This window comes from Clostridium mobile, assembly GCF_018918285.1.
Taxonomy (GTDB): domain Bacteria; phylum Bacillota; class Clostridia; order Clostridiales; family Clostridiaceae; genus Clostridium_AW; species Clostridium_AW mobile.
This window is the reverse complement of sequence record NZ_JAHLQF010000004.1, coordinates 346,028-461,370: the sequence shown is the minus strand read 5'-3', so window position 1 is coordinate 461,370 and position 115,343 is coordinate 346,028. Positions and strand designations below refer to the sequence as shown.

The window sequence follows — 115,343 nt, the reverse complement described above, 5'->3', positions numbered from 1 at the left end:
TTTTTCTTGTTCTGTTACTGGTTTAAATATTTTAATTAAGCTTTTAAATTCTTTAATTCCTCCATATATTTCTTCATAGTCTTTCTTAGATCTTTCTGATAAACCATTAGTATCAGGCTTATTATTATATAATAAGTAAAATTCAAGACTACCTTCTTTACCTATTAAATCCTTATTTTCATATTTTGAAAATAAATCTTTTTGAACTTTGCCTTCTTTTTTGCTCTTATCTATACTTACTACAGTCCATAATTCTTTAAATTCATTAGTTAAATCCATAATTTCTGCTGCAGCTTTTTTGATTTCTTCTTTATCTGTTTCTGGAATTTTAGATGCCTCCTCATTTAACTTTCGTGCCTTTTCCATAGTCTCATCAAGTATAAAACTAACGATTACTTGACCTTCTATATTCTCTTCTGGTGCTGTTGCATATGCATCTATATTTTCTGCTTTATTCTTCCACTTATTAGGTAAGCTAAACTCAATTCCTAAATCTTCAAACCTTCTTGCCGTATCATCTTGCACAGTTTCTGTTTTATTAGTTTCATTTTTAGTTTGTTTTGAATTTTTTCCTGTAGATTTATTACATGCTGACATAGATATGCAAAGTATTGCTGATATTAAAATTGTTAAAAATTTTCTTTTCATAATTAATCCACCTCTATTTTTTATATTGTATTTCCATACTTTGATTACATAATTTATTAATTTGCTATTGGCTGTTCCAGCAATAATTATAGTTTATAGAAAATGAGGAAAAACTTTGTATATATATACTTATTAATATCTTAAGAATTACTTATGGAGCGCTTAATATTTTCGGTAGGTATTATTTTGGGAAATTTGATTATAGAGAGTAAATTCATCGAAGATATATTTTAAATTTTAAAATATAGTGAAAATAAAAAAACACCATTCCTCTATGAATCTTCATATCATAAAGGAATAGTGTTTTTTAGTTGTTGATTACTCCAGGTATTTTTATATGGAATATTGTATAACCATCATTGCTTTCTGCATAAATTTCACCTTCATGTAAAATTACAATCTCTTTGGCGATAGCAAGACCTAGCCCGGCATTGCCGGTGGCCGTTCCTCTGGATTCATCCAATCTATAAAACTTTTCAAATATACTATTTAGTTTTTGTGATGGAATAGTTTTTCCATAATTTTTAAAAGCTATAATGGCATCCTGTGATTGTCTATGGACATCTATTGTAATTTTACTATTTTCATCACCATATGCAATTGCATTTTTAAATACATTATTAAATACTCGTGCCAGCTTATCCGGATCACCATAAAACATAATATTATCTTCTGCATTTACTACAACTTCTTGTTTTTTTTCAGAAAGCATTGGATAAAATTCATCTGCCATTTGAAATAACATATAGGATAAATTAAAGTCTCTTTTCTCTAATACAATGGTTTGAAGATTATATCTGGTAATTTCAAAAAATTCGTTGATAAGCTTTTCAAGTCGATTTGCTTTTTCTAAAGTAAGATCCATATATTTTGCCCTTTGTTCAATAGGCATATCTGGGACTTCTGACATTAAATCCAAGTATCCGATAACTGAAGTAAGAGGAGTCTTTATATCATGTGCAAGATAAACAACTAAATCATTCTTCCTTTGTTCCGACTGTTTTGCATCTCTTTCTCTCTTCTCTAGAATATGTTTGCACATATTTAGTTTAGTTTCCATGAAGCTCAGTTCTGGAGATAGTTCAATTTCTTTATCTGAACCTTTCATTAAGTCGTCCATGCCCTTATCAATTTCATCAAAGTATTTTGTAACCCAAGACATAGCAAATTGAAAAATAATTAAGAAAAAAATGACACTTAAAACTAACATAATTTTATCTATGTTATTGCGGAATATATATTGGTGAATAATCACTGCATCTGACTCGGATAAATAAAATGTATTTCGTAAGAAATCTACAATCCAATTACCAAAACGGCCTCGTAATAAGGAACTTAATAACCCTAAAAATCCAAAGCTTAATAAAATAAGTATTAATACTTTAAAAAATATTTTTCGTTTGAACGCTAAATAATCATTTTTTCTAGTGTTATTAGTTTTCAATTTTATAACCAACTCCCCATACCGTTTTGATATATTTCGGATTTTCAGCTGAATCATTCATTTTTTCTCTCAAGTGTCTAATGTGAACCATGATGGTGTTGTTGCTGTTGCTAAAGTATTTATCTCCCCAAACTTCATGAAATAACTTGTCAGAGCTTACCACTTGCCCTTTGTTCTCACACAAAACCCATAGAATTGAAAATTCCGTAGGAGTCAAAGATAAAGGTTTTTCATTTAAAAAACATTCATGATTATTTTTGTCTACTACTAGCCCTCCTATAGAGATTATGTCTTCTTTTGGGGATTTGTTTAATTGATTATATTTTGTAAACCTTCTTAATTGTGCTTTTACTCGTGCCACTAGCTCTAGTGGTCGAAATGGCTTTGTAATATAATCATCTGCACCTAATGTTAAACCTGTGATTTTATCCACCTCTTCATCTTTTGCAGTCAACATAATGATTGGGAAGTTATACGAATCTCTTATTTTTTTGCAAATAGAAAACCCATCTATATCTGGGAGCATGATATCTAAAATAGCCATGTCTAAATCTTCGGTTTCTATAACTTTCATTGCTTCTGTTCCTGTATAACATTTGAACACTATGAAATTTTCATTCGTTAGATACAATTCGATTAAATTAGCGATAGCTTTCTCATCTTCAACCACTAAAATTTTAGTATACATATATACACCTTCTTTTTATTTTTATATCAATTTATATCATTATAGTAAATTAAACGATTAATTCAGTCAATATATCTACTATGTAAATGGCTTACGTACATTGATTTGAAAAATTGAACAAATTAATATAAACAGTAATTTAATTTGTTGTTTAATATTTAGCAATACACTTATGTAATAATTATTACATAGATAGAAAAAAATTATAACCATAGTGATTATTGTGTTTTTATTTTATAGGTAGTCAATAATATTAATGATGTAAAATATTATGTTATAATGTAGTCATATAAAGTAAAATTTAGTGTGGCTTAAGCGAAGAACCCAAATGGGATATTAGTGGCGGTTAGCTATCGGATAAAAAGAGTAGGAGAGATTTTATGGCAGAAGTACAAGTAACTGTAGATTCTATCATATTTAAAAATGATGATAATGGATATGTAGTAGCTAGGGTGAAAGAAAAAAATAAAACAATAACTATAACAGGATGCATACCTTATATAATGGAGGGGCAAGATTTGAACTTAGTTGGGGAATGGGTTACACATCCTCAATTTGGAGAGCAATTTAGAGTTGATAGTTGTGAAGAAACTTTGCCAAATACTATAAAAGGTATAGAAAGATATTTAGCTTCAGGAATAATATCTGGAATAGGACCTGTTACTGCCAAAAAAATAGTGGAGGCCTTTGGAGAATCTGCGTTTAATGTATTGGAGAATGATATTGAAAGACTAAAAGAGATTGAAGGCATAGGGGAGAAAAAAATAGCCATTATTTATAAATCCTACGGCAAACAAAAAGAGTTAAAAAATATAATGATGTTTTTTCAAAATTACGGAGTAACTACTAATCAATGTTTAAAAATATATAAAAGATTTAAGAGTGATTCTATAAGAATAGTTAAGGAGAACCCATATATTTTAACAGAAGAAATATCAGGTTTTGGATTTAAAACTGCAGATAAAATCGCAAGAAATTTGGGAATTGAACTCAGTTCCCCTTTTAGAGTAGGTTGTGGAATAAAATATATAATAAATCAGTTTTGTGGGTTAGGTCATACATGCATGCCTATGGATAGGCTTATTAAAGAAGGAATAAGTATATTAGGGGTTAGTGAAGAACTTCTAAAAGAAAGTTTAATATATAATGCTTATGAAGGCAAAATTAAAATAGAGGAGTGTAATGGAGAACAATATGTATTTACAATACCTTACTATTACTGTGAATTAGGTATAACAAAAAAAATTATTACACTTTCTCTAGGGAATTTTAATAAACTAGAAATAGATATAGATAAAGAAATAAATGAGTTTGAAGAAAATAACAATATTAAATTTGCCCCTTCTCAAAAAGAAGCTATAAAGGGTGCATTATTAAATGGTATTGAAATAATTACTGGAGGTCCTGGTACAGGAAAAACCACAATAATAAACTGCATAAGTCAAATATTCGAAAAGTATGGAATGAGTGTTTTTATGGCTGCACCTACTGGAAGAGCAGCAAAAAGAATGGGGGAGGCTACAGGGAAAGAGGCTAAAACAATACACAGATTGCTAGAAATGGGAATGGGGGAAGATGATGAGGAATTATTCTCTAAAACTGAAGAAGCTCCTTTAGAGTGCGATGTTATAATCGTTGATGAAGCTTCGATGATAGATATAGTTCTCATGCATAATTTATTAAAAGCAGTGCCGCTAGGTACAAGATTGATAATTGTTGGAGATGTGGACCAACTTCCATCTGTTGGGCCAGGAAATGTGCTAAGAGATTTAATTGAAAGCAATTGTGTAAAAGTAGTAAGGTTAAAAGATATATTTAGGCAATCTTCAAAGAGTATGATAGCTTTAAATGCTCATAAAATTAATAATGGTGAAATTCCTATTTTGAATGAGAAAGATAAGGATTTTTATTTTATAAATAATGATGATAGCTCAAAAATTTTAGATACAGTAATTAGCCTAATAGACAAAAGATTACCGAAATTTAATAAAGATTGGGATAAACTAAAACATATCCAAATATTAAGCCCTATGAGAAAAGGCATGCTTGGAGTAGATAATTTAAATGAAAAACTCAAAGATGTGCTAAATCCTAAGTCGAGTGATAAAAAAGAAAAACAATTTAGAGAAACTTTATTTAGAGCTGGAGATAAGGTAATGCAGATCAAAAACAACTACTCGTTAAAGTGGAAAAGAGTAGCTGGAATAGGTGAAAATGAGGGGGTAGGTATATTTAATGGTGATATGGGATATATAAAAGATATAGATGAAGAGAATGATACATTGACAGTAGTATTTGATGAAGAAAGAAAGGTCGTTTATGAAAGTATTTATCTTGATGAGCTGGAATTAGCATATGCTATAACTATACATAAAAGTCAAGGAAGTGAATTCCCGGTAATAATTATTCCTGCTTTTATGGGACCGCCATTGCTTATGAATAGAAATCTATTATATACTGGTATAACTCGTGCTAAGAGTTTGGTTGTAATAGTAGGCTCTTTAAAATCTATAAAATTTATGATTGACAATAATAAGAGTTTTGAAAGATATTCGCTTTTAAAATGGAGAATAGAAAACATTATGAATGCTGCTAATTAAAACATAATGATATTGGAGTGTAGGACTTATGTTTATGAGTAAAATTACGAAATTAAATTCTGAAGAGGAAAGGCTAGAAAATCAAATTTTAAATTGGTTATATTCAGGAGAGCAATTTTTAAACATAATAACTGTACCTAATAATTCCTCATATTTATTAACTAAAGTTATAGGAGATTATTTAAGATTGAATAACAAAATTCTCTATATAACAAATGAGGAAGAGGAATATATTGATGTACTCAGAAATTTTAAAAAAAGAGCTTTTCCTAGAAACTATGCTTATTTAAAAAATCCATCCATAGAGCTAGATAGAAATTTAATAGTATGTAATTACGATAATGCTTTAAAATTAAAAAGTAAATTTGATATAGTAATCTACGATGACATAAGGAGTTTTCCTATTTATAGTAAATATGAAATTATAGATATAATGGCAAAATGTTGTAAAGAGAATGGTAAGCTCATATCTTATTCTGTTGAAGCTTTGTTTAATAAAAAAAGAGAAATATGTTTTCCTATTTTGGAGAATAGACTGCCATTAGTAGAGCCGAGAATTGTAACTACAAAAATAGACTTAAATTTAGATATACCATATACAATTTATGAATACTTAAAATGGTGGCTTCATAGTAATAAAAAAATTATTTTATATGTTCCATATGAAGAACATATATTTAACGTATTTCAGTACATTGATAAATACTGTAAGGAGCTAACTAATAATATAGTTTGCTATTATAAAAATGAAAATTCTAAAAAAATATTGTTAAATTTTGAAAAGTGTAAATCGGGAATATTGATAACGAATGATTTAAAAGAGAGAGCCTTTAGACTTTACCCTAGCGAAGATACTAATGAAATGGTGTTTTTTTCCGATAACCATGTGTTTGATTATAAAAAATTAGTTTATTTTTGTGGGGCAGAGGCTTTAAATAAAAACAGAATAGGCAGAGAGCTCCTATTTGTAGCAAATGAAGAAAATGAACAAATGTATAAAGCTAAAAATATGGTAAGGAAATTCAATAGAGAAGCGTGGGAAATGGGATTATTAAGTATTTAAAGAATATAGTAGATGCAGTATTATCCATAATATATAGTGAAAGAGATGAATGCCCATTATGTAAGGCCTATATGGAAGAGAGCTTTCTTTGTCAAAGATGTCTAAATAAGATAAATTTTATTACAGGTTCATTTTCAATTAAGAGAGAAGATTATAGTTTTAAATGTTATAGTTTAGCAAACTATTCAGATAATATAGCACATATGATAATAAGACTAAAATATAAAAAAGACTTTCAATGTGGTGAAGTATTAGGGCACTTACTGAGTAAGAAAATAATAGAAAGTGGAATCCATGCTCATTATTTAACTTTTGTCCCAATGACTAAAAAAGCCATTAAAAAAAGAGGATATAATCAAAGTGAATATTTAGCTAAGGTAGTAGGTAAATATTTAGATATACCAGTTATTAAATCTCTTAGTAAAACTAAGGATACCTTAGATCAAATAGGGTTGAATAGTAGTGAGCGGTGGAATAATGTTCATGATTCCTTTTATATATATAATAAAAATAAAATAAATAATAAAAAAATAATATTAATCGATGATGTGATTACAACTGGAGCTACAGCATATAATTGTGCAAAAGAGCTTATGAATAACGGAGCAAAAGAAATAAATATCTTGACTGTAGCGAAAAGTAATGTATAATTTTAATATATTGAGTTAGGTCTGTGATTGAAAGTCGATGCCAGTCGCAGGCGAAACGATCCACGTAAGTTAAATAAAATGTTTAATGAGCATGGTGCGGCTTAGAAGTAAGTCCTGCCGTTAGAATTTATTGACGAGAGGGCCAGTAGTGAGAGGTTAATTCCCGGTAGCGAAAACTCCAGCAGGCGGGTGTGGGGTCAAAGATCAGGTCAGCTAACTTGATAAAAAGAGTTCTTATTTTAGGATAAGAACTCTTTTTTATATATAGAGCAATATAGTAATTTGGTGATAGTTTAAGGAATAGTTAATATGAGAGTGTCTATTATATTTAATATTTTGTAAATTTAGATAATTTAACTTGTAATTTATACTCAACAGTATTAAAATAAAGGTAACAAAACAAACATTACTCTTTTATAAGAGTATAGGGAGGGGCTGAATGTATGAAAATTATAGTGAATGGCAAGAATATTGAAATTACAAATGCATTAAGAAATGTAGTTGAAAAGAAATTAGATAAATTAGATAAGTACTTTAGTCCAAATGTAGAAGCCCACGCTACATTGAGTGTACAAAAAAGTAGGCAAATAATAGAAGTAACAATTCCTTTCAATGGAGTAATCTTAAGAGGGGAAGAGGCAACTGAAGATATGTACGCTTCAATTGATTTAGTGGTGGATAAACTAGAAAGACAGATAAGAAAACAAAAAACTAAACTTCAAAAAAGGCTTCATGGTGATTCACTTAAATTCCAATTTATACCTGACGAAGAACGTAAGGATGTACAGGAGCCTAGAATAGTAAAAACAAAAAAATTTGCTATAAAGCCGATGTCAGATGAGGAAGCTTTGCTTCAAATGGAACTTTTAGGACATAATTTCTTTGTTTATGAGAGTGCAGATACTGGCGATGTAAATGTAATTTATAAAAGAAAAGACGGAAATTATGGACTTATTGAACCAGAATTTGAATAATTAACATAATATATAAAAGAGGAGACTATGTCTCCTCTTTTAAGTTTAGCCAATAGGATAGATTATCTAAGTTTTCTACAATAATATCTACATCATAGGGTGATTTTATATACTCTTCAAGTTCTAGTTTGTTTTTTAAAATCAATGCAATTTTGCATCCGTTCTTTTGTAATTCTAAATTATCGTTCCTAAATTTAGAAGTTACCAATATAGTATCTTTAGTATCTATATTAAATTTTTTAAATAGATAAGTCGTATTATAGTAAGGAGGGCAATCAGGTATTATCAATCTATTTTTATAGAAGGTTTTAATGTATTTTAAACTGCAATTATCATTACATGCTATACAGGTGTCAAACCTATTAGTACATAAATTTGAAGAAAATATTAATGGAATATTAAAATTATTTATTGTAGTCATATCTTTTTTTGGTATTTCATTAGTATTAATTATAATTAAGTTTGGATCTATAAAATCTATTTTGATATTACATAAATAAAGGTCATGAAAATCCATTGTATAGCTTATAGGATAGATATTTATTTTACTATAAATACTCTTGCAATAATCTAATAATAGATAAGATGGAGTTAAAACGTTATAAAAGTTACATTTTATGCTAAGATTACTTATGGTTGAGTATAGACTTTGTCTGCTAATATCGCAGCTATATGTAGCAAAATATCTTTTGTTTATTGGGATTTTATTAATAAATTTAATCCATTCCATCCTCTCTTGAGGAGAATTATATAAAAAATCTTCAATTATAAACAAGTAATTTTTATACTTGGATATCATAAAATCACTCCCAAATCATTATAGTTTTATTATAATAGGAAAAAGTTACTATTGTAAAATAATATTTAACAATTTGTGTATTAGCTCTATATTAAGTTGAACGCATATAAATTAGATGGTATAATCTATAAAGATAAGGATAATTAGAAATTTGAAATAGTGAGGATGAAAAAGATGAGGTTATTTGAGAAACTATTCGGCACATATAGTGATAGAGAATTAAAGAGAATAATCCCTATGGTAGATAAAATAGATGCTTTAGACTCAAAGATGCAAGGGCTTACTGATGAAGAATTAAGAGCAAAGACAGATGAGTTTAAAGATAGATTAGCTAAGGGAGAAACTTTAGATGATATTTTAATAGAAGCTTTTGCAGTAGTTAGAGAAGCTTCATGGAGAGTTATAGGATTAAAACATTACAGGGAGCAGCTAATGGGAGGTATAGTTCTTCACCAGGGAAGAATTGCAGAAATGAAGACTGGTGAAGGTAAGACATTAGTTGCTACTTTGCCGTCCTATTTAAATGGACTTTCAGGTAATGGAGTACATATAGTTACAGTTAACGACTACTTGGCTAAAAGAGATAGTGAGCTTATGGGCCCTATTCATGAATTTTTAGGATTAAAGGTAGGCGTTATTCTTCATGAATTAGAGCAAGGAGAAAGGCAGGAAGCTTATAATTGTGATATAACCTATGGTACAAATAGTGAGTTTGGTTTCGATTACTTAAGAGACAACATGGTAATATATAAGGAAGAAAAAGTTCAAAGGGGTTTAAATTTTGCTATAGTAGACGAAGTTGACTCCATATTGATAGATGAAGCTAGAACTCCTCTTATAATATCTGGCCAAGGAGAAAAGTCTACAGAGTTTTATAGAGTAGCAGACTATTTTGCTAAATCTCTTATGAAGGATAAAGATTTCACGGTGGATGAAAAAGCCAATGCAGTTTTATTAACAGATGATGGAGTAGTTAAAGCAGAAGAATTTTTTAAATTAGAAAACTATGCAGATTCAGAGAATATGGAAGTGCAGCATCACGTAGTTCAAGCGTTAAAAGCTAACTATATGATGAAAGTAGATAAAGACTACATCGTAAGAGATGGCGAAATAATGATAGTAGATGAGTTTACAGGTAGAGTTATGGATGGAAGAAGATATAGCGACGGACTTCACCAAGCCATAGAAGCTAAAGAAGGAGTTAAGGTAGAAAGAGAATCTAAAACATTAGCAACAATAACTTACCAAAATTACTTTAGAATGTTTAATAAATTGTCAGGTATGACAGGTACAGCACTAACAGAAGAAAATGAATTTAGAGAAATATACGGTTTAGACGTAATTTTAGTACCGACTCACAAGCCAGTTGTAAGAAAAGACCAGCCAGACTTAGTTTACAAGACAGCTAAAGGTAAATACAAAGCTATAGTAGAAGAGATAGCAGAGACTAATAAAAAAGGTCAACCAGTTCTTGTAGGTACTGTAAGCATTGAAAAATCAGAATTAATATCTGACATGCTAAAGAAAAAGGGAGTTAAGCATCAGGTGCTAAATGCTAAATATCATGAAAAAGAAGCAGAAATAGTTTCTCGTGCTGGTGAATATGGAGCAGTAACTATAGCTACTAATATGGCAGGGCGTGGTACTGACATTAAACTAGGTGATGGTGTAGTAGAAGTAGGCGGTCTTAAGATCATAGGTACTGAAAGACATGAATCAAGAAGAATTGATAACCAGTTAAGAGGACGTTCAGGACGTCAAGGGGACCCAGGGGAATCAAGATTTTACGTTTCACTAGAAGATGATTTGATGAGAATATTCGGTTCTGATAAATTACAGGGAGTAGTTGAAAAATTAGGCCTTGGTGATGATGAAGCCATAGAAAGTAAGATGGTTAGTAGTGCCATAGAAAATGCTCAAAAGAAAGTTGAAGGTAATAACTTCGATATCAGAAAGACATTAATACAGTATGATGATGTAATAAATCAGCAAAGAGAGATAATCTACAAACAAAGATCTCAAGTTCTTGAAGGAGAAGATTTAAAAGAACAAGTTCAAGATATGATAAGAGATTCAGTATACTCTGTTGTAGATTCACATATTTCTGGAGTACAAGAAGAGTTTGAAAATGAATTGACAAACTTAATAAATTATCTAGAAGATATGTACCTTCCAAAGGATTATGTAAAAGTAGAACAACTATCTGGATTAACAAATGCGGAAATAAAAGAAAAGTTGCTTACTATAGCTCAGAATATGTATATGGATAAAGAAGAAGATTTTGGTATTGAGCAAATGAGAGAAATCGAAAGAGTTATACTTCTAAGAGTTGTTGATACAAAATGGATGGATCACATAGATAATATGGATCATCTAAAACAAGGTATAGGTCTTAGAGCATATAAGCAACAAGATCCTGTTCAGGCTTATCAGTTTGAAGGAAGCCAGATGTTCGATGAAATGATTTATAACATAAAAATAGACACAATAAAATATCTTTTCAGGGTTCAAATACAAGCTGCTCCAGAAAGAGAAAGAGTAGCTAAAGAAACAGCTACTAATCAAGGTGGAGATGATTCAGTTAAAAGAGAACCTATAAGAAAAGAAAATAAAATCGGTAGAAATGAACCATGCACTTGTGGTAGTGGAAGAAAATATAAAAATTGTTGTGGAAGAGAAGCTTAATAGGAGTTGAGTGCGGATGTTTTTGGAATTAGATTCAACAATAGATGAATTAAATTCTTTTGAGTCAAACCTTAATGAAATAGGGGATTCACTTTGACTTAGATAAAATTAAGTTAAGAATGGATGAATTACAAAATATAATGGGAGAAGCAGACTTCTGGAGTGATTTGAAAAGAGCTCAAGAAATTACTCAAGAAGAAAAGTTTCTTAAAGCAAGGTATGAAAGATTTAAGGATTTTCAGTACAGAGTAGAAGATGCAAGGATTCTTTGTGATTTAATTAGAGAGGAAGAGGACTCTTCTTCTCTAAAAGAACTGTTAAATGAAGTAGAAGAATTGGGATCTAGCATAGAAACTTTTAGAATTGAAATTCTCTTAAGTGGTGAATATGATAGAAATAATGCTATAATAACTCTTCACTCGGGAGTTGGAGGTACAGATGCTCAGGATTGGACTGAAATGCTTTTAAGAATGTATACTAGATGGTCTGATAAGAAAGGGTATAAAGTAGAAACCTTAGACTTACTTCCAGGAGATGAAGCAGGGATAAAAAGTGTTACTTTAAAAATTAGTGGAGATTTTGCATATGGATATCTAAAAGCAGAGAAAGGTATTCATAGACTTGTAAGAATTTCACCATTTAATGCTAATGGGAAAAGACAAACATCATTTTCTTCACTAGAAGTATTGCCAGAACTTACTGAAGGTCAAGATATAGAAATAAGACCTGAAGATTTAAAAGTAGATACCTATAGGGCAGGAGGAGCAGGAGGACAGCATGTTAATAAAACAGAATCTGCTGTTAGAATAACTCACATACCTACAGGCATAGTTGTTCAATGTCAAAATGAAAGAAGTCAGCATACAAACAGGGACTCTGCCTTAAAAATGCTTAAAGCAAAATTAGTTCAACTAAAAGAAGAAGCTCATAAGGAAAAAATAGAAGATTTAACTGGAGAGCTTAAAGATATGGGATGGGGAAGTCAAATACGTTCTTATGTATTTCACCCGTATAACTTAGTTAAAGACCATAGAACTGGAGCTGAAACCAGTAATTTAACAGCAGTTATGGATGGAGATATAGACTTATTCATAAATGAATATTTAAAGGGAATATAAAGGAAAATCCCCATTATATATGGGGATTTTTTGACCACTTTATTCTTTCTAAACTAAATAGGATTATTGAAAATGTTAATGAAATTAATGTTATAATTTTATTATATATTATAAGAGGATTATTGGCAAAAGCATGTTTAATCAGTTCTTTAGATGCGACTTTAAAGCATCTATTGATGGATTTATCACTTATAAATTCAGGTTTATCGTTTGGAGTATGAATTCTACTTAAATCATTGTCAATAAAAGTTATTGCTTCTATATTTGCATTTCTAAAGGCTTCATGGTCACTAGAATCTTGAAATAAATAATTAAAATGTATGTTCTCTTTTATACATGCCGAGGCAGCAGATTTAACAAGTGGAGAGTTTACGGAATCTTTTTCTCCGCCCATTATGCATAATGGTGCAGGATTATTAGTCCCAATCATATCAAAATTAAATACTTTGCTATCCTTTAATAAATCGCCATAGTCTTTAACAAATTCTCTAGCACCCAAACATCCAAACTCTTCTGCATTAAAACCTATAAATAAGATATTTTTCTCTGGTTGTCCTAGAGAAGATATATACCTACTCATTTCCATGATGAAAGCAATACCAGAGGCATTGTCAAGGGCACCGGCGTATAAGGTGTTATTTAAATCCGTTCCTAGGTGGTCAAAATGGGCAGATATTACTATAGGTGAAGAACTCTGGTCTTTACCAGGTATTAATCCTACTACATTACTTACGGTGGTTTTATTTATTTCATAAGGAATGTAGCAATGGATTTTATAGCCGTCTTTTAAGTAATTTTCAATTTGATTTTTAGTGTTACTTGTTATCATTAAGTAAAGATCCATTGAGGACTCAGGTAAGAATGAACTTCTAAATTCCATATTGTCATTTTCAGCTACATATAAAAGCACAGTACCTTTATCACTACCAACAGCAATGAACTCTTTATTTAAAGACACATTGTTATTTTTATCAAAAATAATATCATTTACTTTGAAGTTTATCATATCCTCTTTATAATCTTTATAATACTCAAACTCTTTAATTACTTGATTATTTTCATCTAATACCCTCAAATAAGGAGTATCATTTAGTTTTTGGGGATAATAAGTAGTAAAATTATGATAATAACTGTTATTAAACGGGAGTAAATTATTGTTCTCAAATTTTTCTTTTATAAAGTTTGCAACCTGTATATTTTCTACAGTGCCTGCTAATCTTCCTTTTAGCTCCTTCGATGAAAGGTATTGTATATCATTTTTAACATTATTAGTATCAAAATTTTCTATTCTCATAGATACTCCAAATGAGAAAAAGAAAATAATTAAAAATAGAGTAGATAAAAATCTAGATAATTTCTTAGACATAAATAACTCCTTATAAAAAATAGTGTCTTATAAAATATATTATATTGGAAAAAAATATATAACTGTTGTAAAATAAATTTGAATTAATTTTAATGGAGGTAAATATGAAAAGCATTATAGAACAATTATCTAAAGAGTTAAATATAAGTTTAAATAAGGTAAATAGCGTTATAGAATTGTTGGATCAAGGAAATACAATTCCTTTTATCGCTAGATATAGAAAGGAAGCTACGGGAGGGCTTACAGACGTAACTTTAAGAGAATTAAGTGAGAGATTATCTTATTTAAGGAATCTTGAAAGTAGAAAAGAAGATGTAGTTAGGATAATAGAAGAGCAAGGAAAGCTTACAGAAGAGTTAAAAAGAAAAATATTAACTAGCGAAACCATAACAGAAGTGGAGGACTTATATAGACCTTATAAACCTAAAAAGAGAACAAGAGCTACGATTGCAGCTGAAAAAGGATTGGAACCTTTAGCGCAAATAATAATTAGTGGAAATTTTAAAGGAAATATAAATGAGGAGGCTTCCCAATACATAAACGAAGAAAAAGGAGTAAATTCTTATGAAGAAGCTCTAGGGGGAGCTATGGATATAATTAGTGAAATAATATCTGATGATGCTGAATATAGAAAATGGATCAGAATGTATGTTAATAAAGAAGGAGTAATAGAAACAAAGGGTGAGAGCAGTGAGCCTACTCCATATGAAATGTATTATAAATATACAGAAGCTGTAAAATCAATACCTTCTCATAGGATATTAGCTATAAACAGAGGAGAAAAGGAAAAGATACTTTCAGTAAAGATAATTGTTGATATGGATAAAATTATTGATTATCTAAAAGTTAAAATATTAAAAAACAATGAAATTACTGATACATATTTAGAAAAGAGTATAGCGGACTCTTTAAAGAGGTTGATTTACCCTTCCATAGAAAGAGAAATAAAAGGGGAACTTACAGATAGGGCGGAAGAAGGAGCTATAGATATATTTAAAGCTAATTTAAATGCTCTTCTTATGCAAGCCCCTATAAAAGGAAAAGTAGTTTTAGGATATGACCCTGGATTTAGAACAGGATGTAAGATAGCAGTACTAGATGATACAGGAAAATTAATGAGTATAGCTACCATCTATCCAACGGTGCCCCAGAGAGATGTTGATGGAGCCATAAAAGTTTTAAAAGAATTAGTATATAAACATAATATAGATGTAATATCATTAGGAAATGGTACTGCAAGCAGGGAATCAGAGGAAGTTGTTGAAAGGCTTATAAGAGAAGTAAAAGAGGAAAATGGCAAGGATTTATTCTATGTTATAGTATCAGAGGCTGGAGCATCAGTTTACTCTGCTTCTGAATTAGCTGTTAAGGAATATCCAGATATTGATGTATCAATTAGAGGCGCTATATCAATAGGTCGAAGATTACAAGATCCATTATCAGAGTTAGTAAAAATAGACCCTAAGTCCATAGGAGTCGGACAATATCAACATGATGTAACGCCTAAAAAATTAGATGAGTCTTTAAAAGGTGTAGTAGAAGATTGTGTAAATACAGTAGGAGTAGATTTAAATATAGCCACTCCTGCATTACTGTCTTATATTTCAGGAATAAATTCTGCTATAGCTCAAAACATTGTAACATATCGAGAAGAAAAGGGTAAGTTTAGTAATAGAAAAGAACTTTTAAAGGTTAAAAGATTAGGAGAAAAGGCTTTTGAGCAGTGTGCAGGGTTCTTAAGAGTTATGGAAAGCAATGAACCCTTAGATAATACATCAGTGCATCCTGAATCCTATAATGCTGCAAAAAAACTTTTAAGTACTCTAGGATACAGTATTGAAGATTTAAAAAATAAAAGCTTAAAAGATGTTGAGGAGAGAGTACAGGGAATAGGTATAGATAAATTAAGTGAAGAGTTAGATATAGGAATTCCTACACTACAAGATATAATAAAGGAACTTAAAAAACCAGGCAGAGACCCTAGAGAGGAATTGCCAAAGCCAATTTTTAAAACAGGAGTAATAGATATAGCTCAATTGCAACCAGGAATGATATTAACAGGTACAGTTAGAAATGTAGCTGATTTTGGAGCTTTTGTAGATATTGGAGTACATCAAGATGGATTAGTTCATATAAGTCAACTAGCAGATAGATTTGTTAAACATCCTTTAGATGTAGTAAAGGTTGGAGATATCGTAGAAGTTAAGATATTAGAAGTAGACTTAAAAAGGAAAAGAATAGCTTTAACTATGAAGGAAATATAATATTTTATTAAAATTATGTTGAAATTTTAACAACACTGTTTTATAATGATAGTGAAAAGATAATAAGTTTATCTTCAGGGCGGGGTGTAAGTCCCCACCGGCGGTATAGCCCGCGAGCCGAGAGGCATGATTCGGTTAGATTCCGAAGCCGACAGTATAGTCTGGATGAAAGAAGGTATTGATGTAATTATGTTATTAATTGCGCCCTGACAATTTTTTGTCAGGGTTTTATTTTTTGTTAAAATATATAATGTAGGAGGAAAATAAAATGAGAAATAAAAAATTAAACAAATCAATAAAAATTACATTATTGAGTGTTATAGCTTTTTTAATAATGTACATTGAATTGCCGATACCATTTTTCCCAGAGTTTCTTAAAATAGATGTTAGTGATATACCAGCTTTGATAGGAGCCTTTGCTTTTGGTCCTTTAGAAGGAATTATTATTGAATTAATTAAAAACATATTACATGGAGTATTTGCCACTAAGACAGCTTTTATTGGTGAAGTAGCTAATTTTTTAGTAGGAGCTGTAATTGTTGGAACATCAGGAATTATATACAGAGGTAATAAAACAAAAAAATCAGCTATTTTGGCATTGGCAATAGGTTCAATAGCTATGTCCATAGCTGCAGCAATGGTTAATTACTACGTACTATTGCCTTTATATGAAAAGGTTCTTAATGTGCCAATACAAGCTTCTGTTGAATTAGCATCAAAAGTGAATCCAATGGTGACAGATTTATGGACATTTATACTTTGGACAATAGTGCCTTTTAACCTTATAAAAGGAGTATTTGTATCAATAATAACATTAGGTATGTATAAGAGTGTGTCTCCAATGCTCCATAAGGAAAATGCAGAAAATGAGCTTGCTAAAAACTAGATTTTAGATTTAAAGGTAGAAAAATAATATTTAAGAGTTATTAAAGAGTTTGCATTTTTAATTGCAAACTTTTTTAATATAATTAAATAAATTTTCTGAGAATTCATAAGTATACTTTTAACTTTTCATTTTAAACTCTTCACTCTCTGAAGAGTTTACACGATAATTATAATAATTGAATCTTATTTAGCAATTTGTAAAATACATAATAATTAAACTAAAAATTTAAGGGGGGAGAGAATTATGGCAGGCATTTGGAATGTTAATGGAGTATATGATTTAAATTCAAGTAAAATTAAAGATAAAATATCATTTCAAATAGGAGAGATGTTAGTTGGTAGAATAGTAAGTGTAGATGAATTAAAAAATGAAGTGATGCTTAGGTTATTAGACGGATGGCAGTTTCCAGCTAAATTAAACATACCTTTAGAATTTCCTCCTACTGGGCTCTTAAAATTTAAAGTTGAAGGATATGAAGATGGAAAGATAAAGTTAGTTATAGTTAATCCTAAGAAAGATGAAGAGAATTCTAATAAAGATTCTTTAGATGATATTTTGTTAAAGCATAATATTGTTATAGAAAAAGAAGAATACCCTCTTCTAGAAAAGATGACTAAACATAATATACCTCTTACTAAAGAAAATATATCAAAATTAAAAACTGTAGTTGATTTTAGAAATAAGATATTGGAGAATCCAGAGGAAGAAGAAGCTTTTATAAATAAGTATTTAGAAAGCAGAGGAATTGAAAAAAATTCAATAAAAGGTGAGAAGGTTACAAATATATTAAAGGAAGTTTTTAATGAATTAAAAACTTTAAATGAAGATGATATGCTAACTCTATTTGAAAACAACATAGACCTGACAGAAGATAATGTGGAGGGGTTTAAGAATGTTTTTAAGGGAGAGAAAGCTATATATAAAGCTATAAGCGATATAGAAAAGTATTTAGATAGTGAAATGAAAAATGGAACTGAAATGAAAAATGACGCTGAAGTGAAAAATAGTGAAATTAAAAGTAAGGAAGTAATTTTAGAAGAAAGTGAAACTAAAAAAAGTAGTGACTCAGAAGCTGTTAAAGATAAATCTATTGGAAAAGATATAAATAGAGATATAAACAAAGATATAAATAGAGAAAAAAATTTAAATGATAATAAGATAGATAAAAATAGTAGCGTAACCGTGGCAAATAAAGAAAATGACAATATCACATTAAAAGAAAAAGAAATTATCAGTCTAGATAAAACTGTTATTAAAAATAAACCTAAAGAGGAGCTTTGGAAGGAAGTAAAGAATGAGATAAACTCTAAGCTAGAAGAAATGAAAGAAACATTAAAATCTATTTTAGATGTAAAGAGCAAAGTCAGGGTAGAAGCTTACGATAAAGTCATAGATTGGATAAAAGAGAATGTAAATAATTTTAAAGTATATAATACCATGTCTAATGAATATTACTATATGGATATACCTTTAAAATTAAATAAAGAAAACTATGATTGTAAATTAATAATCAAAGATGAAAGAAAAAAAGGGAAAAAAATAGATAGTAAAAATGTAAAGATTGCTACATCTATAAAAACTGTAAATATGGGAACTGTGGATGCTTTTATATGTGTAAATAATAGCAATATGAATGTAGATATTAAGTGTTATCCCCAGTGGACGAAAGTAATAGACAATGGAAAGGATAAAATGTTGAATGACTTAGCACAAATGGGGTATAATGTACTCATCAAAGTAGAAGAGAAAAAGGAAGATTTTAATATTGTAAATTGTAGAGAATTTTTTGTTGATAATAATTTAGGAAGCATTAATGTTAAGGTATGATTCTCTTTAATTTTAGGGGGATTATTTATGAAAAAGAAAAAGGCAGCAGCTTTAAAATATGAAAATGGATACAGCGCTCCAATAGTTACAGCTACAGGTATGGGATATATTGCAGATAAGATAATTGAAAAAGCTGAAGAAAAAAATATACCAGTAGTGTATGATCAAGAGTTGGCAAATTTGCTTACTAGTGTGGATGTAGGGGATTCAATACCATTCGAATTATATGATGCTATAGCTAAAGTAATAGCATACGTAGTTGATATAGATGAAATGATAGACAGAGGGTGACTATATGGCAATTTATGCGATTTCAGATTTTCATTTGGCTTTTACTACTGAAAAGCCTATGGATGTATTTGGAGAAAAATGGTTTAAACATGAAGAAAAAATAAAATATAATTGGATTAATACAATAAGTAATGAAGATACTGTGCTTGTAGCGGGAGATATATCTTGGTCTATGAAAATAGATGAAAGTATTATGGATTTAGAATGGATTCACAAACTTCCAGGGAAGAAAATATTTGTGAAAGGAAATCATGATTATTGGTGGAATAGCATAAGCAAATTAAATAATCTATATGACGATATGAATTTCATTCAAAACAATCATTTTTCCTATGGCGAATACGCTATATGTGGAACAAGAGGATGGATATGCCCAGGTGGAGAAAAATTTACAGAACATGATGAAAAGATATACAAGAGAGAATTAATAAGATTAAGACTTTCTTTAGAGTCAGCAGTAAAAGAGGGATTTAATAAATTTATTGTTATGCTTCATTATCCTCCAACCTATGACAGAAGAGAAGAATCAGGGTTCATTGATATACTTAAAGAGTACAATGTAGAAAAGGTAATTTATGGGCATTTGCATGGTATTCCAAAAGAGAAGGTTTTTCAGGGGAAATTAGGAGGAATAGAATATATTTTAACTTCTTGTGATTATTTAGATTTTATGCCTACAAAAATATTATAATTTTTGTAGGATAATTTATTGACAACTATATTCAAAAATCGTAATATATAAATATAATGATGGAGGTAATTTAAACATGGATAACTATAATATAAAAGATTTTAATGAGAGAGCAGAATTATTAAAGGTGTTAGCCCACCCTGTTAGATTATGTATAGTTAAAGGCTTAATAGAAAAGGGAGAGTGTAATGTAACACATATGCAAAATTGTCTTGATATGCCTCAATCTACAATATCACAGCACTTACAGAAACTAAGAACTGCTGGAATTATAAAGGGTGAAAGAAATGGACTAGAGATAAATTATAGTATTTGTAATGATGTAACAATAAAATTAATTCAATCCCTATTTGAAGAATAGAGTTTTATGGAGGGAAAAATATGAATAAAAAAGTTTTAATAGTAGGTGGAGTAGCAGGAGGTGCTTCTGCAGCGGCAAGGCTTAGAAGGTTAAATGAATCTATAGAGATTATAATGTTTGAAAAGGGAGAATATATATCTTTTGCTAATTGCGGATTGCCATATCATATAGGAGAAACCATAAAGGAAAGAGAAAATCTTATATTACAAACACCAGAGGAGATGGGAAAGAAGTTTAATATTGACATAAGGGTAAAAAGTGAAGTAATAGGAATAGATACTAAGAATAAAAATGTGAAGGTAAATAGTAAGGAGAGAGGAATATATGAAGAAACATATGATTATTTAATTCTATCTCCTGGAGCAAAGCCAATAAGGCCAGCTATTAAAGGGATTGAGAGTAAGAAAATATTTACTTTAAGAAACATACCTGACATGGATAAAATAAAGTCTTATGTAGATAATGAAAAGGTTAAAAGTGCAGTGGTCATAGGTGGAGGATATATTGGAGTAGAGATGGCTGAAAACTTAATCCATAAAGGAATTGCAACAACCTTAGTAGAGGCTGCTCCACATATTTTAGCTCCTTTTGATTCTGATATGGTTACTTATGCAGAAAAAGAGCTTGAGGATAATGGTGTATCTTTAATATTAAATAATGGTGTTAAAGCTTTTAAAGACAATGATGAAAATATAGAAGTCACATTAAATAATGGGCACACATTGAATGCTCATATAGTTGTATTAGCTATAGGAGTTAAACCTGATACTGAATTCATAAAAGATAGCGGCATAGAATTAGGAGCAAAAGGACATATTTTAGTAAAGGAAAACATGGAAACCAATGTTTCTAATGTATATTCAGTAGGAGATGCTATAGAAGTTATAGACTTTATAAATAATAAAAAAACTGCTATACCTCTTGCAGGTCCAGCAAATAAACAGGGAAGGATAGCTGCTGATAATGTATGTGGAATAGACTCAAAATATAAAGGAACTCAAGGAACTTCAATAATTAAAGTCTTTGATTTAACAGCTGCAAGTACAGGAAATAATGAAAGAGTGTTGAAAAATTTAAATATGGATTATAAGGTAGTGTATATTCATCCACAATCTCATGCGTCATATTATCCTGGTGCAATCCCAATGTGTATAAAAGTAATATTCGATGATAAAGGTAAAATATTAGGGGCTCAGGGCTGCGGATATGATGGTGTTGATAAGAGAATAGATGTTATAGCAACTGCCATTAGATTTGGTGGTACAATTTATGATTTAAAGGAGCTAGAACTTTCCTATGCACCGCCTTATTCTTCAGCTAAAGATCCAGTAAATATGGCAGGATTTTTAGCCGAAAATATGTTAGAGAATATAGTGGAAATGATATCAGTAGGAGAGTTAGATAATAGAGACAAGAACAGAAGTATACTTTTAGATGTTAGAACAGAGTTAGAATATTTTGGTGGCAACTTAGAAGGTTCTGTTAATATTCCACTACAAGAGTTAAGAAGCAAGTTAAATGAATTAGATAAACATAAAGAAATAATAGTATATTGCCAAATAGGTTTAAGAGGATATATAGCCTATAGGATATTAAAAGCCAATGGTTTCAATGTAAAAAACCTGAATGGAGGATACAAAACTTATACTATGAGTAAGTTTACTCCCAAAAGAGTTGAAGAAAAAATTACTAATAACTCACAAAAAGGAGATAAAGAAGCTATGGATAAAGTGGATAAAGAAATAGATATCTGTGGATTAAGCTGTCCTGGACCTTTGATGCAGGTAAGTAAGACCGTAGAATTCATGGAAGATGGAGAAATTTTAAAAGCTAAAGCTTCTGATCCTGGATTTTTGGGGGATATAAAAGCTTGGTGCCAAAGGACTAACAATGAATTAATAGACTTAAAGAAGGAAAAGGGAATAATTGTAGCTACTATAAGAAAAGGAAATATAGACGAACTTAAGAATAGTGATATAGCAATTACTTCTAATAAGAAGGACAACAAAACTATTGTAGTATTTAGTGGAGACTTAGATAAGGCAATTGCCTCTTTTATAATAGCTAACGGCGCAGCATCAATGGGCAAGAAGGTTACCATGTTCTTTACATTCTGGGGGTTAAATATATTAAGAAAACCAGAGAAAACAAAGGTTGAAAAAGGATTCATGGACAAAATGTTTGCAGCCATGATGCCAAGGGGAAGTAAAAAGTTAAAGCTTTCTAATATGAATATGATGGGCATGGGATCTAAAATGATAAGAAGGGTAATGAAGGATAAAAATATAACTTCTTTGGAAGATCTTATAAAGGCTGCGATAGATAATAGAATAAACATAGTAGCTTGTCAAATGTCTATGGATGTTATGGGATTGAAAAAAGAAGAGTTGATAGATGGAGTAGAAATAGGAGGGGTTGGATACTACTTAGGTGAAGCAGAAGATTCAAATGTGAATCTATTTATTTAAGTTAGAATTGATAGTGTATGGGTTATAGCTATTGAAGAGGTTGTTCTTGTGGACAACCTCTTTATTTCCATACATTTCTATGAATTGTTCAACACTCTTATTTTCAGAAGTTCTGTAATTCATTTTAAACCGTAAATTATTAATTTTAAATCAAATAAAGTACTATCTATTAAAGAATTTAGAAAAAATTCCTTTTTTAGATTCTTCTTTAATATCGGTAGTAATATTATCTTCTTCTTCATTTGACTGATTAGCTTCTTGCTCTTCTTTTATTAAATCTTTACCATCCCTCGCTAATTCTTTTAATTTTTGAGAGACTCCAGGAGTTGTGATAACTTGGCTATACCAAAGTAATGCATTATCATATTCTCCAATTCTTCTATGGATCTCTCCTATAAGATACATTACTGTATATTTATTCATTCCATAAAAAGGAAAGGATTCATTGAAAAAAGCATGATTAAATCCCTCTAAAGCTTGCCTTAAGAAGGTTATCTCGTTTTCTTCATCTTTTAAAAGCCTGTACATCCATGCAAGTTTTAGACAAGTTAATGCTTTCTTACTTGATTTTGAACCTATTACAGCATAGTTTAATAATGCTAACTTATATCTTTCAATAGCTATGTTTTCATCATAATTTTCAGGATATTGTCTATATTTCCATCTTGCTTTAATTACTTTTTCGATTTTCTTAATTTCACGTTCTTTAAGGTTTTCAAAATCTACTTTTAAAGCAGCATAGCCGCAGCTATTGCATAGCCAAACATCATAGAAGTAAGGATTAATAGTAAGATATCTTATAAAGAAGTCTGAGTCTTTCTTACCAATTCTATAGTAAGATGACTTTACTGACTTTGCTTTAAAGGCATATCCACATACAGGACATATTACTGACTTATTATATAAAGGAGAGTTTATTGAAGATTTTCTATCATCTTTTTCTTCATCATCTGTATCCTTATATATTTTTATATCCTCTATATCCTGAAATCCAAGTTTCTCTAAACCTGAAAAAATATTGTTGTTCATATAACTCAACCTCTAATCCTTATTTTGTTAATATAAAGATATTATATCAAAAAATAAGAAAAATGTATTATTTATTCTTTCTTAATGTATTATAATGATAATGAAGGAACTTAAGAAGGGGGATATTTATGGCTATAAGAGAATGGAAGACTTTCCTAATACCCTATGAGCAAGCTGTAGAAGAATTGAAAGTAAAATTTAGAAGTATAAGAACAGAATGTAGGAGAAAAAATGAATATTCACCTGTAGAATTTGTAACTGGTAGAGTGAAAGAAGTGTCTAGCATTCTAGAGAAGGCAAACAAATTTAATATACCTTTAGATAGGATAGAATATGAAATGGAAGATATAGCTGGCATTAGAGTAATGTGCCAATTTGTAGATGATGTAGAGAGAGTTGTTAGCATAATGAGACAGAGAAATGATTTGCAAATTATGTATGAAAAAGATTATGTAACTTATGTTAAATCCAGCGGCTATAGGAGCTATCATGTAATAATAAAATATCCTGTAAATATGGCAGAAGGAACAAAGGAAATATTAGCTGAGTTTCAAATTAGAACATTAGCTATGAATTTTTGGGCGACTATTGAACATTCACTAAATTATAAGTATAAACATGACATACCTTTGGAAATAAAGCATAAGCTTAAAGGTGCCGCGGATGCAGCTTTTCAACTAGATCAACAAATGTTAGAAATAAAAGATGAGATTAAGGATGCACAAAAGTTATTTGAAATAAAATCAAATATAGTTTCAGATGTTATGGATAATATACTTACTTTATCATCTATTGGGAAATCAGCAGAATCCTTAAGATATCAAACTCAATTAAATAAACTAATAGAAGAAGGAGAAATATTTGAATTAAATAATTTATTAAGATCAACAGAAAAAACATTAGAAATATATAGATAAATCTAGTATATAGATGAATATAGTATATAGTATATAAATAAATATAATATATAGATAAATCTAGAGATGAAAATCTTCTAGATTTTTATTTTTTATTACTATATTATAGTAATAAGACCTATTTCTTAAAAAATCCTTAAAATTAGCTATTATTAGCAAATTCTATATATTTTTACGTATTATTAATGTAAAATATGAATAGGTATACTAGGAGGTGAGGATATAGTTGGAAAGTATAATTGAATTGAATAATGTACGAAAAGTTTACAGAATGGGAGAAGAAAAAATAATTGCTCTAGATGATATTAACCTTAAAGTATATGCTGGAGAAGTTTTATGTCTTTTAGGGACTTCTGGATCTGGTAAAAGTACTTTATTAAACATGATGGCTGGCTTGGAAAAACCAACTAAGGGAGAAATCATTATAAAAAATAATCATATTGAAAAAATGAGCGAAGACCATCTAGCAATGTTTAGGCAGAAATACATAGGATTTGTGTTTCAGTCTTATAATTTATTACCTACTTTTTCTGCATTAGAAAATGTAACTCTACCTTTGATATTCAGAAATGCAAGTAAAGCTCAAAGGGAGAATAGGGCAAAAAAAATGCTAGAGGCGGTAGGATTAGAAAAAAGGCTTTATCATAAACCATCTCAGATGAGTGGGGGGCAACAACAGAGGGTGAGTATAGCAAGGGCTTTTGTGAATAATCCTAACATAGTTTTTGCGGACGAGCCTACGGGAAACCTTGATACAAGAACCACATTAGAAATAATGGATCTAATTAAAGGTATGGCTAAAGAACACAATCAAACACTGATTATAGTAACACATGATGTAGAGATATCCTCTTATGCAGACAGAATTGTCTATATAAGAGACGGTAATATAGAAAAAATAGTAAATAATAAAAATATAGAAGTTAAGGGAGAAGCATAAAAATGAAAAAGTTTTTTGTCTTTTTATTAACAGTAATGTTAATGTTTTCAGGAAGTTCATTTCCAGTTTCTGCGGCAGGAGAAACAGAAAGGTATATGCCAAGATTAAACATAATAAATAAAGATATTCCAACTATAGAAGCTGGAAAAGTTGCTGAAATAAAGTTTACTGTAAAGAATAGTAGCGGATATTCAGCTTACAATATATTAATAACACCTGAATTCGGAAAGCCTGAGGATAATCCATTTACTTTTGAAGATTTGGTATTCAACAAGAATATAGATTCTCTTTTGGGAAATAATTCAGCAGACGTTAGTTTTAAAATCAGAGTAAATTCAGATGCTGCAGAAAAAAATTATCCGATAACAATAAAATATGAATTTACTAATGCATATGGAGATTCTAAAACTGAATCTGAGACGATCTATGTAAAAGTAAGAAATACCAATACACCAGCTAGATTAGTAGTAGATAAAATAGAAACTGATCCTGGCAATATAACAGCTGGACAAACGTTTACAGCTTATTTTTATATTAGAAATAAAGGTAATGTAGAAGCAAGAGACGTAAAATACACTTTAGAAGGATTAGGTGGATCATTTACAATTGCTAGTGGTTCAAATATAAATTATTTTGGTGCAATAAGTGGAGAAGGTTATACATATGTAAAATATCACTTAAAGGCTGCTAGCAATATTTCTAATGGTACTCATCCATTAAAACTTAAAATGAATTATAAAGATCCACAAAACAAACCTATTGAAGAGACTCATGAAGTTTACCTTAATGTAGGAGGAAGCGGTGGCTTATATGATTTAAAAGTTCAAAATATTAGCTATCCTACTAATGGAGTTTCTACTAATCAAGATATAAATATAGGTTTTGATTTGAAAAATGAAGGAAAAGGAAAAATATCTAATGTAAAGGTTACTTTAGATAGTGCTGACGAAGCTGTAGTTCCTAAGTCCACTAAAATTCAAAAAGTTGCAAATCTAGAACCTGGAAAATCAGTAAGACTAAACTACGTATTTTTTGCAACTTCTGAAGCTAAAACTAAAAATTATCCTATTAGCATTACTGTAGAATTTGATGATGCTAATGATGTTAAGGATGCTAAAGAAGGAGCTGTAGCAACTTCAAATAATAAAATAGTTCAATATATAGGTATGCTTGTTAACGGTGGAGATTCTAGTAAATCAGTACCAAAGCTTATAATTGATAAATATAATTTTGAACCTAAAATTGTAAGAGCAGGACAGGACTTTGATGTTAATCTATCTTTCTTCAACACAAATGCAAGTAAAAAAGTTAAAAATATAAAGATGTTTTTAACTGTAGATGAAAAGACTGAACAAAGTGGAAGTGTATTTAGCCCTGTTGAGAGCAGTAATACATTTTATATAGATGAAATTCCACCAAAGGGAAGAGTAGAAAAAAATCTTAAAATGTTTACAGTTCCTGATGCTAAGCCAAAAACTTATACTATGACGGCGAAATTTGAGTATGAGGATGAAAATGGAGAAAAATATGAAGCGACAGAACTTATAGGAGTACCTGTAGTTCAACAGACTAAATTAGAGATAGGAAATATAGAATTACCACCAGAAGGATATGTAGGACAACCAATCCCAGTTATGGCTCAATTCTATAATAAAGGTAAGGCTACTTTAACTAATGTAATGATAAAATTAGAAGGTGATTTCAACAAAGAAAATGGAGATTATTTCTTAGGTGACTTTAATGCAGGTAATTCAGAAAGTTACGATGGAAGTATTATTCCTACTAAAGCAGGTGAATTAAAAGGAACATTAGTATTTTCTTATGATGATAGCGCAGGAGAACAAGTAGAGGTAAAAAAAGATTTCTCTATAAATGTAGTAGATGCACCACCAATGGAACCAGGAATGGATAATATGCCTCCTGAAATGAATAAAGGAGGAAAGAAAGGTAAATTAATTTGGGGTGCAGTAATAATTATTGCAGCAGGCGCAGGATTTGTTTTCTGGAAGAAAAATAAGAAAAAGAAAGGTATGACCTTAGATGAATAGTTTAGACATTATTAGAATGGGGTTGAAAAATCTATGGCGTAGAAAGTTAAGAACTTTTCTAACCATCCTAGGAGTAATTATAGGTACAAGCTCTATAATTACCATGCTTTCCTTAGGATTTGGTATGAGTGATAGTTTTCAAAAGGAAATAAGCAATATAGGAAGTCTAAACACTATTAATGTTATGGAAAACTATGGTATGGGCGGACCAGGTGGCGGAAGCTTAAATAAGAAAAAGGTTTATTTAGATGATAAGGCTATAAAGGAATTAGAAGAAATAGATGGAGTAGAAGTAGTAACTCCGATGATGGACTTGAACATGAAAATAAAGACAGGAAAGTACTCAGCACATATAAATTTAAGAGGTATTGATCCTGAAACTATGGAGGCCTTTGATTTTAAACTTGAAGAGGGAAAATATCTTAAAAAAAATGATACTTTTAACTTAATTTTTGGAGGAAGTATAAAGCATTATTTTTATGATGAAAAAAGAACTGGCGGTAGCTTTAAGGAACCAAATATAAAACCATTAAAAGATAAATTTACTATGAATTTTAACTTATATGATGAAAATGGAAAAGAAAAAACTCCAAAAGAACCTATGAAAGTAAATGTAGTAGGAGTTCTTAAAGAAGGAGATTTTCAAAAGGACAATTATGTTTATATGAACATAAAGCAAGTTGAAAAACTAAAAAAAGAGCAACAGAAACTAGATGGAAATAGAAATAGACAAAATGGTAATAACAAAAATAAATATAGTCAAATATTAGTTAAAGTAAAGGATGTTAATAGAGTAGCTGAAATACAGAAAAAAATTAAAGATATGGGCTACGAGGCTTATAGCTTAAATGATATGCTTGAATCCTTAAATAAAGTATCACTGACTATACAGGGAGTATTAGGAGGAATAGGAGCAGTATCTTTGCTAGTAGCAGCATTAGGTATAACTAATACAATGATAATGTCAATATATGAAAGAACCAGAGAAATTGGGGTTATGAAGGTTATTGGTGCTCAAATAAAAGATATAAAAAGAATATTCCTTTTTGAGGCTGGAACTATTGGTCTTTTAGGAGGATTCATGGGTATAGGAATAAGTTATGGTTTCTCTTCGATAATTAATTTTCTGGGCCGTAACGTAAATATGCTCGGTTATGGTGGAGGTCCAGCGACAGAAACTAAGTTGTCCATCATTCCTATATGGCTAGTTTTCGCGGCTCTAGCATTTACAACTTTGGTAGGAATAGTGTCTGGATACTATCCAGCTAAAAGAGCCACTAAGTTAAGTGCTTTAGAAGCTATTAAGACAGAGTAAAAAATACTAAGTATTTTTTAGTTAAGAGTTAAAAGTTAAGAATAAAGAATAAACGAGGGAATTTTGCAATGCAAAATTCCTTTTGTTTTTTAGTAATATCAATTTATATTTAATTTTGGCTGAAATCTGATTATTAAGTATAGAAAAAACTGCTGATAAATTCGCTTTTATACAAATTTATCAGCAGTCTTTATAATAGTAGAAATTTTAGCTTTCGTAAAATTTCATCATTCACTTTTCATTAAACAAAGGTTTATTTAACAACTATATTAACAAGTCTTCCTTTTATAACAATTACTTTCATTAAATCTTTTCCAGCTATATTTCTTTGTGTGTCTGGAGAAGCTAGTGCAGCTAATTTAATTTCATCTTCAGAAAGTCCAGAAGGAATATTAATTCTTCCCTTAACTTTGCCGTTGATTTGAATTGCTATTTCAACTTCATCTTTAACTAATGCACTTTCATTAAATATTGGCCATTTTTCGTTGAATACAGAAAATGGCATATCTAAAAGACTCCATTGTTCCTCGCTGAAGTGAGGTGCAAAAGGTGCAAGTAATTTTATAAAATCTATTAAAGATTCTTTCAAGAAAGTAGGATTTTTGCTTTCTTCATTAATGTATTTAGATAACGCATTTGTATATTCCATAATTCTTGCTATGCAAGTATTAAATTGCATTTTATCCATATCTTCACTAATAGCTTTAATTGTAGAGTGTCTAACAAAGTTCAACTCTTTTTCTAATTTATCCATAGAGTCTTTGCTGTTCTTAGGATCTTTAATATAGTCTCTGCAGGAATCTAATATTCTTTCTACTCTATCAATGAACCTGCCTATGGATTTTATTCCATCGTCACTCCAAGCCCCGCCTTCAGTGTAATCAAAACCAAACATTAAATACATTCTAAATACATCTGATCCAAACTCTTTAATATAGTCATCAGGTGAAATAGTATTTCCTTTTGACTTACTCATCTTAAGTCCATCTGGACCAAGTATTAAGCCCTGGTGAGTTAAAGATAAGAATGGTTCATCAAAGTTTAAATATCCCATATCTCTTAGAGCTTTATTGATAAATCTAGCATAAAGAAGATGCATACAAGCATGTTCTGGGCCGCCAACATATTTATCAACTGGAAGGATATCATTTATTATATCTGTATTGAACGCTTCCTTATCATTTTTATTGTCTGCATATCTTAAATAATACCAAGAAGAACAGACAAATGTATCAAGAGTATCAGCCTCTCTCTTCGCTGGTGCGCCACAATGCGGACAAGTAGTGTTTATAAAGTCTTCGCACTTAGCTAAAGGTGATTTTCCGTCAGGTGTAAATTCAACTTCATATGGAAGTTTTACAGGAAGCTGATCTTCTGGAACTGGTACAGTTCCACATTTATCGCAATATACTACTGGAATAGGTGCTCCCCAATATCTTTGTCTGGATACCAACCAGTCTCTTAATCTGTAATTTATTTTTTTAGTTCCATGGCTCTCTCTCTCTAATTTAGCTATTATAGCGTCTCTTCCTTCTTCTGAGTTCATGCCATCGAATTCGCCGCTATTAACCATAATGCCAGGATCAACATAAGGAAGACCTTCTCCACCTTTAATAACTCTTTCTATTGGAAGTTCATACTTAGTTGCAAAAGCAAAGTCTCTTTCATCATGAGCAGGTACAGCCATTACAGCACCAGTACCATAAGTAGCCAATACATAATCTGCAACCCAAACAGGAACCTTTCTTCCGTTTATAGGATTTATAGCGTAGGCACCTGTAAATACGCCAGTTTTCTCTCTTGTTATAGATTGTCTTTCGATTTCAGATTGTTTCTTTGTTGCTTCTTTATAAGCTTCTACGTCTTTTTTATAGTGTTCTGTTGTAATTTTATCTACTAATGGATTCTCAGGAGCTAATACTACATAAGTAACTCCAAACAATGTGTCTGCTCTAGTAGTAAACACATCAAAGGAAAGGTCTGAATCAGCCATTTTAAAGGTTACTTCAGCTCCTATAGATTTTCCTATCCAATGCTTTTGCATTGCCTTAGTCTTTTCAGGCCAATCTAATTCATCAAGCTTTTGTAGTAATTCTTCTGAGTAATCAGTAATTTTAAAGAACCATTGAGTCAAATCTTTCTTAGTAACTTCACTAGAGCATCTTTCACATTCACCATCTAAAACTTGCTCATTAGCAAGAACAGTATTACAGCTAGGGCACCAGTTAACAGGTGCGTTCTTTCTATATGCTAATCCTTTTTCGTATAGCTTTAAGAACAACCATTGAGTCCATTTGTAATAATCTTCATTACAGGTGATTACTTCATTTTCCCAATTAAACATAGCCCCCATAGCTCTTAATTGCTTTTCCATTGTTTCGATATTTTTTACAGTAGAATCCTTTGGGTGTATTCCAGTTTTTATTGCGTAATTTTCTGCTGGAAGTCCAAATGCATCAAAACCCATAGGTTGGAATATATTATATCCTTGCATTCGTTTAAATCTTGCCCAAGAGTCTACTGGACCATAGTTGAACCAATGACCAGCATGAAGATTGCTACCTGATGGATATGAGAACATTTCAAGCACATATAATTTTTCGCCACTTTTGTTTTTATTAAATTTATAAAGCTTAGATTCCTCCCATTTTTCTTGCCATTTAGCATCAATGTGAGTTCCGTAGTTTCCCATATTTATCGCTCCTTTTCGTTTTATCATATTGTTTATTTCAAATAAAAAAACCTCCATCTCCAAAGAGACGAAGGTATGCTTCGCGGTACCACTCTAATTAAAACCTAGATGAGGTTTTCACTCGAAATTTATAACGGAAAAAACCGTATTTGCCTTTAGGGCAAATAAACTCCCAGGCGAGTTCATTTTTTATCATTGCTATTTTTCACCATCCAATAGCTCTCTTAAAATGAATCAAAAATTACTACTCCTGTTCACAGTCTTTAATATTGATTTATATCATTCTATAATACTATTAAACTATTGTCAAGAACATGCGGATATAAAAATAAAACTCTTGATCTCTCAAGAGTTTTATGGCTGCCCATGCTGGATTCGAACCAACACAATGCCTGCTCCAGAGGCAGGTGCCTTACCGTTTGGCTAATGGGCATCAGTTATTCTGTCAATATCGACATTTACTATTATATCAAAATATAATATGCTGTCAACTGTTTTTAACAAAAAATTTTGAAACCTTATATATGAAAAGTGTTAAAGTATAATCGTATAAAAAAAATGATAATACAACTATAATTATGACTACAGGTAACGGAACTGGGAAATTACTTAAGTTATTAATAGGGAAAATGGCTGAGAAAACAAAGAAAGTTGTACAGAGACATATAATAAAAAATATAAACTTAAGTATTAACTCTATAAGTAAATTATCTATTTTTTCTATTAACAATTTTATTAAACCGTATATACCAAAAAATACTATATATAAAAAAACAGAAGATTTAAAGCCTATAAGCAATAAAATTAACAAAGAAGTACTTAAATATATACCTATACTAGTTTTAATATTAGTACTAATTATTGCTAAAGGAATTAAACTAGAAGCTACTACCAATAAAAAAAGTTTATTTGTTGGTGCAATGGTACTTGCATATACTAAAATCACGCTTAGGGAAGTAAGAATTCCACCTCTAGTTAAGTAAGAAGTTTTCATATATAATACCTCCAGTCATATTAACAACAGCTTACTATATCCCCACCACAGCAGCATTCACAACAACAATCTAAAAACCATAAAGTAGCACAAAAATTACATAGTTCTGAATCATTTCCATATCTGCTATTATGATATGGTTGTCTATATGTATTATTCATATTATTTATCCTATTAAATGTATCCCTATATTCTGTATTTCTAGGATCCATACTACATGCCGTTCTAAGATAGTTGTTAGCAGCATCATACCATCCTTTTTTTAGATTTATTATACCCATTAGGTAGTTCCATTCAGCATTTTTTAAAGATATATTTAGAAGTTTTTGTTCAGCTTCACGGAGTTTGCCTAATTGTATATCCATTCTTATAGAATGAAAGTTTACAGAATCATTTCTCTGGTTGCTATAATTATTATTGGAATTATTATTGGAATTATTGTTGTTATAATTAGTATCATTATAATTATTGTTATAAGTATTATAGTCACTAGTATTTTTCATAAGATAATCATATGCTTCATTTATTTCACGCATCTTCTCTTCAGCTAAATTTCTTAAAGGATTGTTCCCATATTGATCTGGGTGATATTTTTTTGCCAGCTCTCTATATGCTTTTTTTATATCTTCTTTAGAAGATCCCTCTCTAACTCCTAATATCTCATATGGATTTCCCATTACGCATTTCACTCCTTTTTAAAATTTTATCCATCTTTTCCATAAGTCCAAACTGAAGTATATTGTATAAAAGTTCCTCATTTTTCTTAATTGGAAGCTTTCTAGTATAGCTAAGACATTGTCTTCCGCAAAGAGTTAATATAAAGTCAATTCTATCATTTATATCTAATTTAAATTTTTCAAAAGATTTATTTTCTTTGTTAAAAACGGAATTTATAGCATTAAATTTATTTTGTGACATATCCTTCTCTAAGTCATCCCAAGCATCTATAATATAAATCCATTTTCCTAAATTATATCCTAAATCGTAAAGAGTATTAGAAACTTCATCTTTTTCAGTTATATACGAAGAAAGTATGTAGCCTGTTAAATGAGCAAAAGGATGACTTAACTCATCTATAGAGCAGTGACTTTCTTTCTTTTCTAGTAAGTATAATTCATTAAGAGTTTTTTCGATGTATTCTAATTTATCTTTATAACTGTCATAATCTTTATTAATATATTTCCTTAAAATATTAGTAAGTATTTTACTTTTTAAAGAATTATCATCATTTATATTATCTATTAGCTTAAAATAGGTTAAAGCTACATTGCAGAAAGCCGCATACTTTAAAGGCTCATTTTCTAAAAGCACTAATTTTTTTTTCAATGGATGAACCATACAATGTTGTAATTCATAAGAAGGAGAGCATTCATCGATTGAATGTAGTAGTATAGCTAAAAATGTCATATCATAATTCAAAACAAATCTAGGTACATTACCAAAATTATTTTTAATAGCTTTGCAAAGGCCGCAATAATAGGATTTAAATTTTTCATAATCTTTAAGTTTTAACTCCATTTTACAAGGTGTTACATATCCAAACATAATTAAATTCCCTTAGTATTAAATATTTCTATTAGTTCATATATACTTTTAGATGTTGTATCTTCTATTTTATATCCAAGCATTAGAACAACTTCTTCAAGCTCTTCTTCATTAGGAGATTCAATTTCAATATAAGGAAAAGGACAAAAAGATTTATCGTTAATGTCTATTTCCACTAGCGAATTTTTATATTTGTAACTTTCTCTATATTTTTTTATGCTTTGAGTTAGTTCTAAACCTAATGATTTAAATATCATTTCTCCTTCAATAGGATCAGATATGCTTACTTCATTTTCTTCCATGACTTTAAATTTGTCATCACTCAGTAATTTTTTTACTGTCATGTAATATTTATATTTTTCATTTAATAAGTCTTCTACTATTCTAATTCTTGCATAACCATGCTGTTTTAAAAGATATTTATTTTTAAAATCAAAAAGATTATTTATTTGGTTTTCTTCTTTGACTTTTTCACAATTTAATTCTTTTAACTTTTCCCTAATATAATTTAAATCTATATTAAGTATCTTAACCTCAAGTTCGTTCAAATATATCACTCCCATTTAATTGAGATTATAGCACATAAATTATTCTCTTGTACACTTAAAAGATATATGTATTATTTTACCCTTTAAAAAAATAAATAATTGTTTTTTTAAAGGGTAAAATAAATATCGTAAGATACAAAAAAATTATAAGCAGGAGGTAAAAATATGAATACATCAAACAAACAAATAGAAAGCAATAATTTAAAGGTTATATCAGATCAATTGAATTATGAATGTTTACTAAACAAAAAGTTCAATTTATATGCTCAATACTGCACAGACACTAAATTAAAGGATCTATGCAATCAAGCAGCTAGTACTCATAAACAAAACTTTAATGATCTAAAGTCATACCTTGAGAGTCATCAATAATAATTTAAAATTTAGGAGGGAATATCATGCATAATACACCAAATTTAAGCGAAAAAGATTTAATGGATGATTTATTAGCTACAGAAAAACAAACAATTTCAGCATATAGTACGGGAATAACAGAAACATCTTGTCCGAACTTAAGAACAGTATTGTTAAACAACTTCAAAAATGCAGAAAATACACAGTATCAAGTATTTGATGCTATGAAGCAAAAGGGATGGTATCAAACAAAGGATGCCCCAGACAACGAAGTTCAACAGGTAAAATCAAAGACAACACAAATGCAACAAGAATTAAAATAATGGAATAATTACTAGGGAATTTTCACAAAAGAAAATTCCCTAGTTTTTTATATTAGTTGATTTTTAAGTTCAAATCTTGAAAAGAAGGATACAATTAAGTATCATAAATATTAATATGTTTATTAACTATATAATAATTAATAAAAGGAAGTGGAAAACTTGCAATATATTAATGAAGTAAATATAAATGAAGCTGTTATACATATATTAGATAATAACGCAGATGAACCAGTATTAAATGAGTATAAATTAAACTTAAATGAAGAAATATATAATTTTTTATTAAAGCACATTGAAAAATGTTTAAAGGATGAAGATTTAAAATATGCTTTATTCAATGAAGAAAGAAATATAGTAAAAGAAATTAGCATAGAGTATTTAAATGGACAAATAAATATAATTGAAGCTTCTAAAGAAATAGGAAGGCAGCTTTTTGTATTAATGCAATCCAATGTAAATATACCTTCTGGAGATTTGATAGTAGTATCATTATCTACAGAGCATGGTCCTCTTTTAGGTATAATAAAAATGGATTATGTAAAAAATTACACCCATAGTGTTAACTTTGTGGAGAATAAAATTGGCATAGAGATTGTTCCAGAAGTGACAGGGCTTCCTTCTAGCGCTCAGAGAATACAAAAATGTGCTTTTATAAAACCAATACTTGAAGAGGATGATTTTCATTTATATGTAATAGATAAACAAAAGAAAAAGGATGACGAAGAGTATGGTGCTAACTATTTTATTAGTAAATTTTTAGGCTGCACTATAATCGATAATAAAAGAGATCTAACGAAAAAATTTCTTATAGCTACAGAAAAGTGGACAAGAACAAATATAAAAGAAAATGCAGAAGAGGCTGAAAAAATTAGAAGTAGTGTAAGAAAGAAATTAAAAGAAGAGGAAAATTTGGATGTTTACCAAGTATCACAAGATATATTTGGAGAAAATAAAGAAGTTCAAGCTAATTATATGGATTATGTTTATTCAGAGGGGGTTAAAGAAAAAATAGAGATAGACAAAGATTGGGTTGAGAAAAAATATAAAAGAACTAGACTTAAAATCGATAGAGATATAGACCTGTATATAAATGAAGAAGCTTATACTGATGTTAATAAGTTTCAAGTTCAGAGAAATGGTGATGGAACTATAAATATTGTTATAAAGAATATTATTAATTATATAGAAAAATAGCTTTATTTGAGAATACATAGTAAAAAGATAAGAATACATAGTAAAAAAGAATGAAGATTAAAATATAGAATTCTACTTATGCTAACTACTAAATAATAAATGGGATTTTAGATTTACTAAAATCCCATTTATTATTTTTAACTTTTAATTTTTCAATTAATTTAAAGTGTATTTGAAGAACCTAAAACATTTTTAATTTTATCTTTAACTAAGTCTTGAATTGCTTCTCTTGCAGCACCTAAATATTTTCTTGGATCTATTTCCTTTGGATTTTCAGTAAGAATTTTTCTAACGGATGCTGTCATTGCAAGTCTTAAGTCTGTATCCATGTTAATTTTACATACTGCCATAGATGCAGCTTTTCTTAACATTTCATTTGGAACCCCTTTAGCTCCTCCTATATCTCCACCATATTCATTACACATAGCAACATACTTTTGTTCAACAGAAGATGCACCATGCAATACTATTGGGAAATTTTTAATGCCATCTGCTTCAAGTTTTTCAGTTATGGATTCAAGTCTGTCAAAGTCAAGTTTAGCCTCTCCTTTAAACTTGTAAGCACCGTGGCTAGTTCCTATAGCTATTGCTAAAGAATCCACTCCTGTTCTTTTTACAAAGTCTAAAGCTTGATCTGGATCTGTGTAAGTAGCTTCGTGACCAGCAACCTTTACATCATCTTCTATTCCAGCTAATTTTCCAAGCTCTGCTTCTACAACGACACCTTTGTCATGAGCATATTCTACTACTTCTTTAGTTAGTCTAATATTTTCCTCATAATCGTAGTGAGAACCATCAAACATAACGGAAGTAAATCCAGCGTCTATAGCCAATTTAACTTGATCTATATTTGCACCATGGTCCAAATGAAGAGCTATATCAATTCCCGTATCTTCTATGGCAGCATCTACCATATGTTTTAAATACTTAGGACCAGCATATTTAAGAGCGCTAGAGGAAACTTGAAGAATTACAGGAGAATTTTCTTCTTTCGCCGCATTAACTACTGCTTGAATTATTTCCATATTGTTAATGTTGAAAGCACCTATAGCATAATTTCCTTTAAAAGCCTTTTCAAACATTTCTTTAGTTGTTACTAAAGCCATAAATATTCCACCTTCCAACTATTTTTTATTGACCAATTGTCTAAATCTATTATAAATCATAATACTAAAATTTGCTAGAACCATACATAGAGATGATAATGTTAAATCTAAAATATGTTTTGATAACTAATTTTTTCTAAATCTAAAGTGTGCTGAAAGAAAAATTTAACGACATAAAGGCTTGCCATAGATTCTTCCTTATTATTGTACTTAATATATTGTGTTAATTTACTCAACTCACTATTTATATTATCTATTTCATTATGATTCAAGAATATATATAATTTATTACAATTTTCATGCCATTCGTCAGATATTTCATTAACCAATAGATTAGCACTTTCCCAATCTTCCTTCTCTATGGACTGTTCTAATTTGGAATTTAGATTATCTAAGTTACCATATATTCTGTCTAGAGCATTTAAGGAGAATATAATTCCTAGTATCATGCAAAAAAATATAAAAAACGAAATAAATATATTTTTCATAATAATCACCCTTTAAAATTATTTTTTATTATTTTTTAAATTTTTTTGAAAATACAATTCACCATGAGAATCAATTAAAACTATAAAGGCTTCCTTAAAATCTTTAATACCATTTTTGTTTAGATTTTTTTCTAACCAACTTATATCCTTTCCTAAGGATTGAAGGTTTTTATGATTTATTTTTCCATCTAGTATGAGAGTAATTGGTAAACTATCTTGAGTAGTTTTTATATCTAGATCCTTTTTGCTAGGTGGAGTTAAATCAGTTTTAGGTATTACAGATAATTGACCACTGGTTTCTAATATTGCATACTCTATATCCGAGATATTATAATACCCTTGTAATCGCAATTCTTCCATGAGGTCATTTATATTAAATCTTTGATATCTTAATTCATTAATATCTAAATCACCATCTTTTATTAATATACTTGGTGTACCATTAATTAATTTTCTTAAAAATTCACTTTTAAGTTGTAATATAGCTAAAATAGTTTGCAGTAAAATGAGAGTAATAATAGATATTACTCCATGTACGAGAGGAATTCTTGTGTCTTGCATTGGTAGAGCTGCAAGTTCAGATATCATTATAGTAATAGCTAATTCGAAAGGTTCTAGCTGACCTATTTGCTTTTTACCCATTATCCTCATGGCTGTGATTACTAAAAAGTATAATATTATAGTTCTAATCAATACTGTAAACAATCATATCACTCCTTGTAAATTATATTATTTGAATAAAACGTAAAAATATAACTTAGTAAGAGCTAATTTTGAAAAAAATGAGTATAATGAGTTATAATGATATTATATTGACTTGAAATGGGGGATAAATTTATGGAGAAAATACAATTGGAACTAAAAAATGGTGAAAATATCACAGTTAAAAAGGGAAGTTCAATTGGCGAAATAATAAATGAAAATTCTATGGGTAAAGATATTCCTGTGGTTTTGGCTAAAGTTGGTGAGGATATTTGTGAATTGACACATATAATTAATGAGAAAAACACTCTTGAACCATTGGATATTACTAGCAATATAGGTATGAGAACCTATGTAAGAACACTACAATTTGTTCTAATAAAAGCAGTACTTAATTTATTTCCAGAAGCGAGAATATCCATAGAACATTCTCTAAGTAAGGGACTTTATTGTGAAGTGCGTAAAGATACACCTCTTACTGAAGAGGATTTAAGGCAAATAAAAGAGAATATGAAAGAAATAGTGAAAAGAAATTCTCGTATAAATAAAATTGCCCTTAAAAGGGAAGAAGCTATAAAAATATTTGAAGATTATAAAATGGAAGACAAGGTTAGATTATTAAGACATGTGAAGGCAGATGAAGTAAAATTATATGAATTAGAAGGAAGATATGATTATTTTTATGGACCTATGGCATATTCAACGGGAGTGATAGAAGTTTTTGACTTAATGTATTATGAACCTGGATTCATATTGAGATATCCTACAGAAAACAACCCTAAAGAAATATCAGAATTTGTGGAACATAAAAAATTAGCAAAAATATTTAAAGAAACTGAAGAATGGGGAAAAATATTAGAGGTCGGGGATGTAGGTTCCTTAAATGATAAAGTTGAAAGTGGAGAAGTTTATAATATTATAAGAGTATCAGAAGCATTGCATGAAAAAAAGACAGCTTATATAGCAGATATGATACATGAGAGAAATGACGTTAAACTAATATTAATTGCAGGTCCATCCTCATCAGGGAAAACTACCTTTGCAAGAAGATTAGGTATACAATTGAGGGTTAATGGATTAATGCCAATTCCTTTAGGTTTAGATGATTATTTTATAGATAGAGAAAAAACACCTAAAGATGAGTTTGGAGAGTATGACTTTGAATCTATTAATGCTTTAGACTTAGAACTGTTTAATAAACATCTTACCTCCATATTACAAGGAGAAGAGGTAGAAATACCAACTTATAATTTTATAACCGGAAAAAGAGAGTGGCAGGGGCATAAAGTGAAGCTTCCTGAAAATGGTATACTTATAGTAGAAGGAATACATGGACTAAATGAAATGTTGACCTCATCTATACCTATAGATAAAAAGTTTAAGATTTATATAAGTGCCTTAACCCAATTAAATTTAGATGATCACAATAGAATAGCTACAACAGATGTAAGAACAATAAGAAGAATAGTAAGAGACTCCTTATTTAGGGGATACAGCGCTGAGGAGACTTTAAATATGTGGCCTTCTATTAGACGAGGAGAAGAAAAAAATATATTTGTATTTCAAGAAAATGCGGATGTTATGTTTAATTCTACTTTAGTTTATGAGCTGTGTGTTTTAAGACAATATGCATTAAAGGAATTAAATCAAATTACGCCTTCTAGCCCAATTTTTCATGAAGCATCTAGATTAAAGAGTTTTTTAAACTTTTTTAAAGATGTGGATGTAAAGCATGTGCCTGATAACTCTATATTAAGAGAGTTTGTTGGAGGAAGTTATTTCAAATAGTATTATCGATATAATAGGTAATAAAATTATATTTCTTTCCATATAGATAAATATAAATTAAGTTTTATATGTGGTGTGTAAAATGAATCATAGAAGAGTAGTGGAAAGATATTACGGGGATATAAATAATTTAGCTGAACTTCTAGCAAAGTTAGTTAATGCATATAGACTGCTCATTGGAGGAGCGGGAGAATTAAATGGAATAGCATTAGCTAGAAAGAAAGATGTACGAGAGGCTATTGATAGAGCTAATGAACTAGGATGTGTAATTGATGAAATAATAGACACTTTAGAGCAATGTTCTTGTGAATATACTAATTATTGCAAAATAAAAGGAGATATACTTAAATCTAAGGTCCAACTTAAATATATACTAACAGAAATAGATGAGGAATTAAAATTAAAAGACTAACTTGCTAATAGGAGCAAAAGGTTAGTCTTTTATATTTTAAAATTAAACTTTTTTAAATTTTACTTTACTTACCATAAGATATGAGAACATTACTACTAAAATTATAGTAAGAACAGGGCTAATAATTTTATTCATGGTAAACAAAGAATAAAGTGCCATTAACATACCGGCTGCGGTAATAGGAACACCTGTAAAGACTCCATCAAAATCGGTTGTATTGTACCTAGCTAATCTATATGCTCCTGCCAGTGGAAATATTAGAACTAAAAAATATCCTAATAAACCAAGATTGGAAAAATTATGCATATTAAATACTAATATGGATGGAGCTACACCGAAAGAAACCAAATCTGCAAGAGAGTCAAGTTCCTTACCAAGTTCACTACTAACCTGTAGATATCTAGCAACCCTTCCATCATATCTATCCATTAATCCAGCTAATAATATGAATAAACAAGCATCTTTATATTTACCTTGAAAAGTCATCATTAAAGATAAAATACCACAGCATAAATTACCAAAAGTAAATAAGTTTGGTAGAGAATTTTTTTGCATTAGATTATCACTCCTAAAAACTTTATACCTAATTATACTACATTATAGCTTATTATCGTTAAGTTTTTAAGCAGATTTAAGATAATTTTAATCTTTAAGTTTTCTTAAATATTATATGCGATTAAAGGGTAAAATATTTTAGGAGGTGTTTTTTATGAAAGTAAAAGATGTTATGACTAAAAGTTTAGCAACTTTATCTCCTGAGGATACTGTAGAACGTGCAGCTCAGATGATGAGAGAACATAATATAGGCTCTCTTCCAATTTGTGATGGAGATAAGGTAATAGGAATAATAACAGACAGAGATGTAGCTTTAAGATCTGCAGCAGAAGGAGAAAATGCTCAAAGACAAACTGTAAGAAATATAATGAGTTCGAACCCTGTAATAGTAAGTCCAGAAATAGAGGCAAGAGAAGCTGCTAGAATAATGAGTGAAAGACAAATAAGAAGACTACCAGTTGTGGAGAATAATTCTTTAGTTGGAATGCTATCTTTAGGGGATTTATCAGTAGAGCCAAATTTATCAAATAAAGCAGGAGAAACATTAACGAATATATCTGAACCAAGTAGTCCTAATATACAGTAGAAAATTAAGGCTTTAAGAGATAAACGTAAATAGATTTAGACTTAATCTATTTACGTTTATCATTTATACTTTTGATGACATAAATATTGTATAGTGCTATAATAATATATACATATTATGAAAATTAGGAGAGGCTCAATATGAATAAGGTAAAATTTATTTATAATCCATATTCAGGAGAAAACTTAATTATAGATGATTTAGATAAAATTATAGCAATTCATCAAAAGTATGGATATACCATAGTACCTTATAGAATAAGTATGAATCATACTTTGGAGAATGCCTTTGAAGATATAGATAAAAGTTATAAATATATATTAATTGCAGGTGGAGACGGAACTGTAGATAGCGTAGTAAACTTTATTAAAGAAAAAAACATTGATCTTCCTATTGGAATATTGCCTGTAGGTACTGCAAATGATTTTGCAAAGTTTATAGGAATGCCTATAGATGTAGGAGAAGCTTGCGAGCAAATATTAAATAGCACGCCTAAAAAGATAGATATAGGAAAAGTAAATGATAAATATTTTATCAATGTAGCAAGTGCGGGTTTATTCACAGATATATCTCAAAAAACTGATACAAATCTGAAAAATAATTTGGGGAAATTAGCTTATTATGTAAAGGGAATAGAGCAAATCCCTAATTTTAGGAAGTTAAAAATTAAAGTGACCTCAGATGAGATAAATTATGATGGAGATATGTATCTTATATTAATTTTTAATGGTCAGACCGCTGGCAACTTACATCTGGCATATAAGGCTGAAATTGACGATGGCATGTTAGATGTAATAATAATTCAAGCGGGTATGCTTATAGATTTAGTGCCATTATTTATAAGTATGCTAAAGGGAGATCACTTAGAAAGTGTACCAAATTTATTGTATTTTAAAACAAATAAATTACATATTGAATGTTATGAAGATATAGTGACTGACATAGATGGAGAGAAAGGTCCAGATTTCCCTTTAACAATAGAATGTATAGAAGACGGAATAGAAATATTAGGAGCATTAAATACAAAGCCTAATCCTAAAAAAAGAAATAGAATATTAATAAAACCCAAAATGGATATAAAAAAAATCACTAATTAATTTTTTAGTGATTTTTTATTTTGCGAATCCATATGTTTTTTAATTATTCCATGCAGTAAGAATACTTATTTTAATTAAAATTATTAATTTTAATTAAAATAAATGTATTTTTTTACGCTCTTAGGTAAAAAATAAGATAAGAAAAATTAACATTTACTGAGGAGTGTATTAACATGAAGAAATATTTTTCTTTTAGGAAAATCGTTCTCTATATGATGGTAGCCTTAATGACCTATTTCAGCGCTATTATATATTTTGCTCCCTACAATAAAGCTTTAAGTGCAATTACATATTACTATGGTTCAAGAGGTGACGTTGTATCTGAAATACAAAGGAGACTCAAAAATTGGGGGTACTATGATGGGAATGTAGATGGAATATATGGTTACCAAACCTTTCTTGCGGTACAAAAATTTCAAACTAAAAATGGATTAGGGGTAGATGGAATCGTAGGAAGTGCTACTTTAGCCGCTTTGGGTATTAATCCGAATACAGGAGGTGGCAGTAATCCTGGTACCTCTAATCAAGATGTTCAGTTACTGGCGAGGCTTATAAATGGTGAGGCCCGTGGTGAGCCTTATGAAGGTCAAGTAGCCGTTGGAGCGGTGGTGCTAAATAGAGTAAGAGACTCTAGATTCCCTAATACCATAGCAGGAGTAATATATCAACCAGGAGCATTTACAGCTATAGCAGATGGACAGATACATGCTGCAATGGAACCAAATAGCATAAAGGCAGCTAATGATGCTTTGAATGGGTGGGATCCTTCAGGAGGAGCAGTTTACTATTTTAATCCAGCAACGGCAACCAGTAGTTGGATATGGTCTAGACCTTTAATTAAAGTTATTGGAAAACACAGATTTTGCAAATAAAATGGTTGACAAATACATTGATTAGAATATAATAATTATATAAATCTTAGTAAAATAGTCGGAAATACATTGAAGAAGGAAAGTAACATATATGTAATTTACAGAGAGGAAGCTTATTATGCTGAGAGAGTTTCTATTGAGAGTATATGTGAAGTGCCCTTTGGAGTAGTGCACCGAATATAGTAGGCTGCATCGGGATTACCCGTTATAGTAATAGAGCATTTAATAAGTGCTTGAATGTATTGATACATTTTACTTTTTGTAGAGTGGAATAGCGAAAAATTTTACTTCGTCTCTATTTTTGAGACGGAGTTTTTTGTTTTTGCAGAGTTATGATTTAATATGTTTTATTTATTTAAATTAATTAAATATAATTTATTGATGGAGGGTTTTATGTTTAAAAATATTAAGTATGATATAGACTCTATTATGAAAAATGATCCCGCAGCGAGAAATAGATTAGAAGTTTTTTTATTATATCCTAGCATTCATGCTGTTATAAATCATAGAATTGCTAACTTTTTTTATAAACGCAAAATGTTTTTCTTAGCACGACTAGTGTCACAATTATCAAGGCATTTTACAGGTATAGAAATACATCCAGGGGCCAAAATAGGTAAAGGTTTATTTATAGATCATGGAATGGGTGTAGTAATAGGAGAAACGGCAGAAATAGGTGATAATGTAATAATGTATCATGGTGTTACTTTAGGTGGAACAGGAAAGAATAAAGGCAAAAGACATCCAACTGTTGGCAATAATGTTACAATAGGAAGTGGAGCAAAGGTATTAGGACCAATTACTCTGGGTGATAATTCGAAAATTGGCGCTAATGCTGTAGTGCTAAAAGATATTCCAGCTAACTATACAGCAGTAGGTATACCTGCAAAGTTGGTTGGACATGAAGATTAAGAAATAGAAAATATATTTTTGGAGAAAGTAGAATGAATAACAAAGAAAAGAAAGAAAAGATAGTAAACTTCTGTAAGTCCTTAGGTCTAGACACTCTAGGGGTTACGTCTATTAGAAGATTGACGGAGTTAGAGGAACATCTTATATATAGAAAAAATAATGAATTAGAAAATGAGTTTGAAAGCCAGGATATTGAATCTAGAATAAATTTAGAAAGCTTTTTAGAAGGGGGAAAAAGCATTATTTCTATAGCATTCCCCTATCTATTTAATGATGAAAATACTACAGATCATGTTTATTTTTCTAAGTATACACTAGGACAAGATTATCACAAGGTAGTAACAAATTACCTGAAGCAAATATGTGAATATATTTCTGAGTTAGGAGGTAACTCTATATATTTTGTCGATAGTAATCCATTGCCAGAAAGATACATTGCTAATTTATGTGGTGTAGGTTTTATAGGTAAAAATAATATGATAATAACAGAAAAATATGGTTCTTTTGTGTTTTTAGGAGAGATAATCACAGACTTAGAACTAGAGGAAGATGAAAAAATACCATCTAAGTGTGGTGATTGTGATTTATGTTTAAAAGCTTGCCCAACTAAATCTATAAAGGAAGGCATTAGCAATTCAAACATTTGTTTATCCTACATCACTCAGAAGAAAAATATTGAAAAAGAATGGTTTGGGTTATTGAATGGTAGATTATTTGGATGTGATACCTGCCAAACAGTATGTCCACATAACAGAAAAGTTATTGAATCAAATATTAAAGAATTTAAGCCTTTTCCTTTTATGGAAAGTCCTAATATAGAAGAATTGATAAAATTGGATAATAAAGCATTTAAAGAAAAGTACAGACTGACTTCTAGTGGGTGGAGGGGAAAAAATATTATAATTAGAAATGCCATGATAAATGCTTTTATAGATGGTAAATTTGACCCAAATTTAGTTAAAGATATTAGCTCACCTTATTTAAAGGATTATTATAATAGACTTTTAGAGCTTTAGAAACTATAATTTAATTATATAATTTTTTATGAAAGGTGGAGCATCTATGATTTCTCCCAAATTGGCTAAATTAATTTCATATCTTCCAGAAGGGGTAGTAGTATATATTGCTAAAAAAATATTAGCAGGATATTTAAATAAATATGCAGATATAGAAGTAGAAGGATTAGAAAATTTAAAAGATGTAAAAAAACCAATTTTATTTATATGCAATCACTTAAGCAATTCTGATGCTTTAGTTATAAATGAGGTATTAAAAGATCAAGATTTAACATTTGTAGCAGGAGTAAAACTTTCTGATAATCCATTAACCAGTTTAGGTATAAAAATAACAAAAACCATTTCAATAAAACCTAATACAGCGGATAAGGAAGCGATTTCTAGCATTGTAAAAACTCTAAAAGGGGATAATAATGTTTTAATTTTTCCAGAAGGAACTAGAAGTAGAGTAGGAAGTATGATAGAAGGGAAAAAAGGTGTAGTTTTGATACAAAAACTATCAAGAGCAACTGTTGTGCCCATGGCTATGACAGGTACGGAAAAGCTTTTGCCTATAAATGAAAGTGATATGGGCTCTGAAAAATTCCAACATGCAAAGGTTAAAGTGATAATTGGGAAGCCTATAGAGGTACCTAATAGAGAGAGTGGAGAAGATAAGCATAAATATGAAGAAAGAACACTTAATCATTTTATGTATAGTATAGCCTCCCTTTTACCAGAGGAATATCAAGGAGTATATAAATTAGATAACAGGTAATATATAAGAATGTAAGGATGAGGTTCTATAAATGAACTTCATCCAAATTTATACTCTAGTGATGTTTTCTAAAACTAAATTTTTATTTAAAAGTGGGTGATAAGTAATGGATAATGATAGAATAGATAAAATATTAGATATATTAAAGCATACTTATCCTAATGCAAGGTGTGCACTTAATTTTAATTCTTCTTATGAACTTTTAATAGCCACCATACTGTCAGCTCAATGTACTGATGTTAGAGTAAACATTGTAACAGAAGAGTTATTTAAAGAATATAATACTCCGGAAAAAATGGTATCTTTATCAGAAGAAGAATTAGGGGAAAAAATAAAAACTTGTGGACTATATAAAAGTAAAAGCAAAAATATATTAAAGACTTCAAGGGAGTTAATAAAAGAATATGAAGGGGAAGTACCCAATACCATGGAGGATTTAATAAGATTACCTGGAGTAGGTAGAAAAACTGCAAATGTAGTGTTATCTAACGCCTTTGGTATTCCAGCAATAGCTGTAGATACTCATGTGTTTAGAGTATCAAACAGAATAGGAATAACTAAGGGAAAAACTCCTGAAGCTGTTGAGCAAGAACTTATGAATAACATACCTAGAGAATTATGGAGCGATACCCATCATTTTTTAATATGGCATGGAAGAAATATATGTGTTGCTAGAAGACCTAAATGTGAGGAGTGTCCTATAGCTCCTTATTGTGAATACTTTTCTTTGATTGAAGATTAAAAGTTAACAATTGAGAGTTGAAGATTTATAGACCTTTTCAACTCTCAATTCTCCATCAAAGAGAGATTTTGCTCAAAAGTCGTCTCAACCAATCTAAAGCAAAGGTTACAGTCCTTTCTCTAACAGTCTGCCTATTGCCAGATAAGTGAAGCTTTTTTACGAAAGTTTCACCATTTATGTATATGCCTACATAAACTAAGCCTACAGGCTTTTCAGTAGTGCCACCATCAGGACCAGCTATGCCAGTAACAGAAATTCCTATATTGGAGTTAGAAGCTTTAGCTATTCCCTCTGCCATTTCTTTAGCGGTTTCTTCGCTTACTGCTCCAAATTTATCTAAAGTACTTTTGCTTACTCCAAGTCTCTTCATCTTTGAACTATTACTATAGGTTACACATCCTTCTATCAAGACCTTTGATATGCCTGGATAGTTTACTAATTTTCCGCAAAGGAGTCCTCCCGTACAAGACTCAGCTACAGATATAGTTAAATTGTTTTCTATAAGTATTTCACCTACTACCCCTTCTAATGTATCTTCATTAATACCATATATATTGTCACCTAATATATTTCTTATTTCATTTTCAACAGGAGCTATAAGTTTTTCCCCCTCCTCTTTATTATTAGCTTTAGCAGTTATTCTCAATGTAACCTCATTATCTTTTGCATAGGGGGCCACTGTTGGATTAGACTGGTTATCGATTATATTATTTATTTTTGTTGCCACCATGGATTCTCCCATGCCACAAATTCTTAAGGTTTTAGATATCAATGTATTATTAGAAAGTTTATTAATATAAGGTACAACATAGTTTTCAAACATAGGTATATTTTCTTTTGGAGGACCAGGAAGTAGTATTAAGATTTTATCGTTTTTATTTATTATACATCCTGGAGCAGTTCCAAAATGGTTAGGAAGTATTATAGAACCTACTGGGAAATACGCTTGTTTTATATTGTTTTCTGTAAGTTCTCTATTTTGTTTTTTAAAATACTCAGTTAATTTTATATAAGATTCTTCATGAAGCTCCATAGATATATTAAAATACTCTGCTCCTATTTCTTTAGTGAGATCATCCTTAGTAGGGCCTAGACCTCCAGTAGTTATAACTAAATCTGAACGACTAAAAGCTCTTTCCAATTCATCTTCTAATCTTTTAGCATTATCTCCTACCACGGATTGATGATAAAGATAAACACCTAAATTGGCTAATCTTTTAGATAAATACTCAGCATTAGTGTTTAAAATATCTCCTAATAAAATTTCAGTTCCTATAGAGATTATTTCTGCGATCATATAAATCCCTCCCTTATGATAATATAAACATAACATTAAATTATTATTAAATAAATATTATATTCTTGAAGTAAAGGTATTTTTTAAAGTAAAATATATTATAATATCTTAATAGGTACTTAAAGGAGGCATATGAATGAATAAAACATTAAGAAATATACTTATAGTAATTGGAGTGCTGATATTACTAATAGCTCCAGTTATATCAAGCTATAATAGTATGGTAGCCTTAGATCAGAAGGTTAAAACTGCTGAATCAAATATAGATAGTGATCTTCAAAGGAGATCAGATTTAATCCCTAATTTAGTTGAGACAGTTAAAGGATTTGCAAAACAGGAGCAAGAAGTTCTTGCAGATGTAACAAATGCTAGAGCAAAGCTTGGAGGAGCTAATACTATAAATGAAAGAGCTAATGCAGATAGCGAATTATCAGGTGCTCTTTCAAGGTTACTTGTAGTAGTAGAGAGTTATCCTGAACTTAAGTCCAATGAGAACTTCAGAAGTTTAATGGTTCAATTAGAAGGAACAGAGAATAGAATAAATATATCTAGAAAAGACTATAATGCTGCTGTAGCTGAGTATAATAGTAAAATAGTAAAGTTTCCTAACTCAATAGTAGCTTCAATCTTTAGATTTGAAGAAAAAGAATATTACAAGGCAACTGAAGGAGCTAAGGAAGTACCTAAAGTAGATTTTAATACAGGTAAATAATTATGAATAAATTTAAAAGGTTTTTTGTAACTTTATTATTTTTGTTGACCTTATGTATTACTACTGTTAGTGCAGAAGCTAATATTCCTAAGCCTACCAATTTAAAATATGTAAATGACTATGCAGGGGTGTTAAGTTCGGAAGCTAAAGAGTATATTGTATCAGTAGGTAAAGAATTAGAAGATAAAACTGGAGCTCAATCTATAGTTGTTATTATAGACTCACTTGAAGGATATGATATTGAAACCTATGCAAATAATCTATTTAGAAGCTGGGGCATAGGACAAAAGGAAAAAAATAATGGACTCTTAATGTTGATATCCATGGATGACAAAAAAAGAAGAGTAGAGGTGGGATATGGCTTGGAAGGAGCTATCCCAGATCTTTATACAGATAATGTCATGGAGCAACTATTCAAGCCCGCTTTTAAAAATAAAGATTATGATAAGGGTATAAGAGATTCTTACTCAGCATTTGCTGATGCAATAGCTAAGGAATATAATGTAGAGTTAGTTAAAAATGACAAGGTTAATTTGCAAATTAATAAAAGTAAAAGCAGTTCTCTTCCGGGAAGTGGCATAATCAAAATAATAGTAATTTTAATTGTTTTAGACACATTATTTAATAGAGGAAGAGTAACGAGAGAAATAATGTCCGCCATATTTTGGAGTTCATTTTGGAATAACAGAGGTGGACGAGGAGGCCATGGAGGCGGCGGCTTTGGTGGTGGTGGCTTCGGTGGATTCGGAGGAGGATCATCAGGCGGCTTTGGTGGTTTTGGTGGAGGTTCCTCTGGAGGCGGAGGTTCTTCTGGAGATTGGTAATAAGTCTATAATTAAAATATAAAAAGTAAATCATGAAAGATTAATTTTGGGATTTTGATTATCAAAATCCCTTTAATCAGTTCAATTTAAAACTTCATCTTGATGAATTTATATTCATATCCTTGAATTTTTGTCGAAGATAATTATGTACAAATAACGGAAAATTACTATTAATTTCCTAGCCATTGTTGTTAGTTTTAAATTGACTTTTGGGATATAAAACTCGTACTATTATTGTATATATAGTATTATATAGTATAATAAAAATGTAATCAGTGAGGTGATGCAAATGACAAGGAAGAAAAAAAGAGCTAGAGCTAGGGCCAAAAAGAAAGCAATTATAATGATATTATCTGTATTTATGCTAATATTATTGGGATCTGGTTCAGCGGCTATAGCCTATGGATATAGCTATGTAAAACATTATAACAATTTGATTTTTCCTGGTGTTAAGGTGGAAAATGTAGATATATCAGGAAAAAGTGTACAGGATGCCAAAGCTATTTTGCAAAAAAGCTTTAATGATAAAGTATTAATGAGCAAATTAACTGTAAAAACTCCAGGTAAAGACTATACTTTAGGTTTTGATAAAGTAGATCCTAAATATGACATAGATAAAGTAGTTAATGAAGCTTTTACATATGGCAAAGATTTAAATTTATATAAAAAATATAAACTTATAAAGAATCCTGAGAATAAGGCCTTTAGCCTGCAGTTTGCTTATAATAAAGATGCTGTACAAAAGTTTGTTGACGGAATAGAAAAAGACATAAATAAAAATCCACAAGATGCTAAAATTACTAGAAATAATGGTGCATTTAATATTACATCAGAAACGGTAGGTAAGAAGCTAAACAAAGAAAAGCTTATGGAAGATATTTTAAGCAAAATGGAATATGGTATAAAAGAAGACTTACAAGTAAGTGCTGAAGTACAAGATGTAAAAGCTAGAATAACTAAGAGTTCTTTAGCTAGTATTGATGGTCTAATTTCAACTTTTTCAACTCATTATAGTGGTATTTCTTCTGCTGAAAGAGCTAATAATATTGTAGTTTCAACTAAAAGTATAGATGGAACTGTGCTTATGCCAGGAGATGTTTTTAGTTTCAATGGTACTGTTGGTGAAAGAACAGTGGCAAGAGGATATCAAGCAGGACCAGTTATAATTGGAAACAAAGTGGAATCTGGACTAGGAGGAGGAATATGTCAAGTTTCCTCTACTCTATATAACGCAGTTCTAATGTCTAACATGAGATCAGTAGAAAGAGTTCATCATACTCTACCTTCAAGCTATGTACAATTAGGTAGAGATGCAACAGTGGATTGGGGAAATATAGATTATAAGTTTAAGAATACATTGAATTTCCCGGTTTATATACAGGGTACTACCAGTGGTGGTAATGTAACTTTTAATATATATTCTAATCAATCCTTAACCAAAAACCGTTATGCTATAACTAACGATGTATATTCAACGGTAGAATCTACTACTAAGACTGTGGAAGACCCAAAATTACCTCAAGGATCAGAGGAAGTAGTTCAAAAGGCATATACAGGATACAAAGTAAAAGTTTATAGAAATATTTATGAGAATGAGACTTTAGTTAAACAAGAACTTGTATCTGATGATTTTTATAGACCAGTAGAAGGACTTGTGAAAGTTGGTACTAAGAAAAACTAATTATTTAGGGTTGTACAAAATATGTACAACCCTTTTATTCATTTTATTGATATTATAGTACTTTATTAGTATATAATATATAATAAATTTAACTATAAAATAGATGAGGTGAATAATATGGGAGAAAATGAAATAATTAAGGGTATAGTGCATAACGTTTCTAAGGTTATAATAGGTAAGGAATTTGAAATTTATAATATAATCAAAGGGATAATTGCTAATGGCCATATTTTAATTGAAGACGTACCGGGAGTAGGTAAAACTACTTTAGTTAAAGCTCTCGCTAAATCAATAAATCTATCTTATAAAAGAATTCAGTTTACACCAGATTTACTTCCATCAGACATTTTAGGTATATCTTTATATAATCAAAAAACTATGGAATTTGAATTTAGAAAAGGACCTATATTTTCTAACATAATATTAGCAGATGAAATAAATAGGACTTCACCTAAAACTCAATCTGCTCTTTTAGAGGTTATGGAAGAAAAACAGGTAACAGAAGGAAATGAAACCTATAAATTAACGGAGCCATTTATAGTTATGGCGACTCAAAATCCTATAGATTATGAAGGGACATTTATACTTCCAGAAGCTCAATTAGATAGGTTTATGATTAAAGTTAATGTGGGGTATCCAGAAAAAAAATTTGAAAAAGAAATGTTAAACATTTATAGAAGTGAAGAGCCACTAGAGAAAATTCAAAGTGTGGCTACTGGAGAAGATATTGTAAACATTCAAAATATGGTTAGAAAGATTTATGTATCTGAAGAGGTCAACGAATATATAGTAAATATAGTAGAAGCTACAAGAAATAATAAATCTGTATCACTAGGAGCTAGTCCAAGAGCATCCTTAGGGCTATTGAGAATAGCTCAGGCTTGGGCATTTATTAATGGTAGAGATTATGTAATACCAGAGGATGTAAAGGAAAACGCTGTATCAGTATTAAGTCATAGAATTACATTATCTTCTTATGCAAGAGTAAACAACCTTAAGGGAGAAGATATAGTAAAAGATATCATTAAAGCATTACCAGTACCAAGAGTAAAAGGTAGGAGAGTATGATAAAAATAAACAAAAGAATTATTTTATTTATTCTGATAACATTTATTTATGCTTATTTTGAAGGGGGATATTTTCCCTATGCATTATTTTATAGCTTTCTTATACCATTCATACTATCCTTTATTGTAATAGTCATATTACATAGGAATGTAGGAGTGGATATAAAACTTGATAAGGATGTTGTAAGCACTAGAGAAGAGATAAAAATAACAACAGTCATTAAAAACTACAATATACTGCCCTTACCTTATATAGAAGTGAAAAATAAGGCTCTGTATTCTCTAGATAGGGAGTACAATGGAGAGGCTCTTAACATAAAACTTGATGAGAACAAAAGGCTAAGTAGGAATATAAAATTTTTAAATAGGGGGATTTATGACTTTGGAAATGTAACCTTAACCTTTAAAGATTACTTATATATGCTTACCTTAAGTAAAACTTTTGAAAAAGATTTAAAAGTAAAGGTATACCCCAAAATACACCAAATGGAAGATTTTAATTTTCATGGACAAGAGTTCATAAATGAATTTATGAACAAGAAGGGGATAATTAATGAAGATTACACTATAAGTGATATAAGAAAATACAGAACAGGGGATAGCTTAAGAAAGATACATTGGAAGCTAAGTGCTAAATATGGAGAGCTTTTTGTAAAAAAGTTTGATGCCCTGCAGGGAGAAGAATATAATATATTTTTAAATATGAACAAAGAAGATTTCTATGACCAGCATGGAGAAGAAAATGAAGAAGAACTAGTGGAAATTTGTGTATCAATAATAAATAATATACTTAATAACAATATGAAGAGCTGTATTCATATAAATAATGAAGAAAATTCTAATATGAATATAAATAATATAGAAGATTTTAATGCCCTTATGGAATACTTTTTGGTAAATAAAAGTGAGGGTCAAGGAAGTTTTGCTCAATATATAATAGATAATTTATACAAGATGGCAGGTAAAAATACCATTATAATATGTACTCCTAAGATAGATACCAATGTTAAAGAAGCTTTATTATTAGCAAGTAAACTAGGATATAGGATTGTAGTTTTTTATTCGAGTAAGAGTTTAGAAATTTTTAAAAATGACTATTACCTAAAAGAGAGAGGTATAGAAGTTATCAGCTCTATTTTAAGGAAGGAGAGTTATGAGTAATTTTAAAAAGCTAATAAATTTATTTATAACTTATATAAATTTATTATTTATTATAAGAGTTACAGAAAAATGCTTTAAAATAAATAATTTTTCTTATGTATATTTTACAGGTTGTTTCCTCATAGGAGCTTTTATATATTACTTTTATAATTATTTAGAATGGAAAAGACTATATAAGATGTTTTTTACATTAGTCATTATTTTCATTGCAACTCTACTAGCTTATTATTACAAGAGTTATATTTTTAACAAAATAGCATTAAATATAAAATATGTTTTAGAGCTAAACTCTAGTATTTTCAATGGAAAACCTACATTTTTTTATCAATATAAATTTATCATAGGTATAATTATACCTTTGATTGTAATACTTATTTTGAATGTAGTAAATAAAGTATTTAGTGATTTTATAGTAGTGGTTAATTTAGGAATTATGCTATTTTATTGGTATTACGGATATGTAGAAATAATTAAACAATATACATTTTACTTTGTATTATTAAATATTTTTACTTACTCTATAAATAGCTATATTAAGAATATGAAGGACTTTAGTATAAGAGGTGTAAAAAATAATTTATCCAGATTTAGGCCAATAATATATGTAGTAATTTTTTCCGTCGTTCTTTCAAGTATACAAAATTTTTTACCTAAAAATATAGAAGGCAAATACCATAGTGAAGATGGAATTTTCAACAAAATGTCAAAAAGTAAAAAAGATGTTGAAAATTCGTATAATTTAGCGGATTCAGGATATGATCCAACGGATAAAAAATTAGGAGGAACTGTTGTATTAGATAGCAGAGAAGCATTTAAAGTGGCAGCAGATAAATCCTACTATTTAAGAGGAACTACTAAACATCATTATGATGGATTTTCATGGAAGAGTTATGAGGATTCTTTTAAGAGAGTCACTTTTAAGGATAGTATTCCTGATAATTTAATAAGTGGAAGTCAAAAAACATATATTACAATATATCCAACGAAAATTAATACATCTACGTTGTTTTCTCCTATTAACACTATAAATATTAATAATAAAAAAGGGCGTGTGTATTCAAACAAAGATAAAATTTTCTTATCTTCCAAAATTGTGAAAGAAGAATATAAAGTTGAGTTTTATGATGCTTTTAATAATATGTCTATTTCAAATATTAATGATTTGCCTATAATTAACTATAACTTAACTGATGATTATAAGAAGTATTTACAATTGCCAGATAATATTCCTAGAAGAGTTTACAACTTAGTAGAAGACATAACTAAAAATTCTTCAACAGTTAATGATAAGATAAAAGACATATATGATTTTCTTAATAAAAACTTTAAGTACTCTCTAAATGTATCTGATATACCAGAGGGAAAAGAATTTGTAAGTTACTTTTTGTTTGAGGAGAAAAAAGGATACTGCACTTATTTTGCTACAGCAGCTACAGTTATGTTAAGAATGATTGGTGTTCCTGCAAGATATGTGGAAGGTTTTAATATGAGCAATGATAAAGATGTAAACGGATTATACATTGTATCAAATAAAAATGCCCATGCATGGACAGAAATTTTAGTATCTCCAGAGTCAGATAATTGGATTATATTCGATGCGACTCCTTCTGCCTTTGATGAAATAGAAAGAAATGAAAGAGAAAGAATTAGCGAAGAGAATATTGATAATAGTGACCGTAATTATCAATATAATAGAGAAAAATTAGAAGAAATTGAGGAAGATATCCAAGACATTCCTAAAACTTCACAAACTAATTATTTTAAATATTTACTATGGATTATACCTATATTATTTATCCTTAAGATATTTTATATAATTATTAGAAAAAATAAATTAATAAATTCTAATAAATCAATACCATTGTATCTTTATATATTAAAAAGACTTAAAACTATAAATATAAATGTAAGTGAATGTGAAGGAGAAATGGAATATATCAATAAATTAGAAGATGAAGATCTTAGATTAAATCTAAAAAAAATAGTTGAATGTGTTTGCAAAGAATATTATGGATGTAATTATCAAAATATCATGTCTATTGAAGAAAAAAAGAACTGTTATTATTTTGTGGAAAACCATATTAAAGAAAAACAAGGATTTTTCAAATATTATATATTAAAACTTTTCTGATTTAAGCATTATTTGTATAATTTAATTTTACAAAATATGGTATAATATATTTGTGTGGGTATAGCAATGTATTTAATGCTACCCTCACAAATATTATGCAGAAGAGGGAAAGCGGGAATTATGAAATATAAAAATAATGAAAAATCTTTGAGAGCATATATTTTTTTTATCTTATTAGTGGTATTTTTTGTAAACTACGATATGACTTATAATCATAATTTATTATATAGAAAAAGCTTTATTTCTCTCGCTACAGAGAAAAGTGATAAAAAACATTCTGTAGTAATAGATCCAGGTCATGGTGGCATTGATAAAGGGACAAACTATGAAAACTTATATGAAAAGGATATAAATCTAAAGATTGCTCTTTACATGAAAGAATACTTTGAAGAAAAAGGTTTTCAGGTATATATGACAAGAGAAGAGGATGTTTTGTTATCTCTTAAGGAAATTGGAGACTTTGTTAATGATAAAAAACCTGATGTTTTTGTTTCTGTTCATGTAAATTCTTTTAAGGATCCTGGATATGATGGAATAAGTGCCTTTTATCACTCACCAGATGGATTTCAAAATGAAGAAAGAATTGAGTTAGCAGAAACAATACAAAAGGAAGTTAGTAAAGATGGTATTTGGTTTGATAGAGGAATCAAAGAACAAGACATTGCTGTTTTAAGATATAGTAAATATGTATGTTCATTAGTAGAAGTTGGATTTATGACAAATAAAGATGACAGAGTAAAGCTTCAAGATGAAAATATATTGAAAAATACAGGTGAAAACATTGCCAATGGTATAATAAAATATATAATGTTAAATAATTAAGGAGATTAATAAATTTAAAAAATTTATTTTTGGTATAATATAATATGAAGCATTATTAACGAAAGGAATGTTGAAATTGTCTTATAAGTTAATTTGTATTGATATGGATGGCACTTTATTAAATGAGAATAATGAAGTTAGTGAAAGAAATCTTGAAGCTATAAAAAAAGCAACGAATAATGGTGTTCAAGTAGCAATAACTACGGGAAGAGTTTTTGTATCTGCCAATTACTATGCAGATATTATAGGGGTGAAAACACCTATAATCGCTTCTAATGGAGCTTATATAAGGGAAAGAGGAAGCGATAAAGTAATTTATAAAGGAATTTTAGGGCTAGAAAACTGTCAAAGAGTAATTGAGATGGTAAATAAATACCAGCTATATCCTCATTTCAATACTTATAATACTATTTACACTGAAAAACTAATATACTCCTCAAAATATTATTCAAAGGCAAATGAGAGTCTTCCTAAGGAAAGAAGGATAAATATTGAAGTAACTTCTAATTGGTATGAAACATTTCTAAATAATTCAGAAGAAATATTAAAGTGTATAATCGTAGATGATGATATGGAAAAGTTAAAACTCCTTAAAGAAGAACTAAGAAAAGAGAAAGACTTAGAAGTAGTTAGTTCTTTTAGGAACAATGTGGAAGTGATGAGAAAGGGAGTATCAAAAGGAAGTGCTGTAGAAATGCTAGCAAAGCATTACAATATAAATATGAATGAGGTAATGTGCATTGGGGATAGTGAAAATGACCTTTCAATGATTAAGGTTGTAGGATTAGGTGTTGCCATGGGAAATGGAGATGAAATAGTAAAAAATCATGCGGATTATATTACAGCTTCAAATAATGAAGATGGTGTAGCTAAGGCCATTGAAAAGTTCGTTTTATAAAAATATATAAAAATAAACATACTAATGTTAAGAGGTGATTAGTATGTTTAAACCTAAAAGGGTTATATTTGAAGAAAAGGCTTTAGATTATAAAATGGGAGAGGATCTATTTTATAAATTTAAAGATGAAGATGTAGAAATATTATACTCAAAGAGTGGAAGGATAACTGGTATTCCAGGAAAAGATAGTTCCCAGATGTATGGTGAAGGAAAAAATACCTTAGTAGTTGGTATAAGGAAAAGTTTAAAATTCGAGTCTTGTAAGCCGTCAGCTCATTATCAACTTCCTATTGTGAGTGGCTGTACAGGTATGTGTGAATATTGCTATTTAAATACTCAGATGGGTAAAAAACCTTACATAAAAATACACGTAAACATAGATGACATATTAAATAGGGCAGAAGAATATATTGAAGAGAGAAAGCCTGAGGTTACTATTTTTGAAGGCTCAGCTACTTCTGACCCTATACCAGTGGAGAAATATAGTGGTGCATTAAAAAAATCTATAGAATTTTTTGGAGAAAATGACTACGCGTTATTTAGATTTGTTACTAAATATACAGATGTAGAGGATTTGTTAAATTTAAAACATAATGGAAAAACCATTATTAGATTTAGTTTAAATAGTGAAACAATAATAAATAGATATGAGCATAAAACTCCTTCTTTAGAGGAAAGATTATTGGCAGCTAAAAAAATAGGTGAAAGTGGATATCTATTAGGTTTTATTATTGCTCCTGTTTTTTTATATGAAGATTGGAAAAAAGATTATTTAGAATTAATAAATAAAATTTATTATAACTTTAGAGATTTAGAATTAAAGTTTGAAGTGATTTCTCATAGGTTTACAAAAAGAGCAAAAGAAAATATACTTACCATATATCCAAATACAGCTCTTCCTATGGAAGAAGATTTAAGAAAATTTAAGTTTGGCCAATTTGGTTACGGAAAATATATTTATAAAGATGAAGATTTACGAGATATGAAAGAGTTTTTCAAAAATAATCTTACGGATTTGTTCGGTGAACACAGTATAAACTACATCATTTAGTATGCTTTACTATTTATTAATTATAGAGTAATATTAGGATATATATTTACCATGGCTTTAATATAAGGGGGAATATAAGTGTTTTTAAATATAGTATTATTTCAACCAGAAATTCCGCAAAATACAGGTAATATAGCTAGAACTTGTGTACTTACTAACTGTAAACTTCATCTAATTGAACCTTTAGGATTTAGCTTAGATGAAAAACATTTGAAGAGAGCAGGTTTAGATTACTGGCAATATCTAGATTTGGAAATTCATAAGTCTTATGAAGACTTAAGAGAAAAGTATAAGGATGGAAAGTTTTATTTTTCCACAACTCATGCAAGCAAATTTCATAGTGATGTAAAATATAAAGAAGGGGACTTTATTGTATTTGGAAGAGAGTCTTCAGGGTTACCAGATTATATAAGAAATAGTGAGATGGAAAATTCTATAAGGGTTCCTATGATTAATACAACTACTAGGTCATTAAATCTCTCAAATACTGTTTCTATAGTAACTTATGAAGCTTTAAGACAAATGAATTTTCCAAATATGAAGTAGGAGGGTTTTAGCAATGGAGAAGATAAAAATAATAACAGATAGCACGTCAGATTTGCCTAAAAGTGTAATTGACAAATATGACATAGAAGTCATTCCCTTATATGTAAATTTCGGAGAGGAAACCTATACTGATGGGGTAGATATAAACCTTCATGAATTATTGGAAAGAATGGATAATTCAGATACATTTCCAACCACAGCGCAGGTTAATCCTCAAAGGTTTATGGAATATTATAAGAAGTATTTAGATGAAGGATATAAAATAGTTTCATTACATATTTCTTCGAAGATGAGTGGAACCTATCAATCAGCGTGTATAGCTAGAGACATGCTTGAAAGTGATTCTATATATGTAATAGATTCTCAAAAGGTTACAGCAACTTTTGGTGCCATAGTAATTAAAGCAGCAAAATTAAAAGAAGAAGGATTAAGTGCAGAAGAGATTTATAATGAAATACTAAGAATAATACCACATGTAAAGTGTGCCTTTGCCTTTGAAACCCTAGATAATTTAGTTAAAGGTGGAAGATTATCTAAAACTGCAGGGGTTATAGGTAGTATACTAGGTATAAAACCTATAGTTGGAATAGTAGATGGCGAAATGGCAGTAATAGATAAGGTAAGAGGAAGTAAAAAAGCTATAAGATACATATTGGATTACATTGACAAAAATGGTATAAAGAAAGACGAAACTGCCATACTTTTGCATGTAGAAAATAAGGATATTTTGGATATTTTAAGAGAAAATTTGAAGGAAAAAGAAGTCGAATTTATAGAATGTGAAGTAGGATGTGTTGTTGGCGTGCATGCAGGAAGGGGAGCTTGTGGAGTAGTTTTTATACAAAACAATTAGCTCATAAAAATTAAGAAATTAATGAGGGTATTTTTAATAGAATTAAAAAAAATATTACTCATTGTTAAAGCCAATGATAAGTGGTAAAATAGTAGCACGGGTTTCCGGTGGGCAGAAGGAAATTTGTAAACGATGTAGAATAATAATTATGCTATTCAAAATTTTAATATATATTTTTTTAGGAGGGGTATTAGAAATGAATAAAAAGAGATTAGTGTCCCTACTTACAGCTGCGTTAATGTCAGTTACATTATTCGCAGGTTGTGGTGGCGGAGAAAAGAAACCTGCTGGAGAGGGTAAAGAGCCAGCTGCACAGGAAACAAGCATAAAAGCTGGACTTGTTACTGATGAAGGTGGAGTAAATGACGGTTCATTTAACCAGTCTGCTTACGTAGGACTTGAAAAAGCTAAGGCTGAATTAGGAATTGAAAATATGCCAGCAATTGAATCAAAACAACAAGAACAATATGAACCAAATTTAAAGAACATGGCTAGTGTTGCTGATTTAATAGTAGGCTGTGGCTTTATGATGGAACAAGCTATGGGGAATGTTTCAAAACAATTACCTGATAAGAAATTCTTAATAGTTGATGCTAAAGTTGACACACCAAATACATTATCAATAACATTCAAAGAAGAAGAAGGTTCATTCCTTGCTGGAGTTATAGCAGGAAAAATGACTAAAACTAATAAAATTGGATTCATAGGCGGAAAAGAAGGGGAAGTTATAAATAGATTTGAAACTGGATTTGTAGCTGGAGTTATGTCTGTTAATCCAGAAGCAGGAAAATTATTAATGCCTGTTGATGAAAAAACCCCAGGAAAGTTTACAAGATACATTGACTCCTTTACAGATCAGCAAAAAGGTGTAGAAGCTGCAAAAATGCTTTATAACGCTGGTGCTGATATAATATTCCACGCAGCAGGCGGAGCTGGCCTTGGATTATTTAAAGCTGCAAAAGATATGGACAAGTGGGCTATAGGTGTTGACTCAGACCAAGCAGCAGACCCAGAACTAGCTGAATACAAAAATCATATAATGATCTCCATGGAAAAGAAAGTTGGAGGAGTTGTTTACGATACAATAAAATCTATCCAAGATGGAACTTTCAAAGGTGGAGAACATAAAGTTGTTGGAATAAAAGAAGACAGAGTTGGTATAGCACCAACAGTTCATCCAGAAGTTCAGAAAGATGCATTAGAATTAGCGGACAAATATAAAGAAGCAATAAAAGCAGAAAAATTCAAGGTTCCAGGAACAAGAGCAGAACTTAAGGCATTTAAAGTTCCAGAGATTTAATATTGCAAGTGCATGGCTAGATGCTTGTTGCATCTAGCCTTTTTATCTAATTATTCACTAAAAGGTGGTAAGAAAGGAGGACTATCATGACAAAAGTTGTTGAAATGAAAGGAATAACTAAAGTTTTTCCGGGAACTATTGCAAATGATAATGTAGATTTTGAACTGAATAAAGGAGAAATACATGTATTATTAGGAGAAAATGGTGCAGGAAAAACCACTTTAATGAACATTCTTTATGGACTTTATCAGCAGGAATCTGGAGAAATATATATAAATGGCACAAAGTCAGATATAAAAAATCCTAAAGATGCTATAAAGTTAGGGATAGGAATGGTACACCAGCATTTTATGCTTGTGCATAATTTTAGTGTGGCAGAAAATATGGTATTAGGTCAAGAACCTAAAAAAGGATCTATGACTATAAATATGGAAAAGGCTAAAAAAGATACTAAAGAACTTGCAGATAAATATGGATTTAATATAGATCCAGAAGCAATAATTGAAGATATTACAGTAGGACAACAACAAAAAGTTGAGATTTTAAAGGCTCTTTACAGAGGAGCAGAAATATTAATTCTAGATGAACCAACAGCAGTATTAACACCTCAAGAAATTATCGAATTGGGTGTTATACTGAAAAATCTAGTTAAAGAAGGAAAATCAATTATATTAATTACCCATAAATTAAAAGAAGTTATGAGTATGAGTGATAGGGTAACTATAATAAGAAGAGGAAAATATATAGATACTGTAAATACAAAAGAAACTAATATAGATAAATTAGCTGAAATGATGGTTGGAAGAAAGGTTAACTTAGTAGTTGAAAAAAATGAGCCTAAAGTAGGAGATGTTATTTTAAAATTAGAAAACTTAAAGGCGTTAGACCATAGAGAGTTACCAGCTTTAAAGGGAATAAATCTAGAGTTAAAATCAGGTGAAATTTTAGGAATAGCTGGAGTAGATGGAAACGGTCAAAAAGAACTGATAGAGTCAATAGTAGGTTTAAGAAAAGTTACTGACGGTAAGGTTTATTTAAAAGGTGAAGATATCACAGGGAAAACTACAAGAGAGATTATGGACGCGGGGATAGGACATATTCCTGAGGATAGACATAAGAGAGGACTTGTACTTAAGTATTCCCTACTTGAAAACTCGGTTTTAGGAATTCACTATAAGGAACCTTACTCAAAAGGAATTATAATGAATTATAAAAAAATAAGAGAACATGTAAATACTTTAATTAAAAATTTTGACGTAAGAACTCCAAATGAAGATGTAGCAGCTTCAGCTTTATCAGGGGGTAATCAACAAAAGCTAATTGTAGCTAGAGAAATTGAAAAAGATCCACAGATGATAATAGCTGCACAACCTACCAGAGGTTTGGATGTAGGGGCTATTGAATATATACACAAAAGGTTAATTCAAGAAAGAGATAATGGTAGAGGAGTACTTTTGGTTTCTCTAGAATTAGATGAAGTTATGTCATTATCAGATAGAATAGCAGTAATATATGATGGTGAGATTGTAGATATATTAAATGTAAAGGATGCTACAGAGCAAAAGCTTGGAATACTTATGGCTGGTGGAACTTTACAAAAAGAGGTAGAAGGAGGTAAGAAGAATGAATAAGGATTTAATAAAGAGTTTTTTAGTATCTATATTATCAATATTATTAGCCTTATTTATATCAGTATTCTTCGTTATGTGGGCGAAAGGCTACGGATTTGTGGCAGCAGCACAATTACTTTTTACTTCTATTTGGAAGGGAAGCTTTGGGACAAGTATGAACTTAATTGAATCCTTTGTTTTTGCAACGCCTCTTATATTTACTGGATTAGCTCATGCTGTTGCTTTTAAGACAGGATTATTTAATATAGGGGTAGAAGGTCAATTTATTATGGGTATGACTACAGCAACTTTAGTTGGTTTAATACCTGGTATACCAAAGATAATACATATACCTCTTACTATGATGGCGGGGGCTTTGGCAGGTATGGCTTGGGCAGCAGTCCCAGGATATTTAAAGGCTAAGATTGGAACGAATGAAGTTGTAAATACTATAATGATGAATTTTATTGCTCAACATTTTACTAATTATTTGGTTATGGGACCTTTCCATAAACCAAACTCTGCTAGTACCAATGTAATACAAGACTCTGCTAAACTTTATAGATTTTTAGGAGAATATAATAGATTAAATGTAGGTATTTTCATAGGTGTTATATGTGCCTTTTTAGTATATTTCCTATTTTGGAAAACTACCACAGGTTATGAAATAAGAGCCGTTGGCTTTAGCCCATCTTCTGCAGAATACGGCGGTATAAACATTAATAAGAATATAGTCTTAGCTATGGTTATATCAGGAGCTATAGCAGGAATAGGTGGAGCTATACATACTATGGGTGTTCAGCATCAGTCCATTCAGTTATTTGGATTTACAAACTTTGGTATGGACGGAATAGCAGTAGCTTTAGTAGGTAAGAGTAATCCTTTTGGTATATTATTATCAGCTTTATTGTTTGGGGCATTAAATTTCAGCTCTGGAACTCTTATGTTATTTGGAATACCGAAAACAATAGTTTATTTAATACAGGGTATTGTAATAATATTCATAGCGGGAGAATATGTATTTAGATTAATAATTAAAAAAAGAAAGAAGGGGGCATTAGTAAATGGATAATTCATTGATGATTTCTTTAATTGGAATTATTGCTGCCACCTTAAGACTTGCCACACCACTTATATTTGCAGCTTTAGGTGGAGTGTTTTCAGAAAAATCAGGAGTTGTAAATATTGCCCTTGAGGGCTTTATGACTACAGGTGCTTTCTTTGCGGTATATGGATCTTATTTAACAGGTAATCCTTGGATAGGTATATTGTTTGCAATGGTATCAGGAGCAATTATGGCGTTGATACATGCTTATTTAAGTATAAATTTAAAGGCTGACCAAATTATTTCAGGTGTAGGAATTAATGTTTTTGCATCTGCCTTGACTGGATATTTAATAGTAAAGTTTTTTAAAACAAACTCTCAAACTAGTGTTGTGCCTTCAATACCTTATCCAGCTGAATTGATGGCAAAGGTACCAATACTTGGACCTATCTTAAAAGAATTAAATTGGTTTGTTTTTATGGCTTTAATTTTGGTTTTTGTATCCCATTACGTTTTGTATAAGACACCATTAGGTTTAAGAATAAGATCTGTAGGAGAGCATCCAAAGGCAGCGGATACTCTAGGTATAAATGTATATAAAATAAGATATTTATGTGTTGTTTTATCTGGAGTATTAGGAGGGCTTGGAGGAGCTACTTTATCTATAGGTATAATGAATTTATATAGAGAAAATATGGTTAGTGGTAGAGGATTTATAGCATTAGCGGCTATGATATTCGGTAACTGGAAGCCTGTTAATGCCATGTGGGCATCTATGCTTTTTGCATTTGCAGAGACCTTCCAATTATTTGCTAAGGGATTTGGATGGAGTATTCCTGGAGAATTTTATGCAGCATTCCCATATATAATGACTATGCTTGTTCTTGCGGGATTTGTTGGTAGAACTAAATCTCCAGCTGCAAATGGTGTACCTTACGAAAAAGGTCAAAGATAATTTTAAAAAGAGTGTATTAAACTACACTCTTTTTTTATTCTTTAAAATATTAAAAAAATTGTAAAAAATAATAGAAATTTATCTATACTAAAGCATATCAAGTTTGCTATAATTTAAAATGAAGAGCCTAATACTTGTACTATAGTCTTGTAAAGTGCTATAATATAGCTGTATGAAAGGTGTTGATTAAATGAATATGGATTTTAATTTAAATATTTCACAGGAACAAAAATTAATAATGACACCACAAATGCAACTTTCCGTCAAAATACTGCAATTATCTTCATATGAACTACAAAAACTCGTAGAGAAAGAAATACAAGAAAATCCTCTTTTAGAAGTTAAATATGGTGAAAATAGAGAGAAGTCAAATACAATAGACTACAAAAAAATGATAGAATATTTAGAATCTGACAATTATGGCTATTACGGAAATTATAAAAGTGATGATGAGGAAGTTTCCCCTTTTGCTTTTATTAGTGAAAAGAAGTCTCTCAAAGAATACTTATTTGAGCAATTGTGTTACTTGAATGAAAAGGATTCCATAAAATTTATAGGTGAATATATAATTGAAAATATAGACGATAGAGGATACTTGGCTGAAACTTTAGAAAACATACAGAACCAGCTTAGAATGCCATTGGATTTAGTAGAGGAGGCTCTTGAAGTAATTCAGAGTTTAGAGCCTGATGGAATCTGTGCTAGAGACTTAAAGGAATGTTTGAGAATTCAATGTGAAAAAAGAGGATTATACGATACTATATTATTTGGAATTATAGATAATCATTTAGAAGATATTGCTGAAAATAAATATAATTCTATTGCTAGATCTTTTAATATAGATGTTAAAAAGGCTCAAAGTTACGGTGATTTTATAAAAACCCTCCAACCTAAGCCTTCCAGAGGTTTTTATACTGGAGAAGAGGTTAGATATATTCTTCCAGATGCTTATATAAAAAAGTTGGACGGAGAATATCATATAATAATGAATGAGGAATTAACTCCTAGATTAACTATTAATAATCTTTACAAAGGAATAATTAATAATGGAGAAGATAAACAAGCAGTAGAGTTTGTTAAGGATAGATTAGATAGTGCTACTTTTTTAATAAAAAGTATTGAACAAAGAAAAAGTACAATTTATAGGGTTTTGGAAAAAATAATTTTAATACAAAAAGATTATTTTGATCATGGGCAAAAATATTTAAAGCCAATGACTCTAAAAGAGATTGCAGATGTGTTAGAAATGCATGAATCTACAATAAGTAGAGCTATTAGGGATAAATACATTCATACAGATAAAGGAACTATAAAGATAAGAGATTTATTTACCACTGGATTGACTTTTAAAGGAGCAGAAGATTCTCTATCTACAGTAGAAGTTAAAAGAAAAATAGAAGATTTAATTAATAAGGAAGATAAGAGTAATCCATTGTCAGACCAGAATATAGCGGATACATTAAAAAATAATGGCGTGAATATTTCAAGAAGAACCGTGGCAAAATACAGAGAAGAAATTGGAATAAAGTCTTCTAAGGGAAGGAAACGATATTAATTAAATTATAATTAATAAAAGATAGAGAAGAGTAATACATTTCTTCTCTATTTAAATTTTATTTACTTAAATTTATGTTTTCGCTATTGGAAAATAATTCAGATTGGTTTATAATATAAGTGGGACTAAAAATTAATTAGTGGGACAAATTATGGCCAGAGGGGTGCTTCGGTTGGAGGAAGTATTAAAAATACAACAAAAGATCATACCTGAGATGATAGAAGTTATGGAAAAAAGATATAATATATTAAGAAATATTTATTACAATCAGCCTATTGGAAGAAGAATGCTAGCCAGAAATTTAGACGTAAGTGAAAGAATTGTTAGAACAGAAATTAACTTTCTGAAGGAACAAAACTTTATAGAAATCACTCTCCCAGGAATGATTATAACACCCTATGGGGAAGAAGTGATAGATAAATTAAAAAATTACATACATCAAATTAAAGGTTTAAATGATTTAGAAGAAATAATCAAAGAACGGCTAGGGATAAAAAATGTAATAATAGTTCCAGGAGATTTAGATGAAGATTTAAATGTAATGAAAGAATTAGGAAAGGCTTCAGCAAATTATCTAAAAAGCATTTTGGACGATGGCAATGTAATTGCTCTTACTGGTGGAACTACAGTGAGAGATGTGGTGGAAAATATGTCAAAGCTAAATAATTTGTCTAACGTGACAATAGTGCCTGCTAGAGGTGGAATGGGTAGGAATTTAGAAACCCAAGCAAATACCTTAGTTTCAAAGTTAGCTAATAAGTTTAACTGTAACTATAAGCTCCTTCATGCTCCAGATAATTTAAGCAGTGAGGCTGTAAACGCCATGATAAAAGAAAAATCAGTTAAAGATATTTTAGATATAATATATAGTGCTAATATATTAATTTACGGCATTGGTAGAGCTGATGAAATGGCAAAAAGAAGAGGGTTGTCTGATGAAGAGATAGAGATGTTGAAACTTAAGGGAGCTGTTGGAGAAGCCTTTGGTTATTACTTCGATAGAGAAGGAAATGTAATATACTACACACCCACTATGGGTATAAAGAATCAGCACATAGGTGATGTGGAACATATAATTGCAGTGGCAGGTGGAGGCAGTAAAGGCGAGGCTATAATCGCTACTGAATTAAATAATAAAAATGGTGTTCTAATAACAGATGAAGGTGCTGCGAAAGAAATTTTAAAATTATTTAATAATTACTAATATTTTATGCAAAATATATATAATGTACTAAAAAATATATATTACTAAATTATAAGAAGGTAATATAGAATTTTTAAAATATAAGGAGGTATTTTTTATGATTAAAGTTGGTATTAATGGTTTTGGAAGAATAGGCAGAAATGTATTTAAGGCTTTAGTAAAAAAATACAATGGACAATTAGAGGTAGTTGCAATTAACGATTTAACAGATTCAGCTACATTAAAACACTTATTAAAATATGATTCACTATATGGAAAATATGATGGAACTGTAGAAGCTACAGAAAATGCTATAGTGGTTGATGGCAAAGAAATAAGAATATACGCAGAAAGAGATCCTAAAAACATACCATGGGGAGAATTAGGAGTAGACATCGTAATAGAATGTACAGGATTATTTACTGATGCAAATAAAGCTAAGGCTCATATCGAGGCTGGAGCTAAGAAAGTACTTATTTCAGCACCAGCTAAAAATGAAGATATAACTATTGTATTAGGTGTTAATGAAGAAAAGTACAATTCATCAGAACACAATATTATATCAAATGCATCATGTACAACAAACTGTTTAGCACCTTTTGCTAAAGTTTTAGATAGAGAATTTGGTATAGTAGAAGGACTTATGACAACAATTCATTCATATACAAACGATCAGAAAATTTTAGATGCTCCACACAGAGACTTAAGAAGAGCAAGAACTGCTGCAGAAGCTATGATACCAACAACAACTGGAGCTGCTAAAGCGGTTGCATTAGTGCTTCCACAATTAAAAGGAAAATTAAATGGCTTAGCTATAAGAGTACCGACTCCAACTGTTTCTGTAACTGACTTAGTGTGTACTTTAGATAAAGAAGCTACAATAGAAGAAATAAATGCAGCTTTCAAAAAGGCATCAGAAACAGATATGAAAGGAATATTAGGATATAGTGAAGAACCACTTGTATCTATAGACTATAGAGGAGATGAAAGATCTTCAATAGTAGATGGACTTTCAACTATGAGCATAGGTAAAAAAATGGTTAAAGTTATAGCTTGGTATGACAATGAGTGGGGTTACTCACAAAGATTAGCTGATTTAACTAAATATGTTGCGGATAGATTATAATAACTTATAGTTAACGTTAGCTTAGAAGGGTTTTGATTTGTAGTTAGAGCTATAAGACAAAACCCTTTTTTAGGCATTATTTTTAAAGAAAGGGTGATATTATGAGTCTTAATAAAAAGACTATTGAGGATATAGAGTTAAAAGGTAAAAAGGCTTTAGTGAGATGTGACTTCAATGTACCTTTAAAGGATGGAGAAATAACTGATGAAAATAGGCTAATAGGAGCTCTTCCAACAATTAAATATTTAATGGAAAAGGGTGCAAAGGTAATTTTATGCTCTCATATGGGAAAGCCAAAGGGAGAAGTAAAGCCAGAATTATCTTTATCCCCTGTAGCTAAAAGATTATCAGAACTTTTAGGGAAAGAAGTAGTATTTGCTGCAGACGATAATGTGGTAGGAGAGAACGCTAAAGCAGCAGTAGGAAAGATGGAAGAGGGAGATGTAGTTCTTTTAGAGAATACTAGATTTAGAAAAGAAGAAACTAAGAATGAAGAAAATTTTTCAAAGGAATTAGCATCTTTAGCAGATATCTTTGTAAATGATGCCTTTGGAACTGCTCATAGAGCTCATTGTTCAACAGTAGGAGTAACAACATTTTTACCTATTTCAGTTTGTGGATATTTAATTCAAAAGGAATTAAAGTTTTTAGGAGAAGCAGTTGAAAATCCAAAAAGGCCTTTTGTTGCAATACTTGGGGGAGCTAAAGTATCAGATAAGATAAATGTTATAAATAATTTATTAGAAAAGGTTGATGCTTTAATAATTGGCGGCGGTATGAGTTATACCTTCTCAAAGTCACAAGGTTTTAATATAGGAAATTCATTAGTTGAAGAAGATAAAATAGATTATGCAAAAGAAATGATAGAAAAAGCAAAAGCTAAAGGCGTAAAATTACTTTTACCAGTAGACTATGTTCTTGCTGATAAGTTTGCGGCAGATGCTACTCCTATTATAACAGAAGATGAAAATGTTAAAGAAGGTTATATGGGATTAGACATTGGGCCAAAAACAGCAAAGATTTATGCAGATGAAGTTAAAAAAGCTAAGACTGTAATTTGGAACGGACCAATGGGAGTATTTGAATTCGATAACTTTGCTAATGGAACAATAGAAGTAGCAAAGGCTATGGCTGAATCAGATGCCACTACAGTTATAGGCGGAGGAGATAGTGCAGCAGCAGTTAACCAATTAGGATTTGGAGATAAAATGACTCATATATCAACAGGTGGTGGGGCTTCCTTAGAATTCTTAGAAGGAATAGAACTCCCAGGGATCGCGGCACTTAACGATAAATAGTTTTAATAATGAGAGTTGAGAATGAAGAATATACAATTATTCATTCTCAACTAGAAAAAGAGAGGGGTGTTCATATTGCGTAAACCAATAATTGCAGGAAATTGGAAAATGCATAATACCATTGAAGAAGCGGTAAAATTAGTAGAAGAATTAAAATCTCTAGTAAAAGAGGCAGAATGTGAAGTAATAGTATGTCCTACTTTTATATGTCTTTCAGAGGTTAAAAGAGTAATAAAGGATTCGAATATAAAGCTAGGTGCTCAAAATATGTATTTTGAGGATAAAGGAGCATTTACAGGAGAAGTATCACCAAGCATGCTCAAAGCTTTAGGAATAGATTATGTAATTATAGGTCATAGTGAAAGAAGACAATACTTTAATGAAACAGATGAAATTGTAAATAAAAAAATAAAGAAAGCTTTTGAAAATGATATTATTCCTATATTATGTGTTGGAGAAAGCTTGCACGAAAGAGAAAATGGAATAACAGAAGAAGTTATAGGAAGACAGATTAAACTAGATTTATCCGGATTAACAGCTAGTCAGGTAGAAAATTTAGTGATTGCTTATGAACCAATTTGGGCAATAGGTACAGGAAAAACTGCCACATCAGAACAGGCAAATGAAACAATAGGATATATCAGAAGTATAGTAGAAAAATTATACGGAAATGAAGTTAGTGAAAAAATAAGAATACAGTACGGTGGTTCAGTTAAATCTTCCACTATAAAAGAGCAAATGGCAATGCCTCATATCGATGGTGCATTAGTTGGAGGAGCAAGTCTTAAGGCTGAAGAATTTGGAGCCATCGTAAACTATAACAGGGGGTAAAATATGGTTAAGCCAGTAATGTTGATGATCCTTGATGGATTTGGTATAACCGATAAGGTAGATGGAAACGCTATATTAGCTGCAAACAAACCAAATTATGAAAATATATGGAACAAATATCCTCATACTTATTTAAAAGCTAGTGGATTAAGTGTAGGGCTACCAGAAGGACAAATGGGTAATTCAGAAGTAGGACATTTAAATATTGGTGCGGGAAGAATTATATATCAGGAACTTACAAGGATAACAAAGGATATAGATGAGGGTAGCTTTTATGATAATGCTGTCATAAATGAAGTTATGGATAAGAGTTTAAAAAATAATAGCTCACTTCATTTAATGGGATTATTATCTGATGGCGGAGTTCATTCACATATTGATCATTTAAAGGCTTTACTAAAATTGGCTAAGAAAAAAGGTCTAAACAGGGTTTATATACATGGATTTTTGGATGGAAGAGATGTTCCACCTTCATCTGCCAAAAGTTATATATCAGAAATAGAAGGCTTTATGAGAGAACTAGGCTTGGGAGAAGTTGCTACAATAGCAGGAAGATATTATGCTATGGATAGAGATAAGAGATGGGAAAGAACTAATTTAGCCTATAATGCTTTAGTTTTAGGTCAAGGCGAGGAAGTAAATTCAGCTATTGAAGCGGTAGATAAATCCTATAAAGATAATAAAACAGATGAATTTGTTCTGCCAACTGTTGTTATGAAAGATGGAAGGCCTACAGCTACAATAAAAAATGGAGATTCCATAATATTCTTCAATTTTAGACCAGATAGAGCAAGACAATTAACAAGGGCGCTAAATGATAAAGTATTCGATGGCTTTAAAAGAGAAACTTTAAGCCTAAATTTTGTAACAATGACTCAATATGATAAGACTATAGAAAATGTTAGCATCGCTTATGAGCCGGAAAGTTATGAAAATACTTTAGGAGAATACATTAGCAAACTAGGTTTAAAACAACTTAGAATTGCTGAAACAGAAAAATATGCCCATGTTACTTTCTTTTTTAATGGAGGAGTTGAAAAACCTAATGATGGAGAGGATAGAGCATTAATACCATCTCCTAAGGTTGCGACTTATGATTTAAAACCTGAAATGAGTGCTTATGAAGTAACGGAAGAGGTTTTAAAAAGAATTGATTCAAATCAATATAGTCTAATTATATTAAACTTTGCTAACCCAGACATGGTAGGTCATACAGGAGTATTTGAAGCGGCTAAGGTCGCAATAGAAACTGTAGATATATGTATGGGTAAAATAGTAAATAAAATATTAGAAAAAGATGGGACAGTATTCCTAACTGCAGATCATGGAAATTCAGAGCAAATGATAGATTACTCAACAGGGCAACCAATGACTGCCCACACAACAAATGAAGTACCATATATATATATCAGCAATCACTCTAAAGGGCTAAGAGAGGGTGGAATACTAGCTGATATTGCTCCTACTATACTCAATGAAATGGGAGTAGAAGTTCCTAAGGAAATGACAGGGAAAAATCTTATTAAAAATTAAAAGTGAATAATAATAAAAAGAAATAAAGGGAGGATTTTATAATGAGAAATTATATTGAAATCGTTGATGTGGTAGCTAGACAGGTATTGGATTCAAGATGCTTTCCAACAATCGAAGTGGATGTAGTATTAGAAGATGGAACAATAGGAAGATCAGCGGTGCCATCAGGAGCATCTACAGGAATGTATGAAGCAGTAGAATTAAGAGACGGAGATAAATCAAAGTATAATGGAAAGGGAGTACTTAAAGCTGTTGATAATGTTAACACATTAATAGCTACAGAATTAATAGGGTTAAATGTATTTGATCAAGTTTTAATAGATAAGACTATGATAGAACTTGATGGTACAGAAAACAAAGGTAAGTTAGGCGCAAATGCAATGCTTGGTGTATCCCTTGCTTGTGCAAAAGCTGCAGCAGAATACTTAGGATTAAGCCTATATCAATACATAGGTGGAGTAAATGCAAAAGTTCTTCCTGTTCCTATGATGAATATAATAAATGGAGGTAAACACGCAGATAACAATGTAGACCTTCAAGAATTTATGATTATGCCAGCTGGAGCATCAAGCTTTAGCGAAGCTTTAAGAATGAGTGCAGAAGTATATCATTCTTTAAAATCAATATTAAAATCTAAAGGATATGATACAGGTGTTGGTGATGAAGGAGGATTTGCTCCAAATCTAAATTCTAATGAAGAAGCTATTCAAGTTATAGTTGAAGCTATAGAAAAAACAGGATATACTCCAGGAAAAGAAATATTTATAGCATTAGACCCAGCTTCATCAGAAATATTTGAAGATGGAAAATATAATTTAAAGGGAGAAGGAAAAGTATTAACTCCTGTAGAAATGGTAGATTACTATGCTAACTTAGTAGAAAAATACCCAATAATATCAATAGAAGATGGTATGGCAGAAGAAGATTGGGAAGGATGGAAGCTTATCACCGAAAGACTTGGTAGCAAAATTCAAATAGTTGGAGACGACTTATTTGTTACTAATACAAATAGATTAACTATGGGTATTGAAAGAGGAGTTGCTAATTCAATTCTTATAAAATTAAATCAAATAGGTACTTTAACTGAAACTTTAAATGCAATAGAAATGGCTGAAAGAGCCGGATATACAGCTGTAGTTTCACATAGATCAGGAGAAACAGAGGATACAACAATTGCTGATTTAGTTGTAGCTGTTAACTCAGGACAAATTAAAACAGGTGCACCTGCAAGAAGCGAAAGAGTGGCTAAATACAATCAACTATTAAGAATAGAACAGGAATTAGGAAATGCAGCTGAATATAGAGGATTAAAAGCTTTCTATAATATAAGAAAATAATATATAAAGTGTTATAAAATTATGGAGAAGTGTCAATGATATAAAAAAAGATGCTTCTCCATAATTTTACTATGTGATGGAGACAAAATATTTATGTAAAAACTTTATAGTATAATTTACAATATCGTTGTTCTGTATGAAAATTTATGCTAAAATATAATGTGTTGAAAAAATAATTTTGTGGATTATATAATGGAGGTTTTGAGAATGAAAACTTTTTTAATAGCTGCGCAGATAGTACTTAGTTTTACTTTAATAGGTTCAGTACTTGCACAACCTGCTAAATCTTCAGGATTTAGTTTAATGACAGGATCTAGTGAGACTTTTTATTCTAAAAATAAAGGAAGAACTTTTGAGTCAGCAATGTCAAAGTTAACTATTGTTTCTGCAATACTATTTGCAGCAGTAACGTTAGCACTTAATCTTATTTAATAACTCATGAGTAAATTTATATATTTTTATATATAAAATTTATATATACTATTATAATAAAATCATAAAGTAGGGGGATCAATATGGACGCTTATTTAATTTACACTGTTTTAGCAGGACTATTAGCACTTATATTTGCATTTGTATTAAGTAGTTCTATTACAAAAGAAAGCCCTGGAGACGGAAGAATGGCTGAAATTGCAGGCTATATTCATGATGGGTCTATGGCTTTCTTAAAGACTGAATATAAATATCTAACAATATTTGTTGTGATAGTTGCTGCAGTATTAGGATTTCTAGTAAGCTGGCAGACAGCTATATGCTTCATATTTGGAGCAGTATTTTCAATTTTTGCTGGATATTTTGGAATGAACGTAGCTACAAAGGCTAACGTAAGAACAGCAGAAGCTGCAAAACATGGTCAAAGCAAAGCTTTAAAGATTGCTTTTTCAGGTGGAGCAGTTATGGGACTATCCGTTGTTGGATTAGGTATTGTTGGACTAGGTGTTGCTTACTATGTATTTGGTGGTAACATCGACTTTATCACAGGATTTGGACTTGGAGCCAGCTCAATAGCATTATTTGCTCGTGTTGGTGGAGGTATTTATACTAAGGCTGCTGACGTTGGAGCTGACCTTGTTGGTAAAGTAGAAGCAGGAATACCAGAAGATGACCCAAGAAACCCAGCGGTTATTGCTGACAACGTTGGAGATAATGTTGGAGACGTTGCTGGTATGGGAGCCGACCTTTTTGAATCTTATGTTGGATCAATAATATCAGCTTTAACTTTAGGTGCAGCTGTTTTTGCAAATAAAGAAGGAATTGTTTATCCATTACTACTTTCAGCTATAGGAATCATAGCTTCCATAATTGGAGTTATGTTTGCAAGAAATAGTAAAGCTGAAAATCCACAGAAGGCTTTAAACTCTGGTACATATATTGGAGGAGTTATAGTTATTATAGCTGCTGCAGTATTAAGTAACATGGTGTTTGGAAACTTAAAGGCATTCTTTGCTATAGCAGCAGGATTAGTAGTTGGAATGGCTATAGGTAAAATAACAGAAATGTATACTTCAGATGAATATGCTTCTGTTAAAAAGATTGCTAATCAATCAGAAACAGGTCCTGCAACAACAGTAATTTCAGGACTTGCAGTTGGTATGTATTCAACTTTATGGCCAATTGTTTTAATATGTGTAGGTGTATTAATTTCTTTCTTCGTAATGGGTGGAGCGCAGGATACTATGATGGGATTATACGGAATCGCTTTATCAGCAGTAGGTATGCTTTCAACTACAGGACTTACAGTTGCAGTTGATGCTTATGGACCAATAGCTGATAATGCTGGTGGTATCGCTGAAATGGCAGGACTTCCTAAAGAAGTAAGAGAAGTTACTGACAAGCTTGACTCTGTTGGTAATACAACAGCAGCTATTGGTAAAGGATTTGCTATAGGATCAGCAGCTCTTACAGCATTAGGATTATTTGCTTCCTACGCTCATGCTGTTGAAATAACAACTATAGACTTATTAAATCCAATTACATTAGTTGGTGTATTTATAGGTGGTATGTTACCATTCTTATTTGGTGCTTTAACTATGGAATCTGTTGGTAAAGCAGCAAATGAAATGATTGAAGAAGTTAGAAGACAGTTCAAAGAAATACCAGGAATTATGGAAGGAAAGGGTCAACCTGACTATAAGAAATGCGTAGATATTTCTACAGCAGCAGCTATTAGAGAAATGGTTATTCCAGGTATTTTAGCTATAGTAGTTCCAATTGCAATTGGATTACTTCTTGGTAAAGAAGCTCTTGGTGGACTTATAGGTGGATCCGTTACTACTGGTGTTTTACTTGCTATATTTATGTCAAACGCTGGTGGTGCTTGGGATAACGCTAAGAAGTACATCGAAGGAGGTACTCATGGTGGAAAAGGAAGTTATGCTCATAAAGCAGCAGTAGTTGGTGACACTGTTGGTGACCCATTCAAGGATACATCAGGACCATCAATGAATATTCTTATAAAGCTTATGACAATAGTTTCACTTGTATTTGCACCAGTTATACTTCAATATGGTGGAATATTATTGAATATGTTTAAATAATATATTGTTTATATGTAGGACTCATCATTATGATGAGTCCTATTTGCTAAATTGAATAATTTTGTTATATTTAACCTAAACTAAAAATATATAAATTAGGAGGTGTGGGATGTGAATATACAAGATAATATAATTGAATTTATGAAGGAACAGGCATATAAGCCTATGAATGCATCAGAATTAGGTAAAGCTTTTAATATAAAAGGTGATGAATTTACAGAGTTTGTAAAAGTATTAAATTTTATGGAAAAAGATGGTATCATAATAAAAACCCGTACTGAACATTATGGTGTACCTGAAAGAATGGGTTTAGTAGTAGGTAAACTTCAAGGTCATCAAAAAGGGTTTGGATTTTTAATACCAGAAATTGAAAGGCCAGATGTATTTATACCTATATCTAATATGAATGGGGCTATGCACGGCGATAGAGTAGTAGTAAAAATTTTACGAGAAGAAAATGAAGGCAAGAAATGTGAAGGCGAAGTAATAAGAATATTAGATAGGTTTAATAAGACGGTTATAGGAATATTCGAAGATAGCAAAAACTTTGGATTTGTTATTCCTGAAGAAAAGAGAATATATCAAGATGTATTTATATCTAAGGGAGATACAAAAGGAGCAAAATCTGGCCAAATAGTTATTGCAGAAATAGTAAAGTGGCCAGATGGAAGAAGAAATCCTGAAGGTAAGGTTATAGAGATACTGGGAAACAAAGGTGATAAAGGTTTAGATATATTAACCATTATGAAGAAATATAAATTGCCTGAAGAATTTCCACATAAAGTTGAAAATTATGCTGATAAAATTCCAGAGGAGATTTTAGAAGAAGAATATGAAAAGAGATTAGATCTGAGAAATTTAAGAATAGTAACCATTGATGGAGAAGATGCAAAGGATCTTGATGATGCAATTTCAATAGAGAGGTTACCTAATGGTAATTATTACTTAGGAGTACACATAGCCGATGTATCACATTATGTTAAAGAAAAGAATCCATTAGATAAAGAAGCTTTAAAGAGAGGAACATCCGTATATTTAATTGATAGAGTAGTACCTATGCTTCCTAAGAAACTATCTAATGGGATATGTAGTTTAAACCCTAAAGTAGATAGGTTAACTCTTAGTTGCTTTATGCAGATAGATAATAGCGGTAAAGTTGTAGATTATGAAGTAGCAGAAAGTGTAATTAAAACAAGTGAAAGAATGACTTACACTGATGTAACAAAGATATTAAGAGATAAAGACGAAGAATTAATTAAAAAGTATGATTACCTGGTAGAAGATTTTAGGCTTATGGAGGAGTTATGCAATATTCTTCATAACAAAAGAATTACCAGAGGGGCAATAGATTTCGATTTTGAAGAGTGTAAGATAATATTAAATGAAATGGGCAAGCCAATAGATATTAAGCCTTATGAGAGAGCTATAGCAAATAGAATGATTGAAGAATTTATGCTAGTATGCAATGAAACCATAGCTGAGCATATGTTCTGGTCAAATATTCCTTTTGTATATAGAATTCACGAAGAGCCAGACTTAGAAAAGCTAGATCATTTTAATGAATTTGTTCACAATTTAGGATATGTAGTTAAGATTGGAAAAGAAATTCATCCTAAAGCTCTTCAACAAATCGTAGAAAAAGCTAGAGGGAAAAAAGAAGAGACAGTAGTAAATACACTACTATTAAGATCCTTACAGCAGGCTAAATACTCACCGGAATGTGTGGGTCACTTTGGATTAGCTGCAAGATATTATTGTCACTTTACTTCACCTATAAGAAGATATCCAGACTTAATAATACATAGAATAATTAAAGAATTTATAAATGGAAAAGTTACAGAAAAAAGAATACAAAGATTAGTAACAGAGGTAGATTATGCATCTACCCAATCCTCACAGATGGAAAGATTAGCTGAAGAAGCAGAAAGAGAAGTAGATGACTTAAAGAAAGCTGAATACATGAGTGAAAGAATTGGAGAAGAATACAATGGAATAATTTCCTCAGTAACTTCTTTTGGATTATTTATAGAGCTACCTAACACCATTGAAGGTCTTGTACACATTAGTACTCTCTTAGACGATTACTATATATATGATGAAAAGCATATTTCTCTTATAGGAGAAAGAAGTAAGAAGATATATAGATTAGGTGACGAAGTAAAGGTTAGGGTGGATAAAGTTGACTTAAACAGTCATGAGATTTACTTTAAGCTGTTAGGCTCTAATGAAGAACATTTTGAAGGTGAAGAAGGTCAATGGGAATTTGAATCGAAAGAAGAAGGACAAATGGAAATAGCAGCTCCAATATCAACTTATAAAACAGCTGATGAATAAATTGAAAATCCACGAAAACCATATTGATAAAATAATCAATATGGTTTTTATTTATCCGATGAGTACCATCTTCTAAACGAATGCTACGTCCCTGGATAAGTTCTTCTAAGCCTCAGTTGGAGTAAGTATTCCTTTTAAGCAAAATCCATCTGAAGCTAAGAATCACTTGATAGTATATTCTTCTTTAAGAATGTAGGGATACTTTGAGCGAAAAACTTAACAAAGGTGTCCTTAAATTTTTGATCCTCTTGTTTCAAAATACCAAGGGAATATTGTATCGCAACACCATCTAATGCTGCTACTAAAATTGAAGCAAGGATTTTTTTATACTCCGTATTTTCAATTCCAAAGGCATAGAAATACATATCTGATACTTTCTTGATTATTTCAGTATAATCCTTTCTAAGGACTTCATTAAGGGTTCCACCCTTAGAAATTACATAACCTATTAATAAAACTAAAAGACGTTGCTCATCAACCTTTGACATACGTTCCCTGACTTTACCACTAATTTCATTTAACATATTTTCTGTACTTTTAAGATTACTACTTTCATCTCTTTCAGAAAGCTTTTGAGCAAAGTACATAGCTTCTTTTACTGCATGATAAAATAGCTCATCTTTATTTTTAAAATGATGATAGATGGCACCAGTAGTAAGACCAGCGGCTGATGCTATTTCACGCATACTTGCCTCTTCAAAACCCTTTTCTATAAATACACTAATTGCTGCATCTAAAATACGTTGTTTTTTTTTATTTTGCTGATTATAGTTCAATTTATTCACCTCATTTAAAAATAGTATATCATATTTTTTCAATATTAGATTTAACTTATTATATCGCTTATAGTTCAAAATAATAATATTTTATATTTTCCAAATATTTTATCTTTTGAATGTTAAATTATTGACAAAGCAAAACCCATATTATATCATAAACATAACAAGTGTTATGTTATATTACAAACTATGATTTAGGCATTATTAGTTTTTAATATCATAACCTAGGTTTAATATGGAATGGGGAGAGGTTATATGGAAAAGTATAAAATTTTAGAAATCAAAGAAAGTGTTTTTGACAATAATGATCATCAAGCAGATTTGCTGAGAGAAGAATTGAAAAAAGATGGAGTTTTTTTATTAAATCTTATGTCATCACCAGGATCCGGAAAAACAACTACTGTTTTAAGAACCATTGAGGCTTTAAAAAATGAAATTAATATTGGCGTTTTAGAAGCAGATATTGATTCAGATGTTGATGCACACAAGGTTTCACAATCCGGCGCCAAAGTAATTCAATTGCATACAGGAGGAATGTGTCATCTTGATGCAGATATGACCAGACAAGGATTAGAGGGGCTAGGAACAGAAAATATTGATTTTGCAATATTAGAGAATGTTGGTAATCTGGTGTGTCCTGCAGAATTTGATACTGGTGCATCAAAAAATGCTATGATTTTAAGCATACCAGAAGGAGATGATAAACCTTTAAAATATCCTTTAATGTTTTCCATAGTGGATGTTTTATTAATTAATAAGATAGATACAGCAGAATATTTCGATTTCGACTTAGAGGCAGTGAAAGAGAGAGTAAAAAAACTTAATCCAAATATTAAGGTTATTCCAATATCGGCTAAAACCGGAGAGGGAATGGAAGAATGGATCGAATGGATACGTTTGCAAATTAGCGCCTGGAAAGATAAATAGATTATAAAGAGAAGGCAGACAAGTTTAATAAAACATAAAAATATAAAATTTAAAGAAAAAAGGGAGGGGGAACCGTTACAAATTTACTAAAATAATAATGAAAAATAGACATTGGATTTTAGTAGATTTTACGTAACGGAATAATATATGGTCAAAGAAAAGGTACTTGATCTTGCAAATCATATCAGTAATAAGAAACGTGGTTCAAAAAATGAAATTAAAGCTACAGATCCAGAGTATATGATTCTTGAACCTGTTGTTACAGATGAAATGGCGGAAGTAGTACTTTATATGGAAATGCGCAAAAAGGTTACAGCAAAAGAGATAGCACCTTTATGTGGTAAATCTGTAGAAAGAACAACAGAGCTATTATTGGAGTTAGCAGATATAGGTGTTTGCTTTGTTAATGAAATTGATGGAGTAGATACCTTTTGGTATGAAACTTGGGTTCCAGGAATTATGGAAATGATGACTGCCAACAAGGAAAATGTTGAAAAGTACCCTCAAATTGCACGAGCATTTGAAGCTTATGGAAGAGTACGAGGACCTAAGACAGCAGGAAATTTTCCTGTAGGTGTAGGGCTTATGCGTGTTATTCCCATAGAACATGCTATTCAAGGTGAAACAAGAAGAGCATCCTATGAGGAGGTCTCGAAATATCTCAATGACAATGAGATTTTCACAGTATCAGATTGCTCTTGTCGTATAACAAGGGAAGTTATGGGGGAAGGTTGTGGTCACCTGAAAGAAGATATGTGTATTCAGATGGGGCATGCAGCGGAATATTATATACGTACAAAAAGAGGTAGACAGATTACCCGTGAGGAAGCTTTTGAAATTATAAGGAAGGCGGAAGAAAATGGTCTAATGCACCAAATACCTAACCTAGATGGTTTTGGTAAAACTCATGCTATTTGTAACTGTTGTGGATGTTCATGTTTATCTTTAAGAACAGCCAATATGTTTATTAATGCTGATATGGTGCGTTCAAATTATGTTTCTAAGGTAGATAAAGATAAATGCGTTGCCTGTGGAGAATGTGTTGAAAATTGCCCTGTTAATGCATTGCAATTGGGACAAAAATTGTGTTCAAGAGAGCCCGTTATTACAGAGATAAAGAGAGTTGATACTCCAAGAGATACAGAGTGGGGACCTGATAAATGGAATGCTGATTATCGAACTAATAGAAAAGATGTAGTAGACACAGGTACAAGTCCTTGTAAAACCCAGTGTCCAGCACATATTGCGGTACAAGGTTATATAAAACTTGCCTCTCAGGGAAGGTATAAGGAAGCACTAGAGCTTATAAAGCATGAAAATCCATTCCCAGCTGTATGTGGGCGTATCTGTCCAAGAAAATGCGAATCTGAGTGTACTAGAGGAGATATAGACGAGCCTGTTGCTATTGATGAAATAAAGAAATTTATTGCTGAGCAAGATTTGAATGTGAATCACAGATATATACCGAAACGCAAACATGATTATAATAAAAAAATTGCTGTCATAGGCGGTGGACCATCAGGACTTAGTTGCGCTTACTTCCTAGCTGTTGAAGGTTATAAGGTAACAGTATTTGAAAAAGAAAATGTTCTTGGAGGCATGTTAACATTAGGAATACCTTCCTTCAGACTTGAAAAAGAAGTTATAAATGCTGAAATTCAGATATTAAAAGAACTAGGGATAGAATTTAAAACGGGCATTGAAGTTGGGAAAGACATAAGCCTTGATAAATTAAGAGAAGAAGGATTTAAAGCTTTTTACGTGGCAATTGGCGCTTGCGCAGGTAGAAAGCTTGATATAGAAGGTGAAGAAGCTGAAAATGTTATTACTGGCATTGAATTTATGCGAGAGATAAATTTAGGCAAAGATTTAAGTCTTCAAGGCAATGTAGTTGTAATTGGGGGAGGTAACGTTGCTATAGACGTTGGAAGAACAGCTACTAGAATTGGAGATACAAAGGTTAAAATGTATTGCATAGAAAGTCGAGAAGAAATGCCTGCCCTTTTAGAAGAGATTGAAGAAGCATTACTGGAGGAAATTGAAATAAACAACTCTTGGGGACCAAAGAGAATTATTGTTGAAGATGGTGTTGCTAAAGGCATAGAATTTAGAAAGTGCATCTCAGTCTTTGATGAAAGCGGAAAATTTAATCCTAAATACAATGAAGAGGATACTATGATTGTTAATGCAGATACCGTAGTGCTTTCGGTAGGACAAGGAATAGATTGGGGAAACTTGTTACAAGATAGTAAAATTCAGCTTAATGGAAACAATACTGTTAAAGCAGATATGATTACATTACAGACAGATGAAGCGGATGTTTTTGCAGGCGGAGATGTTTTAACAGGGCCTAAATTTGCCATAGATGCTATTGCCTTAGGAAAAGAAGCAGCGATTTCTATTCACCGCCATGTTCAACCGGGGCAGAGCCTGATTATTGGTCGTGATAGAAGAGAATATCATGCTTTAAACAAAGAAAATATAGAGGTTCAAAGTTATGACAATGCTAAAAGGCAAAGAACAGCACATGTAGATGGGGAAAAATCAAGAAAAACATTCAAAGACTTACGTGGCACTCTTACAGAAGAACAGATGAAAAAGGAAACACAACGTTGTCTTAATTGTGGTGCAACAATTATAGATGAATTCTTATGTGTGGGATGTGGGCAATGCACAACTAAATGTAAATTTGATGCTATTTCCCTTGTAAGAAAATATGACGGCGAAAGTGTAGCTTATGAAGATCTTAAACCTGTAATTATAAAACAAGTTCTTAAACGCAAGGTGAAAGTTACAGCTAAAAAAATAAGAAAAATTTTCGGTTAAATTAAGGAAGAAAAGCTTCATATTTTTAGCCGCATTATTGGAGGTGTTTTACTTTGCATGAACTTGGGGTGGTAATTGAAGTGGTGAAGGTGGTGGAAAACTTTGCTGCAAGAAATAACCTAACAAAAATTGATACCGTTGTTTTACAAATTGGAGAACTTTCTTCCATGATTCCAAAGTATGTAGAGAACTGCTATCCAGCTGCAGTTGATGGCACTATGTTGGAAGGTACAAAACTTAAGATAGAAATACTTCCGGGAAATGCCATGTGTAAAAGCTGCAATAAGGTCTATAACCTCCTTCAAAATAGAAAAGAATGCCCTTATTGTAAAAGTAAACACTGGGAGTTATTAAGTGGAAAAGAGTTTTTAATTAAGCAAATAGTTGCTTATTAAAATAAGAGCCTAAAAATTGTAAAACTTTAAAGGGGTAAGGGGGATAAAAATGTTTCAATTTAACTATGCTGAAGGAGCTACAATGATTACCGCTTGGGGAATGTGGTTTATTGTGCTTATATCTTTGTTTTTATTCAATGAGTTTTCTAGAAGGCAGAAATGGGCAGGATTCTTTAGCTTTGTAATCTTACCAATTATTTTGACGGTTGTTTGGTTTACTGTTTTAAGAGATGTGACTTATACAGATTGGTTTCATTTAGCTAAGGTTTATTCCGCAACGGCAGGTTGTATTGGATTTTGGTGTATACGTCATATTGAGAAAAAGGATAAAAAAACTGGAGAGGTTATTTGGAGACTAGCTGATAATAAAATAGCCTTGTGCTTTCCACCATTGATTCTTGCTATTAATATTTTAGAGGCAGTTGCAAGGGATATTGAAGTTGGATATTTATACTGGATGACAAACTCAGGCCCTATCGAAGGAGAAGTAATCGGTGTAATGGGAGGAATATGGAACTATATGAATGCAGCTGCTGGTATATTGAGCATTATAACTATAACGGGATGGCTTGGAATAGTTATTAGAAAGGAAACTAAAAAAGATAAGAGTAGGGATATGCTATGGCCGGATATGCTTTGGTTCTGGATTATTGCATATGATTTATGGAATTTTGTATATACCTACAATTGCATACCAACTCATTCATGGTATGCAGGCTTAGCATTATTAATTGCACCAACCCTGTGTGCCTTTACTATTGGAAAAGGAGCTTGGCTTCAACACAGAGCTCAAACTTTAGCTATATGGTGTATGTTTGCCCAGACCTTTCCTAGCTTTCAAGACACAGGAATGTTTGTGGTTAAATCCACCTATAATCCAACAATTTACACAGTTGTAGCAGCTTTAGCCCTTGCAGTTAATGTAGCGGTTTTCATTTATATGATATACAAGATGAAGAAAACAAAGAGAAAACCATATACAGGTGAAATCTACATTGACCTCGGTAAGTTCAAGGAAGTTAAAATGATGTCATAAAGTGAAAGCTATTCATGTTAAATAAGTAATTTGTTATTAAATATGAATAGCATACTAAACATTTAAATGTATTGTTATAAAAAACTACCTATTAAGGTAGTTTTTTTATTGTCTAATGAATACTAAATAAATTTTATTTATTTAAAGATTACCTTTCGATAAAGTATAAAATTCCATATGGTTATCAGTGCCATAGTAATAAGCTTTGCAAGTATATCAAGAACTCCATACTGAACCATAAGGGCAATTGCATAGGTGCTGAAAATTGTATTTAAGCAAAATAAAATAATGTATAGTATTAAACTGTGAAAAAAATTTGAAGATCCCTTAAATGCTACCCCCTTGTTCAATATGAAATTAAGTAGTGTTGCAATAGCAACTGCAGTAACATTAGATAGAGTAAGATCAAAACGAATCACTTTTCTAAAAAAAGCATATAGCATAAGCTCAAAAACGGCAGTAGATCCACCAATGAGCAAATATTTTATAAACTGCTTTTGCGCTTCTTTATTCTTAATTAACTTTTTAATATTATTAATCATCTAAAAATCCTTTTCCTTTTTTACTAGAAATTAAAAATCTAGGTCTTCTTTTAACCTCATCATAAATTTTGGATATGTAAATACCAATGATGCCTAAACTTATCATGATGCAACTACCAATTCCTAATATTAAAATTATAACGGTAGTAAATCCTGTTAGCGCTTTACCAGCAAACTTCATAAATAATGTTTGTATAAACAAAATAAAGTCAATAAATAGCATAATTACACCTAACCATGCAACCATGTAAAGTGGTGCTGATGTATATGAAGTAATAGATTGAACAGCTAATTTTGTTAAGCTTGAGAATGACCATTTCGATGCTCCATAGGTTCTCTCTTGAACTTCAAATGGAATTTGAATGCGCTTATAGCCTACCCAAGCTGACATACCTCGAAAAAATGTTATTGACTCATTCATGGATTTCCATGCATCTATAACTTTTCTATCTAATAATTTAAAATCAGATGCACTATTAAGATTTATTCCAGAGGTTTTATAAAATAATTTGTAGAATGTTAAAGCGGCAATTTTACCTAATAAGGATTCTTTACCTCTACTTTCTTTTACACCTTCAACAACATCAAAGCCCTCTTCACTCCAAAGGCGTATCATTTTAGGAATTAACTCTGGAGGATGCTGTAAATCAGAATCAATTATAACACAAGCGTCACCTGATACGTTTTCTAGCGCTGCACACAAAGCGGCTTCTTTACCAAAATTACGGCTTAACTCAATAATTGATATATTATTATAATTATTGTATAATCGCTGCAGTTCTTGCCAAGAATTATCAGAGGAGCCATCATTCACTAGAAGAAATTGATGTTCTATTTCATGGTCTAATAAAATAGACATTACTTTTACCACATTAGAATATATCTTCTCACCCTCATTGTATACAGGCATAATTATTGAAATCACAGTAATCCTCCTTGCTATAATGCAAATAAATGAAACCATCTCTATTATTCACAATAAAAGGATGACATATTCAGGGGGATAAAAATTGGACGATTTGAAATTATACTAAATAGAGGAAAATACAATAAAATGTTTAACTGTTAGGAGGAATTAACTAATGACATATATAAGTAAATGGAAAAAATATGTGCCATTAATTTTACTTTTGTTAATAATGTTAGCAATTCATCAATATATATTTCTTTATGGAGATGATTTATATTATGGCCGAGATGCATCTAGAGGGTTAAGTTACTTACCAGAGTTTGCATTAAAACAGTTAAATATTAACGGACGAGTTTGGGTTCATGTTCTGTTATTTGGAATTTTAAGATACAATATATATTTATATAGAATAGTCAATCCTATTGTAATTATGCTTACTGCATTATTAATAGCAAGGGTTAGTATAGGTAGAGAAATTAAGGATAAGAATTTTTTAATTGCAACTTGTTGTGCAAGCATATTTTTTCTTTTATTACCTATTGAAATAACCCATACCACTATTTATTATGCGGCATGTTCGTTAAACTACCTTTATCCAATTACCATTGTAATACTTTATGCATATTTGCTTTATGAGGATTATAGAGCAAATATGAATAATTATAGAAGCAAATGGTGGATTTTATTACTTGCTTTTTTTGCAGGTTCATCAACGCAACAAGCAGGTATGATTGCAATAGGTTTTACGGTGCTTATTTCATTATACTTTAAAATTTTTAAGAAAAATAAGATTCAAAAAGGCATTATTCCATATTATTGCGCCGTTTTTATTGGCTATGCCCTTGTAACTTACGGTTCAATTAAAAGAATGATCTTTGAGAAAAATGTTGGTAATGAGATGAATTTAAATATGACAATCATCAACTTATTAAAGACTAATATTTTTTCTATTCCAGTTGCTATTTATGTACTTATATTGTGTGTATGTTGTATATTTTGCTTATATCATTACTCTTCTAATCGTAATAAATATATTAATAATGTTATGATCTTCATATTATCATTGTGGACTATAGGTTATGCCTATGTCATATTACATAGAAAATATAGTATAGAAGTTGTTTTTAGTTCAGGAAGCGATGCAGTGCTACGTTTTTGGTTTATAACTTTTGCATTAGTCTATTTAATAAGCCTTCTATATGTTTCTGTATTAATTTTATTAAAAGATGACTATCCATTTTTGCTATTTTGTTGCATTAATGCTATTGGCGCACAAGTAATGCTTATAGTTGCAGATCCTAGATTTGCAGGAACATATAAAGTTATGTTTCCATCATTATTGCTTATGAGTATATTTATTGTATATTCATGTGTAAAATTTTTTTCTAGTAAATGCAACAAACTTCTTAAAGTAAGCATTGCGTCAATATTTTTAATTTTAGCTTTAAAGGTTTCCTTAACTACTTATAATGGATACAAGACTGCATCATATGTTCAAGAATTTAATTTAAATGCAATTGAAAAATATCATAAGAGTGCAGATAAAAGTATATTGAAACTTAAAAAGACACCAGTGACTGAGTATGGCTATAATGTAGGTAATTGGAATGATATGCCTTATTTTATGAGACAGTGCTATAAAATAGATAAAGAAACTATTATTGAATACTACAAGTAATTAAGAGTTGTTTGTTCTATTTGAATGTTATAGTATTATATGTTATAATAAAATACTACCAATTATATAATAAAGTAGGTGTTTCTATGGGGAAGGATTCTAAAAATAAAACTTTAGCTGAAAATAGAAAAGCAAGACATGACTACTTCATAGAAGAAGTTTATGAGGCTGGCATAGAATTGGTTGGAACAGAAGTAAAATCTATTAGAGCAGGTAAAGCTAACTTAAAGGATAGTTATGCAGATATAAAAAATGGAGAAATATTTGTATGCAATATGCATGTAAGTCCTTATGAACAAGGAAACATATTTAATAAGGATCCTTTAAGAGAAAGAAAGTTACTTCTTCACAAGAGTGAAATATTTAAGCTAACTGGTTTTACAGCTCAACAGGGGTATACCCTAATTCCTTTATCATTGTATCTTAAGAATGGAAGGGTAAAAGTTAGTTTAGCAGTAGCCAAAGGTAAGAAATTATACGATAAGAGAGACGACATGCTAGAAAAAGCAGCTAAACGTGACATTGAAAGACAGCTAAAGGAAAGAAGTAGGTATTAAAGATTAAGGCTAACAAGTAAACTAATAATTACTATTGATAAATATTTAAAATTGATATATTATAGTATTGTCATTAAGACAATGCAAATTTAATATAAAAGTTAACATGAAATGCTAATTATGCGTTTAAAAACTTCATTTTTTAAATTTGAAGTTTACCTCATTAACATGGGGGCGTACATGGTTTCGACGGGGGTAAGTTGCTCCTGGGAAGCGAGTCGAGGGGTCCTGGGCCCGCGTTAAAAAACTGGGATTTAAATTAAACGCAAACGATAATTTTGCATTAGCTGCCTAGTTAGCAGCTCGTCAGCCTAAGAGTCCCACGACTTAGGGTCTGGCGTCGACAGTGGGGAAACGAGCCTAGGAAAGCTTTGACCTAGGAACGGAATTTATGAAGCTACTGAAACCAAAAACCTGTCCTTAGGTGTTTGGTAGAGGGAATGTTAAAATAAGGACTGCACTCGGAGATGCCCAGGGGTTGCTACTTTCGGACAGGGGTTCGATTCAATAGAGTCGCCTTATGAAGTGATTCATAAGTGAAAATCTGGCTTTATCGGTGAAACCGTAACGTGTTAAGACGACGGCAATGCCGAGTGGTATGTGAGGAAACTCAACAGCCATGTATCGACTCATAGGCTCCTAAATCTAAAGATATGGAGTACTAGGATAGAAGTATTGAAACTATAATATGACTTCTATAATACGCCAGGAGGCTTGATATTCAAGTCTAAGATATAGTCAGCACCATTTGGAAACAATGGAATAATGTGTCCCCTCGCCTCCACCAAAAATAAGCCGTATGTAAGAATTTACATACGGCTTTTACCTTATGTTCATAAATTTCTCGTAAAAATCATTCTTAGCTTTTAACATTTCATTAGAGTATCTACCATTTCTAGGAGTTACTTTTTTATATTCATTAGTCTTTTTTTATAAGTTAAAAGTTTTCCTAAAATCACTTGGAGTAATTCCATGTACAGCTTTAAAGGCAGCAGCAAATTTGGCTGGATTTTTGTAGCCACATAGTTCAGATATATTACGAATACTTAGATGGTCAGCAGATAAGAGCTGCATGGCTCTTTTCATGGTTTCTATTCGAATATATTTATAAAGAGGAATTCCATAATGGTTTTTAAAAGATTCGCGAAGTTTACTTTCGCTCATTCCAGCTATTCTGCATAGTTCAATTGTATCTGGAAGATTTAAAATATCTTCATCAATCTTATTCTTAACTTGATAAATCTTTTGCTCATTTTCCCAAGTAACATAGTGACGGCGGCTGCTTCTTCTTTTAGGGATATCAGGAAAGTTTCTACTGATTGCAGATAAAAGATGCAAAGTCATACCCTCAAAAGCAAGTAAAGGCATGTCTGTATTTCTTACAGCCCATCTAATTTGCTCTAAAATAAGCATTATATCAGGAGTATTGCAGTGTTGAGTTTTCCAAAGCTTTGCATCCTGAACACTGATTTTAGGTGAATGGGTCCGATCTTTGAGAAAAGGTTTTATAAAGTCATCAAAAATTAAAACACTGGTAAAACAATAGTGTACGTCTTTAGAAAAAGTAAAGGCAAATTGTTTTTGAGGGTTAACAATTAAATTAGTGATTGGAGAAAGAGCTTGCCTCTTTTTTCCTTGATGTGAATAGACTATTTCTCCACAGTCAACACAAAAGATAATCATAAAAGGCTTACTTGAATTTATTGTATGTACTATCTGTTCACTTGGGGCAAACCAAGCACTTGAAACAAATAATCCTTTAGCAGCATTTATTTCCGCAATCCATCCATTTGACCAATGAGGAGGAAAATCATAAATCTGTCCATTACCATAAGGCCTTTTAACAAAATTATATTTATCTGCTAAAGCACTCCAAGAAGAATCATTATATTCATCCATAAAATTTTTACCCCTCTCTTTTATTTGATTTAAAGTAACAATATTGTAGCATCATTTGAGAAAGATTTTCAATAAGAACATAATCCGTTTTATTTAAATTGCAATCCATAATGATGAGAAGTATTTTCATTTAATTCTTATAAAACAATAAGTTACTCTTATTTTAATAGAAAATGACTTCTGAAAAGGTGGTTTCTGAGATGTTGACAGGAGAATTTATAAATGCTACGCTTTAAAAAGTTAGACTAGTCTTACATTTGTATATAGCTCAGGTGTTAGTGTTATTTGATTAATATAAGATATTTATAAGGGAGAGGTATAAAATGAAAAAATTCTTGTCATTATTTTGTGCAATACTTATGACTGCTATGATTTTTGCTGGCTGCTCTTCATCTAAAAATGCAGAGAAAGAAGAAGCAACTGTTCGTACTATATCTACTGTAAAAGGGGATATTGAAGTTCCTGCTAACCCTAAGCGTGTTATCGCTAATTGGTATGTTGGGGACGTTGTCACTTTAGGGTTAAACTTAGTTGGATATAATGCTTGGGCACAAGAAAGTATGCCTTTTTATGATACTCTTATAGCTTCTACAAAAATTGAAAAGTGGGAGCCAGAAGAAGTTATGGCTTTAGAACCAGATCTTATCATTACATATGATGAAGCAGACTTTGATAAATTCAGCAAAATAGCTCCAGTTCTTGTTATTCCAGAAGGAGATATGGATTCCCTTGAGCGTATAAAAGCCATAGGAGAAGCTACAGGACGTACTACTGAAGCAGAGAAGGCAGTTTCTAATTTTGAAGAAAAACTTACAGATGGGAAGAAAATTCTTAAAGGTAATACATTTGAAGGTAAAACTTTCAGCATTTTGGAAGACTGGGGAGCTACTGGTGAGTGGAGTGGCATATATTATGAGACAGGATCTAGAGGTGGTACTTTAGTATATGAATATCTTGGACTTAAATATCCAGACAAGCTTAAAGAACTTATAGAAAAATCAGGAGAAGGACGCGGATCTATAAGTTATGAAGTAGCTCATGAGTATTTTGGTGACTATATATTATGGTTTAAGCAAGAAGGTAAAGAGTCTGATTATGCAAAGACAGAAATTTGGAAAAGCATTCCTGCTGTTGCAGAAGTCAGAGTTGTAGAAATTCCAGGACATTATGCAGGACTTTTCTTTTATTCTGATGTTACAAGTCTTACTGAACAACTTGACTATATGGTTAATGCAATAAATTCACTAGCTAAATGATTCTAATTAAGAAAGGAAAATAAATATGCAAAATACCTATAATAAAAAGCGACAATTAGGGGCTTTGAATTTTACAATCTATATGATTGCAGGGGTGGTTTTGCTGGTGATTATGTCAGCAGCATCAATTTCCTTTGGTGCTGCTGATATGAATTTGTCTACAGCTTGGGGAGCCATTTTTAATTTTGACTCTTCTTTAACTGAACACCAGATTATTCGAACTCTCCGACTTCCTCGTATAGCAGCTAATATAATTATTGGGGCAAGCCTTTCCATATGTGGTGCTATAATGCAGGGAACTACAAGAAATCCTCTTGCTGATTCTGGACTTATGGGTATAAGTAGCGGTGCTGCTTTTGCTATAGCTTTTTGTATGGCATTTTTACCTGGTGGAAGTTATGGACAGATGATGATTTTTGCTTGTATTGGTGCAGCTGTTACTACAGGTATGACTTATTTTATTGCGTCTATTGGCAGAGGAGGCATGAAACCACAGAGACTTGTTTTGGCAGGTATTTCTATATCAATGTTATTTGGTGCTTTTAGTCAATATCTTTCTATTAAATATAGACTTGGGCATGCTTTAGCTTATTGGACTGCTGGAGGAACAGCAGGTGCTAAATGGAGTGAACTTGCTATAGTTTTCCCATTTTTTATTGTAGGTATAATTACAGCTCTTATTATATCACCTTCAATTACTCTTTTAAACCTTGGAGATGATGCAGCTATAGGTCTTGGACTTAATACTAAGAAGGTTAAAGCTATTTCTACTGTAGTTGTTTTAATACTTACAGGCCTTTCTGTAATTGTTGTTGGACCTGTTGGTTTTGTAGGGTTAATAGTACCTCATATTGTCCGCTACCTTATAGGGGTAGATTATAGATACATTATTCCAGCTTCAGGATTATATGGAGCTTTGATTACTGTGGCAGCAGATTTAGTTGGAAGGCTTATTAATAAGCCTTATGAAACTCCCATTGGAATTATTTTTGCTATTATAGGGGTTCCGTATTTTCTTTATCTTACAAGGAAACAAAGGAGGGAATTTGAATGAAGAAAAAGGGCTATTCAGTTTCACGCGGCTTAACTATTATTTTGATACTTACCATTGTTCTGTTAGTTGTGGCAGTAATAAGCGTGAATTCAGGTAAAATGAATCTCTCTCCTTTGGAAGTTTTTAATGTTCTTATTGGAAAAGGTACAGCTAAACAAAATCTTATAGTATATGATTTTCGTCTTCCTCGTATTGTATTAACTATTCTTGTAGGTATTGGTATAGGAACATCCGGATGTGTAATGCAGAGTTTACTTCGCAATGATATGGCTAGCCCTGGAACTTTAGGAATAAGTTCTGGCTCTGGGTTATTTGTATTATTGTTTATAGTTATTTTTAAGGTGGACAGTGTACCTTCAGCTATTGCTCTCCCACTTTTAGCTTTTATAGGTGGAATGACAGCAGCTGCGTTGATATTTTTACTTTCCTATAGAAGAGGAAAAAATATATCACCTACAGAATTAATTTTGACAGGGGTAGCTGTTGGAAGTGGATATAGTGCTGTTACTATGATGCTTACTTTAAAGCTAGATGAAAAACAGATGGATTTTGTTCAAAGATGGAGTGCAGGAAGTCTTTGGGGAGACAATTGGACGTATATTTCTATTCTTGCACCTTGGATATTGATTCTGTTTTTATATGTACTTTATAAATCTCGTACTTTGAATACTTTAAACCTTGGCAATCAAACGGCAACAGGCTTAGGAGTAGCAGTAAAGAGAGAATTCATAGGTCTAGCTGTAGCAGCTGTTGCTCTATCGTCAGGTAGTGTAGCCTTAGGTGGAAACTTCTTTTTTGTTGGAATGATTTCTCCACATATGGCAAGGAAGTTTGTAGGCTCAAATCATAAACTATTGATTCCTACGGCATCTTTAGTAGGCTCAATAATTATTCTATTATCAGACACTATTACTAGAACTATAAGTCTTGGGGCTGATGTTCCTACAGGAATTGTTATTACTGTATTAACTACACCTTATTTCTTATACCTATTAGTAAAGTCAAATTAAGGAGGTTTCTATGAAAAGTATTGAAACTAAAAATTTAGATATAGCTTATGATGATATTCTCATTGTAAAGGAATTAAATATGCAGATACCAAAGGGAAAGATAACTTCTATTATAGGAGCAAATGGCTGTGGTAAATCAACTATTCTGAAAGCGGTTGGACGTATATTAAAGCCTAAGAAGGGTATAGTACATCTAATTGGACAAGATATAAGTAAATTACCTACAAAAGAAATAGCTAAAAAGATGGCAATACTTCCTCAAACTCCTACTGCACCAAGTGGACTTACTGTAGGCGAGTTAGTTGCATATGGACGTTTTCCACATCAAAAAGGTTTTGGAAATCTCACGGAGGAAGATAAAAGAATTGTTAAATGGGCTTTAGCTGCAACTAAGTTAAGTGACTTTGAGAGAAGAGAAGTTGATGCTTTATCAGGAGGGCAAAGACAGAGAGTTTGGATTGCTATGGCTTTAGCACAACAAACTGATTTAATTTTATTAGATGAACCTACTACTTACCTTGATCTTGCTCACCAATTAGAGGTTTTAAAACTTTTATATGAGCTTAACCGTAATCAAGAGTGTACTATTGTTATGGTACTTCATGATTTAAATCTTGCTGCAAGATTTTCTGACTATATTATTGCTATTCAAAAAGGATCTATAATAAAACATGGAACTCCTGAGGAAGTGATGACTCCAGAGGTTCTTAGAAAAACTTTTAACATCAATGCTGATGTTGTTATTGAGCCTAAGAGCAATCGTCCAGTATGTATTACTTATGATATTATAGATGAAAATATAGATGAAAATGAGGAAGTGAAATTAAAGGAAAAGGAGGCAGTAGCCATATGAAAACTACCTTACGTATTTTTATAGGGGCCAGAAAATATTGGATTTATTTAATATTAGCGTTAATAGCTGTTATTATTTCTACTATAGCAGGATTTTATCATCCCTGGGCTTTAAGAGAGCTTACAAGTATAGCAACAGAAGGAAGCGCTGATTTTGGAGCTCAATCTTTACGAATAGGATTGATGCTTTTAGTTGCAACTGTACTTCAATCAGCTGGAAGTTCTATTTCAGGATATTTAAACCATCATGCAGCTTTGCATTATGTTGCAGATATGAGAACAGAACTTTACTCTAAGCTTCAGCATATGGGGCTTAAATATTTTAATAAAAGTCGTACAGGAGATTTAACTAGCAGAGTTATTAATGATGTTATGGAGGTAGAGATTCTTTTAGCTCACGTAATTCCTGATTTTGTTGTTAATATATTGACTTTCGTAGGTGTTGGGATATTATTATTTTCTATTAATGTAAAGTTAGCTTTTTTAAGTCTTGTTACTATTCCTTTTCTTATTATGATTACTCTTTGGCAGAGTAAGCATCTTTCCCCTATATGGAAGCAGAATTCTATGATTAGAGGAGAACTTTCTGGTACTGTTCAAGATAATTTTTCTGGAATTAAAGAAATACAGATATTCAATCAACAGGAAAGAGAAGAAAAAAGGGTTAAGAACCTTTCTATGAAACATAGTAAAGCATACTTAAAGGCAAGCTTCTTTTTTGAAACCACTTTCCCGCTTCTTGCATTTTTCACAGCTTTAGGTTCTGTTATAGTTATAATATTTGGCGGATTTATGGTTTCAAGAGGAGAAATTAACATTGGAGATATTGTAGGATTTTCTATGTATCTTGGCATGTTTTATGGACCTATAAAGAGTTTTTCAAGGCTTATGGAAATGTCAGGTAACGCACTTGCAGGGTGCAGGCGTGTCTTTGAGGTTATGGATGAAATTCCAGATGTTAAAGAGAAAGTTAATGCAAAGAAAATGCCTAGGGTTAAAGGAGAAGTTGAGTTCAAGGAAGTTGCTTTCTCCTATAATGATGAGATAAATGTTTTGAAAAATATAAATTTAAAAGTAAATCCGGGAGAAACTGTAGCCTTTGTTGGGGCAACTGGAGTTGGTAAAACCACAATAGCCAGCCTTTTAAATCGCTTTTATGATCCTCAGAATGGAAGCATTTTAATCGACGGAATGGATATTAAAGATGTAACTTTAAAGAGTCTTAGGGATAATATAAGCATGGTTTTACAGGACACCTTTTTATTTAACGGAACAATTTATGAAAATATTGTTTATGGCTGGAAAGAAGCTACTAGGGAGCAGATTCTTGAGGCTTCGAAGGCAGCTAATGCTCATGATTTTATTGAAAATTTAGAAAATGGTTATGATACCATAATAGGTGAGCGTGGAGTACGTCTTTCTGGAGGACAGAAACAGAGAATTTCTATAGCTAGAGCAATTCTTAGAAATTCACCTATTCTTATTTTAGATGAAGCCACGTCAGCTCTTGATACAAAAACAGAGAAAGAAATCCAAGCTGCATTAGATGAAATTTCAAAAGATCGAACAACTATAGTAATTGCCCATAGATTATCAACTATTCGTAATGCAGATAAAATTGTAGTTCTAGAAAGAACAGGCATTAAAGAAACGGGAACCCATGATGAGCTGATTCGTTCTAGAGGAACTTATGCTATGCTTTATAGAAGTCAGGTATCTTAAAGGTAAAAAAATTAACGACTTAAAATCGCTAAAGCAATTTTGAGTCGTTGTTTTTTACCTATTCTCATGTTCCAAAAGAAATTTTTGCATAGCGTAAACAGAATCTGAACTAATAACGTGTTCTATAGCACAAGCGTCTTCATCTGCAATAGAACTATCAATGTTTAGAATTTTTATAAAAAAATCTTTAATAATGTGATGCTTTTTAGATGTAGATCTAGCTATTTCTAAGCCTAAAGAAGTTAAAAATATTTCCTTGTATTTTTCATTGGTTATAAGTCCCTTTTCAGCTAAAGTTACCATAGCGCTATTAGTGCTGGCTTTAGTTACTCCAAGCTTTTCTGCTATACGAGTCATTTTAACTCCTTTGCCCTCTTTTGATAACTCATAGATAGCTTCTAAATAATTTTCCATTACAAAAGTAAGTTTTTCCATACAAATCTCCTGTGTTTTTTAAAGTTGATTTTATTTACTCTACATTAGTAAAAAGTCTTTTAATAATAATAACATATTTTAAATGGAGTTCCAAATAGCCATATTCGTTTATAATCCAAAATTTTGTTTGATTAGATGTGTAAGAACCAATAAACCTATTGTTTAATTTTGAATTTCCTTAATAATTAATTTAGCCCTCCTCCCTTTCTTACTGCTAATTGTCAACAGGCAATGGAAAACGCAATCATTGTATAAATGGTTGCGTTTTTAAATACATAAAATTACCAAATCAATAAAAAAATGACCAAATGGATAAAAAAAGACGATATGGAGAAGAAATGAATACGTAAAAGTTTTATAATCATACCTGAAGTTAGGTATAACTAACTGAGGAAGGAGACGTATTTATGAATTCAAACAAATTAACAGGAAAGGATCTTATCAGTATTGGTATTTATTCAGCCATTTACTTTATTATCAATTTTATTTTCATGATAATGGGGATTATACCAATCATGTGGATTCTTATGCCTGCTATGATCGCACTGTTTACAGGTATCCCATATATGTTACTGTGCGCTAAAGTTCAAAAACCGGGGGCTATTCTCATAATGGGGAGTATTACAGCATTGATCTACTTTGTTACAGGTCAGTTTACACCAGTCATTCTGATTACCTTTGGAAGCGGATGTATCATTGGAGAGATTATCAGAATTGTAACCAAATACAATAGTTTTAAGGGAAATACATTTTCTTTTATGTTTTTTTCTTTAGGAATGATAGGATCACCATTGCCAGTCTGGTTATTTAAGGAATCATTCTTTGCACAGATTCAGTCTCAGGGAATGCCCGCAGATTATATAAACACATTATCAGGATTTGCATCAACTGAGATGCTGGTAGTAATGATTGTTGCCACAGTTGTTTTTTCTTTTGTTGGAATTCTGATTGCAAAAGCTATTTTCAAAAAGCACTTTGAAAAGGCTGGGATTATCTAATGGATACTGTACAAAATAAAATCGATCCAAGAGCAGGACTGTTCCTGCTTTTGATTGCAAATATCGCTATTTTCAATATTTCTTCTGTTGAGGGAATTGGATTACTATTGCTATATGTTTCAGCCTTGATGCTGTACCATAAAATGACGAGAGCAACCATTCGCTTTTTTGTTGTGTATTTTATTCTTTTTGGCTTGCTTCGTTTTATATTGCCCAATTCACCTAAAGTGATTGCTATGTCTTTTTCTATTATGGTGAATTACGCATTGAAAATGCTTCCCTGTTTGATGATTGGATATCTGATTGTAAAGTCAATGACGATGTATGAAATGATTACAGCACTACGCAGGATGCACTGTCCGGAGCAACTAATTATCTCTTTATCTATTACTCTGCGATATTTTCCGGCCATTAAGGAAGAGATTCGCTATATCAATGATGCAATGAAACTGAAAAATATGAATACAGCCGAGAAAATTAGCAGTATTATTGTTCCGCTAATGATTTCAGCTACGAATACAGTTGATGAACTATCCGAAGCTGCTATCACAAGAGGAATTGACAACCCAGCAAAGAAGACATCGATGGTTGATTTGAAATTACAAAGTAGAGATTATATGATTTCACTATTTTCAGTGCTGATTATTACGATTCTTATTATATTATTTTAGGAGGTGTACTGTATGTTAAAAGTAAAAGATGTTTCGTTTAGTTATACAAAGCAGATGCCTTCTTTAGAACATATCAATTTGGATATTCAACCAGGAGAATGTATTCTTTTATGTGGAGAGAGTGGATGCGGAAAAACCACACTTACCAAAGTGATTAACGGTTTGATTCCCCATTTTTATAATCAGGGCACGCTGAATGGTGAGGTCATTTACCGAGGTAAGACCATTGGAAATATGAGAATGTATGAGATTGCAAAATACATTAGTTCCGTATTTCAAAATCCAAAGTCACAGTTTTTTCATACCCAGTCAGATGCTGAAATTGTTTTTGGACTAGAAAATGAAGGGATGGATACTAACTTTATTAAGAAAAGATTTCAGAAGGTAGTGAGCGATCTGCATGTGAACAATCTAACAGGCAGAAGTGTATTCTCAATGTCTGGTGGAGAAAAGCAGCAGCTTGCATTTGCATCAGTGTACGCAATGAATCCAAAAATCTATGTACTTGATGAACCAACTGCAAATATTGATCAGGAAGCCATTGAACGACTCACAGAAATTATAAAAAAGATTAAAGAGAGGGGACATACTGTCATTATTGCAGAACATCGTTTGTTCTTTTTGAAGGATATCATCGACAGAGCTATCTATATCAGAAATGGTAAGATTGAACAGATATTAAATAAAGATGAGTTTTTCAAATTGAGTGAGGATCAGAGAATTAGTATGGGATTAAGAACACTGCATAAAGAAACATTATGCCTTTCGTATGGCTCCAATGACAAGGATTTCGTAAATGTAGAAATCACTGGATTGAGCTGTGGTTTTAAAAGGAAATTTCTATTTAAAAACTTGAATTTAAGTTTTAAGGAAGGCAGTATCTTAGGAATTACAGGAAAAAATGGTGTTGGAAAATCTACGTTATGCAGATGTATTGCTGGACTTCATAAAGAAAAAAGCGGTACAATAAAGTGGAATGGAAAACCTTTAAAAATGAAGAAACGACGTGCACTTTGTAGCATGGTCATGCAGGATGTGAATCATCAGTTGTTTTCAGACAGTGTCTACAATGAATGCCGACTTGGAAATGAGAAAGTGTCTGATGAAAAGATATTTGATGTGTTGGAACAGTTTGATCTACTGAAGTACAAGGATGCGCATCCTATGTCACTTTCTGGAGGACAGAAACAACGTTTGGCAGTTGAGACGTCCATTCTTTCTGAAAAAAAGATTCTCATCTTTGACGAACCAACAAGCGGACTTGATTACCGAAGAATGATCAATGTATCGAAGCAGATCAAGTCATTGTCTGAAAGGGGACACTGTATTATGATTATCTCTCATGATATCGAATTTCTAAATCAGACATGTAATCAGGTTTTTCAATTATAATGCAAGGTGGTGAAAGCCGGTGATAGATTTATATCAGAATCATTTAATTGTAGGAGCAACCTGTCAAGTGGTTCAGCAGGGGAACTGTACAATTACACAGATTAGAGACGACAGTGGTGATGGCGTTATGACAAACTATGAACTGTTTGATGGAGTGAGTCTGATGTATAATGATTTTCACATGCATTCATGTCAATCCGATCTGGAAGTGCAATCAAATCTATTGTGTATTGACCATTGCCGTGAAGGACGTATTGAACATGAAATCAAGGATGGAGTTTACGCTTATACTGGAGCAGGCGATCTGAAGATAGATAATCGTAAGCATCACAAAGGAAATATTCTACTTCCTCTAAATCATTATCATGGAATTACCATATATATTGATGTGGATAAGGCAAGAGTTTCATTGAAGAAGGAGTTTCCTTCTTTTGAGATTGACGTAAATCAGCTACAGAATAAGTTTTGCATGAATGATGAGCCATATATCATTTCCGGTGTGGAATCGATTCAGCATATCTTTCATGAACTATATGCAGTACCAGACAAGATACGTCATCCGTATATGGTGTTAAAGGTATTTGAACTGCTGCTGTTTTTAGATGCACTTGAAAAATCAAACGATCAGGGAGAACATCCATATTTCTATAAAACGCAGGTGGAAAAAGTAAAAGCTATTCACAAACTGATGACAGAAAACATGGAAGAACATTATACACTTGAGGAATTATCTAAGCGATTCAATATTTCATTAACCGTCATGAAGACATGTTTTAAGAATATTTATGGAGATTCTATATTTTCTTATATGAAAACATATAAGATGAATCAGGCTGCTGTATTATTGAAGATGAAAAAAGAATTAAGTGTAAGTGATATTGCAGGAATCGTAGGATATGACAGTCCCGGTAAATTTTCAACGGCCTTTAAGAGTGTCATGGGAATGACGCCACTGGTATATCGAAATAATTTTGTCTAGTTGGATAAAATGAGCCGCTTTGGAGAAGAAACAAAATCAGATTAAGGATAGAATGAGTATGATCTTTTGAAGATCATGCTTTTTTTTGTTTGAAAGAAAGGAGAATGAAATAGTGAAAAAGAAAAGTTGGTTTATCACTTTGATGAAATTTGCATCCAATACAAAAGGAAAAGTGATTTTATCTGTAATCTGCTCTGTAATCAGTGTTGTTGGCGGATTCATACCTTATATTGGAATTTATCATCTTATCAATATCTTTATGACAGGTAATCCTGAATGGGATCAGATTGTCTACTGGATATTCGTATGCCTTGTCGGTTATGCGATCATGGCAGTATTCTTCGGTATTTCAACCGTACTGTCACATTATAGTGCCTACAATATTCTTGAAAATATCCGTATGAATATAGCGAAACGTCTGATGAAGGCATCCTTGGGGGACACGACAAGCAAATCACTTGGATATATGAAGACTGTGATTCTAGATAAAGTGGAGGATGTGGAAGTTCCTCTTGCACACATGATTCCTGAAGTTGGTGCAAGTATCCTTCTTGTGATTGGTGTATATGTGTATCTCATTATGATTGACTGGAGGATGGCACTTGCTGCTTTGGCAACGATACCCATTGCATTGTTTCCCATGGCAAAAGGGATGAAAAGTTTCAGTGAAAAATACAATGCTTATATGCAGGCCAATGAAAGAGTAAACAGTATTATCGTAGAGTATATTGAAGGAATTGAAGTGGTAAAGGCATTTAATCAGACAACGACCTCCTATGCGAAATTCAGAAATGCAGTGGAATCATTCAAAGATTTTACAATGGACTGGTACCATAGTTCTTGGAAGCCAATGAATCTGATGATGTCGGTCCTTCCCTCCACATTTCTTGTGACAGTACCGGTAGGAGCGCTTCTTTATATCAATCATCAGATCACACCTACTGATTATGTAATGGGTCTGATTCTCTGTCTGGGAATCATTTCACCACTTATAAAAGTGACTGGGTATATCAGTACAATTAAAGCTATCGAATATTCAATTACAGCTACAAAAGATCTTTTAGAACTTCCTGAACTTGCATTTGAAAGCGATAGAGTAGAAATTCAATCTACGGATATTCGTTTTGAACACGTTGACTTTGCGTATGAAAAAAGTCAGCCAGATGTATTCAAAGATTTTTCAATGACAATTCCAGAAAGAAAATTTACTGCACTTGTTGGCCCAAGCGGAAGCGGAAAATCAACCATTGCCAAACTCATTGCACGATACTGGGATGTAGGACAGGGTACAATACAAATCGGTAATGTTGATTTGAAAAAAATTCCTCAACAGCAATTGGCTGATCTTATCAGTTATGTGAATCAGGACAATTATCTGTTTGACTGTAGTCTGATGGAAAACATCCGATTAGGAAAACCGGATGCATCAGATGAGGAAGTGTACGAAGCTGCAAGAAAAGCCTGCTGTGAAGAATTCATATCACGACTTGAAAAGGGATATGATACCTCAGCCGGTGAAGCAGGTGATCGCCTATCAGGTGGTGAAAAGCAACGAATTTCTATTGCTAGAGCTATTCTAAAGGATGCGCCTATCGTCATACTTGATGAGGCAACTGCAAGCATCGATCCAGAGAATGAGTATCAGATTCAAAGAGCCATTGCACAGCTGACAAAAGGAAAAACATTAGTGGTCATTGCACACCGATTGTCTACAATCAAGAATGCAGATCAGATTGTTGTCCTGAATAAAGGAAAGATAGAAGCGATTGGAACACAGGAAGAACTGCTGAGTTCATGTTCACTCTATCAGAAGATGTGGAAGTCACATATTGGTGCAAAAGAATGGGCTGTTTCTACTGGTGGAAAGGAGATGATATAGCATGTTCGCAACAATTTCAAAACTGTTAAAATGGGCAGATGGATATCATAAGAGAATCTATTTAGGAGTTGTATGCTCTTTTCTTCAGACGTGGTGTACCTCAGTTCCTATCATTACAGCAGCGTGGATGCTGAATCATGTCATTGAAAATGAAAATGGAAATGAGATAATGACAATAAGTACTGTTATCGTTGGATTTGTTGTGATTCTTGTTTCAGTTCTTTTGAGATTCCTGTTTTCTTACTGGAAAGCAGTATTGCAGGAAAGCATTGGAACGGAATTGTGTGCAAAAGAAAGAATACAAATAGGAGATATTCTCAAACGTGTATCTTTAGGCTATTTTAGTGAAAAGAATACTGGGGAGATATTATCTTCGGTAACTAACGAAATGTCACAGTTGGAACTGCAGGCAACAAAGATGATTGATGCTGTTATGAATGGATATGCTAATCTACTGGCCATCATTACATGTATTACGATATTCTGTTGGCAGGCAGGATTGGTTGCTTTGGTAGGTTCTATTATTTCATTTCTATTACTTACAAACATGAATAGATATAGTAACAGGACTGCACCAATCTCAAACAAAGCAACAGAAAGCTTATCATCCTCTATTCTGGAGTATGTGAAAGGACTGCAGGTAGTGAAATCTTATGGTCAGCAGGGTGCTGCAATTAAGAATTTCAGGAACTCATGCAAGGATAGTAAGGATATTCATATTAAGATTAATCAGGATTTTACACCCAGAAACTGTCTGCACATGTTCGTCTTAAAGGCAACTGCAGTTGGGATTATTTTCATTGCCACATTATTTGCTTATGAGGGAACGCTTGAGATTTCATATTTTATTATGATTTGCATGTTTGCGTTTATGATGTTTGGTAGTATTGAGGCACTTACGGACTCATCACATGTCTTAGGTGTGCTTGATAAAGTGCTGATCAAACTGGAACAGATTAAAAATGTCAGTTATATTGATGAAGGTAGTTCTGATGTTATTGTAAATAAGTATGACATTAGATTTGATAGCGTGAGTTTTGCTTATGAAAAAAAGAGCGTTCTGAAAGATTTGAGTTTCATAATTCCAGAGAAAAGCTCCACAGCAATCATAGGTCCTTCCGGAAGTGGTAAAACAACAATCTGTTCATTGATAGCAAGATTCTATGATGTTGATCATGGAAGTATAAAAATAGGAGGAAATGATATTCGTGAGTTTACTTGCGATAGTCTGCTGAAGAATATATCCATGGTCTTTCAGAATGTATATCTGTTTAGAGATACGATTTACAACAATATTAAATTTGGAAAACCGGATGCAACAAAAGAAGACATCATCGAAGCAGCAAAGAAAGCACAGTGTCATGAATTTATCATGTCCTTGCCGAATGGCTATGATACTTTAGTAGGGGAAGGTGGTTCTTCACTATCTGGGGGGGAAAAACAACGTATTTCCATTGCCAGAGCTATGATGAAGGATGCCCCAATCATTATTCTTGATGAAGCAACCGCAAGCATTGATCCAGAGAACGAACAGCTGATACAAGATGCTATTTCCAAACTAATTATTGGGAAAACAGTCATTACCATCGCCCATCGTCTGGCAACGATTGAAAATGCAGATCAGATACTGGTGATTGATCAGGGACATCTTGTACAGAAAGGAAAGCATGCTGAACTTATCAGAGAAGATGGTTTGTATAAGGAATTTATTCAGATTCGCGAAGAATCAGAAGGATGGAAAATCTGACGGCGAATGAACGGTAGATAAGCAACATAGACTTTATTGAAATTAGCATTATAGAATACTTAGTTTAGATTAATATAAAATTAATAAAGATATATAATGGGATCATCTCAAAATAAAAAGTGATTTTTAGAGTGAGATAATCCCATTATTTTTTGAAACAATATATCAGTGTAAATAATAAAGTAGATTATATTTAATTTTATTGATACAATATGAAAATATTGGTATAATATTACCAATGGTAATTACCGTTGGTAATGAAAGGGGAGGCTAAGTTGAAAAACGATAAAAAACATGTAAGTAAGGAGATTATTTTAGAAATTACATTAAGCTTGATTGATAAAAATGAAGGAATAAAGAATGTAACTTTAAGAGATATTGCTAAAAAAGTTGGGTGTGCACATACAAATTTATATAACTATTTTAGTAGTCTGGATGAAATATTTTGGGAAGCACTTGGTCAGGTGCTTCTTATGATGATGGATTATTCCAGTAATGGTATGAGTGACAAAAAAGATGATGAAGAAAGGTTCTTCTTAATTTTATCCAATTTAATTGATTTTTCTATGGAACATCCCGGATGGTATAGATTTATATGGTTTGAGTCTATAGGTGGAAATCCTTCTCCTGAAGTTACTAAAATATTGAACAAACCAGGAGAGGGATTTTCAGATCTTATAAAAATGAGTAATAAAAACATTCCAAATGAAAGAGCAAATTATATTGGAAATATACTACATAGTTATTTGCATGGTGAATTGTGTAAATGGATTAATAATCGAAGTTTTATAAACACAAGGGAGGAAACCAAAGCAATAATTTTATCAAACCTAAAATATCTATATAAACTACTAATTCAGTAATATAAAATATTAGATTTTAAAAATTAAATAATAAAATGCTCCTAATGCATTTTAAAAGTTTAAAGGAGATGTATATAAGTGATAGGAAAATTAATTTCAAAAATTTGTCCAATCTTTATGGTTCCTGAAAACAATCCAGTTAATGAAGAAAAGTACTTAGGTGATAAAAAGAATAATCCTTCAATTTATGAGATAGAAAAGAACAAATATATTTATCCACTAATTAAATTTAAAGATGAGCAAGTGATAATTGAGAAGCTTTGCCTAATTGATTTTGAGGGAGATACTACTTATAAAGCTATAGAATTACAGCAAGTGAAACAAGAAAATTTAATATATTACATTGTACTTATGGGAAGACATGATGGTGAATCAGATATTTACTATACAAAGGGACTAAAAATCCATGAGGATAAATATAAATCATTGCTAAATAAAGTAACTTTATATGAAGTCGATTCTATGAAGGTGCAGTTTGATGTAACTGAAAAGGGGATAGATGCATATTTATCTTTAAGAGATAAGGAAAATAGAATTATAGAGTTTAAAATAAAAGAAAATAAGAAGAAACTAGATAGTTTTGGTCTTATAGCACCTGTAGGTATTATGAGTGATAGACCAGATAAATTTCCTATCATATATTTAAAAAAATTTAATATGGTGGAACAAAAACATACCGATATATTTGTAAAGGTAGATGAAAAAGATCTAAAGCCTATTAAACTTTTTCCATTGTGTAATTTTAAAAGAGTTTATTTGGCTAGGTATTCTTATTTTAATAATATAAAAGAATTGAATAATGATTATACAGGTATCATAGAACCAATAGAAATTACTACAGATGTAGATGAAATAAATATAGATAATTGTATTTATTCAATTAATATAAACAATACACATCCTGAAATAAAGTGTGTAAAAAAAATTGACAGCAATAGTGAAATAAAAATAACTTTTTCCCCACCTATACCAGATATTATTTCATTAAAGGATAATACAGAAATATTAGGACATTTTTCATTATCTGTTGATGAGGTTAAAGGAATTATGGGGGGAATTTATTTAGTAAAGAAAAATAATGATTCGATTAAACTTCAAATTAATCCTCAAAAGGGTTGGCAACCAATGCCTGGAAAACTGTGGATGAAGACTTACTTATGGAATTGTGATATAAAAATTGTAGATGGTATATTACAAGTAAAGTCAAAGTGGAGCCGTATCAAATAGTTTAAAGTTCACGTATCACTTGCACCTTGCATATCAACAATCGCCTGCAAGTGGCTTAAATAGCTACTTGCAGGCGATTGTATTTTTGTTATTGCTATTGTGGTAAAAAACTAATAATAAGAAAAAGTGACATAGATAAAGTAAGATGCAATGTTGAACCTGTGGCGGTGGTGGTAGCTAATATAAAGAATATGTTTTATCTAGTTAATTTCTTTATTATATCTTCGAAATTTGGATACATATTCAAAAGTTCTGCTCTCTCAAATAGTACAAAATCATCAAAAGTAAATGCAGGGGCTACCATACATCCAACTAAAGCGAATCCATCATTGTTCATAGAAGAACCAAATATATACTCCTTAGGAACTAAAATTTGGGGAACTTCTCCTTTTTCTATATCTAATCCTAATTGCTTAGTTATAAGTTCACCCTCTGGTGTTATCATATATATAGTCAGAGCTTGGCCGTCGTGGTAATACCACATCTCATCAGAAGTTAATCTATGAAAGTTGGATACCTCTCCAGTTTCAAGTAAAAAATATATGCTACTAAATAATTTCTTATCTTCTCTATAGAAATCTTCTGCTACTACTGATTCTTTGAAGTACCCTCCTTCCACATGTGGTATCATGTCTAATTTTTCTATATAGTATTGTGCTGATTTCATGTTGTACCTCCTAAGTATAATAAAGATATTATACTAAAAATTTAATGATTTGTATTAATAATAGAAATTGATGATTTAATCTTTGATATGATTCCTAGGGGTAAAATTATGAAAGTAAATCTTCATATTATCAACAAGTAAGCTAGGTATTATTATTTTATTATTAAACAAAAGGAGTGATGCTGTGAGATTAAAAATATTAACAATATTAGGAGTAAGTATATTAATTTTAACTTCAGTAGGTTTCTACATATTCAACAAGGATACAAAAAGTGACCCTAAAGCTCTATCACATAGCAAAGCAGAGCATATTAAAAAATTTGATGAGGTATATAGTAGTGAAATAAATAAAAGTTATGACGGAAGTTACTTAGATAGAATAGTAACGATAGTTGACGCTAAAGAAGAGTTTAATATAAAAATCAATAATATTAATAAGGATAGTGAGGTAATACTTATTAATTCGTCAAATGGAGAAAAGCAGGATATGACCTATACGAAAAACAATGAATTTATTTTAACTACTAAACTTGATGAAGGTGTAGATTATGGGATTCTTATGGACAATAAATTAATTGGTGGCATAAGAGTTGTAAATGGATTAGATAAAGCGGATAAAGAAAAAATATATGAAGAAGTAATGAGAAGTTTACAGTGTGGTATTTAGGAGGCAAACAATGAACTATATATTACTATTTTTAGAAGGGATAATAACCTTTATATCTCCTTGTATATTGCCAATGATTCCAATATACGTTTCATATTTTGCGGGAGGAGATATAGATAATAAAAATCATAAAAACAGAGCATTAATAAGTTCAATAGCATTTGTTGCAGGATTTACCTTTGTGTTTACATTATTAGGTGCAGCAGCAGGAACAGTAGGTGTCATTTTCAATAAATATATGAGGGAGATAAATATAATATCAGGATCTATTATGGTAATATTTGGTATAAATTATTTAGGTGTAATAAATGTAGAATTATTGCATAGAACCTTTAGAATGAATAAGCCAACAGGATATGAAAAGTCCCCTATTATGTCTGCAGTATTATTTGGAATGGTATTTGGAATTGGATGGACACCATGTGTAGGACCGTTTCTAGGATCAGCGCTTATGATAGCATCAAATTCTACTAATGTATTTATGGGAGCATCAATGTTATTGACTTACAGTTTAGGTCTTGGAATACCATTTATACTATCAGCACTTCTAATAGATTCTCTGAAAACCACTTTTGATTTCATAAAGAGAAACTATAAGACAATAAATAGAATATCAGGGGTTCTTCTAATTATTATAGGGATAATGATGATGACTGGCTACCTAAACTTATTATTATCAATGCTGACATTTTAAATTATAAGGGGAGTGATAAATATGAAAAATAATAAAAGATATATATATATAAGTGTTATAATGTTGGTTTTACTTGTAGCGGTTAAATTTGGATATGACTATTTATCAAGTAATTACAATAGTAATCAAGCTATTACTAATTTATCAGATGAAAATTCTAGTATTCAGCCAGCAATAGATTTTACAGTTTATGATAAGAATAATAATAAAGTTAAGTTATCAGATTATAAAGGGAAGAAGGCTGTAGTAGTAAATTTCTGGGCAAGCTGGTGTCCTCCATGTAAGGATGAGATGCCACATTTTCAAGAAGCAACAAATAAATATAATAATGAGGATTTAGAAATACTAATGGTAAATATTACAGATGGAATGAGAGAAACTAAAGAGTCTGCAGAGGAGTTTATGAAAGAAGAAGGATATGATATGAACGTAATGTTCGATTTAGACCTTGATGCAGCTAATAATTATCAATTAAATGCTATTCCAAGAACAATATTTATAGATAAAGAAGGAAATTTAGTGTATGATCATGTAGGAATTATTAATAAAGAAATACTTGATGAAAATATAAATAAGATAATTAATTAAGTACCCATGGAGGTATAATTTATGAAAGAAACTATACTTGTTATAGATGATGAATTTAAGATAATAGAAGTTATAAAATTGTATTTAGAAAATGAGGGATATACTGTAATACAGGCTACAAGTGGGATTGAGGCATTAAAAAAGCAAAGTGAGTTTAATCCTGACCTATTAATATTAGATTTAATGTTACCTGATATATCAGGTGAAAACGTCTGTGAGCGCATAAGGGAAAAATCTGAAGTACCAATAATTATGCTAACTGCTAAATCAAGTGAAGATAGTATACTAAATGGATATTCAATTGGAAGTGATGATTATATAACAAAACCATTTAGTCCGAAGCAATTAGTAGCGAAGGTTAATGCAGTTTTGAAAAGAGTTAAGGGAAATCAAGGTGAAAACTTAATTTTTAATGATGAATTAATCATAGATATTGTCAATAAGAAAGTAGAATACAATAATAAGGAGATTGTATTAACTGCTTCAGAATATAAAATACTATCTATACTAGCTAGAAATCCTAATAGAGTATTTTCAAGAGAAGAGTTAATGGATTATATAAATAGAGATAATATTTGTATTTATGATAGAATAATTGATACTCATATAAAAAATATAAGAGCTAAACTAGATCAAGATAGTAAAAATCCAACCTATATAAAAACTATTCGTGGTATGGGATATAGGTTTAATGTTTAATAAATTAAGATATAGAGTAAGCCTTATTTTTATATTATTTTCCTTGAGTATCATATTTTTAGTAAACATAGTAAATCATCATTACATCGAGAAGAAGTTTAATATATATACTAGCGAAAAAATACAACAGTCGAAAATGGAAATCAAAAATAAAGTATTAAATGCATACAATAATAATTCATGGGATGAGAAAGCTATTGAGAACATAGGATCAGATGCAATAACTGGAGGTCTGCTTATAACAGTTAAAGATAAAAATGATAATATTATATGGGATGCAAGAGAATATGATAATATTGTATGTGAGAAGATTTTAAATAAAATTATAGAAAATACTAATAAAGTAAGCCCAGATATAGATATTAAAAATACATTTGATAAGTTTGACTTAAAACAAGGTGAAACTTTAATAGGAAAATTAGAAATTGAGTATATAGGTCCAATTTATTATGAAGATTCAGATGTTATATTTTTGAAAATGTTAGATAGAGTATTATTTATACTAGGTATAGTATTTTTTATTATATCTATTATAGTAGGATGGTTATTATCTTATGCTATCAGCAAACCTATCTTGAAGGTGATAGATGCAACAAATCTTATATCAGAAGGAAATTACTCTAAAAGTATAAAAGAAGATTACAGTATATATGAAATCAATAAACTTATAAAATCAATAAATATGATGGCAGGAGATTTAGATAAACAAGAAAAAATAAGACAAGAGCTAACGAAAGATATATCACATGAGCTTAGAACCCCTCTAACCACCATGCAAGTACAACTTGAGGCAATAATGGATGGTCTATGGGAGCCGTCTCAAGAAAGGTTAAAGAGTATACATGATGAGCTTCAAAGATTAAATAGATTAACTGTATCCATAGAGGATTTATCAAGATATGAGGGTAGTAAACTAAGGTTAAATAAATCAGAAGTAGATTTAGATACTGTAATAACTACAATTTTAACAAATTTTGAAAAGCAGTTATTAGATAAAAATATAAATTTGCAAGTAGATATTAAACATATTAATATTATGATAGATAAGGATAAAATAAGCCAGGTAATAATTAATATTATCTCAAATGCTATTAAGTATACTCCAAATAAAGGAGATATATTTGTTAGATGTTTTACTAAATTTGATAATGTATATATATCTATAAAAGATAGCGGAATAGGTATAAGTGATGAAGATAAAGACTATATATTTGAGAGATTTTATAGAACAGACAAGTCAAGGGCTAGAGAAACCGGAGGAATTGGGATAGGTCTTGCAATATCAAGAGAAATAGTAAAGGCTCATGGTGGTACTATAAATGTATATAGTAAATTAGATGAAGGGAGCAACTTTATAATAAAATTGCCAATAAAATAATAAAATTATTGTACAAGTGAGAAAAATACAAGAGATAGATTCTATCTATATAAATAAAATCCCCACGGACGATATTGTTCATCTGTGGGGATTTTTCGTTTTTAGTATAGAGGGGAGTGTATGTGTTAAACATAAAGAATATGGATAGATAAAACTATATATAAGTAAAAGTTAATATATAAAAGAATGATAATGGGGGAAAATAACTAAAATATATAAAGAGGCAATTTAATTGACAATATAGAGTTACTTCACCATAATATTATTATAATTAACTTTAGTAGGAGGGTTTATTAATGAGTGATATGGTAAAGGCACATGATTGCAATGTAATTCATGAGGATATACTTAATAAGGTTAAAGATAATATGCCAAATGAATCAGCAATGCGCAATTTAACTGAGTTTTTTAAAATAATGGGTGATGGTACTAGAATTCAGATATTATGTGCTTTAGTACAGAATGAAATGTGTGTTTGTGATTTAGCAGTATTAACAAATGTTACAAAGTCAGCAATATCACATCAATTAAGATCCCTGAAGGAAGCTCATTTAGTTAAATCAAGAAGAAGTGGGAAGAATGTATTTTATTCTCTTGATGATGAACATGTAAAAGATATTTTAGAAAAAGCATTAGATCATATTGTAGAACAATAGAAAACAATTAAGAAAAATATAAATATATAGAAGACTGTTACAGGGTAAACATCTTGTTTAAGCGTTGACATTAAAGAAAAGTTTAAATCAACACTTAGACAAGATATAACTGTAGCAGTTTTTTTGTTTAATAAATTATAAAATTATACTTGACAGTTGAGTGATCATTCAACTATAATAAAAATATAAGTTGAGCGCTCATTCAACTGTTAGTGAAAGAATTATTAATAAAGGAATAAAATTAAGGGATAGAATTTAGGAGGAATTAATTATGAAAAAGAAATTTAGATTAGAAGGATTAGATTGTGCAAATTGTGGAGCAAAGATAGAGAATGCAATTAAGAAATTGTCAGTAGTAAATGATGCAACAGTAGATTTTATGACAACAAAATTAATATTAGAAGCAGATGATGACAAAATGGAAGAAGCTATTAATGCATTTAAGGAAGTAATTAAAAAAATGGAACCAGATATTATTGTAAAGAAAATCTAAAGAGGAGGGATATGCTATGAATAATAAAAAGCGTATTACTCGGATAGTTTTAGGTGGAGCATTATTCCTTATAGCATTATTTGCAAAATCAGAATTTCAATTAGCATTATATTTAATCAGCTACATTATTGTTGGTGGAGATGTTGTACTAAAAGCAATTAAGAATATTTTTAGAGGACAAGTCTTCGATGAAAATTTTTTAATGTGTATTGCAACTGTAGGAGCTTTTCTTATTGGAGAATATCCAGAGGGTGTAGCGGTAATGCTATTTTATCAAGTTGGTGAAGTGTTCCAAAGTTATGCCGTTGATCAATCAAGAAAATCAATTGTTAGCTTAATGGACATTAGGCCTGACTATGCTAATGTAAAGCGTGGCAGTGAGCTAGTAAAGATGGATCCAGATGAAGTAAAGATAGATGATATAATTGTAATTAAAGCAGGGGAAAGAATCCCTTTAGATGGGGTTGTTATAGATGGAAACTCTATGATTGATACGTCAGCATTAACTGGTGAATCAGTTCCAAGGGAACTATCAGTAGGTTCAGATGTATTAAGTGGATGTATTAATATTAATGGAGTTTTAACTGTTCGTGTTACAAAAGAATATGAAGAATCTACTGTAAGTAAAATATTAGACTTGGTAGAAAATGCAAGCAGTAAAAAGTCAAATTCAGAAAATTTTATAACAAAGTTTGCAAGATACTATACACCAGCAGTTGTTATTGTAGCAGCTATGCTAGCAGTATTACCACCTCTTTTAATAGAAGGAGCTACATTTAATGAGTGGATTTATAGAGCATTAACATTCCTTGTTATATCATGTCCTTGTGCACTGGTTATATCTGTACCATTAAGTTTCTTTGGAGGAATAGGAGCTGCTTCTAAAAGTGGTGTACTAGTAAAGGGAAGTAACTATTTAGAAGCATTAGCTGAGACAGAAATGGTTGTATTTGATAAAACTGGAACATTAACAAAAGGCGTATTTACAGTACAAGAAATAAATGCAAAAGGTATTTCTAAAGATGAGTTACTTGAATTAACTGCATATGCAGAAAATTATTCAAATCATCCAATTTCAATATCTTTAAAACAAGCTTACAATAAAAAAATTGATGAATCTGAAATAACAGATGTGGAAGAAATTTCTGGACATGGAGTTCGAGCAGTTGTAAAAGGTAAGACAGTATATGCAGGTAATATAAAATTAATGCAGAGGATAGATGCCCCTTATTATAAGGGAGAAATAGTGGGAACAGTAGTACACGTGGCAATCGATAATAAATATGCAGGGTATATTGTAATTGCAGATGAAGTGAAACCAGATGCAGCAAAAGCAATCCATGAGTTAAAAGCAGCCAATATAAAGCAAACTGTTATGCTAACAGGTGATTCTAATAGTGTTGGTATGAAAGTAGCTAAAGAACTGGGATTAGATAAAGCATATACAGAATTACTTCCAGCAGGAAAAGTTGAAAAAGTAGAAGAGCTATTAAGACAAAAATCCGCAAAAGGAAAGCTAGCTTTTGTTGGAGATGGAATTAATGATGCACCAGTTTTAGCTAGAGCAGATATTGGTATTGCAATGGGTGGTCTTGGGTCAGATGCAGCGATAGAAGCAGCTGATATAGTTATTATGACTGATGAACCATCGAAAATAGCAACAGCAATGAAAATATCAAAGCGTACATTAGGAATTGCAAAGCAAAATATTGTATTTGCATTAGGAGTAAAGGCTATAGTTCTTATTATGGGAGCAGCAGGTATTGCAACAATGTGGGAAGCGGTATTTGCAGATGTAGGAGTGTCTGTAATTGCAATCTTAAATGCAATGAGAGTACTCAATATAAAAAAGCTTAAATAGTATTATATACTATAAAGAAATGGGGGGAGTGCTGTATAGCCCCTCATTTTTGCTTATAGTAATTTAAAATCATTATGATTCCACAATCAGAAGGTTATTAATTTCATGGTCAAAATCTATATCGTTTATATCCTTAAGCCATTTTTCTGAAATTATAACATATCTGCAGTCATTAGATTTACTTTCTAAATAAGTATAAATTATTTGAGACTCATCAATTTCGTCCCTTCCAACCTCTATTGAATCATTTAGTGATTTATCATTAAAGTATAATAAAATATTATTTTTTAAAATATGCTTTAATTTTTCAACATCAAAATCTTTGAGTATATATTTTTCATTAAAAAAAATTTTATTTCCCTTAATAAGAAAAAATTTAATCATATCATCATTTAAATACTCAAGTAAAGCAATATTTTTATTCTCTTCTGTATATTCTACAACTTTAACTTTATCAATTATATAATTTATTGAAGTTAAATAATCCCTATACTTAATAGCCTTCTCAAAATCAAATTTCTCTGATGAAGAATTCATATTAAATTCCATTCTCTCAATGATGCT

At 31.0% G+C, this 115,343-nt stretch carries 104 protein-coding genes, 1 tRNA gene, 1 other RNA gene, 1 riboswitch and 1 other annotated feature (2 of these 108 running past the window's edge); of the genes, 83 read left to right on the top strand and 23 right to left on the bottom strand.

Translation table 11 applies throughout. The features are described from left to right. From KQI86_RS17415 to vanR, 3 genes are all read right to left on the bottom strand, one after another. Positions 1-648 carry the 5' portion of a TlpA family protein disulfide reductase gene (locus KQI86_RS17415; protein ID WP_216440687.1) on the bottom strand. The gene continues 447 nt to the left of window position 1, outside the view, so only the first 648 of its 1,095 coding nucleotides appear in the window; it begins with the start codon at positions 646-648; the stop codon falls past the left edge of the window. 307 nt (positions 649-955) lie between these two features. Further along, complete coding sequence (locus KQI86_RS17410) at positions 956-2,104, bottom strand: sensor histidine kinase (protein ID WP_425514391.1); 1,149 nt, start codon at positions 2,102-2,104, stop codon at positions 956-958. Next, positions 2,082-2,780, bottom strand: coding sequence for a VanR-ABDEGLN family response regulator transcription factor (gene vanR / locus KQI86_RS17405; protein ID WP_216440686.1), 699 nt, complete (start codon positions 2,778-2,780; stop codon positions 2,082-2,084). Before vanR ends, KQI86_RS17410 begins: the two co-directional genes overlap by 23 nt. A 380-nt stretch (positions 2,781-3,160) precedes the next feature. On the opposite strand from vanR, the gene recD2 reads away from it, so the two are divergent. The 4 genes from recD2 to hpf all read left to right on the top strand — a co-directional run bounded on the left by recD2 (position 3,161) and on the right by hpf (position 8,067). Further along, complete coding sequence (gene recD2 / locus KQI86_RS17400) at positions 3,161-5,380, top strand: SF1B family DNA helicase RecD2 (protein WP_216440685.1); 2,220 nt, start codon at positions 3,161-3,163, stop codon at positions 5,378-5,380. Between the two features lie 28 nt (positions 5,381-5,408). Beyond that, a complete protein-coding gene (locus KQI86_RS17395; protein WP_216440684.1) occupies positions 5,409-6,443 on the top strand; it encodes a hypothetical protein in 1,035 nt (344 codons plus the stop codon). Next, positions 6,416-7,093: a ComF family protein gene (locus KQI86_RS17390; protein ID WP_216440683.1), complete on the top strand. Its 678-nt coding sequence runs from the start codon at positions 6,416-6,418 to the stop codon at positions 7,091-7,093. Before KQI86_RS17395 ends, KQI86_RS17390 begins: the two co-directional genes overlap by 28 nt. A gap of 443 nt (positions 7,094-7,536) precedes the next feature. After that, complete coding sequence (hpf, locus tag KQI86_RS17385) at positions 7,537-8,067, top strand: ribosome hibernation-promoting factor, HPF/YfiA family (RefSeq protein WP_216440682.1); 531 nt, start codon at positions 7,537-7,539, stop codon at positions 8,065-8,067. 25 nt (positions 8,068-8,092) lie between these two features. Here hpf and KQI86_RS17380 read toward each other — a convergent pair whose 3' ends face one another. Further along, complete coding sequence (locus KQI86_RS17380; RefSeq protein WP_216440681.1) at positions 8,093-8,866, bottom strand: hypothetical protein; 774 nt, start codon at positions 8,864-8,866, stop codon at positions 8,093-8,095. A 174-nt stretch (positions 8,867-9,040) separates the two neighbouring features. On the opposite strand from KQI86_RS17380, the gene secA reads away from it, so the two are divergent. Together secA and prfB are read left to right on the top strand one after the other, a co-directional pair. Further along, a complete protein-coding gene (secA, locus tag KQI86_RS17375) occupies positions 9,041-11,551 on the top strand; it encodes a preprotein translocase subunit SecA (RefSeq protein WP_216440849.1) in 2,511 nt (836 codons plus the stop codon). 16 nt (positions 11,552-11,567) lie between these two features. Then, a protein-coding gene (prfB, locus tag KQI86_RS17370; RefSeq protein ID WP_246582871.1) for a peptide chain release factor 2 occupies positions 11,568-12,669 on the top strand; the annotation gives its coding sequence in 2 pieces (ribosomal slippage) (positions 11,568-11,645 and positions 11,647-12,669; 1,101 coding nt in all). Positions 12,670-12,682: 13 nt separating this feature from the next. Here the strand turns inward: prfB and KQI86_RS17365 are convergent. After that, positions 12,683-14,035: a M28 family metallopeptidase gene (locus KQI86_RS17365; RefSeq protein ID WP_216440680.1), complete on the bottom strand. Its 1,353-nt coding sequence runs from the start codon at positions 14,033-14,035 to the stop codon at positions 12,683-12,685. A 104-nt stretch (positions 14,036-14,139) separates the two neighbouring features. Between KQI86_RS17365 and KQI86_RS17360 the strand changes: the two genes are divergently transcribed. The 7 genes from KQI86_RS17360 (at position 14,140) to KQI86_RS17330 (ending at position 22,823) form a co-directional block, all read left to right on the top strand. Further along, positions 14,140-16,299, top strand: coding sequence for a Tex family protein (locus tag KQI86_RS17360; protein ID WP_216440679.1), 2,160 nt, complete (start codon positions 14,140-14,142; stop codon positions 16,297-16,299). Between the two features lie 66 nt (positions 16,300-16,365). After that, a riboswitch (FMN riboswitch) is annotated at positions 16,366-16,480 on the top strand. A gap of 87 nt (positions 16,481-16,567) precedes the next feature. Next, positions 16,568-17,185: an ECF transporter S component gene (locus KQI86_RS17355; protein ID WP_216440678.1), complete on the top strand. Its 618-nt coding sequence runs from the start codon at positions 16,568-16,570 to the stop codon at positions 17,183-17,185. A 243-nt stretch (positions 17,186-17,428) separates the two neighbouring features. Then, a complete protein-coding gene (locus KQI86_RS17350) occupies positions 17,429-19,012 on the top strand; it encodes a hypothetical protein (protein ID WP_216440677.1) in 1,584 nt (527 codons plus the stop codon). 27 nt (positions 19,013-19,039) lie between these two features. Further along, on the top strand, positions 19,040-19,303 hold the full coding sequence (locus tag KQI86_RS17345; protein ID WP_216440676.1) for an EscU/YscU/HrcU family type III secretion system export apparatus switch protein: 264 nt from the start codon (positions 19,040-19,042) through the stop codon (positions 19,301-19,303). A 4-nt stretch (positions 19,304-19,307) separates the two neighbouring features. Then, positions 19,308-19,994 (top strand): metallophosphoesterase, encoded by a 687-nt coding sequence (locus KQI86_RS17340; RefSeq protein ID WP_216440675.1) that lies wholly within the window; start codon positions 19,308-19,310, stop codon positions 19,992-19,994. 76 nt (positions 19,995-20,070) lie between these two features. Then, a complete protein-coding gene (locus tag KQI86_RS17335) occupies positions 20,071-20,355 on the top strand; it encodes an ArsR/SmtB family transcription factor (RefSeq protein ID WP_216440674.1) in 285 nt (94 codons plus the stop codon). A 20-nt stretch (positions 20,356-20,375) separates the two neighbouring features. After that, positions 20,376-22,823: a CoA-disulfide reductase gene (locus tag KQI86_RS17330; protein WP_216440673.1), complete on the top strand. Its 2,448-nt coding sequence runs from the start codon at positions 20,376-20,378 to the stop codon at positions 22,821-22,823. Positions 22,824-22,985: 162 nt separating this feature from the next. On the opposite strand, the gene KQI86_RS17325 is transcribed toward KQI86_RS17330, so the two are convergent. Next, on the bottom strand, positions 22,986-23,852 hold the full coding sequence (locus KQI86_RS17325; protein ID WP_216440672.1) for a DUF2225 domain-containing protein: 867 nt from the start codon (positions 23,850-23,852) through the stop codon (positions 22,986-22,988). Positions 23,853-23,980: 128 nt separating this feature from the next. Between KQI86_RS17325 and yjbM the strand changes: the two genes are divergently transcribed. The 4 genes from yjbM to KQI86_RS17305 all read left to right on the top strand — a co-directional run bounded on the left by yjbM (position 23,981) and on the right by KQI86_RS17305 (position 29,072). Continuing rightward, the gene (gene yjbM / locus KQI86_RS17320; RefSeq protein ID WP_216440671.1) at positions 23,981-24,769 is read left to right on the top strand and encodes a GTP diphosphokinase; all 789 of its coding nucleotides are present in this window, start codon (positions 23,981-23,983) and stop codon (positions 24,767-24,769) included. A 226-nt stretch (positions 24,770-24,995) separates the two neighbouring features. Beyond that, entirely contained in the window at positions 24,996-25,709 is a 714-nt protein-coding gene (locus tag KQI86_RS17315) for an ABC transporter ATP-binding protein (RefSeq protein ID WP_246582870.1), read from the top strand. Positions 25,710-25,711: 2 nt separating this feature from the next. Next, a complete protein-coding gene (locus KQI86_RS17310; RefSeq protein ID WP_216440670.1) occupies positions 25,712-27,757 on the top strand; it encodes a COG1361 S-layer family protein in 2,046 nt (681 codons plus the stop codon). Continuing rightward, on the top strand, positions 27,750-29,072 hold the full coding sequence (locus KQI86_RS17305) for an ABC transporter permease (protein WP_216440669.1): 1,323 nt from the start codon (positions 27,750-27,752) through the stop codon (positions 29,070-29,072). Before KQI86_RS17310 ends, KQI86_RS17305 begins: the two co-directional genes overlap by 8 nt. Positions 29,073-29,325: 253 nt before the next feature. On the opposite strand, the gene leuS is transcribed toward KQI86_RS17305, so the two are convergent. Further along, positions 29,326-31,764 carry a leucine--tRNA ligase gene (gene leuS, locus KQI86_RS17300; RefSeq protein ID WP_216440668.1) on the bottom strand — a complete coding sequence of 813 codons (2,439 nt, stop codon included), beginning with the start codon at positions 31,762-31,764 and terminating at the stop codon, positions 29,326-29,328. A gap of 60 nt (positions 31,765-31,824) precedes the next feature. Next, positions 31,825-32,031: a binding site (T-box leader), on the bottom strand. 90 nt (positions 32,032-32,121) lie between these two features. Continuing rightward, positions 32,122-32,197 (bottom strand) — tRNA-Gln (locus KQI86_RS17295). Positions 32,198-32,393: 196 nt separating this feature from the next. Here KQI86_RS17295 and KQI86_RS17290 point away from each other — a divergent pair. Further along, positions 32,394-32,747, top strand: a complete 354-nt coding sequence (locus KQI86_RS17290) for a hypothetical protein (protein WP_216440667.1) — start codon at positions 32,394-32,396, stop codon at positions 32,745-32,747. Between the two features lie 31 nt (positions 32,748-32,778). Here KQI86_RS17290 and KQI86_RS17285 read toward each other — a convergent pair whose 3' ends face one another. From KQI86_RS17285 to KQI86_RS17275, 3 genes are read right to left on the bottom strand one after another with little or no spacing between them, the layout of a single operon-like run. After that, positions 32,779-33,435 (bottom strand): J domain-containing protein, encoded by a 657-nt coding sequence (locus KQI86_RS17285; protein WP_216440666.1) that lies wholly within the window; start codon positions 33,433-33,435, stop codon positions 32,779-32,781. Then, positions 33,419-34,303 carry a DUF5685 family protein gene (locus KQI86_RS17280; RefSeq protein ID WP_216440665.1) on the bottom strand — a complete coding sequence of 295 codons (885 nt, stop codon included), beginning with the start codon at positions 34,301-34,303 and terminating at the stop codon, positions 33,419-33,421. The genes KQI86_RS17285 and KQI86_RS17280 overlap by 17 nt, the downstream gene beginning before the upstream one ends. Positions 34,304-34,305: 2 nt before the next feature. Beyond that, positions 34,306-34,851 carry a class IV adenylate cyclase gene (locus KQI86_RS17275; RefSeq protein WP_216440664.1) on the bottom strand — a complete coding sequence of 182 codons (546 nt, stop codon included), beginning with the start codon at positions 34,849-34,851 and terminating at the stop codon, positions 34,306-34,308. A 165-nt stretch (positions 34,852-35,016) separates the two neighbouring features. On the opposite strand from KQI86_RS17275, the gene KQI86_RS17270 reads away from it, so the two are divergent. From KQI86_RS17270 to KQI86_RS17260, 3 genes are all read left to right on the top strand, one after another. Continuing rightward, positions 35,017-35,223 carry a hypothetical protein gene (locus KQI86_RS17270; RefSeq protein ID WP_216440663.1) on the top strand — a complete coding sequence of 69 codons (207 nt, stop codon included), beginning with the start codon at positions 35,017-35,019 and terminating at the stop codon, positions 35,221-35,223. A 26-nt stretch (positions 35,224-35,249) separates the two neighbouring features. Beyond that, positions 35,250-35,528 carry a spore coat protein gene (locus KQI86_RS17265; protein ID WP_216440662.1) on the top strand — a complete coding sequence of 93 codons (279 nt, stop codon included), beginning with the start codon at positions 35,250-35,252 and terminating at the stop codon, positions 35,526-35,528. Positions 35,529-35,687: 159 nt separating this feature from the next. Continuing rightward, on the top strand, positions 35,688-36,722 hold the full coding sequence (locus KQI86_RS17260) for a nucleoid-associated protein (RefSeq protein ID WP_216440661.1): 1,035 nt from the start codon (positions 35,688-35,690) through the stop codon (positions 36,720-36,722). A gap of 161 nt (positions 36,723-36,883) precedes the next feature. Here KQI86_RS17260 and fba read toward each other — a convergent pair whose 3' ends face one another. The 3 genes from fba to KQI86_RS17245 all read right to left on the bottom strand — a co-directional run bounded on the left by fba (position 36,884) and on the right by KQI86_RS17245 (position 39,021). Beyond that, entirely contained in the window at positions 36,884-37,828 is a 945-nt protein-coding gene (fba, locus tag KQI86_RS17255) for a class II fructose-1,6-bisphosphate aldolase (RefSeq protein WP_216440660.1), read from the bottom strand. A gap of 107 nt (positions 37,829-37,935) precedes the next feature. Further along, entirely contained in the window at positions 37,936-38,316 is a 381-nt protein-coding gene (locus KQI86_RS17250; protein WP_216440659.1) for a DUF4363 family protein, read from the bottom strand. Positions 38,317-38,334: 18 nt separating this feature from the next. Next, positions 38,335-39,021, bottom strand: coding sequence for a DUF421 domain-containing protein (locus tag KQI86_RS17245; protein ID WP_216440658.1), 687 nt, complete (start codon positions 39,019-39,021; stop codon positions 38,335-38,337). A 132-nt stretch (positions 39,022-39,153) separates the two neighbouring features. Here KQI86_RS17245 and KQI86_RS17240 point away from each other — a divergent pair, with 132 nt between their 5' ends. Both KQI86_RS17240 and KQI86_RS17235 read left to right on the top strand, forming a co-directional pair. After that, positions 39,154-40,806, top strand: coding sequence for a nucleoside kinase (locus KQI86_RS17240; protein ID WP_216440657.1), 1,653 nt, complete (start codon positions 39,154-39,156; stop codon positions 40,804-40,806). Positions 40,807-40,888: 82 nt separating this feature from the next. Next, complete coding sequence (locus KQI86_RS17235; protein ID WP_216440656.1) at positions 40,889-41,218, top strand: hypothetical protein; 330 nt, start codon at positions 40,889-40,891, stop codon at positions 41,216-41,218. Between the two features lie 42 nt (positions 41,219-41,260). Here KQI86_RS17235 and pssA read toward each other — a convergent pair whose 3' ends face one another. Further along, entirely contained in the window at positions 41,261-41,773 is a 513-nt protein-coding gene (pssA, locus tag KQI86_RS17230) for a CDP-diacylglycerol--serine O-phosphatidyltransferase (RefSeq protein ID WP_216440655.1), read from the bottom strand. Positions 41,774-41,927: 154 nt separating this feature from the next. Between pssA and KQI86_RS17225 the strand changes: the two genes are divergently transcribed. From KQI86_RS17225 to nth, 7 genes are all read left to right on the top strand, one after another. Next, positions 41,928-42,359 (top strand): CBS domain-containing protein, encoded by a 432-nt coding sequence (locus KQI86_RS17225; protein ID WP_216440654.1) that lies wholly within the window; start codon positions 41,928-41,930, stop codon positions 42,357-42,359. 140 nt (positions 42,360-42,499) lie between these two features. Next, positions 42,500-43,456 (top strand): YegS/Rv2252/BmrU family lipid kinase, encoded by a 957-nt coding sequence (locus KQI86_RS17220; protein ID WP_216440653.1) that lies wholly within the window; start codon positions 42,500-42,502, stop codon positions 43,454-43,456. A 212-nt stretch (positions 43,457-43,668) separates the two neighbouring features. After that, on the top strand, positions 43,669-44,328 hold the full coding sequence (gene sleB / locus KQI86_RS17215; protein ID WP_425514395.1) for a spore cortex-lytic enzyme: 660 nt from the start codon (positions 43,669-43,671) through the stop codon (positions 44,326-44,328). A 393-nt stretch (positions 44,329-44,721) separates the two neighbouring features. After that, positions 44,722-45,240: a serine O-acetyltransferase EpsC gene (gene epsC / locus KQI86_RS17210; protein ID WP_216440651.1), complete on the top strand. Its 519-nt coding sequence runs from the start codon at positions 44,722-44,724 to the stop codon at positions 45,238-45,240. A 32-nt stretch (positions 45,241-45,272) separates the two neighbouring features. Continuing rightward, positions 45,273-46,256 (top strand): tRNA epoxyqueuosine(34) reductase QueG, encoded by a 984-nt coding sequence (gene queG / locus KQI86_RS17205; RefSeq protein WP_216440650.1) that lies wholly within the window; start codon positions 45,273-45,275, stop codon positions 46,254-46,256. A 46-nt stretch (positions 46,257-46,302) separates the two neighbouring features. Next, the gene (locus KQI86_RS17200) at positions 46,303-47,013 is read left to right on the top strand and encodes a lysophospholipid acyltransferase family protein (protein ID WP_216440649.1); all 711 of its coding nucleotides are present in this window, start codon (positions 46,303-46,305) and stop codon (positions 47,011-47,013) included. A gap of 106 nt (positions 47,014-47,119) precedes the next feature. Further along, entirely contained in the window at positions 47,120-47,755 is a 636-nt protein-coding gene (gene nth / locus KQI86_RS17195; protein ID WP_216440648.1) for an endonuclease III, read from the top strand. Between the two features lie 55 nt (positions 47,756-47,810). On the opposite strand, the gene KQI86_RS17190 is transcribed toward nth, so the two are convergent. Beyond that, the gene (locus KQI86_RS17190; protein WP_216440647.1) at positions 47,811-49,052 is read right to left on the bottom strand and encodes a competence/damage-inducible protein A; all 1,242 of its coding nucleotides are present in this window, start codon (positions 49,050-49,052) and stop codon (positions 47,811-47,813) included. Positions 49,053-49,188: 136 nt separating this feature from the next. Between KQI86_RS17190 and KQI86_RS17185 the strand changes: the two genes are divergently transcribed. From KQI86_RS17185 to rnr, 25 genes are all read left to right on the top strand, one after another. Continuing rightward, positions 49,189-49,764, top strand: a complete 576-nt coding sequence (locus KQI86_RS17185) for a LemA family protein (RefSeq protein WP_216440646.1) — start codon at positions 49,189-49,191, stop codon at positions 49,762-49,764. Positions 49,765-49,766: 2 nt separating this feature from the next. Further along, positions 49,767-50,588, top strand: a complete 822-nt coding sequence (locus KQI86_RS17180; protein WP_216440645.1) for a TPM domain-containing protein — start codon at positions 49,767-49,769, stop codon at positions 50,586-50,588. A gap of 289 nt (positions 50,589-50,877) precedes the next feature. Further along, positions 50,878-52,269 carry a VanW family protein gene (locus tag KQI86_RS17175; RefSeq protein WP_246582869.1) on the top strand — a complete coding sequence of 464 codons (1,392 nt, stop codon included), beginning with the start codon at positions 50,878-50,880 and terminating at the stop codon, positions 52,267-52,269. Positions 52,270-52,386: 117 nt separating this feature from the next. Then, the gene (locus KQI86_RS17170) at positions 52,387-53,337 is read left to right on the top strand and encodes an AAA family ATPase (protein WP_216440643.1); all 951 of its coding nucleotides are present in this window, start codon (positions 52,387-52,389) and stop codon (positions 53,335-53,337) included. Next, positions 53,334-54,497 carry a DUF58 domain-containing protein gene (locus tag KQI86_RS17165; protein WP_216440642.1) on the top strand — a complete coding sequence of 388 codons (1,164 nt, stop codon included), beginning with the start codon at positions 53,334-53,336 and terminating at the stop codon, positions 54,495-54,497. Before KQI86_RS17170 ends, KQI86_RS17165 begins: the two co-directional genes overlap by 4 nt. Then, positions 54,490-56,628: a transglutaminase-like domain-containing protein gene (locus tag KQI86_RS17160; RefSeq protein ID WP_216440641.1), complete on the top strand. Its 2,139-nt coding sequence runs from the start codon at positions 54,490-54,492 to the stop codon at positions 56,626-56,628. The genes KQI86_RS17165 and KQI86_RS17160 overlap by 8 nt, the downstream gene beginning before the upstream one ends. 120 nt (positions 56,629-56,748) lie before the next feature. Further along, the gene (locus KQI86_RS17155) at positions 56,749-57,450 is read left to right on the top strand and encodes an N-acetylmuramoyl-L-alanine amidase family protein (RefSeq protein WP_216440640.1); all 702 of its coding nucleotides are present in this window, start codon (positions 56,749-56,751) and stop codon (positions 57,448-57,450) included. Between the two features lie 76 nt (positions 57,451-57,526). Further along, complete coding sequence (locus KQI86_RS17150) at positions 57,527-58,348, top strand: Cof-type HAD-IIB family hydrolase (protein WP_216440847.1); 822 nt, start codon at positions 57,527-57,529, stop codon at positions 58,346-58,348. Between the two features lie 34 nt (positions 58,349-58,382). Next, entirely contained in the window at positions 58,383-59,399 is a 1,017-nt protein-coding gene (gene splB / locus KQI86_RS17145; RefSeq protein ID WP_216440639.1) for a spore photoproduct lyase, read from the top strand. Between the two features lie 78 nt (positions 59,400-59,477). Beyond that, entirely contained in the window at positions 59,478-59,945 is a 468-nt protein-coding gene (gene trmL / locus KQI86_RS17140) for a tRNA (uridine(34)/cytosine(34)/5-carboxymethylaminomethyluridine(34)-2'-O)-methyltransferase TrmL (RefSeq protein WP_216440638.1), read from the top strand. A gap of 13 nt (positions 59,946-59,958) precedes the next feature. Then, positions 59,959-60,798, top strand: a complete 840-nt coding sequence (locus KQI86_RS17135) for a DegV family protein (protein WP_216440637.1) — start codon at positions 59,959-59,961, stop codon at positions 60,796-60,798. Positions 60,799-60,994: 196 nt separating this feature from the next. After that, complete coding sequence (locus tag KQI86_RS17130; RefSeq protein ID WP_216440636.1) at positions 60,995-62,098, top strand: BMP family lipoprotein; 1,104 nt, start codon at positions 60,995-60,997, stop codon at positions 62,096-62,098. Between the two features lie 86 nt (positions 62,099-62,184). Next, positions 62,185-63,729 carry an ABC transporter ATP-binding protein gene (locus KQI86_RS17125; RefSeq protein WP_216440635.1) on the top strand — a complete coding sequence of 515 codons (1,545 nt, stop codon included), beginning with the start codon at positions 62,185-62,187 and terminating at the stop codon, positions 63,727-63,729. Then, positions 63,722-64,780 carry an ABC transporter permease gene (locus KQI86_RS17120; protein ID WP_216440634.1) on the top strand — a complete coding sequence of 353 codons (1,059 nt, stop codon included), beginning with the start codon at positions 63,722-63,724 and terminating at the stop codon, positions 64,778-64,780. Before KQI86_RS17125 ends, KQI86_RS17120 begins: the two co-directional genes overlap by 8 nt. Then, a complete protein-coding gene (locus tag KQI86_RS17115) occupies positions 64,773-65,708 on the top strand; it encodes an ABC transporter permease (RefSeq protein ID WP_216440633.1) in 936 nt (311 codons plus the stop codon). Before KQI86_RS17120 ends, KQI86_RS17115 begins: the two co-directional genes overlap by 8 nt. Before the next feature lie 196 nt (positions 65,709-65,904). Continuing rightward, positions 65,905-67,263: an RNA polymerase factor sigma-54 gene (gene rpoN, locus KQI86_RS17110; protein ID WP_216440846.1), complete on the top strand. Its 1,359-nt coding sequence runs from the start codon at positions 65,905-65,907 to the stop codon at positions 67,261-67,263. Between the two features lie 172 nt (positions 67,264-67,435). Then, positions 67,436-68,467 (top strand): sugar-binding transcriptional regulator, encoded by a 1,032-nt coding sequence (locus tag KQI86_RS17105; RefSeq protein WP_216440632.1) that lies wholly within the window; start codon positions 67,436-67,438, stop codon positions 68,465-68,467. Positions 68,468-68,564: 97 nt separating this feature from the next. Next, on the top strand, positions 68,565-69,572 hold the full coding sequence (gap, locus tag KQI86_RS17100) for a type I glyceraldehyde-3-phosphate dehydrogenase (RefSeq protein ID WP_216440631.1): 1,008 nt from the start codon (positions 68,565-68,567) through the stop codon (positions 69,570-69,572). A gap of 101 nt (positions 69,573-69,673) precedes the next feature. After that, a complete protein-coding gene (locus KQI86_RS17095) occupies positions 69,674-70,870 on the top strand; it encodes a phosphoglycerate kinase (protein ID WP_216440630.1) in 1,197 nt (398 codons plus the stop codon). Between the two features lie 75 nt (positions 70,871-70,945). After that, positions 70,946-71,701, top strand: a complete 756-nt coding sequence (tpiA, locus tag KQI86_RS17090; RefSeq protein WP_216440629.1) for a triose-phosphate isomerase — start codon at positions 70,946-70,948, stop codon at positions 71,699-71,701. Between the two features lie 3 nt (positions 71,702-71,704). After that, positions 71,705-73,234, top strand: a complete 1,530-nt coding sequence (gene gpmI / locus KQI86_RS17085; protein WP_216440628.1) for a 2,3-bisphosphoglycerate-independent phosphoglycerate mutase — start codon at positions 71,705-71,707, stop codon at positions 73,232-73,234. Positions 73,235-73,275: 41 nt separating this feature from the next. After that, the gene (gene eno / locus KQI86_RS17080; protein ID WP_216440627.1) at positions 73,276-74,571 is read left to right on the top strand and encodes a phosphopyruvate hydratase; all 1,296 of its coding nucleotides are present in this window, start codon (positions 73,276-73,278) and stop codon (positions 74,569-74,571) included. A 207-nt stretch (positions 74,572-74,778) separates the two neighbouring features. Continuing rightward, positions 74,779-75,003 carry a preprotein translocase subunit SecG gene (gene secG, locus KQI86_RS17075; RefSeq protein WP_216440626.1) on the top strand — a complete coding sequence of 75 codons (225 nt, stop codon included), beginning with the start codon at positions 74,779-74,781 and terminating at the stop codon, positions 75,001-75,003. A gap of 83 nt (positions 75,004-75,086) precedes the next feature. Then, entirely contained in the window at positions 75,087-77,108 is a 2,022-nt protein-coding gene (locus KQI86_RS17070; protein ID WP_216440625.1) for a sodium-translocating pyrophosphatase, read from the top strand. 141 nt (positions 77,109-77,249) lie between these two features. Beyond that, entirely contained in the window at positions 77,250-79,442 is a 2,193-nt protein-coding gene (rnr, locus tag KQI86_RS17065) for a ribonuclease R (RefSeq protein WP_246582890.1), read from the top strand. A gap of 155 nt (positions 79,443-79,597) precedes the next feature. Here rnr and KQI86_RS17060 read toward each other — a convergent pair whose 3' ends face one another. Continuing rightward, complete coding sequence (locus tag KQI86_RS17060) at positions 79,598-80,218, bottom strand: TetR/AcrR family transcriptional regulator (protein WP_216440623.1); 621 nt, start codon at positions 80,216-80,218, stop codon at positions 79,598-79,600. Positions 80,219-80,476: 258 nt separating this feature from the next. Here KQI86_RS17060 and hypB point away from each other — a divergent pair, with 258 nt between their 5' ends. The 4 genes from hypB to KQI86_RS17040 all read left to right on the top strand — a co-directional run bounded on the left by hypB (position 80,477) and on the right by KQI86_RS17040 (position 85,405). Next, entirely contained in the window at positions 80,477-81,148 is a 672-nt protein-coding gene (gene hypB / locus KQI86_RS17055) for a hydrogenase nickel incorporation protein HypB (protein ID WP_216440845.1), read from the top strand. A gap of 147 nt (positions 81,149-81,295) precedes the next feature. Then, entirely contained in the window at positions 81,296-83,974 is a 2,679-nt protein-coding gene (locus KQI86_RS17050; RefSeq protein WP_216440622.1) for an FAD-dependent oxidoreductase, read from the top strand. 53 nt (positions 83,975-84,027) lie between these two features. Continuing rightward, positions 84,028-84,369 (top strand): hydrogenase maturation nickel metallochaperone HypA/HybF, encoded by a 342-nt coding sequence (locus tag KQI86_RS17045; protein WP_216440621.1) that lies wholly within the window; start codon positions 84,028-84,030, stop codon positions 84,367-84,369. Positions 84,370-84,418: 49 nt separating this feature from the next. Next, on the top strand, positions 84,419-85,405 hold the full coding sequence (locus KQI86_RS17040) for a DUF5692 family protein (RefSeq protein WP_216440620.1): 987 nt from the start codon (positions 84,419-84,421) through the stop codon (positions 85,403-85,405). Positions 85,406-85,542: 137 nt separating this feature from the next. Here KQI86_RS17040 and KQI86_RS17035 read toward each other — a convergent pair whose 3' ends face one another. After that, positions 85,543-85,947, bottom strand: a complete 405-nt coding sequence (locus KQI86_RS17035; protein WP_216440619.1) for a GtrA family protein — start codon at positions 85,945-85,947, stop codon at positions 85,543-85,545. Then, positions 85,940-86,872, bottom strand: a complete 933-nt coding sequence (locus KQI86_RS17030; RefSeq protein ID WP_216440618.1) for a glycosyltransferase family 2 protein — start codon at positions 86,870-86,872, stop codon at positions 85,940-85,942. The genes KQI86_RS17035 and KQI86_RS17030 overlap by 8 nt, the downstream gene beginning before the upstream one ends. A 157-nt stretch (positions 86,873-87,029) precedes the next feature. Here KQI86_RS17030 and KQI86_RS17025 point away from each other — a divergent pair, with 157 nt between their 5' ends. The 3 genes from KQI86_RS17025 to ssrA all read left to right on the top strand — a co-directional run bounded on the left by KQI86_RS17025 (position 87,030) and on the right by ssrA (position 89,599). Then, on the top strand, positions 87,030-88,535 hold the full coding sequence (locus KQI86_RS17025) for a DUF6056 family protein (RefSeq protein ID WP_216440617.1): 1,506 nt from the start codon (positions 87,030-87,032) through the stop codon (positions 88,533-88,535). A gap of 86 nt (positions 88,536-88,621) precedes the next feature. Next, positions 88,622-89,092 carry an SsrA-binding protein SmpB gene (smpB, locus tag KQI86_RS17020; protein ID WP_216440616.1) on the top strand — a complete coding sequence of 157 codons (471 nt, stop codon included), beginning with the start codon at positions 88,622-88,624 and terminating at the stop codon, positions 89,090-89,092. A 179-nt stretch (positions 89,093-89,271) separates the two neighbouring features. After that, positions 89,272-89,599, top strand: a transfer-messenger RNA (tmRNA) gene (gene ssrA / locus KQI86_RS17015). A gap of 423 nt (positions 89,600-90,022) precedes the next feature. Here the strand turns inward: ssrA and KQI86_RS17010 are convergent. Then, positions 90,023-90,991 carry an AraC family transcriptional regulator gene (locus tag KQI86_RS17010; RefSeq protein WP_216440615.1) on the bottom strand — a complete coding sequence of 323 codons (969 nt, stop codon included), beginning with the start codon at positions 90,989-90,991 and terminating at the stop codon, positions 90,023-90,025. A gap of 323 nt (positions 90,992-91,314) precedes the next feature. Here KQI86_RS17010 and KQI86_RS17005 point away from each other — a divergent pair, with 323 nt between their 5' ends. The 5 genes from KQI86_RS17005 to KQI86_RS16985 are packed head-to-tail and all read left to right on the top strand — an operon-like array spanning position 91,315 to position 96,885. After that, complete coding sequence (locus KQI86_RS17005) at positions 91,315-92,247, top strand: ABC transporter substrate-binding protein (RefSeq protein ID WP_216440614.1); 933 nt, start codon at positions 91,315-91,317, stop codon at positions 92,245-92,247. A gap of 25 nt (positions 92,248-92,272) precedes the next feature. Further along, positions 92,273-93,301: a FecCD family ABC transporter permease gene (locus tag KQI86_RS17000; protein ID WP_216440613.1), complete on the top strand. Its 1,029-nt coding sequence runs from the start codon at positions 92,273-92,275 to the stop codon at positions 93,299-93,301. After that, positions 93,298-94,311, top strand: coding sequence for a FecCD family ABC transporter permease (locus KQI86_RS16995; protein WP_216440612.1), 1,014 nt, complete (start codon positions 93,298-93,300; stop codon positions 94,309-94,311). Before KQI86_RS17000 ends, KQI86_RS16995 begins: the two co-directional genes overlap by 4 nt. A gap of 10 nt (positions 94,312-94,321) precedes the next feature. Next, positions 94,322-95,164: an ABC transporter ATP-binding protein gene (locus KQI86_RS16990; RefSeq protein WP_216440611.1), complete on the top strand. Its 843-nt coding sequence runs from the start codon at positions 94,322-94,324 to the stop codon at positions 95,162-95,164. Then, positions 95,161-96,885, top strand: coding sequence for an ABC transporter ATP-binding protein (locus tag KQI86_RS16985; protein ID WP_216440610.1), 1,725 nt, complete (start codon positions 95,161-95,163; stop codon positions 96,883-96,885). The genes KQI86_RS16990 and KQI86_RS16985 overlap by 4 nt, the downstream gene beginning before the upstream one ends. Positions 96,886-96,939: 54 nt before the next feature. On the opposite strand, the gene KQI86_RS16980 is transcribed toward KQI86_RS16985, so the two are convergent. After that, complete coding sequence (locus KQI86_RS16980; RefSeq protein ID WP_216440609.1) at positions 96,940-97,320, bottom strand: metal-dependent transcriptional regulator; 381 nt, start codon at positions 97,318-97,320, stop codon at positions 96,940-96,942. A 407-nt stretch (positions 97,321-97,727) separates the two neighbouring features. Between KQI86_RS16980 and KQI86_RS16975 the strand changes: the two genes are divergently transcribed. The 8 genes from KQI86_RS16975 (at position 97,728) to KQI86_RS16940 (ending at position 107,076) form a co-directional block, all read left to right on the top strand. Next, positions 97,728-98,318, top strand: coding sequence for an MptD family putative ECF transporter S component (locus KQI86_RS16975; RefSeq protein WP_216440608.1), 591 nt, complete (start codon positions 97,728-97,730; stop codon positions 98,316-98,318). After that, complete coding sequence (locus KQI86_RS16970; protein ID WP_216440607.1) at positions 98,318-98,989, top strand: energy-coupling factor transporter transmembrane component T; 672 nt, start codon at positions 98,318-98,320, stop codon at positions 98,987-98,989. The genes KQI86_RS16975 and KQI86_RS16970 overlap by 1 nt, the downstream gene beginning before the upstream one ends. 12 nt (positions 98,990-99,001) lie before the next feature. Then, the gene (locus KQI86_RS16965) at positions 99,002-100,381 is read left to right on the top strand and encodes an ABC transporter ATP-binding protein (RefSeq protein WP_216440606.1); all 1,380 of its coding nucleotides are present in this window, start codon (positions 99,002-99,004) and stop codon (positions 100,379-100,381) included. A gap of 19 nt (positions 100,382-100,400) precedes the next feature. Next, the gene (locus KQI86_RS20545) at positions 100,401-101,360 is read left to right on the top strand and encodes a helix-turn-helix domain-containing protein (protein ID WP_343216190.1); all 960 of its coding nucleotides are present in this window, start codon (positions 100,401-100,403) and stop codon (positions 101,358-101,360) included. A 112-nt stretch (positions 101,361-101,472) separates the two neighbouring features. Continuing rightward, complete coding sequence (locus KQI86_RS16955) at positions 101,473-103,239, top strand: ABC transporter ATP-binding protein (protein WP_343216189.1); 1,767 nt, start codon at positions 101,473-101,475, stop codon at positions 103,237-103,239. Position 103,240: 1 nt separating this feature from the next. Further along, on the top strand, positions 103,241-104,986 hold the full coding sequence (locus KQI86_RS16950; RefSeq protein ID WP_216440605.1) for an ABC transporter ATP-binding protein: 1,746 nt from the start codon (positions 103,241-103,243) through the stop codon (positions 104,984-104,986). A 275-nt stretch (positions 104,987-105,261) separates the two neighbouring features. Then, positions 105,262-105,849, top strand: coding sequence for a TetR/AcrR family transcriptional regulator (locus KQI86_RS16945; RefSeq protein WP_216440604.1), 588 nt, complete (start codon positions 105,262-105,264; stop codon positions 105,847-105,849). Positions 105,850-105,927: 78 nt separating this feature from the next. Further along, positions 105,928-107,076, top strand: a complete 1,149-nt coding sequence (locus KQI86_RS16940; RefSeq protein WP_216440603.1) for a hypothetical protein — start codon at positions 105,928-105,930, stop codon at positions 107,074-107,076. Between the two features lie 196 nt (positions 107,077-107,272). Here the strand turns inward: KQI86_RS16940 and KQI86_RS16935 are convergent, their stop codons facing one another. Next, positions 107,273-107,743, bottom strand: coding sequence for a cupin domain-containing protein (locus KQI86_RS16935; RefSeq protein ID WP_216440602.1), 471 nt, complete (start codon positions 107,741-107,743; stop codon positions 107,273-107,275). A gap of 184 nt (positions 107,744-107,927) precedes the next feature. Here KQI86_RS16935 and KQI86_RS16930 point away from each other — a divergent pair, with 184 nt between their 5' ends. The 8 genes from KQI86_RS16930 (at position 107,928) to KQI86_RS16895 (ending at position 114,779) form a co-directional block, all read left to right on the top strand. Next, on the top strand, positions 107,928-108,410 hold the full coding sequence (locus KQI86_RS16930) for a hypothetical protein (RefSeq protein WP_216440601.1): 483 nt from the start codon (positions 107,928-107,930) through the stop codon (positions 108,408-108,410). A 10-nt stretch (positions 108,411-108,420) separates the two neighbouring features. Then, positions 108,421-109,104, top strand: a complete 684-nt coding sequence (locus KQI86_RS16925) for a cytochrome c biogenesis CcdA family protein (protein WP_216440600.1) — start codon at positions 108,421-108,423, stop codon at positions 109,102-109,104. Between the two features lie 21 nt (positions 109,105-109,125). Continuing rightward, positions 109,126-109,692: a TlpA family protein disulfide reductase gene (locus tag KQI86_RS16920; RefSeq protein ID WP_216440599.1), complete on the top strand. Its 567-nt coding sequence runs from the start codon at positions 109,126-109,128 to the stop codon at positions 109,690-109,692. A 21-nt stretch (positions 109,693-109,713) separates the two neighbouring features. After that, positions 109,714-110,391 carry a response regulator transcription factor gene (locus tag KQI86_RS16915; protein ID WP_216440598.1) on the top strand — a complete coding sequence of 226 codons (678 nt, stop codon included), beginning with the start codon at positions 109,714-109,716 and terminating at the stop codon, positions 110,389-110,391. Positions 110,392-110,527: 136 nt separating this feature from the next. Continuing rightward, positions 110,528-111,769, top strand: coding sequence for a sensor histidine kinase (locus tag KQI86_RS16910; protein ID WP_216440597.1), 1,242 nt, complete (start codon positions 110,528-110,530; stop codon positions 111,767-111,769). A 296-nt stretch (positions 111,770-112,065) separates the two neighbouring features. Then, positions 112,066-112,425, top strand: a complete 360-nt coding sequence (locus KQI86_RS16905; RefSeq protein ID WP_216440596.1) for an ArsR/SmtB family transcription factor — start codon at positions 112,066-112,068, stop codon at positions 112,423-112,425. 271 nt (positions 112,426-112,696) lie between these two features. Further along, on the top strand, positions 112,697-112,918 hold the full coding sequence (locus tag KQI86_RS16900) for a cation transporter (protein WP_216440595.1): 222 nt from the start codon (positions 112,697-112,699) through the stop codon (positions 112,916-112,918). A gap of 16 nt (positions 112,919-112,934) precedes the next feature. Beyond that, entirely contained in the window at positions 112,935-114,779 is a 1,845-nt protein-coding gene (locus tag KQI86_RS16895) for a heavy metal translocating P-type ATPase (protein ID WP_216440594.1), read from the top strand. Positions 114,780-114,851: 72 nt separating this feature from the next. Here KQI86_RS16895 and KQI86_RS16890 read toward each other — a convergent pair whose 3' ends face one another. After that, positions 114,852-115,343 carry the final stretch of a GIY-YIG nuclease family protein gene (locus KQI86_RS16890; RefSeq protein ID WP_216440593.1) on the bottom strand. Its footprint extends 597 nt past the window's final position, so the window shows 492 of its 1,089 coding nt (coding positions 598-1,089); its start codon lies beyond the right edge, outside the window; it ends in the stop codon at positions 114,852-114,854.

Excerpts from the sequence above, each read along its gene's own strand:
- vanR (WP_216440686.1), bottom strand. The coding sequence starts at position 2,780 with ATGTATACTAAAATTTTAGTGGTTGAAGATGAGAAAGCTATCGCTAAT.
- recD2 (WP_216440685.1), top strand. The coding sequence starts at position 3,161 with ATGGCAGAAGTACAAGTAACTGTAGATTCTATCATATTTAAAAATGAT.
- KQI86_RS17395 (WP_216440684.1), top strand. The coding sequence starts at position 5,409 with ATGTTTATGAGTAAAATTACGAAATTAAATTCTGAAGAGGAAAGGCTA.
- hpf (WP_216440682.1), top strand. The coding sequence starts at position 7,537 with ATGAAAATTATAGTGAATGGCAAGAATATTGAAATTACAAATGCATTA.
- KQI86_RS17380 (WP_216440681.1), bottom strand. The coding sequence starts at position 8,866 with ATGATATCCAAGTATAAAAATTACTTGTTTATAATTGAAGATTTTTTA.
- secA (WP_216440849.1), top strand. The coding sequence starts at position 9,041 with ATGAGGTTATTTGAGAAACTATTCGGCACATATAGTGATAGAGAATTA.
- KQI86_RS17365 (WP_216440680.1), bottom strand. The coding sequence starts at position 14,035 with ATGTCTAAGAAATTATCTAGATTTTTATCTACTCTATTTTTAATTATT.
- KQI86_RS17360 (WP_216440679.1), top strand. The coding sequence starts at position 14,140 with ATGAAAAGCATTATAGAACAATTATCTAAAGAGTTAAATATAAGTTTA.
- KQI86_RS17355 (WP_216440678.1), top strand. The coding sequence starts at position 16,568 with ATGAGAAATAAAAAATTAAACAAATCAATAAAAATTACATTATTGAGT.
- KQI86_RS17350 (WP_216440677.1), top strand. The coding sequence starts at position 17,429 with ATGGCAGGCATTTGGAATGTTAATGGAGTATATGATTTAAATTCAAGT.
- KQI86_RS17345 (WP_216440676.1), top strand. The coding sequence starts at position 19,040 with ATGAAAAAGAAAAAGGCAGCAGCTTTAAAATATGAAAATGGATACAGC.
- KQI86_RS17340 (WP_216440675.1), top strand. The coding sequence starts at position 19,308 with ATGGCAATTTATGCGATTTCAGATTTTCATTTGGCTTTTACTACTGAA.
- KQI86_RS17335 (WP_216440674.1), top strand. The coding sequence starts at position 20,071 with ATGGATAACTATAATATAAAAGATTTTAATGAGAGAGCAGAATTATTA.
- KQI86_RS17330 (WP_216440673.1), top strand. The coding sequence starts at position 20,376 with ATGAATAAAAAAGTTTTAATAGTAGGTGGAGTAGCAGGAGGTGCTTCT.
- KQI86_RS17325 (WP_216440672.1), bottom strand. The coding sequence starts at position 23,852 with ATGAACAACAATATTTTTTCAGGTTTAGAGAAACTTGGATTTCAGGAT.
- yjbM (WP_216440671.1), top strand. The coding sequence starts at position 23,981 with ATGGCTATAAGAGAATGGAAGACTTTCCTAATACCCTATGAGCAAGCT.
- KQI86_RS17310 (WP_216440670.1), top strand. The coding sequence starts at position 25,712 with ATGAAAAAGTTTTTTGTCTTTTTATTAACAGTAATGTTAATGTTTTCA.
- KQI86_RS17305 (WP_216440669.1), top strand. The coding sequence starts at position 27,750 with ATGAATAGTTTAGACATTATTAGAATGGGGTTGAAAAATCTATGGCGT.
- leuS (WP_216440668.1), bottom strand. The coding sequence starts at position 31,764 with ATGGGAAACTACGGAACTCACATTGATGCTAAATGGCAAGAAAAATGG.
- KQI86_RS17290 (WP_216440667.1), top strand. The coding sequence starts at position 32,394 with ATGGCTGAGAAAACAAAGAAAGTTGTACAGAGACATATAATAAAAAAT.
- KQI86_RS17285 (WP_216440666.1), bottom strand. The coding sequence starts at position 33,435 with ATGGGAAATCCATATGAGATATTAGGAGTTAGAGAGGGATCTTCTAAA.
- KQI86_RS17280 (WP_216440665.1), bottom strand. The coding sequence starts at position 34,303 with ATGTTTGGATATGTAACACCTTGTAAAATGGAGTTAAAACTTAAAGAT.
- KQI86_RS17270 (WP_216440663.1), top strand. The coding sequence starts at position 35,017 with ATGAATACATCAAACAAACAAATAGAAAGCAATAATTTAAAGGTTATA.
- KQI86_RS17265 (WP_216440662.1), top strand. The coding sequence starts at position 35,250 with ATGCATAATACACCAAATTTAAGCGAAAAAGATTTAATGGATGATTTA.
- fba (WP_216440660.1), bottom strand. The coding sequence starts at position 37,828 with ATGGCTTTAGTAACAACTAAAGAAATGTTTGAAAAGGCTTTTAAAGGA.
- KQI86_RS17250 (WP_216440659.1), bottom strand. The coding sequence starts at position 38,316 with ATGAAAAATATATTTATTTCGTTTTTTATATTTTTTTGCATGATACTA.
- KQI86_RS17240 (WP_216440657.1), top strand. The coding sequence starts at position 39,154 with ATGGAGAAAATACAATTGGAACTAAAAAATGGTGAAAATATCACAGTT.
- KQI86_RS17235 (WP_216440656.1), top strand. The coding sequence starts at position 40,889 with ATGAATCATAGAAGAGTAGTGGAAAGATATTACGGGGATATAAATAAT.
- pssA (WP_216440655.1), bottom strand. The coding sequence starts at position 41,773 with ATGCAAAAAAATTCTCTACCAAACTTATTTACTTTTGGTAATTTATGC.
- KQI86_RS17225 (WP_216440654.1), top strand. The coding sequence starts at position 41,928 with ATGAAAGTAAAAGATGTTATGACTAAAAGTTTAGCAACTTTATCTCCT.
- KQI86_RS17220 (WP_216440653.1), top strand. The coding sequence starts at position 42,500 with ATGAATAAGGTAAAATTTATTTATAATCCATATTCAGGAGAAAACTTA.
- sleB (WP_425514395.1), top strand. The coding sequence starts at position 43,669 with ATGATGGTAGCCTTAATGACCTATTTCAGCGCTATTATATATTTTGCT.
- epsC (WP_216440651.1), top strand. The coding sequence starts at position 44,722 with ATGTTTAAAAATATTAAGTATGATATAGACTCTATTATGAAAAATGAT.
- queG (WP_216440650.1), top strand. The coding sequence starts at position 45,273 with ATGAATAACAAAGAAAAGAAAGAAAAGATAGTAAACTTCTGTAAGTCC.
- KQI86_RS17200 (WP_216440649.1), top strand. The coding sequence starts at position 46,303 with ATGATTTCTCCCAAATTGGCTAAATTAATTTCATATCTTCCAGAAGGG.
- nth (WP_216440648.1), top strand. The coding sequence starts at position 47,120 with ATGGATAATGATAGAATAGATAAAATATTAGATATATTAAAGCATACT.
- KQI86_RS17190 (WP_216440647.1), bottom strand. The coding sequence starts at position 49,052 with ATGATCGCAGAAATAATCTCTATAGGAACTGAAATTTTATTAGGAGAT.
- KQI86_RS17185 (WP_216440646.1), top strand. The coding sequence starts at position 49,189 with ATGAATAAAACATTAAGAAATATACTTATAGTAATTGGAGTGCTGATA.
- KQI86_RS17180 (WP_216440645.1), top strand. The coding sequence starts at position 49,767 with ATGAATAAATTTAAAAGGTTTTTTGTAACTTTATTATTTTTGTTGACC.
- KQI86_RS17175 (WP_246582869.1), top strand. The coding sequence starts at position 50,878 with ATGACAAGGAAGAAAAAAAGAGCTAGAGCTAGGGCCAAAAAGAAAGCA.
- KQI86_RS17170 (WP_216440643.1), top strand. The coding sequence starts at position 52,387 with ATGGGAGAAAATGAAATAATTAAGGGTATAGTGCATAACGTTTCTAAG.
- KQI86_RS17165 (WP_216440642.1), top strand. The coding sequence starts at position 53,334 with ATGATAAAAATAAACAAAAGAATTATTTTATTTATTCTGATAACATTT.
- KQI86_RS17160 (WP_216440641.1), top strand. The coding sequence starts at position 54,490 with ATGAGTAATTTTAAAAAGCTAATAAATTTATTTATAACTTATATAAAT.
- KQI86_RS17155 (WP_216440640.1), top strand. The coding sequence starts at position 56,749 with ATGAAATATAAAAATAATGAAAAATCTTTGAGAGCATATATTTTTTTT.
- KQI86_RS17135 (WP_216440637.1), top strand. The coding sequence starts at position 59,959 with ATGGAGAAGATAAAAATAATAACAGATAGCACGTCAGATTTGCCTAAA.
- KQI86_RS17130 (WP_216440636.1), top strand. The coding sequence starts at position 60,995 with ATGAATAAAAAGAGATTAGTGTCCCTACTTACAGCTGCGTTAATGTCA.
- KQI86_RS17125 (WP_216440635.1), top strand. The coding sequence starts at position 62,185 with ATGACAAAAGTTGTTGAAATGAAAGGAATAACTAAAGTTTTTCCGGGA.
- KQI86_RS17120 (WP_216440634.1), top strand. The coding sequence starts at position 63,722 with ATGAATAAGGATTTAATAAAGAGTTTTTTAGTATCTATATTATCAATA.
- KQI86_RS17115 (WP_216440633.1), top strand. The coding sequence starts at position 64,773 with ATGGATAATTCATTGATGATTTCTTTAATTGGAATTATTGCTGCCACC.
- rpoN (WP_216440846.1), top strand. The coding sequence starts at position 65,905 with ATGGATTTTAATTTAAATATTTCACAGGAACAAAAATTAATAATGACA.
- gap (WP_216440631.1), top strand. The coding sequence starts at position 68,565 with ATGATTAAAGTTGGTATTAATGGTTTTGGAAGAATAGGCAGAAATGTA.
- KQI86_RS17095 (WP_216440630.1), top strand. The coding sequence starts at position 69,674 with ATGAGTCTTAATAAAAAGACTATTGAGGATATAGAGTTAAAAGGTAAA.
- gpmI (WP_216440628.1), top strand. The coding sequence starts at position 71,705 with ATGGTTAAGCCAGTAATGTTGATGATCCTTGATGGATTTGGTATAACC.
- eno (WP_216440627.1), top strand. The coding sequence starts at position 73,276 with ATGAGAAATTATATTGAAATCGTTGATGTGGTAGCTAGACAGGTATTG.
- secG (WP_216440626.1), top strand. The coding sequence starts at position 74,779 with ATGAAAACTTTTTTAATAGCTGCGCAGATAGTACTTAGTTTTACTTTA.
- KQI86_RS17070 (WP_216440625.1), top strand. The coding sequence starts at position 75,087 with ATGGACGCTTATTTAATTTACACTGTTTTAGCAGGACTATTAGCACTT.
- rnr (WP_246582890.1), top strand. The coding sequence starts at position 77,250 with ATGAAGGAACAGGCATATAAGCCTATGAATGCATCAGAATTAGGTAAA.
- hypB (WP_216440845.1), top strand. The coding sequence starts at position 80,477 with ATGGAAAAGTATAAAATTTTAGAAATCAAAGAAAGTGTTTTTGACAAT.
- KQI86_RS17050 (WP_216440622.1), top strand. The coding sequence starts at position 81,296 with ATGGTCAAAGAAAAGGTACTTGATCTTGCAAATCATATCAGTAATAAG.
- KQI86_RS17040 (WP_216440620.1), top strand. The coding sequence starts at position 84,419 with ATGTTTCAATTTAACTATGCTGAAGGAGCTACAATGATTACCGCTTGG.
- KQI86_RS17035 (WP_216440619.1), bottom strand. The coding sequence starts at position 85,947 with ATGATTAATAATATTAAAAAGTTAATTAAGAATAAAGAAGCGCAAAAG.
- KQI86_RS17025 (WP_216440617.1), top strand. The coding sequence starts at position 87,030 with ATGACATATATAAGTAAATGGAAAAAATATGTGCCATTAATTTTACTT.
- smpB (WP_216440616.1), top strand. The coding sequence starts at position 88,622 with ATGGGGAAGGATTCTAAAAATAAAACTTTAGCTGAAAATAGAAAAGCA.
- KQI86_RS17010 (WP_216440615.1), bottom strand. The coding sequence starts at position 90,991 with ATGGATGAATATAATGATTCTTCTTGGAGTGCTTTAGCAGATAAATAT.
- KQI86_RS17005 (WP_216440614.1), top strand. The coding sequence starts at position 91,315 with ATGAAAAAATTCTTGTCATTATTTTGTGCAATACTTATGACTGCTATG.
- KQI86_RS17000 (WP_216440613.1), top strand. The coding sequence starts at position 92,273 with ATGCAAAATACCTATAATAAAAAGCGACAATTAGGGGCTTTGAATTTT.
- KQI86_RS16995 (WP_216440612.1), top strand. The coding sequence starts at position 93,298 with ATGAAGAAAAAGGGCTATTCAGTTTCACGCGGCTTAACTATTATTTTG.
- KQI86_RS16990 (WP_216440611.1), top strand. The coding sequence starts at position 94,322 with ATGAAAAGTATTGAAACTAAAAATTTAGATATAGCTTATGATGATATT.
- KQI86_RS16985 (WP_216440610.1), top strand. The coding sequence starts at position 95,161 with ATGAAAACTACCTTACGTATTTTTATAGGGGCCAGAAAATATTGGATT.
- KQI86_RS16980 (WP_216440609.1), bottom strand. The coding sequence starts at position 97,320 with ATGGAAAAACTTACTTTTGTAATGGAAAATTATTTAGAAGCTATCTAT.
- KQI86_RS16975 (WP_216440608.1), top strand. The coding sequence starts at position 97,728 with ATGAATTCAAACAAATTAACAGGAAAGGATCTTATCAGTATTGGTATT.
- KQI86_RS16970 (WP_216440607.1), top strand. The coding sequence starts at position 98,318 with ATGGATACTGTACAAAATAAAATCGATCCAAGAGCAGGACTGTTCCTG.
- KQI86_RS16965 (WP_216440606.1), top strand. The coding sequence starts at position 99,002 with ATGTTAAAAGTAAAAGATGTTTCGTTTAGTTATACAAAGCAGATGCCT.
- KQI86_RS16950 (WP_216440605.1), top strand. The coding sequence starts at position 103,241 with ATGTTCGCAACAATTTCAAAACTGTTAAAATGGGCAGATGGATATCAT.
- KQI86_RS16935 (WP_216440602.1), bottom strand. The coding sequence starts at position 107,743 with ATGAAATCAGCACAATACTATATAGAAAAATTAGACATGATACCACAT.
- KQI86_RS16925 (WP_216440600.1), top strand. The coding sequence starts at position 108,421 with ATGAACTATATATTACTATTTTTAGAAGGGATAATAACCTTTATATCT.
- KQI86_RS16920 (WP_216440599.1), top strand. The coding sequence starts at position 109,126 with ATGAAAAATAATAAAAGATATATATATATAAGTGTTATAATGTTGGTT.
- KQI86_RS16915 (WP_216440598.1), top strand. The coding sequence starts at position 109,714 with ATGAAAGAAACTATACTTGTTATAGATGATGAATTTAAGATAATAGAA.
- KQI86_RS16910 (WP_216440597.1), top strand. The coding sequence starts at position 110,528 with ATGGAAATCAAAAATAAAGTATTAAATGCATACAATAATAATTCATGG.
- KQI86_RS16905 (WP_216440596.1), top strand. The coding sequence starts at position 112,066 with ATGAGTGATATGGTAAAGGCACATGATTGCAATGTAATTCATGAGGAT.
- KQI86_RS16900 (WP_216440595.1), top strand. The coding sequence starts at position 112,697 with ATGAAAAAGAAATTTAGATTAGAAGGATTAGATTGTGCAAATTGTGGA.
- KQI86_RS16895 (WP_216440594.1), top strand. The coding sequence starts at position 112,935 with ATGAATAATAAAAAGCGTATTACTCGGATAGTTTTAGGTGGAGCATTA.